108 protein-coding genes (2 of these 108 cut by a window edge) are annotated in these 115,343 nt (G+C 60.9%); 30 read left to right on the forward strand and 78 right to left on the reverse strand.

Annotated elements, in window-relative coordinates:
• Positions 1-527, reverse strand: partial view of a tRNA (N6-isopentenyl adenosine(37)-C2)-methylthiotransferase MiaB gene (miaB, locus tag EDF61_RS00265; RefSeq protein ID WP_133832955.1) — the 5' portion only. It extends 1,003 nt beyond the left edge of the window; only the first 527 of its 1,530 coding nucleotides appear in the window; its start codon is at positions 525-527; its stop codon lies beyond the left edge, outside the window.
• Between the two features lie 159 nt (positions 528-686).
• On the opposite strand from miaB, the gene EDF61_RS00270 reads away from it, so the two are divergent.
• Positions 687-1,010: a hypothetical protein gene (locus EDF61_RS00270; protein ID WP_146112308.1), complete on the forward strand. Its 324-nt coding sequence runs from the start codon at positions 687-689 to the stop codon at positions 1,008-1,010.
• Here the strand turns inward: EDF61_RS00270 and EDF61_RS00275 are convergent.
• The 21 genes from EDF61_RS00275 to EDF61_RS00375 all read right to left on the reverse strand — a co-directional run bounded on the left by EDF61_RS00275 (position 1,004) and on the right by EDF61_RS00375 (position 21,356).
• Positions 1,004-1,792 carry a regulatory protein RecX gene (locus EDF61_RS00275; RefSeq protein WP_133832957.1) on the reverse strand — a complete coding sequence of 263 codons (789 nt, stop codon included), beginning with the start codon at positions 1,790-1,792 and terminating at the stop codon, positions 1,004-1,006. The two genes, EDF61_RS00270 and EDF61_RS00275, sit on opposite strands and share 7 nt — an antisense overlap.
• Before the next feature lie 98 nt (positions 1,793-1,890).
• On the reverse strand, positions 1,891-2,943 hold the full coding sequence (recA, locus tag EDF61_RS00280; protein WP_105658167.1) for a recombinase RecA: 1,053 nt from the start codon (positions 2,941-2,943) through the stop codon (positions 1,891-1,893).
• Between the two features lie 241 nt (positions 2,944-3,184).
• A complete protein-coding gene (locus tag EDF61_RS00285) occupies positions 3,185-3,409 on the reverse strand; it encodes a DUF3046 domain-containing protein (RefSeq protein WP_105658168.1) in 225 nt (74 codons plus the stop codon).
• 111 nt (positions 3,410-3,520) lie between these two features.
• Positions 3,521-3,934, reverse strand: coding sequence for a helix-turn-helix domain-containing protein (locus tag EDF61_RS00290; protein ID WP_105658240.1), 414 nt, complete (start codon positions 3,932-3,934; stop codon positions 3,521-3,523).
• A gap of 196 nt (positions 3,935-4,130) precedes the next feature.
• Positions 4,131-4,613, reverse strand: coding sequence for a CinA family protein (locus EDF61_RS00295; RefSeq protein ID WP_105661877.1), 483 nt, complete (start codon positions 4,611-4,613; stop codon positions 4,131-4,133).
• Between the two features lie 10 nt (positions 4,614-4,623).
• Positions 4,624-5,226, reverse strand: coding sequence for a CDP-diacylglycerol--glycerol-3-phosphate 3-phosphatidyltransferase (pgsA, locus tag EDF61_RS00300; RefSeq protein ID WP_133832958.1), 603 nt, complete (start codon positions 5,224-5,226; stop codon positions 4,624-4,626).
• A gap of 5 nt (positions 5,227-5,231) precedes the next feature.
• Positions 5,232-8,222, reverse strand: a complete 2,991-nt coding sequence (locus EDF61_RS00305; protein ID WP_105661875.1) for an FtsK/SpoIIIE family DNA translocase — start codon at positions 8,220-8,222, stop codon at positions 5,232-5,234.
• A 97-nt stretch (positions 8,223-8,319) separates the two neighbouring features.
• Positions 8,320-8,571, reverse strand: a complete 252-nt coding sequence (locus EDF61_RS00310; protein ID WP_133832959.1) for a hypothetical protein — start codon at positions 8,569-8,571, stop codon at positions 8,320-8,322.
• Between the two features lie 135 nt (positions 8,572-8,706).
• The gene (locus tag EDF61_RS00315; protein WP_133832960.1) at positions 8,707-9,168 is read right to left on the reverse strand and encodes a hypothetical protein; all 462 of its coding nucleotides are present in this window, start codon (positions 9,166-9,168) and stop codon (positions 8,707-8,709) included.
• A 95-nt stretch (positions 9,169-9,263) separates the two neighbouring features.
• Positions 9,264-10,667: a mycothione reductase gene (gene mtr / locus EDF61_RS00320; RefSeq protein WP_133832961.1), complete on the reverse strand. Its 1,404-nt coding sequence runs from the start codon at positions 10,665-10,667 to the stop codon at positions 9,264-9,266.
• A gap of 78 nt (positions 10,668-10,745) precedes the next feature.
• Positions 10,746-11,543 (reverse strand): ABC transporter ATP-binding protein, encoded by a 798-nt coding sequence (locus tag EDF61_RS00325; RefSeq protein ID WP_133832962.1) that lies wholly within the window; start codon positions 11,541-11,543, stop codon positions 10,746-10,748.
• A 30-nt stretch (positions 11,544-11,573) separates the two neighbouring features.
• Positions 11,574-12,680, reverse strand: a complete 1,107-nt coding sequence (locus tag EDF61_RS00330; RefSeq protein WP_133832963.1) for a FecCD family ABC transporter permease — start codon at positions 12,678-12,680, stop codon at positions 11,574-11,576.
• Positions 12,677-13,930: an MFS transporter gene (locus EDF61_RS00335; RefSeq protein ID WP_133832964.1), complete on the reverse strand. Its 1,254-nt coding sequence runs from the start codon at positions 13,928-13,930 to the stop codon at positions 12,677-12,679. The genes EDF61_RS00330 and EDF61_RS00335 overlap by 4 nt, the downstream gene beginning before the upstream one ends.
• A complete protein-coding gene (locus EDF61_RS00340) occupies positions 13,927-15,222 on the reverse strand; it encodes an opine metallophore biosynthesis dehydrogenase (protein ID WP_133832965.1) in 1,296 nt (431 codons plus the stop codon). Before EDF61_RS00340 ends, EDF61_RS00335 begins: the two co-directional genes overlap by 4 nt.
• A 3-nt stretch (positions 15,223-15,225) precedes the next feature.
• Positions 15,226-16,056: a class I SAM-dependent methyltransferase gene (locus EDF61_RS00345; RefSeq protein ID WP_133832966.1), complete on the reverse strand. Its 831-nt coding sequence runs from the start codon at positions 16,054-16,056 to the stop codon at positions 15,226-15,228.
• Entirely contained in the window at positions 16,049-16,963 is a 915-nt protein-coding gene (locus tag EDF61_RS00350) for a histidine racemase CntK family protein (RefSeq protein ID WP_133832967.1), read from the reverse strand. The genes EDF61_RS00345 and EDF61_RS00350 overlap by 8 nt, the downstream gene beginning before the upstream one ends.
• On the reverse strand, positions 16,963-17,982 hold the full coding sequence (locus tag EDF61_RS00355; protein ID WP_105658181.1) for an ABC transporter substrate-binding protein: 1,020 nt from the start codon (positions 17,980-17,982) through the stop codon (positions 16,963-16,965). The genes EDF61_RS00350 and EDF61_RS00355 overlap by 1 nt, the downstream gene beginning before the upstream one ends.
• Before the next feature lie 236 nt (positions 17,983-18,218).
• The gene (locus tag EDF61_RS00360; RefSeq protein WP_133832968.1) at positions 18,219-19,121 is read right to left on the reverse strand and encodes an ABC transporter substrate-binding protein; all 903 of its coding nucleotides are present in this window, start codon (positions 19,119-19,121) and stop codon (positions 18,219-18,221) included.
• A complete protein-coding gene (locus tag EDF61_RS00365) occupies positions 19,118-19,849 on the reverse strand; it encodes an ABC transporter permease (protein ID WP_105658183.1) in 732 nt (243 codons plus the stop codon). Before EDF61_RS00365 ends, EDF61_RS00360 begins: the two co-directional genes overlap by 4 nt.
• The gene (locus EDF61_RS00370) at positions 19,846-20,532 is read right to left on the reverse strand and encodes an ABC transporter permease (RefSeq protein WP_133832969.1); all 687 of its coding nucleotides are present in this window, start codon (positions 20,530-20,532) and stop codon (positions 19,846-19,848) included. Before EDF61_RS00370 ends, EDF61_RS00365 begins: the two co-directional genes overlap by 4 nt.
• Entirely contained in the window at positions 20,529-21,356 is an 828-nt protein-coding gene (locus EDF61_RS00375; protein WP_105658185.1) for an ABC transporter ATP-binding protein, read from the reverse strand. The genes EDF61_RS00370 and EDF61_RS00375 overlap by 4 nt, the downstream gene beginning before the upstream one ends.
• A 272-nt stretch (positions 21,357-21,628) precedes the next feature.
• On the opposite strand from EDF61_RS00375, the gene EDF61_RS00380 reads away from it, so the two are divergent.
• On the forward strand, positions 21,629-21,868 hold the full coding sequence (locus EDF61_RS00380) for a hypothetical protein (protein ID WP_133832970.1): 240 nt from the start codon (positions 21,629-21,631) through the stop codon (positions 21,866-21,868).
• Between the two features lie 90 nt (positions 21,869-21,958).
• On the opposite strand, the gene EDF61_RS00385 is transcribed toward EDF61_RS00380, so the two are convergent.
• On the reverse strand, positions 21,959-23,665 hold the full coding sequence (locus tag EDF61_RS00385) for a ribonuclease J (protein WP_105658187.1): 1,707 nt from the start codon (positions 23,663-23,665) through the stop codon (positions 21,959-21,961).
• Between the two features lie 19 nt (positions 23,666-23,684).
• Positions 23,685-24,596 (reverse strand): 4-hydroxy-tetrahydrodipicolinate synthase, encoded by a 912-nt coding sequence (dapA, locus tag EDF61_RS00390; RefSeq protein ID WP_133832971.1) that lies wholly within the window; start codon positions 24,594-24,596, stop codon positions 23,685-23,687.
• Between the two features lie 67 nt (positions 24,597-24,663).
• Here dapA and EDF61_RS00395 point away from each other — a divergent pair, with 67 nt between their 5' ends.
• Positions 24,664-25,836, forward strand: coding sequence for a heparan-alpha-glucosaminide N-acetyltransferase domain-containing protein (locus EDF61_RS00395; protein WP_166650646.1), 1,173 nt, complete (start codon positions 24,664-24,666; stop codon positions 25,834-25,836).
• Between the two features lie 57 nt (positions 25,837-25,893).
• Here EDF61_RS00395 and EDF61_RS00400 read toward each other — a convergent pair whose 3' ends face one another.
• Both EDF61_RS00400 and dapB read right to left on the reverse strand, forming a co-directional pair.
• Positions 25,894-26,346 (reverse strand): tetratricopeptide repeat protein, encoded by a 453-nt coding sequence (locus EDF61_RS00400; protein ID WP_133832973.1) that lies wholly within the window; start codon positions 26,344-26,346, stop codon positions 25,894-25,896.
• Complete coding sequence (dapB, locus tag EDF61_RS00405; RefSeq protein WP_133832974.1) at positions 26,343-27,101, reverse strand: 4-hydroxy-tetrahydrodipicolinate reductase; 759 nt, start codon at positions 27,099-27,101, stop codon at positions 26,343-26,345. Before dapB ends, EDF61_RS00400 begins: the two co-directional genes overlap by 4 nt.
• 195 nt (positions 27,102-27,296) lie before the next feature.
• On the opposite strand from dapB, the gene EDF61_RS00410 reads away from it, so the two are divergent.
• Both EDF61_RS00410 and EDF61_RS00415 read left to right on the forward strand, forming a co-directional pair.
• Positions 27,297-27,707 carry a hypothetical protein gene (locus tag EDF61_RS00410; protein ID WP_105658192.1) on the forward strand — a complete coding sequence of 137 codons (411 nt, stop codon included), beginning with the start codon at positions 27,297-27,299 and terminating at the stop codon, positions 27,705-27,707.
• A 115-nt stretch (positions 27,708-27,822) separates the two neighbouring features.
• Positions 27,823-28,533: an alpha/beta fold hydrolase gene (locus EDF61_RS00415; protein ID WP_166650647.1), complete on the forward strand. Its 711-nt coding sequence runs from the start codon at positions 27,823-27,825 to the stop codon at positions 28,531-28,533.
• A 70-nt stretch (positions 28,534-28,603) separates the two neighbouring features.
• Here EDF61_RS00415 and EDF61_RS00420 read toward each other — a convergent pair whose 3' ends face one another.
• Together EDF61_RS00420 and EDF61_RS00425 are read right to left on the reverse strand one after the other, a co-directional pair.
• The gene (locus EDF61_RS00420; RefSeq protein ID WP_286134282.1) at positions 28,604-29,974 is read right to left on the reverse strand and encodes a M16 family metallopeptidase; all 1,371 of its coding nucleotides are present in this window, start codon (positions 29,972-29,974) and stop codon (positions 28,604-28,606) included.
• Between the two features lie 493 nt (positions 29,975-30,467).
• Entirely contained in the window at positions 30,468-30,959 is a 492-nt protein-coding gene (locus EDF61_RS00425; RefSeq protein ID WP_133832976.1) for an S-ribosylhomocysteine lyase, read from the reverse strand.
• 121 nt (positions 30,960-31,080) lie between these two features.
• On the opposite strand from EDF61_RS00425, the gene EDF61_RS00430 reads away from it, so the two are divergent.
• Positions 31,081-31,641 (forward strand): phosphorylase family protein, encoded by a 561-nt coding sequence (locus tag EDF61_RS00430; protein ID WP_133832977.1) that lies wholly within the window; start codon positions 31,081-31,083, stop codon positions 31,639-31,641.
• Positions 31,642-31,926: 285 nt separating this feature from the next.
• Here the strand turns inward: EDF61_RS00430 and EDF61_RS00435 are convergent, their stop codons facing one another.
• Positions 31,927-34,158 carry a polyribonucleotide nucleotidyltransferase gene (locus tag EDF61_RS00435; RefSeq protein ID WP_133832978.1) on the reverse strand — a complete coding sequence of 744 codons (2,232 nt, stop codon included), beginning with the start codon at positions 34,156-34,158 and terminating at the stop codon, positions 31,927-31,929.
• A gap of 558 nt (positions 34,159-34,716) precedes the next feature.
• On the opposite strand from EDF61_RS00435, the gene EDF61_RS00440 reads away from it, so the two are divergent.
• Positions 34,717-35,760, forward strand: coding sequence for an NAD(P)-dependent alcohol dehydrogenase (locus EDF61_RS00440; protein WP_133832979.1), 1,044 nt, complete (start codon positions 34,717-34,719; stop codon positions 35,758-35,760).
• Positions 35,761-35,855: 95 nt separating this feature from the next.
• Here EDF61_RS00440 and EDF61_RS00445 read toward each other — a convergent pair whose 3' ends face one another.
• Positions 35,856-36,458 (reverse strand): hypothetical protein, encoded by a 603-nt coding sequence (locus EDF61_RS00445; RefSeq protein WP_133832980.1) that lies wholly within the window; start codon positions 36,456-36,458, stop codon positions 35,856-35,858.
• A gap of 473 nt (positions 36,459-36,931) precedes the next feature.
• Here EDF61_RS00445 and EDF61_RS00450 point away from each other — a divergent pair, with 473 nt between their 5' ends.
• On the forward strand, positions 36,932-37,243 hold the full coding sequence (locus EDF61_RS00450) for a DUF1883 domain-containing protein (protein WP_166650648.1): 312 nt from the start codon (positions 36,932-36,934) through the stop codon (positions 37,241-37,243).
• A 22-nt stretch (positions 37,244-37,265) separates the two neighbouring features.
• Here EDF61_RS00450 and EDF61_RS00455 read toward each other — a convergent pair whose 3' ends face one another.
• Both EDF61_RS00455 and EDF61_RS00460 read right to left on the reverse strand, forming a co-directional pair.
• Positions 37,266-38,240, reverse strand: a complete 975-nt coding sequence (locus EDF61_RS00455; protein ID WP_133832981.1) for an ADP-ribosylglycohydrolase family protein — start codon at positions 38,238-38,240, stop codon at positions 37,266-37,268.
• Between the two features lie 824 nt (positions 38,241-39,064).
• On the reverse strand, positions 39,065-40,384 hold the full coding sequence (locus EDF61_RS00460) for a YjiH family protein (RefSeq protein ID WP_133832982.1): 1,320 nt from the start codon (positions 40,382-40,384) through the stop codon (positions 39,065-39,067).
• A gap of 406 nt (positions 40,385-40,790) precedes the next feature.
• Between EDF61_RS00460 and EDF61_RS00465 the strand changes: the two genes are divergently transcribed.
• From EDF61_RS00465 to EDF61_RS00480, 4 genes are all read left to right on the forward strand, one after another.
• Positions 40,791-41,816, forward strand: coding sequence for a 3-oxoacyl-ACP synthase III (locus EDF61_RS00465; protein WP_013348415.1), 1,026 nt, complete (start codon positions 40,791-40,793; stop codon positions 41,814-41,816).
• Positions 41,813-44,401, forward strand: coding sequence for an alpha/beta fold hydrolase (locus tag EDF61_RS00470; RefSeq protein WP_133832983.1), 2,589 nt, complete (start codon positions 41,813-41,815; stop codon positions 44,399-44,401). Before EDF61_RS00465 ends, EDF61_RS00470 begins: the two co-directional genes overlap by 4 nt.
• A complete protein-coding gene (locus tag EDF61_RS00475; protein ID WP_133832984.1) occupies positions 44,398-45,405 on the forward strand; it encodes an NAD-dependent epimerase/dehydratase family protein in 1,008 nt (335 codons plus the stop codon). The genes EDF61_RS00470 and EDF61_RS00475 overlap by 4 nt, the downstream gene beginning before the upstream one ends.
• A 125-nt stretch (positions 45,406-45,530) precedes the next feature.
• Entirely contained in the window at positions 45,531-46,391 is an 861-nt protein-coding gene (locus EDF61_RS00480; protein WP_105661923.1) for a prephenate dehydratase, read from the forward strand.
• A 49-nt stretch (positions 46,392-46,440) separates the two neighbouring features.
• Here EDF61_RS00480 and EDF61_RS00485 read toward each other — a convergent pair whose 3' ends face one another.
• Positions 46,441-47,115 (reverse strand): response regulator, encoded by a 675-nt coding sequence (locus tag EDF61_RS00485; protein ID WP_102598037.1) that lies wholly within the window; start codon positions 47,113-47,115, stop codon positions 46,441-46,443.
• A gap of 10 nt (positions 47,116-47,125) precedes the next feature.
• Positions 47,126-48,736, reverse strand: coding sequence for a sensor histidine kinase (locus tag EDF61_RS00490; RefSeq protein ID WP_105661847.1), 1,611 nt, complete (start codon positions 48,734-48,736; stop codon positions 47,126-47,128).
• Between the two features lie 229 nt (positions 48,737-48,965).
• On the opposite strand from EDF61_RS00490, the gene EDF61_RS00495 reads away from it, so the two are divergent.
• Genes EDF61_RS00495 through EDF61_RS00510 form a run of 4 tightly spaced genes read left to right on the forward strand, consistent with a single transcriptional unit; the run spans position 48,966 to position 52,485 of the window.
• Positions 48,966-49,979, forward strand: coding sequence for a Bug family tripartite tricarboxylate transporter substrate binding protein (locus tag EDF61_RS00495; protein ID WP_105661846.1), 1,014 nt, complete (start codon positions 48,966-48,968; stop codon positions 49,977-49,979).
• On the forward strand, positions 49,976-50,479 hold the full coding sequence (locus EDF61_RS00500; RefSeq protein WP_105658222.1) for a tripartite tricarboxylate transporter TctB family protein: 504 nt from the start codon (positions 49,976-49,978) through the stop codon (positions 50,477-50,479). The genes EDF61_RS00495 and EDF61_RS00500 overlap by 4 nt, the downstream gene beginning before the upstream one ends.
• Positions 50,480-50,500: 21 nt before the next feature.
• Positions 50,501-52,087, forward strand: coding sequence for a tripartite tricarboxylate transporter permease (locus tag EDF61_RS00505; protein WP_286134293.1), 1,587 nt, complete (start codon positions 50,501-50,503; stop codon positions 52,085-52,087).
• Complete coding sequence (locus EDF61_RS00510) at positions 52,084-52,485, forward strand: universal stress protein (RefSeq protein WP_105658224.1); 402 nt, start codon at positions 52,084-52,086, stop codon at positions 52,483-52,485. The genes EDF61_RS00505 and EDF61_RS00510 overlap by 4 nt, the downstream gene beginning before the upstream one ends.
• A gap of 69 nt (positions 52,486-52,554) precedes the next feature.
• Here the strand turns inward: EDF61_RS00510 and EDF61_RS00515 are convergent, their stop codons facing one another.
• Positions 52,555-52,953 (reverse strand): DUF4282 domain-containing protein, encoded by a 399-nt coding sequence (locus tag EDF61_RS00515; protein WP_105661845.1) that lies wholly within the window; start codon positions 52,951-52,953, stop codon positions 52,555-52,557.
• A 179-nt stretch (positions 52,954-53,132) separates the two neighbouring features.
• Between EDF61_RS00515 and EDF61_RS00520 the strand changes: the two genes are divergently transcribed.
• The gene (locus EDF61_RS00520; protein WP_105661844.1) at positions 53,133-54,149 is read left to right on the forward strand and encodes a S66 family peptidase; all 1,017 of its coding nucleotides are present in this window, start codon (positions 53,133-53,135) and stop codon (positions 54,147-54,149) included.
• A gap of 91 nt (positions 54,150-54,240) precedes the next feature.
• Here the strand turns inward: EDF61_RS00520 and EDF61_RS00525 are convergent, their stop codons facing one another.
• The 3 genes from EDF61_RS00525 to EDF61_RS00535 all read right to left on the reverse strand — a co-directional run bounded on the left by EDF61_RS00525 (position 54,241) and on the right by EDF61_RS00535 (position 56,927).
• Positions 54,241-55,338, reverse strand: a complete 1,098-nt coding sequence (locus EDF61_RS00525) for a pyridoxal-phosphate-dependent aminotransferase family protein (protein WP_105661843.1) — start codon at positions 55,336-55,338, stop codon at positions 54,241-54,243.
• A gap of 109 nt (positions 55,339-55,447) precedes the next feature.
• On the reverse strand, positions 55,448-56,155 hold the full coding sequence (locus EDF61_RS00530) for a phosphonatase-like hydrolase (RefSeq protein ID WP_286172039.1): 708 nt from the start codon (positions 56,153-56,155) through the stop codon (positions 55,448-55,450).
• A 13-nt stretch (positions 56,156-56,168) separates the two neighbouring features.
• Positions 56,169-56,927, reverse strand: a complete 759-nt coding sequence (locus EDF61_RS00535; RefSeq protein WP_133833237.1) for a GntR family transcriptional regulator — start codon at positions 56,925-56,927, stop codon at positions 56,169-56,171.
• A 168-nt stretch (positions 56,928-57,095) separates the two neighbouring features.
• Here EDF61_RS00535 and EDF61_RS00540 point away from each other — a divergent pair, with 168 nt between their 5' ends.
• From EDF61_RS00540 to phnE, 4 genes are read left to right on the forward strand one after another with little or no spacing between them, the layout of a single operon-like run.
• Positions 57,096-58,295 (forward strand): TIGR03364 family FAD-dependent oxidoreductase, encoded by a 1,200-nt coding sequence (locus EDF61_RS00540; protein WP_286172040.1) that lies wholly within the window; start codon positions 57,096-57,098, stop codon positions 58,293-58,295.
• A 29-nt stretch (positions 58,296-58,324) separates the two neighbouring features.
• Positions 58,325-59,245: a phosphate/phosphite/phosphonate ABC transporter substrate-binding protein gene (locus tag EDF61_RS00545; RefSeq protein ID WP_133832986.1), complete on the forward strand. Its 921-nt coding sequence runs from the start codon at positions 58,325-58,327 to the stop codon at positions 59,243-59,245.
• Between the two features lie 2 nt (positions 59,246-59,247).
• Positions 59,248-60,024 (forward strand): phosphonate ABC transporter ATP-binding protein, encoded by a 777-nt coding sequence (locus EDF61_RS00550; RefSeq protein WP_105658231.1) that lies wholly within the window; start codon positions 59,248-59,250, stop codon positions 60,022-60,024.
• Positions 60,021-60,896, forward strand: a complete 876-nt coding sequence (phnE, locus tag EDF61_RS00555; RefSeq protein WP_286172041.1) for a phosphonate ABC transporter, permease protein PhnE — start codon at positions 60,021-60,023, stop codon at positions 60,894-60,896. The genes EDF61_RS00550 and phnE overlap by 4 nt, the downstream gene beginning before the upstream one ends.
• 207 nt (positions 60,897-61,103) lie before the next feature.
• Here phnE and EDF61_RS00560 read toward each other — a convergent pair whose 3' ends face one another.
• Together EDF61_RS00560 and EDF61_RS00565 are read right to left on the reverse strand one after the other, a co-directional pair.
• Complete coding sequence (locus EDF61_RS00560; RefSeq protein ID WP_133832987.1) at positions 61,104-62,324, reverse strand: MFS transporter; 1,221 nt, start codon at positions 62,322-62,324, stop codon at positions 61,104-61,106.
• 95 nt (positions 62,325-62,419) lie between these two features.
• Entirely contained in the window at positions 62,420-64,090 is a 1,671-nt protein-coding gene (locus EDF61_RS00565; protein WP_286172042.1) for an amidohydrolase, read from the reverse strand.
• Positions 64,091-64,394: 304 nt separating this feature from the next.
• Here EDF61_RS00565 and EDF61_RS00570 point away from each other — a divergent pair, with 304 nt between their 5' ends.
• Positions 64,395-65,126 carry a type 1 glutamine amidotransferase domain-containing protein gene (locus EDF61_RS00570; RefSeq protein WP_133832988.1) on the forward strand — a complete coding sequence of 244 codons (732 nt, stop codon included), beginning with the start codon at positions 64,395-64,397 and terminating at the stop codon, positions 65,124-65,126.
• Positions 65,127-65,325: 199 nt separating this feature from the next.
• On the opposite strand, the gene EDF61_RS00575 is transcribed toward EDF61_RS00570, so the two are convergent.
• The 11 genes from EDF61_RS00575 to truB all read right to left on the reverse strand — a co-directional run bounded on the left by EDF61_RS00575 (position 65,326) and on the right by truB (position 74,983).
• On the reverse strand, positions 65,326-65,883 hold the full coding sequence (locus EDF61_RS00575; RefSeq protein ID WP_133832989.1) for a hypothetical protein: 558 nt from the start codon (positions 65,881-65,883) through the stop codon (positions 65,326-65,328).
• A 577-nt stretch (positions 65,884-66,460) separates the two neighbouring features.
• A complete protein-coding gene (locus EDF61_RS00580; RefSeq protein WP_133832990.1) occupies positions 66,461-67,789 on the reverse strand; it encodes an LLM class flavin-dependent oxidoreductase in 1,329 nt (442 codons plus the stop codon).
• Positions 67,790-67,818: 29 nt separating this feature from the next.
• Positions 67,819-68,661, reverse strand: coding sequence for an ABC transporter permease (locus EDF61_RS00585; protein WP_105658236.1), 843 nt, complete (start codon positions 68,659-68,661; stop codon positions 67,819-67,821).
• Entirely contained in the window at positions 68,658-69,506 is an 849-nt protein-coding gene (locus EDF61_RS00590) for an ABC transporter ATP-binding protein (protein ID WP_105658237.1), read from the reverse strand. Before EDF61_RS00590 ends, EDF61_RS00585 begins: the two co-directional genes overlap by 4 nt.
• 6 nt (positions 69,507-69,512) lie before the next feature.
• A complete protein-coding gene (locus EDF61_RS00595; protein WP_166650649.1) occupies positions 69,513-70,388 on the reverse strand; it encodes an ABC transporter substrate-binding protein in 876 nt (291 codons plus the stop codon).
• 627 nt (positions 70,389-71,015) lie between these two features.
• Entirely contained in the window at positions 71,016-71,285 is a 270-nt protein-coding gene (gene rpsO / locus EDF61_RS00600; protein WP_013348393.1) for a 30S ribosomal protein S15, read from the reverse strand.
• A gap of 107 nt (positions 71,286-71,392) precedes the next feature.
• Positions 71,393-72,178, reverse strand: coding sequence for a class I SAM-dependent methyltransferase (locus EDF61_RS00605; protein ID WP_105661835.1), 786 nt, complete (start codon positions 72,176-72,178; stop codon positions 71,393-71,395).
• Positions 72,179-72,183: 5 nt separating this feature from the next.
• Entirely contained in the window at positions 72,184-73,137 is a 954-nt protein-coding gene (locus tag EDF61_RS00610; RefSeq protein ID WP_105657289.1) for a bifunctional riboflavin kinase/FAD synthetase, read from the reverse strand.
• Positions 73,138-73,201: 64 nt separating this feature from the next.
• Complete coding sequence (locus tag EDF61_RS00615) at positions 73,202-73,669, reverse strand: hypothetical protein (protein WP_181148828.1); 468 nt, start codon at positions 73,667-73,669, stop codon at positions 73,202-73,204.
• Positions 73,670-73,679: 10 nt separating this feature from the next.
• Positions 73,680-74,042 carry a hypothetical protein gene (locus tag EDF61_RS00620; RefSeq protein ID WP_105657288.1) on the reverse strand — a complete coding sequence of 121 codons (363 nt, stop codon included), beginning with the start codon at positions 74,040-74,042 and terminating at the stop codon, positions 73,680-73,682.
• Between the two features lie 17 nt (positions 74,043-74,059).
• On the reverse strand, positions 74,060-74,983 hold the full coding sequence (gene truB, locus EDF61_RS00625) for a tRNA pseudouridine(55) synthase TruB (protein WP_133832991.1): 924 nt from the start codon (positions 74,981-74,983) through the stop codon (positions 74,060-74,062).
• 280 nt (positions 74,984-75,263) lie between these two features.
• Between truB and EDF61_RS00630 the strand changes: the two genes are divergently transcribed.
• From EDF61_RS00630 to EDF61_RS00645, 4 genes are all read left to right on the forward strand, one after another.
• Positions 75,264-75,926: a fasciclin domain-containing protein gene (locus tag EDF61_RS00630; protein ID WP_105657286.1), complete on the forward strand. Its 663-nt coding sequence runs from the start codon at positions 75,264-75,266 to the stop codon at positions 75,924-75,926.
• Between the two features lie 171 nt (positions 75,927-76,097).
• Positions 76,098-76,679: an ECF RNA polymerase sigma factor SigK gene (sigK, locus tag EDF61_RS00635; protein ID WP_286172043.1), complete on the forward strand. Its 582-nt coding sequence runs from the start codon at positions 76,098-76,100 to the stop codon at positions 76,677-76,679.
• Positions 76,679-77,539: an anti-sigma factor gene (locus EDF61_RS00640; protein WP_133832992.1), complete on the forward strand. Its 861-nt coding sequence runs from the start codon at positions 76,679-76,681 to the stop codon at positions 77,537-77,539. The genes sigK and EDF61_RS00640 overlap by 1 nt, the downstream gene beginning before the upstream one ends.
• Before the next feature lie 198 nt (positions 77,540-77,737).
• Positions 77,738-79,222 (forward strand): molybdopterin-dependent oxidoreductase, encoded by a 1,485-nt coding sequence (locus EDF61_RS00645; RefSeq protein ID WP_105657310.1) that lies wholly within the window; start codon positions 77,738-77,740, stop codon positions 79,220-79,222.
• A gap of 89 nt (positions 79,223-79,311) precedes the next feature.
• Here the strand turns inward: EDF61_RS00645 and EDF61_RS00650 are convergent, their stop codons facing one another.
• The 6 genes from EDF61_RS00650 to rimP all read right to left on the reverse strand — a co-directional run bounded on the left by EDF61_RS00650 (position 79,312) and on the right by rimP (position 85,649).
• The gene (locus EDF61_RS00650; RefSeq protein ID WP_133832993.1) at positions 79,312-79,758 is read right to left on the reverse strand and encodes a YdeI/OmpD-associated family protein; all 447 of its coding nucleotides are present in this window, start codon (positions 79,756-79,758) and stop codon (positions 79,312-79,314) included.
• A gap of 188 nt (positions 79,759-79,946) precedes the next feature.
• Positions 79,947-80,381 (reverse strand): 30S ribosome-binding factor RbfA, encoded by a 435-nt coding sequence (gene rbfA, locus EDF61_RS00655; RefSeq protein ID WP_105657282.1) that lies wholly within the window; start codon positions 80,379-80,381, stop codon positions 79,947-79,949.
• A gap of 101 nt (positions 80,382-80,482) precedes the next feature.
• Positions 80,483-83,458 (reverse strand): translation initiation factor IF-2, encoded by a 2,976-nt coding sequence (gene infB / locus EDF61_RS00660; RefSeq protein WP_133832994.1) that lies wholly within the window; start codon positions 83,456-83,458, stop codon positions 80,483-80,485.
• A gap of 176 nt (positions 83,459-83,634) precedes the next feature.
• The gene (locus tag EDF61_RS00665; RefSeq protein WP_105657280.1) at positions 83,635-83,955 is read right to left on the reverse strand and encodes a YlxR family protein; all 321 of its coding nucleotides are present in this window, start codon (positions 83,953-83,955) and stop codon (positions 83,635-83,637) included.
• Positions 83,956-84,096: 141 nt separating this feature from the next.
• Positions 84,097-85,080, reverse strand: coding sequence for a transcription termination factor NusA (gene nusA / locus EDF61_RS00670; protein WP_105661830.1), 984 nt, complete (start codon positions 85,078-85,080; stop codon positions 84,097-84,099).
• Positions 85,081-85,082: 2 nt separating this feature from the next.
• The gene (rimP, locus tag EDF61_RS00675) at positions 85,083-85,649 is read right to left on the reverse strand and encodes a ribosome maturation factor RimP (protein WP_105657278.1); all 567 of its coding nucleotides are present in this window, start codon (positions 85,647-85,649) and stop codon (positions 85,083-85,085) included.
• A gap of 175 nt (positions 85,650-85,824) precedes the next feature.
• On the opposite strand from rimP, the gene EDF61_RS00680 reads away from it, so the two are divergent.
• Entirely contained in the window at positions 85,825-86,898 is a 1,074-nt protein-coding gene (locus EDF61_RS00680; RefSeq protein ID WP_133832995.1) for a hypothetical protein, read from the forward strand.
• A 465-nt stretch (positions 86,899-87,363) separates the two neighbouring features.
• Complete coding sequence (locus tag EDF61_RS00685) at positions 87,364-87,795, forward strand: hypothetical protein (protein WP_133832996.1); 432 nt, start codon at positions 87,364-87,366, stop codon at positions 87,793-87,795.
• A 5-nt stretch (positions 87,796-87,800) separates the two neighbouring features.
• On the opposite strand, the gene EDF61_RS00690 is transcribed toward EDF61_RS00685, so the two are convergent.
• The 15 genes from EDF61_RS00690 to EDF61_RS00760 all read right to left on the reverse strand — a co-directional run bounded on the left by EDF61_RS00690 (position 87,801) and on the right by EDF61_RS00760 (position 104,594).
• Positions 87,801-88,613, reverse strand: coding sequence for a TSUP family transporter (locus EDF61_RS00690; RefSeq protein WP_181148826.1), 813 nt, complete (start codon positions 88,611-88,613; stop codon positions 87,801-87,803).
• 37 nt (positions 88,614-88,650) lie between these two features.
• On the reverse strand, positions 88,651-90,438 hold the full coding sequence (locus EDF61_RS00695) for a proline--tRNA ligase (RefSeq protein ID WP_133832997.1): 1,788 nt from the start codon (positions 90,436-90,438) through the stop codon (positions 88,651-88,653).
• A gap of 605 nt (positions 90,439-91,043) precedes the next feature.
• Positions 91,044-92,834, reverse strand: coding sequence for an NAD(P)/FAD-dependent oxidoreductase (locus EDF61_RS00700; RefSeq protein WP_133832998.1), 1,791 nt, complete (start codon positions 92,832-92,834; stop codon positions 91,044-91,046).
• A gap of 124 nt (positions 92,835-92,958) precedes the next feature.
• A complete protein-coding gene (locus EDF61_RS00705; protein ID WP_286134597.1) occupies positions 92,959-94,176 on the reverse strand; it encodes a helix-turn-helix domain-containing protein in 1,218 nt (405 codons plus the stop codon).
• 103 nt (positions 94,177-94,279) lie between these two features.
• Positions 94,280-95,005, reverse strand: coding sequence for a substrate-binding domain-containing protein (locus tag EDF61_RS00710; protein ID WP_105661826.1), 726 nt, complete (start codon positions 95,003-95,005; stop codon positions 94,280-94,282).
• Between the two features lie 501 nt (positions 95,006-95,506).
• Positions 95,507-96,256, reverse strand: coding sequence for a hypothetical protein (locus EDF61_RS00715; RefSeq protein WP_105661825.1), 750 nt, complete (start codon positions 96,254-96,256; stop codon positions 95,507-95,509).
• Positions 96,257-96,312: 56 nt separating this feature from the next.
• Positions 96,313-96,966 (reverse strand): hypothetical protein, encoded by a 654-nt coding sequence (locus tag EDF61_RS00720; protein ID WP_133832999.1) that lies wholly within the window; start codon positions 96,964-96,966, stop codon positions 96,313-96,315.
• A 135-nt stretch (positions 96,967-97,101) separates the two neighbouring features.
• Entirely contained in the window at positions 97,102-97,998 is an 897-nt protein-coding gene (locus EDF61_RS00725) for a GNAT family N-acetyltransferase (protein WP_286172044.1), read from the reverse strand.
• Positions 97,952-99,118, reverse strand: a complete 1,167-nt coding sequence (gene ispG / locus EDF61_RS00730; RefSeq protein ID WP_105657267.1) for a flavodoxin-dependent (E)-4-hydroxy-3-methylbut-2-enyl-diphosphate synthase — start codon at positions 99,116-99,118, stop codon at positions 97,952-97,954. The genes EDF61_RS00725 and ispG overlap by 47 nt, the downstream gene beginning before the upstream one ends.
• Positions 99,119-99,257: 139 nt before the next feature.
• Complete coding sequence (locus tag EDF61_RS00735; RefSeq protein WP_105657266.1) at positions 99,258-99,812, reverse strand: NAD(P)H-dependent oxidoreductase; 555 nt, start codon at positions 99,810-99,812, stop codon at positions 99,258-99,260.
• 121 nt (positions 99,813-99,933) lie between these two features.
• Entirely contained in the window at positions 99,934-100,356 is a 423-nt protein-coding gene (gene arfB / locus EDF61_RS00740) for an alternative ribosome rescue aminoacyl-tRNA hydrolase ArfB (protein WP_105661823.1), read from the reverse strand.
• 114 nt (positions 100,357-100,470) lie between these two features.
• Positions 100,471-100,770 carry a YciI family protein gene (locus EDF61_RS00745; protein ID WP_105657265.1) on the reverse strand — a complete coding sequence of 100 codons (300 nt, stop codon included), beginning with the start codon at positions 100,768-100,770 and terminating at the stop codon, positions 100,471-100,473.
• 23 nt (positions 100,771-100,793) lie between these two features.
• Complete coding sequence (locus tag EDF61_RS00750; RefSeq protein WP_105657264.1) at positions 100,794-102,143, reverse strand: M50 family metallopeptidase; 1,350 nt, start codon at positions 102,141-102,143, stop codon at positions 100,794-100,796.
• The gene (gene dxr, locus EDF61_RS00755) at positions 102,140-103,363 is read right to left on the reverse strand and encodes a 1-deoxy-D-xylulose-5-phosphate reductoisomerase (protein WP_105657263.1); all 1,224 of its coding nucleotides are present in this window, start codon (positions 103,361-103,363) and stop codon (positions 102,140-102,142) included. The genes EDF61_RS00750 and dxr overlap by 4 nt, the downstream gene beginning before the upstream one ends.
• A 76-nt stretch (positions 103,364-103,439) precedes the next feature.
• The gene (locus EDF61_RS00760; protein WP_105657262.1) at positions 103,440-104,594 is read right to left on the reverse strand and encodes an acyl-CoA dehydrogenase family protein; all 1,155 of its coding nucleotides are present in this window, start codon (positions 104,592-104,594) and stop codon (positions 103,440-103,442) included.
• Positions 104,595-104,831: 237 nt separating this feature from the next.
• Here EDF61_RS00760 and EDF61_RS00765 point away from each other — a divergent pair, with 237 nt between their 5' ends.
• Positions 104,832-105,452, forward strand: coding sequence for a TetR/AcrR family transcriptional regulator (locus EDF61_RS00765; RefSeq protein ID WP_105657261.1), 621 nt, complete (start codon positions 104,832-104,834; stop codon positions 105,450-105,452).
• 69 nt (positions 105,453-105,521) lie between these two features.
• Positions 105,522-105,983 carry a GNAT family N-acetyltransferase gene (locus EDF61_RS00770; protein WP_105657260.1) on the forward strand — a complete coding sequence of 154 codons (462 nt, stop codon included), beginning with the start codon at positions 105,522-105,524 and terminating at the stop codon, positions 105,981-105,983.
• Between the two features lie 445 nt (positions 105,984-106,428).
• On the opposite strand, the gene EDF61_RS00775 is transcribed toward EDF61_RS00770, so the two are convergent.
• The 6 genes from EDF61_RS00775 to EDF61_RS00800 form a co-directional block, all read right to left on the reverse strand.
• Positions 106,429-108,126, reverse strand: a complete 1,698-nt coding sequence (locus tag EDF61_RS00775; RefSeq protein ID WP_105657259.1) for an ABC transporter ATP-binding protein — start codon at positions 108,124-108,126, stop codon at positions 106,429-106,431.
• Positions 108,123-109,193 (reverse strand): ABC transporter permease, encoded by a 1,071-nt coding sequence (locus EDF61_RS00780; protein ID WP_105657258.1) that lies wholly within the window; start codon positions 109,191-109,193, stop codon positions 108,123-108,125. Before EDF61_RS00780 ends, EDF61_RS00775 begins: the two co-directional genes overlap by 4 nt.
• A 51-nt stretch (positions 109,194-109,244) precedes the next feature.
• Positions 109,245-110,762, reverse strand: a complete 1,518-nt coding sequence (locus EDF61_RS00785; RefSeq protein ID WP_105657257.1) for an ABC transporter permease — start codon at positions 110,760-110,762, stop codon at positions 109,245-109,247.
• Between the two features lie 141 nt (positions 110,763-110,903).
• Positions 110,904-112,712 (reverse strand): ABC transporter family substrate-binding protein, encoded by a 1,809-nt coding sequence (locus EDF61_RS00790; RefSeq protein WP_105657256.1) that lies wholly within the window; start codon positions 112,710-112,712, stop codon positions 110,904-110,906.
• A gap of 437 nt (positions 112,713-113,149) precedes the next feature.
• Positions 113,150-114,793 (reverse strand): ABC transporter ATP-binding protein, encoded by a 1,644-nt coding sequence (locus EDF61_RS00795; RefSeq protein WP_105657255.1) that lies wholly within the window; start codon positions 114,791-114,793, stop codon positions 113,150-113,152.
• A gap of 3 nt (positions 114,794-114,796) precedes the next feature.
• Positions 114,797-115,343 carry the 3' portion of an ABC transporter permease gene (locus EDF61_RS00800; protein WP_286134154.1) on the reverse strand. 476 nt of this gene lie beyond the right edge of the window, so 547 of the gene's 1,023 nt are visible here — the last part of the coding sequence; its start codon lies off the right edge, out of view — the gene reads right to left on this strand; the stop codon is at positions 114,797-114,799.

Genomic DNA, 115,343 nt, shown 5'->3' on the forward strand with positions numbered 1-115,343 from the left:
GTATTGTTGCAACCCACGGAAATGGAGACCCAGCCTGCGTACACGGATTCGCGCCGAGTCGGCAAGGTGGATGGGAAGACATCCAGTGATTCCAGGATCTCCAGTTGCGCCTCCTGGTTGTGGCGCGAGCGGGCCAGCAGCGTAGGCAACGAACCGATATTGTGCGTGCCGAACACCACGTCTACCCATGGGGCTTTCTTGACGATGGTGTCCCGGTCCTTCTGGGCAAGGCACCCGCCGACGGCAATTTGCATATTGGGGCGTTCGGCCTTCAGGTTCTTCAGCAGGCCCAGATGCCCGTAGAGCTTGTTGTCTGCGTTTTCACGCACTGCGCAGGTATTGAAGACGACGACGTCGGCTGCTTCTTCGGCCAGCTCTTCGGATTTGCGGCTTAGGCCCGCATCTTCCAGGAGACCGGAGAGCCGCTCGGAATCGTGCACGTTCATTTGGCAGCCGAAGGTACGTACTTCATAGGTACGGGGTAGTTCTCCACTGCCTATGTTGCTCAAGGTATGTTGCTCAGTCACTCTTCAAGATTACCGAAGATTGGGTACTGCTGAAATACAGGTGACCTTGGGACGCGCTCCTGCGTGCTGTTCGCAGCGCGTGCCCGCTAATCGCCGGATTCACCGCTTCCCTCGGAAGGGTTAGGATTGAATTAGACTATCAACTAGCCAATTCGGCCTATGAGAGAGATTTCCGTGGAAAACCATTCACCCCGCCCACAACCGGAACCCGAGAAATCCCGCCCATTGCGCTTGTCACGCGGCATGAAGGTCTTCCATATCTGGATGGCCGGAATATCCGCACTTTTCCTTTTCGCCATCCCGATCGCCATCGGCCTCCTCCCGCCGATGGACCACGAGACCGATGACCTGCTGTTCAATATCGGTGTTGGCTCGGTGCTTGCCGGGATCGCCGCCTTGATCCTGTGGGCATACCAGGGCATTGACGATTGGCTTGGACGCCGCAGCAAAGCACCTGCCCAGGATCCGAAGCGCAATCAGTAGCGGCTACCGAAGCGCTCTTCCCATTCTTCGCGCGCGACCTTGAAGGCCAAGCCGCCGTTGTAGCCTTTACGCCCCAGCATCCCTACTAGTCGGCGTAATGCCCTATCCCGATCTGCGCCCATGGATTCCGGGCGCAGTTTCGCGCGAACCAGTTCACGGGCCCGCTGCTCCTCGGCCTCATCATCAATCTGCTCAAGCGCTTCAGCGGCCAGTTCATCGTCTACGCCCTTGGTGCGCAGCTCGCGCTTGATCGCCCCACGGGCCAAACCGCGCGAGCGCGCGCGGGCAACTACCCACGACTTCGCAAAGCGTTCATCATCAACGAGATTGATCTCGGCATACCGGTCGATGACTTCATCAGCGATATCCTCAGGGCATTGGTTGTCAAGAAGCTTGTCCTTGAGCTGTTTCGCGGTCTTGTCGCTGGCTGCGAGCTGGCGCAGCAAAATGCCACGCGCCTTTTCCCGCCACTGGTCATCGCTGAGCTCTTCAGGCTCCCCGGCTTCGCGCGCCGCTTTTCTCGCTTCGCGTGCTTCGCGGCGTTCCTGCTTCGAGGGTTTGGCCGGTGCGGGCGCGGCAACAATCTGTTCCATCGCCGCACGCAGCTCTTCAACACTGCCCGGTTTCCTGGATTCCTCCGGGAAGCTGGCAATGGTGCGGGAGGTGCTGCCCGCTGGCATGGCTGGGGTTGCGGCGCGCCGGGCGGCGCGTTCCCGCCTAGCTGATTCCTCAGCCGCTTGTGCTTCCACTTCTTCCGGGCTGGGTTTTGCCCAGTCCGGCATGTCCTCGGGATCCCCCTGGAACTCTTTGGAAACGGACGTAGCGTCCGACCCGGAATTCTTTCCGGGTCGGACGCTACGTCGCTGGAAGCCTGGGGCCACTACTTATCGCCCTCGACGACTCGCAGTTCGGTCTCGTCTTCTTCAACTTCTTCCTGTGGCAGAACGCCGAGCTTCTGCAAGATCTGGCGCTCGAGTTCGTCGGCCAGATCCGGGTTGTCGCGCAGGAAGCGGCGGGCGTTTTCCTTGCCCTGGCCCAGCTGGTCCCCGTCGTAGGTGAACCAGGCACCGGACTTCTTGACCAGGTTATGCTCGACACCCATATCGATGAGCGAACCTTCGCGGGAGATGCCGTGGCCGTACAGGATGTCGAATTCAGCCTGCTTGAAAGGAGGAGCCATCTTGTTCTTGACGACCTTGCAGCGGGTGCGGTTGCCGACCGCGTTGGTGCCCTCTTTCAGGGTCTCGATGCGGCGGATGTCGATGCGAACCGAAGCGTAGAACTTCAGCGCCTTGCCACCAGTGGTGGTTTCCGGGCTGCCGAAGAAGACGCCAATCTTTTCACGCAGCTGGTTGATGAAGATTGCGGTAGTCTTCGAGGCCGAGAGGCGGCCGGTGATCTTGCGCAGAGCCTGGGACATCAAGCGGGCCTGCAGGCCGACATGGCTGTCACCCATTTCGCCTTCGATTTCGGCGCGTGGAACCAGTGCTGCCACGGAGTCGATGACGATGATATCCAGAGCGCCGGAGCCCACGAGCATATCCATGATTTCCAGGGCCTGCTCACCGGTATCCGGCTGGGAGACCAGCAGTGCGTCGGTGTCGACGCCCAGCTTCTTGGCGTATTCCGGATCAAGCGCGTGCTCAGCATCGATGAAAGCCGCAACGCCGCCGGCCTTCTGCGCGCTGGCGACTGCATGCAGGGCAACCGTGGTTTTACCCGAGGACTCAGGGCCGTAGATTTCAACCACGCGGCCGCGTGGCAGGCCGCCAATGCCAAGGGCGACATCCAAGGCAACCGAACCGGTAGGAATTACTTCAATGGGTGCACGGGTTTCATCGCCCAGGCGCATGACCGAGCCCTTGCCGTAGGCCTTGTCGATTTGGCCCAGGACAGCCTCTAGCGCCTTTTCCCGATCATTTTTTGCTGCCATGGTTCACCTTTGCTCTTGCAAGCCTGCTACGTACTTGCTCATGAATTTTGTCCTGCAATAGACAGTATGCTTGCCCACCGACACTTTGGACTCCGATAGCCCTCAAGTGTGGACAGTCTCAGTGCTTAAGTTCTTGGTGCAGTTTCCTGCGTTGCTTCTAGGATAACCCTATCCGAACAGGTGTTCGAAATTCAACACGGCGTGTTCGAAGATCCAGTGCCGGGACTTTCGAACGGAATCGCTACGATTCCTTCGGCTCGATATCCACGCCAAGCCAGCGTTCGGCCGGAATGTCTTGCGCCTTGCACAGGGCTTCCCAAATCTGCTTGGGCTTGATGCCCTTGTCCAGCGCCTGCGCGGCGGTAAGGCTGCCAAGTTCGGTAAGGGCCATGGAATCGGCCAGCACGTGGGAGTACCGCGCGCCGAACTCGTTTTCCATGTTGCGCCAGAAATCGCTGATTTTCACCTAATTATTCTCCCACGCATAGGCAAGGAGCCCACGCATTTCGCGCAGGCTCCTTGCACGGCTGCCGGCAGTCTCGATTACTGAGTAGCGGTAGCCCTAAAAAATTTGGTTCTAGACCGAGGCCAATGGCTTGTTGCCGCTCTTGGCCGCAAACTCGTTGGCCATATCCGTAGGGACGGTATCCGGGATAGCAATGCCCTCTGCCAGGGCAACGCGCTCGGATACTTCACGGAGCATCAGGGACAATGGGATTTCCAGCGCCACGCAGATCGAGGAGAGCAGCTCCGAAGAGGCTTCCTTCTGGCCACGCTCAACCTCGGACAGGTAGCCAAGGGAAACACGTGCGCTATGCGAAACCTCGCGAAGGGTACGCCCCTGGCGCTGACGGACGTCGCGCAGAACATCGCCGATTTCATGACGGAGTACTACCATTTTGTGCTCCTCCTTCTCGGGCTGGACCATATGGGCTTCTCCCATATCGCGCCAACGGACGACACCATTGACAGTTACGGGTTGCTTGACCATGAATTTAGCCTCTGCTCCTAGGTCCATCTCGAAGATCTAATCAAATACGGGGGCCATCCTTGCGGCCCTGCAATTCGTACAACGACAGGTCATACGATTTTGTTCCCGTACATTCACCCTAATCACTTAAATGCGACCTACGCCACATATGCCGTGATTTTTGCGTAACATCTCGGGAAGAAGAGTATTTCGCGTCTTACTGTGAAGAAGCTTTATCCAAGATGGCAGCGAACTGGTGAAGTGCCGCCAGGGTGCTCTGCTCGCGGATCTGTGCCCGGTCTCCCACGAAGTGGTGGACTTCGGATCCCGAGTCAGCGCCCATGGCCCACCCAATATACACGGTTCCCACCGCCTTGCCATCGTGCGGGTCCGGTCCAGCGACCCCGGTTGCAGAAATCGCCGCGTCTGCACCGCAGGCACGCTGCGCCCCTACGGCCATCTGCCGGGCAACCTCGGGATCCACCGATCCGTTGGAGGCAAGCAGCATCTCGTCGACGCCCAGCAGCGATGACTTCACCGCCGAGGAATAGCTGACAACTCCCCCGCGCAGCACCGCCGAGGCGCCGGGCACCTCGGCCAGGCGCGCGGCAATCATGCCAGCGGTCAGCGATTCGGCCGTAGCCAGCTGCACATCGCCTTCAATGGCCTTGGCGATCACCTCGGGTGCCTGGGGCTTCATGGTGCCGGCCCTACTTCTGCTTCTTGGCCGCGGCTGCCAGCTGGCCGGCCTTGACCAGGTATTCCAGTCCGGTGACCACGGTGACGGCCAGGGTCAGCAGCATCAGGTACCACGCCACGGTGCCCAGCCAGTCAATGGTGTGGGTGTAGGGCAGCAGGTACAGGCCGATCACGATGGCCTGCAACACGGTCTTGATCTTGCCGCCCATATTCGCGGCAATCACGCCGTAGCGGATGACCACCACGCGCAGCAAGGTGATGCCCCATTCGCGCGCCAGGATCACGATGGTGACCCACCAAGGCAGCTCGGCCAGGATCGAGAAGCAAACCAGCGCCGAACCGGTGAGCAGCTTGTCGGCGATCGGGTCCGCGATCTTGCCGAAGTTGGTGACCAGCCCGCGGCTGCGCGCCAGGTCCCCGTCGAGCTTGTCGGTGTACATGGCCACCACGAAAAGTCCCAGCGCGACCCAGCGCCACAGGCCTTGCTCGTGGTTATCGGCCATCAGGGCCCAGACGAAGAAAGGCACCATGATGATGCGGATGGTAGTGAGCACGTTGGCGATATTCAGCGTCGGTACCGGTGGCTGGGCACTGCGGCCAGCTTGCTCGCTCATGGGTTTCAGTTTCTTCCTGTCAGGTCCCAGGCGTCTTCGCCAGGTTCGTCGGAGCCATCGAAGTAGTCGACGGCTTGCGGGCGATCTTCCAGATCCTTGGCAACCAGGTCCTCGGCATAGTCGGTGACCGGCTCGGCGTGGTTCACGTTGGCTTCGGCCACCAGCGCGGCCTCGGTGGCCGACGGGGTGCTGGTCGCCGGGTCATCGCCGCGCATCGCGGCCAGGACCATGGGCAGGTCATCGGGCTGGATCAGCACATCGCGGGCCTTGGAGCCCTCGGAAGGGCCGACAACGCCCCGCGATTCCATCAGGTCCATCAGGCGTCCGGCCTTGGCGAAGCCCACGCGCAGCTTTCGCTGCAGCATCGAGGTGGAGCCGAACTGGCTGGTGACCACGAGCTCGGTAGCCTGCAGCAGCAGATCCAGATCGTCTCCGATGTCCTCATCGATCTGCTTCTTCTTCTCGGCAGCCGGGATCACGTCTTCCCGGTACTCGGGCTTCAGCTGGCTCTTGACGTGCTCGACCACGCGGTGGATTTCGGATTCGGTCACCCAGGCGCCCTGCACGCGCATCGGCTTGGAGGTGCCCATCGGCAGGAACAGGGCGTCGCCCTGGCCCAGCAGCTTCTCGGCCCCGGGCTGGTCCAGGACCACGCGGGAGTCGGTGACCGATGAGGTCGCGAAGGCCATGCGCGAGGGCACGTTGGCCTTGATCAAGCCGGTGACCACATCCACCGAGGGGCGCTGGGTGGCCAGCACCAGGTGGATGCCGGCGGCACGCGCCAGCTGGGTGATGCGCACGATCGACTCTTCGACATCGCGCGGGGCGACCATCATCAAGTCGGCGAGCTCATCGACGATCACCAGCAGGTACGGGTAGGGCTTGAGCACGCGCTTGGAACCCTCCGGAGGGTGCACCTTGCCGGCCTTGACCGCCTTGTTGAAGTCGTCGATGTGCTTGAAACCGAAGTTGGCCAGATCGTCGTAGCGGGTGTCCATTTCGCGGACCACCCAGCCCAGTGCCTCGGCGGCCTTCTTCGGGTTGGTGATGATCGGGGTGATCAGGTGCGGCACGCCTTCGTAGGCGGTCAGCTCCACGCGCTTGGGGTCGACCATGACCATGCGCACCTCGTCCGGGGTGGAGCGCATCAGGATCGAGGTGATCATCGAGTTCACGAACGAGGACTTGCCCGCGCCGGTGGCGCCTGCCACCAGCAGGTGCGGCATCTTGGCCAGGTTGGCCACGACGAAGCCGCCTTCCACGTCCTTGCCCACGCCCATCACCATCGGGTGCTCGGTCTTGCGGGCATTGGAGCTGCGCAGCACATCGCCCAGCGCCACGACTTCCTTGTCGGTGTTCGGGATCTCGATGCCGATGGCGGACTTGCCCGGAATCGGCGAGAGGATGCGCACATCCGAGGAAGCCACCGCATAGGAGATGTTCTTGGACAGCGCGGTGACCTTCTCCACCTTGGTGCCCGGGGCCAGCTCGATCTCGTAGCGGGTCACCGTGGGCCCGCGGGAGAACCCGGTGACCTTCGCGTCGACCTTGAATTGCTGCAGGGTGTTGGTCAGCGCGTCGACCACCACCTGGTTGGCCTCGGATGCTTCCTTGGCCGGCGGGCCGGCAGGAAGGTAGTGCTCCTCGGGCAGGGTGTAGGTGACATCCCCGGAGAGCTGCAGCTGCTCGCTGCGTGCCGGGATCGGCGCCTGCGGGGATGCGGAGAGCCCGGCGGCGCGCGAGGAGACCTGGTCCATCGCGGAGGTGGTGGCCTCGGGCTCGGCCTTCAGCCCGATATTGGCCATGATCTCGGCCATCTCGGATTCGGCCTTGGTCGGGCGCTTGACCCCTGGCGGAGGACCGGAGGGCTTCGGGATGGCAACCGTGGCGGTGTCTTCCTGGGCCGGGGCGGCGGCGGACTCGAAGTCCGGGCGGGCGATGGCCTGGGTGGCGGCCTCGTCGGCGTCGAAGATCTTGCCGGAGTTGCGGTTGACGGCAGGCATCGCGCCGGTGGACTGTTCGGCAGGATCATCCTGGCCGATGACCGCCTTGTCGTAGGCGACATCGCCGGGGCGTTCAGCGTGCTCGCCGCCGTCCACGTCGTAGACCTCGGTGACCTTGCGGGCGGCCGCGGCCCGGCGTTCGAAGAAGCCGGGCTTCTTCTTCCTGGCAGCGGGGGCCGGAGCCTCGTCCTGCGGGTAGAGGTAGGACTGGTCATGGTCCTCGCCGGCTGGATCAAGTTCCACTGCGGCCGTGGGGCGGGCGGCACGGGGTGCATCCGGGTCCTGGCCGAGCAGGCGGTTGTAGCCCGAACGCACGCGCGAAGGGATCTGCGTAAATGGCGTGGCGGTGACGATCAGGATGGACATGACCACCAGGAAGATGAACACGGCCATGGCGCCCGGGACCGAGATCAGCAGGCCCAGCGGGGTGCCCAGGATGGAACCGGCCATGCCGCCGGCATTCCAGAGCGCCTGGAAATCGTCGGAGACCGCTGGCGAGCCGTTGGCCAGCGAGGCGATGGACGAGCCGGAGAGCGTCATGATCAGCAGGCCGATGCCGATGCGGTTGTTCGCGGTGACCGCCTCCGGGTAGCGGAAGAGCCGGAAGGCGCCGATGAACAAGATCACCGGCAGCAGCACGGCCATGAAGCCCAGGGTGCCGCCGGCGACCGCGTGCACGCCGGTGCCGAACCACCCCGCATCGCGCAGGCCCCACCATTCGATGATCGCGACGATCATCGAGATCAGCGCGAGGAACAGTCCGGTGCCGTCGCGGCGCAGCTCGTAGTCAGGCTTGACGGTTCCGCCGATGCGGCGGAATGCGCCGCCGAAGATCCGGGCAATGCCCATCCACACGCTGCGTATTGCGCGCAGCGGCAGGGCGAGTTCCGCATCCGGGTTCTCGGGCGTTTTCTTGGAGGACGAGGAGCCAGGCGCCTTGGGTTTGCGCGCCGCGGTCTTCTTCGTCCCCTGAGACTGGGTACGTGGGGCCATACTCCAAGGGTATCGCCCCCGGCTGGATGCACCCAGAATTTACACGTCTGCACGGGGTGCGCCAGCAGCTAGATAATCGTCACGTGGCGCCCGGGAACTATTGCGAGTACTCGATCACCAAGGTGTAGCGGCCATTGCCTTCCAGGCAGGCGTGGCTGCCGACTTCGTACCCGGACGCCTTGAAGGCATCCACCGTGGCGGTTTCCATCATGGCGCAGGTAGCGGCGCTGGAGACCTCTTGGGTGTAGGTCGTGCCGCTGGCGTGGGCCCCCGGAATTCCGGCCAGCCCCACCGCCCCGGCCAGCAGGCCGGCCACGGCGCATGCGGCGAGATGGCTCTTGATCTTCATTTGCACTCCTGGTCTGCTTTCGTCCCCGGCGCTTGGGCCAAGCGCCCGCTTCCAAAAGTGCCACAGCACGCCCTGCACTGCCAGCAGCTTCCAGCCAAGATCCAGCCAGCGCCTGGCCGCGGAGCCCGGATGGCCTCAGCCGCGGGCCGCGCAGCGGTTGAGCCCAGCCAGGATAGCGAAGCCCGAGGCAAAGCACACTGCCAGGAACCCCAGGGCCGTGCCTAGGAACGGGGCCGGATCGATTTCGCCCAGGCCCAGCGCGGCTATGGCCAACGCCGGAAGCAGTGCCGCGAGGACCGCGCCGATTCCGGCAGCGGCCGATTGCCTGGCAGCCGTGGCCGGCTGGTTCCCCATGGCCTGGATCTCAATGGCCGCATACGCACCGCTGCAGCAGACAAGCCCCATCAGCACTCCTGCGAGCGCGCCGTAGGCCAAGGGCAGGCCGAGATCACCCAGACCGCTGCCATAGCCGTCCCCGCGGATCGGCCAGAACATCCAGAGCACCGCCAGCGCACCGAGCGCCATGCCCACCCCTGCAGCGATCGCGAACATGCTTCGGGTCATCGAGGCCACGGTCCTTGAAGTTTTCCCATTCATGGCTACAGCCTAGGACGAACAGGCGCTATTTGCTACTGCCTTTCGGGTTCTGCTGCCAGCTATCATCCGTTCGCCGCCGGTCCGAAAAACCGCCGCTAGGAGAAGTCCAGGCCGAGCAATGCGTTCTCGGTGACCTCCGGCAAGGCAGGGTGGATCCAGTACTGCTGCGTGGCGACCTCGCGCACATCCAGTCCGAAGGCCATGACCGTAATCATCTGCTGGATCAGCGTTGAAGCTTGCGGTCCCATGTAGTGCGCGCCCAGCAGCTTGCCGGTTTCCCTATCAGCGATGAGCTTTGCGATACCGGTGCTGTCTTCCATCGCCCAGCCGTAGGCCACATCCCCGTACTTCTGCACCTTGGCGGTAATGGCATGCCCGGCCTCGCGGGCTTCTTCCTCGGTCATTCCGACGTAGGCGATCTGCGGGTGGGTGAAGACCGCCGCCGGCACGTGCTCATGCGGCATCTTCTTCATGTTCTGCGGGTTCAGCAGGTTGTGGCGCACCGCGCGCATTTCCGCGTTGGCCACATGCTTGAGCAAGAATGGCGAGGAAATGTCGCCCAGCGCCCAGATGCCCTCGGCAGACGTCGAACGGCCGTATTCGTCCACGCTGACCCGTCCGTCCTCGGAGTCGATGCCCGCACGGTCCAGATCCAGCTGGTCGCCGTTGGGGATGCGCCCCGTGGCCACAAGCAGCACCTCTGCACTGGCGGTGGAACCGTCATCCAGGGTCAGCTTCACCCCGTCGGGCTCTTGCACGGCGCTGACCATGCTCCTGCCCTGGCGCACGTCATAGCGTTCTGCGGCCATCTGGTTGAATGGCCCGCGCAGATCGGCATCCAGCTGGCGCATGAGCTCGGAACGGGCCAGGATGGTGACCTTGGTGCCCAGTGCTTCGAAAACGTGGGCGAACTCCATGGCAATGTAGCCGCCACCGATGATCACGATGGACTTGGGCCGGCGGGCCAAGCGCATGATGTCCTCGTTGGTGTGGAAGGCTACGCCGGAATCGATGATTTCCTGCGGAATAAACGGGCGCGACCCGGCGGCCAGGACAATCTGGTCCGCGCTGATGGTCCTGGCTTCTGTTCCCTGCCCGGTACGCAGCGTGCGCTCGCCGACAAAACGCGCGTGCTGGTCGTAGACGTCGATATTCGGTGTCTGCCCGCCACGGCGGTAGTCTTCGCCGCCCTGGGCAATGGGATCGATGCGCTTATCGAAGACCCTGCTCACGATGCCTGGCCAGTCCACGGAATTGACCTGGGCATCGATTCCCAGCCGTGCTGCTTGCCTGGTTTCCAGGGCGACGTCTGCGGCGTAGACATACATCTTGGTGGGGATGCAGCCGACGTTCAGGCAGGTACCGCCGAAAGCGCCCTTCTCGATGATGGCAATGGATTTTCCATCGAATTCTGGACCCGGAATAGAGTTGCCAGAACCTGTGCCGAGGATGATCAGATCGTAGTGCTTGTCTGCCTCGATTGCGGCGGAAGACGTCATGGCAGGGGTACCTTTCACGGTCAATGCTGGGGCCCGGCAGGCAGGCGCTTGGCCAATGCTTGCCTACCGGGCAGGCTATCATCCGGGCACTGGAGTGCCACTATGTTGCACCTTGGGCTCATCGGCCAGGCTGAAGACCAGTTGCACGATGCCGTTCACCACCACCTGCTCCGCGTGGATCCCGTAGACCTGCAGCAGCAGCCCAGGGTCCAGCACCTCCTGGGGCGTGCCCGCAGCGATGACCCCGCCGTTGGCCAGCATGACCAGCTTGCTGCAGTAGCGGGCGGCCAGATTCAAATCGTGCAGCACCACCACCGTGGTGGTTCCCAGTTCCCCGACCATGCGCAGCAGCTCATGCTGGTAGCGGATATCCAGGTGGTTGGTGGGTTCGTCCAGAAGCAGGTGCTCGGCCTGCTGGGCCAGTGTCCGGGCAACCAGCACGCGCTGCTTCTCGCCGCCGGACAGGGTCGAGTAGCGGCGGTCGGCCAAATGCCGGGCGCCGACCCGGGACAGTGCCGAAGCAACCGCCTGGTGGTCCTCGCGGGCAAAGGCGGCCAGCGCCTTGCGGTGCGCAACCCTGCCCAGGAGCACCATTTCGGCGACACTGACCGGCAGTTCGCTCGGCGTTTCCTGGGCCACGACGGCAATCCTGCGGGCCAGTTCGTTGCCGCGCAGTCCGCTGACCGGGCGCTCGTCCACGAGCACCAGCCCTGCCGTGGGCCGCAGCGCCGCATAGAGCGTGCGCAGCAGGGTGGACTTGCCGCTGCCGTTGGGGCCGATCAGCCCCACCACTTCCCCGGGGCCTGCCTGCAGCCCCGCCGATTCAATGACCAGCTTTCCGCCATAGCCCACCGAAATATCTGTAGCAGTAATCATGGTTCTTGCCTTCTTCCAGGTCCTTGGTTCCTATTGGGCCGCATTGAGCTTGCGAACCAGCGCGAACAGCAGCGGGGCGCCGAGCAATGCGGTGACGATTCCCAGCGGCAATTCCTGCGGTGCCATGGCCGTCCGGGCCAGCACATCGGCCCAGACCAGGAAGATCGCGCCGAGCAGGGCGGCTACCGGAATCAGGGTGCGGTGCGTGGCACCGACGCACAGCCGGGCTACGTGCGGAATCACCAGCCCGACGAATCCGATGCCGCCGGAGGACGCGACCAGCGCGCCCACGCACACCGCGGTCACCACCATGACGGCCGCACGCAGCTTCGCCGGAGATATTCCCAGCGCTTGCGCGGTGCCATCGCCGATGGCCAGCGCGTCCAGCGGCCGCGACCAATAGGCCAGCAGCGTGGCGGTCCCGATCACCACGATCCAGGTGATCATTGCCGATTGCCCGGTCGCCTGCGCCAGTGAACCCAGCGTCCAGAAAAGCACCGAACGGCCCGCATTGGGATCATCCGAAGCGAAGATCAGCAGCGAGGTGAGCGCGTGCAGCACATAGCCCACGGACACCCCGGCCAGCACCAGCCGGGTGGACGTCATCTCCGAACCGACCCGCGCCAGCAGGTAGACGAAGATCCCGGCGGCCAGCGCCCCGGCAAAGGCGCTCGTCGCCAGCGAGGCCGTGCCGATGCCGGCCGTGGCGCCGAAGAGGATCGCGGCCGCCGAGAGCGTGGAGGCCCCGGAGGTCACGCCCAGCAGGTAGGGCTCGGCCAGGATGTTGCGGGTCAGCGCCTGCAGCGCCACCCCGGCCAGGGCCAGCCCGGCCCCGACGGCGGCACCCAGCAGCACCCGCGGCACGCGCAGCAACAGGACGATGGACTGGTCCGAGGCGCTGAATGCACCAGGTGCGGGCATCCCGGAAAGGTGCGCCTTGAGGATCTGCAGCACGGTGCCCGGCTCGATGGACACCGGGCCGAGCCCTACGGCCACCGGCAAGGTGGCCACGAGTACGGCCAGCAGCCCGGCGATCCACAGCCACGTGTGCCGGGCCCGCCGGTCATGGTCCAGGTCATCGCCGGCGCAGGCCAGCGGTTCCCGGGGTTCTCGCAATGCAGGTTCCAACGGGGTCATGGTTGCCTTTCGGGGGTTTCGCCAATGGAATCGGTGCGCAGGCTCAGTGCCGCAGCCAGCGCAATCAGGGTCAATGCGCCAAGCACGGCAGCGGCGGTCAGGTAGCCGGCGGCGCCCAGCGCCGCTCCGGAGGCTGCTGTGCCCAGGAACAGGCCCAGGGACATGCCGGCCGCGTTCAGGCTCAGCGCGGTGCCGCGCACCTGCGTGCAACGGCTCACCAGCAGGCTCATCACGGCGGCCGAGACCACCGCGTGGCTGGCCGAAAGCACCGCCGTGCCGGCCACCGCCAGCGGCAGCACCGGTGAGAGGTAGACGCCGAACAGCGCCACCAGCGAAATGCCCAGGCTGAAAACCATCACCGCACGGGTGCGCCGCTGCGAATCCCCGGCGTTGAGCATCCGCCCGGCCAGCAGGTGCCCCAGGAAGAAGGCCCCGCCGCTGACCGACCAGATGAACGCGAACCAGCTGGCGGTCAGCGCGAACTTCTCCGCGTACAGCGGGGCCAGGAAGGCCAGGTGCCCCATGAAGGCGCCGGCGCGGCCGAAGGAGACCAGCAGCAGCGCCCGGGCTCCGGGCACGCCGGCCAGGGTGCGGAAGGCAGCCAGGTAGCCCAGCCGGGCTGGAGCCGGAGCCGGGTCTGCCGCGCAGTGCCCGGCGCCGCGGCGGCCGTAGCGCAGCACCGCCGGGATCAGGGCGATGCTGATGGCGGCGATGGCGACCAGGTTTCCCTGCCAGCCCCAGAACATCGCCGGCAGCACCAGCAGCGGCGCGCCGATCGTGGAGGCCAGGGTCTGGGCCGTCATCACCAAGGTGGCTGCCCGGCCCGCGGCCGGGGTGGTGCCGAAGCGGTCCGCGGCCGCGGTGGACAGCGCCGGGTAGAGCAGCGCGTTGGACACCCCGGTGGCCAGGCAGAAAACTGCCAGTGCCGCCAGGCCCGAGAAGGTCCCCGCGATGGCGGCGGCGCCCATCAGCCCCAGCGCCGCGGCGGCCACGGTGCCCGGGGCGATGCGCCCGATCAGCGGGGCCAGCGCAACCCCGGCGAGCACCGCGCCGACGCCGGCCAGCCCGCGCAGGGTGCCGGTTTCGGCATAGCCGGCCCCGGCCCAGTCGGCGATGGGCACCAGGAAGGTGCTCAGCACCGTGAAGGGCAGCAGGCCCAGCGCCGAGGCCAGCAGCGCCGGCCAGATCTCGGCGATGATGCGCCGTTCGCTGGGCAGCTGCTGCGCTGTTTCGACTTCTGGCTGGCTCATGCCGCACTCCCGATTCCGGCGCTGATCATGGCCAGGTCCTCGGCGAAATCCTGCACCGCGAAGGCCGGCGAGCAGCCCTGGCCCTCCCGGGCCGAGGCCGCTTGCATCAGGGCGTCTTCGTAGACGGCGAGCAGCGCGTCGATCATCGGGCAGGCCACGGCCAGTTCCCGGGCCAGGCCGGCGATGATCCTGGTGCGGTAGTAGTCTTCCTTGGGCATCCGCGGCACATCCCACTGGCCCTGGTCATTGCGGAAGACCGGGCGGAAGGCGATGGCCGAGAAGTCGAAGTAGCGGCCCTGCGCGTCGGGTTGCGAGAAGGGGTCGATGAGCAGCGAGGCGTAGCGCACGTAGAGCAGGTACTCCTGCTCGATGGCCGGCAGCTGCTCGAAGCTGGCCGCTTTCCCCGGGTCGATGCTCTGGGGGTGCACCGGATACCCGTCATCGAGCATGAAGGCCAGCAGGTTGACCGGCTGGCCGCCCAGTGCGGCGGTGATGGCCGACAGTTCCCGCCAGGCCTCGGCCATGGAGTGGATCAGCGCCGGGGTGACCGGGCCTTCGGGATAGAGCTTGTAGACGTACTGGACGGGCGGGGCGGGAGCGAAGACCGCGCGCAGCGCCAGCTCGTTGAAGAACAGGGCCGGATGCACGTACAGCGACATGTTCCGCGCCTCGGCTTCAACCGGCGATCCCGCCAGCTGCACTTCGGTGCCGGCCGCGGCATGCACCGCACGCAGCCGCTGCAGCGCGGGCGTGGCCCCGCCAGTGGAGCCGGCGTAGATGCGGGCCTTGGCGCCGGCGGTCAGCACCAGCGCTCCGCCGGTTCCCTCCACCTGCCGGGTGTCCCCCAGATAGCTGGAGAAGCTGATGATTTCCGGGTCGGCGCCGCTGCGGCGGGCGAATTCGCGCACCAGTGCCGCCGAGCCCAGCGTGGGCGAGAGCAGCACGATCCGCGCCAGCGATGCGAGCACCCCCGGCGGCAGTTCGCGCAGCACCGGCAGGTAGGCGTCGGCGGTGGCCGCCAGTACCAGGGTGTCCCAGCCGCCGCGCACCTGCTGGTAGCCGCGGTAGCGGTGCTCGATGCGCACCTGCCCGGCCAGTGCGGCATGGGAGGGGTTTTGCACCTGGACGCGGGCGGTGCCGGCGTTGGCCTCCAGCGCGTCGAAGAAGGCGGCGCAGCGCTGCGAGGCGCGCCCGGCAATGCCCAGTTCCCCGGGCAGCGCCCCGAGCAGCACGGCGCTTTGCACCGCAACCGGTCCGGTTCCGGCAATGAGGATATTTCCCAGTTCATCCATGGGCTAATTGCTTTCCGTTCTCGTGCGCGCCTTGGTGTACAGCGCGATGTCGAAGACCTGCCCGGGCTGGCGGATCGTTCCGTCCAGCTGCCACCGCCGGGGGTCCACTGGTTGCATCGGGTAGTTGAACAGCGACTTCAGCCCGTCGCCGAAGCGCATTGCGACCACCACGTCCTGCCGGGTGCGCGCGTGCAGCTGGTGCAGCAGCTCGTATTTCACGGCCACCGTGGAGCTGAAGACGATGTGCGTGGCCTGCGGCAGGAAGTCCAGCTGGTGGATTTGATCGCCCTGCAGGCCGATGTCCAGGCCCTGCCCCAGCTGCGCCACGACCCGGCGGCCCAGCTCCAGCGCTTCGGGATCGATGTCGATCCCCACGGCGCTGGCCCCGGTGCGCGAGGCCAGGTTCAGCAGGGTCATCGGGAAGGAACCCGAGCCGACCAGCAGCACCTTGGAGCTGGAGTCGGGGGCGACGGCGCCGAATTCCCCGGCGATGCACGATTCGATGTTGGCGAAGTAGCCCTCGGCTCCGCTGCGGCCTTCGAGCAGGCGCAGCGCCCGGTACTTCTCGATGACTGCGACGCAGCGCGCCGATTCGGTGCGCAGCGCCGCCACCAGCGCCGTGCCCTGGTCGGTGGCGGCCATCTGGGCATAGCCCGGTTCATTGGCCGGGTCGGTGACCAGCTGCGCATAGCCGGCCAGCAGCTCTTCGAGCGCCGCCGCGTGCCGCGTCGATCCGTCATAGTCTCGGGCGGCTTCGGCGAACCGTCCGAGGTAGCCGTGCAGCACGCCGGCCAGGCCGGCGGCGGCCTGAGGGGCCAGTGGTGTTTCAGTCATGGATATATGCAGTCCCTTCGGCCACGATGCTTACTTCGGTGCTGATCCGCAGCGCGGTGGCCTTGGCGCGGCTGCCATCGGCGTGCACCTGCACGGTGCCTCCGGGCTGTTTCACGCTGGCATTGACCGGAGCGCCGGCTTTCGTTGCCAGGTAGGCGCCCAGCGCGGCGCTTCCCGAGCCGCAGCTGCCCTCCCAGATGAGGCTGCCCAGCGCCGGGACGCTGACCAGCGGGGCCAGCTGCCCGCGGTCCGGATCGTAGAGCATGATGCCCACGACGGACACCGCTTCGCTGGCGCCCAGGTCCAGGGCCAGCTGCTGCGCATGCCCGCGCAGCTGGGGATCCGAGCCGTCGCATTCGGCGACCAGGTGCACCGCATCGGCGTAGCGCACCAGCCCGGCGCCGGCGACGCCCGGGAACGGGTACGGGTCGATGCGCAGCGGCCAGGGCATCTTCAGCTGGCAGCGGTAGGCGGCACCGGCCGGCTCGACCCGGCAGCCCAGCAGCTGCGCGGCGCCGGAGGCTTCGATCAGCAGCTCAAGCGGGCCGCTGCGGGCGCGGCGCGCGGCCTGCAGCGCGGCCAGCGACATCGCGGCATTGGCGCAGAATTCGCCACCGGCCATGTGCAGCCGGGCCTGGGCCCGGGGCGAGCTGGGAGGCAGGATGAACCCGACTTGCTCGGCGTGCACATGCTCGGCGCGCAGCAGCCGGTCAGCGATACTGCGGTAGTGCGCCGCCGGGTGCCGGCTGGTCACCAGCACGGTGGTATTCGATGCCGGACTGAGCTTGACGAATTCCACGGGGGTGGCGCCCCGGACCAGGCCGCGGTTGGGGCCGCGTCCGTGCCCCGGGCGGGCCACGCGGCGCGATGAGGCCGCTTGCCGGCGCAGCGCCGCTGGCTGGCTCATCAACGGGCCAGCCGGTCGGCGATCAGCTCGACCCCGTCCACTGCCAGCGGACCGGGCGAGGAATAGTAGTAGTTCAGCGGCACGATGGCGCTGTCCTGCTCGATGGCGGGCAATCCGGCCAATTCGGGGCGGTCGCGCAGCGCCTCGATGACCTGCTGGTCGGTTTCCAAGTTCGAGGAGCCTGTCGGCAGGTACATGGCGAAGACCTTGTCGGCGCCGCTGTTCACGAGTTCTTCGGTGGAGGGCTCGAAGTAGCGCTTGGGCACGTCGTTGAAGACGTTCTGAAGGCCAAGCAGTTCCATCTGCTCGGCAACCAGCGATTCATGGCCGTAGGATCCCAAGGTGCCTGCGGTGGGCACGTACAGCGGCATCCCGCGCTGCTGGCTTTCCTGCTTGACGCTGCGCGCGGCTTGCTCGACGCGTGCTCGCATCTGCTGCACGGAGTCCTCGGCCGCCTGCTCGGTGCCGAAGAGCTGACCGTAGGACTGGACGTCCTTGTAGATCTGGTCGAAGCCGCTCAGCCCGCCGGTGGATCGATCCTCGAATCCGGCGCAATATCCACTAACGGTCAGCATCTTCACTCCGGCGCTTTCCAGGCGTTCAGCCAACGAGTCGAGATCGATTCCAGCAGCGATATCGGTGCCGATCACCACGTCTGCTCCCGAGTCCAGGATCATTTCGTAGGAGACATCATGCGAGTCCTCGGTAATCCGCTCCGCGTTGCGCACTGCCGCCATGGTTTCTTCGTCGAAAGGCACCTGCCAGCTGCCTGCGTAGTGCGTGAGCTTGTCTCCCGCTCCAGCAGCAGACAGCAGGGCCGGGGCTTCCGAGCCAACTGCAAGAACGCTGTCCGGCGCCTTGTCGAAGACGACCTGCCTTCCGCAGCTGTCCAGGGAAATGCTCTTGGCGCCGGTGCCCTGCGGTGCACCGCTGGCAGATCCGGCTGGCGCGCTGCATCCGGTGGCCAGGACCAGGATGGCAACCGGCACGGCCAACTTCCAAGGATTGAGTTTTTTCATCTATCAGTGCTCCATTCATGACGGGCAGGCCTCGGCCGCCGATTTCCGGCGAGCTCCTCTGCCAACAGAGCTAAACACTAATGAGAATCATTATCAATTGTCAAAACGAGCAAGCAACGGAATTCCCCTCAGCCAAGCCACTGCCGTTTCCGGACAAGGAAAAGCAGCCGCACTGCCCGTCATTGCGTGGGCGGTGCGGCTGCTGTGAAGCTATATTTTCGTGCTGGTTTGCCGGGCTACAGCCCCTCGGAAGTCAGCCATGCCGAAGCGATGTCGGCGGCAGACTTCTTGTCCACGGTGCTCTGCACGTTGAGGTCCACCAGAACCTGCGCTGTCAGTTTTTCGCTGACCGGGTTCAGGACTTCTGCCAATTCCCCGGATTGATCAGCGGCCACCAATGGCACCACATTCGATGCCAGGAATAGCGACTTCGGGTCCTCAAGAACTACCAAGTCCTCCGTCTGGATCCGCGGATCGGCGGTAAAGACGTTGGCGACATTCACCGTGCCGGCGGCAAGGTCTTCAACGGTCGTGTCGCCAGTTGCCGAGAATTCGGCCTTGACGCCATAGACGCTCTCCAAGCCCTGGGGTCCATAGGGGCGTTGGGCCAATTCAGGTGGGCCGCCCACGGTCAAGGGTTCGGAAATGCCGGCCAGATCCTCGATGCTCGCGACCTTATTGGCTTCAGCGAATTTCTTGGTCACCGTGTAGGAGTCCTGATCCGATGCTGGCGCGGCTTCGAGCACGGCCAATGATTCCGGCAAGGATTCCTTCAGCTCGCTGTACACCTCATCGGCGGAGCGTGCTTCGGTGTCTTCCTTGTAGAACTGCAGCAGGTTGCCGGTGTATTCAGGGAAGACATCAATGCTGCCGTCTTCCAGCTGGGGCATGTAGGCATCGCGCTGCCCGATGCTGAATTTCCGTTCCACTTCCATGCCGGCTCCTTCAAGCGCCTGGGCATAGATCTCAGCAACGATTTCATTGGAATAGTAGGCCTGCGAACCGACAACGATCGATTCTCCCCCCTCCTGGGCAGCATCGCTTTCGGTGGCCAACGGATCCGCACCGGAGCATCCAGCAAGTGCGAGGCTTCCGGCCAGCACGAGAGCACTCGTGGACAAAATCTGCTTGATTTTCATGACATTTCCCTTTCGCGGGTGATTGAGTCATCGGTATCTTGGAAAGTCTTCTTCTTTGAGGGCACGCCCAGCCCGCGGGGTACTGCCGCTTTCTGGGCGATGGCAAATGCCAAATCCAGCACCAAGGCCAGCGCGGCAACCATCAAGGCGCCGCCCAGGACCATGTCGAAGCGCCGCAGGTTCAGACCGGTGATGATGGGCAATCCCAGGCCGCCGAGATTCACGTAGGCGGCAACAGTAACGGTGGCGACCACTTGTAGCACTGCGGAGCGGATCCCGCCTACGAGCAGCGCAAGTCCCAGTGGGATCTCGACTTTGACGAGGATCTGCCATTCGGTCATCCCCATGGCCCGGGCAGCATCGATGGTCTTGCGGTCAATTGCTTCGAAGCCGGTATAGGCTCCGGCCAGCAGTGATGGAATCGCCAGCACGACGAAGGTCAGCATGGCCGCTTCTGGCTTGTGCAGTACCCCCAGAAGCAGCACCAGCAGAATCAGCAGTCCGAAGGATGGCACCGCACGCGCAACGCCGGCCAGCCCGACGGCCAATTCCCTTCCTCGCCCCGTATGCCCAATGGCCCACCCCGCAGGGATGGCAATCGCGCTAGCAATCAGCACAGCAACCACCGTGAACAGCAAGTGCTGCCCCAGCAAGCTAGCCAGTCCCCCATCGCCCTGCCACTGCTCGGGAGCGAAGATCCACGCCAGCGCATCGGAAATCAGATTCATGAGGACACCTTCTGCGTGGATGGCTGCGCTGCAGTTCGTTTTTGCCTGGTGCTCGTTGCAGCCCAAGGCATCAGCCAACGGCCGGCCAGGAGCAACAACAGGTCAACGAGCAACGCGATCGCTGCCACCGCGATGATCCCCGCCAGGACTTCTTCAATGATGCGACGCTGCAGACCGTTGGTGAACAGGTAGCCCAAGTTGGTTACCCCGACCAGGATGCCGACGGTTGCCAGCGAGATGGTGCTGACCGCTGTCACTCGCAGACCAGCCAGAACTACGGGACCGGCCAAGGGAAGGTCGACAGCGAAGAAGCGGCGTGCCGATCCATAGCCCATGGCAGTTGCTGCCGACCTGGTTGCCGGGTCCACCGAGTTCAGCCCATCGACCACGCTGCGCACCATGATCGCTATCGCGTAGATCGCCAAGGCGAGAATGAGATTGGCTTCGCTGATCGCGCTCATCCCGGTGAGTACGGGCAGGATCATCAGCAAAGCCAGCGAAGGGATCGTGTAGAGCAATCCGGTGATGCTCACGACCGGTCCGCGCACCAGTTTGTAGCGCCAGGCCACCCAACCCAGCGGAATCGACAGGATGAATCCGAGAATGACTGCTATCAGGGACTGGCGCAGGTGCTCCAGCGATAGCGAACCAATGAGTCCGAGATTTTCCAGGACCCAGTTCACTGGACAGACCCATCCTCGACCAGCTTGCCTTGAGTCCGGCCTTGCGCATCAACCAGGACGGTTCCGTGCTCCGTCTGCTTCAAGCTCAGCGCCCGTGCCCCACGCTGCGCACCAATGAAGGAGGCGACAAAATCATTGGCTGGATTTTCAATGATCTCGCTGGGGCTGCCAACCTGGAGCTTCTGTGCGCCCGCCGCCAGAATTACCACCTGGTCCCCCAGGAGGAAGGCTTCATCAATATCGTGGGTGACAAAAACAATGGTCTTATCGAGTTCTCTTTGGAGACGAAGCAATTCTTCTTGCAGCTCGGCGCGAACGATAGGGTCCACGGCGCCGAAGGGCTCGTCCATGAGCAGGATGTTCGGATCGGCGGCCAGCCCGCGTGCCACGCCAACGCGTTGCTGCTGGCCTCCAGAGAGCTGATGCGGATACCTGTCGGCCATGGAGCCGGCCAGCCCAACCGTGCCCATCAGTTCCAAGGCACGCGCTCGTGATGCCTTGCTCGTTTCACCCATGAGCCGCGGCACGGTCGCAATGTTCTGTGCGACAGTGAAATGAGGCAGCAGGCCGGAGTTCTGCATCACGTAGCCGATGCTGCGGCGGAGGCCCACCGCCGGCTTGCTGGCGATGTCCTCGCCGTCGATACGCAGCGTACCGCTGCTCGGATCAACCATGCGGTTGATCATCCGCAGCAATGTTGTCTTGCCGCAGCCTGAGGAACCTACGAAGACTGTGGTGCGGTGTGCCGGAATTTGCAGGCTGAAATCCTTGACGGCAACGGTGCCATCCGGATAGTGCTTGGAAACGTTATCGAACTCAATCATGCACATTCCTCCACAGCGGCTTCGATCCAACCCATTGGGTGATGCCCGGGCATATTTCGTCTCCTTGAGCTGGCGTTGAGCCCAATTCTGCCTTAAAAGTGCTGTGACAGCACCAGATGTCCGGGAAATAGCCAGTTTCAGGCTGCGTGGTGGTTCCCGGTTTCCTTCGGGAACATCGGTAGAGTCAGTGAAAATCATCTTTACTGCATTTGGAGAAGACCTTGCGCATAAGCTCAATTGGCATCGCGACAGCAACCTTAATCGTTGGCGCCATGGCACTCTCATCACCGGCACTCGCTGGCCAGCAAGACGTCGCCCCATCCGGTGATTGGGACAGCTCAGTGTCCATGGAAGCCCGCACCGGCGAGGTGCTGGAGCAGATCGATATGGACCAGTGGGATTCGGTCGTCGTAGTAGACGCGCAAACAGGGCAAATCCTGCCGCAAAGTCCCGCCCCGGCAATCGAGCTCGATGACTCGCCAAGTCCTGCATACCTGGGCTTCTTTGGCTGACGCTTGAGCTGTCGTGCATGCCTTGCGCTTGATTTCCCATAAAAATATTGCCTCGAACCTTAATTGGTTCGAGGCAATATTTTTGGAAGCCTAGGCTTCGAGCACTACAGGAACGATCATTGGGCGGCGACGCAGCTTGCGCGATACCCACGAGCCGATCACGCGGCGCGTGATCTGCTGCAGCTGGTGCGTGGAGTGGTTCGGGTTGTTGCCCACCGCTTCCATAATCGCAGCTGCGATCTTCGGCTTGATCTCGTTGAAGACCGAGTCCTCTTCGGCTACACCACGTGCGTGGATGTCCGGGCCGGAGATGATCGTGCCGTTCTGGCGGTTGATCACGGTGATGACCGAGATGAAGCCTTCTTCACCCAGGGTGACGCGGTCCTTCAGGTCATCATCGGTGATGGTGCCGACCTTGGAACCGTCAACGTAGACGTAGCCGCATTCGACCTGGCCAACGAGCTTTGCTACGCCGTCCTTCATGTCGATGACCGAGCCGTCGTCTGCCAGCAGCACGTTGTCCTCCGGGACACCGGCCTGCGCGGCCAGGCGGCCGTTGGCAATCAGGTGGCGGGTTTCGCCGTGCACCGGAAGCACGTTCTTCGGGCGCAGGATGTTGTAGCAGTAGAGCAATTCGCCAGCCGATGCGTGACCGGAAACGTGGACCTTGGCCATGCCCTTGTGGATGACCTCGGCACCCAAGCGCATCAGGCCGTTGATCACGCGGAAGACCGAGTTCTCATTGCCCGGGATCAGGCTGGAGGCCAGGATGACGGTGTCGCCCGGGTTGATCTGGACCTTGTGCTCGCCGTTGGCCATGCGGGACAGTGCAGCCATCGGCTCGCCCTGCGAACCGGTGGACATCAGCACGACCTTGTGGTCTGGCAGCGAATCGATCTGCTTCAGGTCGACCAGGACACCCTGTGGCACTTCGAGGTAGCCCAAGCGTTCGGCGATGCCCATATTGCGCACCATCGAGCGGCCGATGAAGGCCACCTTGCGGCCGTGCACCGCTGCGGCGTCCAGAACCTGCTGCACGCGGTGGACGTGCGAGGAGAACGAAGCGACGATGATGCGGCGGCGGGCGCGCGCGAACTTGGCCTCGAGTACCGGGCCGATTTCGCGTTCGGCAACGGTGAAGCCCGGAACTTCGGCGTTGGTGGAGTCCGGCAGGAACAAGTCCACGCCTTCCTCGCCCAGGCGCGCGAAGTGGCGCAGGTCGGTGATGCGGCCGTCAAGTGGCAGCTGGTCCATCTTGAAGTCGCCGGTGTGCAGCACGGTACCGGCTTCGGTGCGCAGGAATACTGCCAAGGCATCCGGGATCGAGTGGTTCACAGCTACGAACTCGCATTCGAAGTTGCCAACCTGCGCGATCTCGCCCTCCACCACGATATTGGTGTTGGCCTTGATGCGGTGTTCTGCCAGCTTTGCTTCGACGAAGGCCAGGGTCAGCTTCGACCCGTACAAAGGGATGTCTTCGCGCAGGCGCAACAGGTACGGAACAGCACCGATGTGGTCCTCGTGGCCGTGGGTCAGCACGAGGCCCACCACGTCGTCCAAGCGGTCCTTGATGTAGGAGAAGTCTGGCAGGATCAGATCCACGCCAGGCTGGTGCTCCTCGGGGAAGAGCACGCCGCAGTCGATGATCAACAGTTTCCCGTTGAGTTCGAAAACGGTCATGTTTCGGCCGACCTCGCCCAAGCCGCCGAGGGGAACAATTCGCATTGTTCCCTTCTTCAGCTTCGCCGGAGTCTGCATACGCGCAGCGTCAGCCTTGCCTACTGAACTCTCAGTCATATGTGGTTAGTCCCTTTCGTTACAGATCCCATCCACCTTCACGTAGGTCCGCGCGGATGGCATCGAGCTCTGCGTCCGACGGTGCCAACAGCGGCAGTCGGACGACGGTGTTCGGCAGGACACCCTGCCAGTGAAGTCCATATTTTGCGGCCACGGCGCCCTGAATGTGGCCCATGATGCCGCGCTGGATCGCGTCCAGCTCAAAGTGTGTGGTGCGTGCAGTCGCCAGATCTCCTGCATGCATTGCATTAACAAGCGTACGGTACTTAGCGGCCGCAACGTGAGCGGTGACCGAAACCACGCCGACAGCACCTGCCGCCATCAGCGGCAAAGTCAGCCCATCGTCGCCGGAGTACACGTGCAGATCGGTTGTGGCCAGCACGGTGGTGGTGGACTGGTAATCCGCCTTGGCGTCCTTCAGCGCAATGACCTGAGGAATCCTGGACAGCTCAATGATGGTCTCGGGCGCCAGCGCGATGCCGGTGCGTCCCGGGATGTCGTAGAGCATGATGGGCAGCTCAACGGCTTCGGCGATGGCCTCGACGTGGGCGATGACGCCGGCCTGGCTTGGCTTGTTGTAGTAGGGGGTGGTCAACAGCACACCGTCTACGCCCGCTTCCTTGGCAGCCAGCGAGAGCTTGATGGAGTGACGGGTGTCGTTGGTAGTGGAACCGGCCAGCACTGCGACACGGTCCCCCACCGCCTCGGCGACGGTACGGAACATCTCGATGTTCTCTTCATCGGTCAGGGTCGAGGTCTCGCCGGTGGTACCGGTGACGACCAGTCCGTCGCAGCCATCATCAACCAGCTTCGTTGCCAGTTTGGCAGCCATCGCGTAATCGACTTCACCCGCTTCATCGAAGGGCGTGACCATAGCGGTCAGCACGGTACCGAACGGGTATGCCTGATTATCAATTGCACTTGTAGCCATGGCATTAAATCTACACTCGCGCATGTTGCAATGGCATCCCCCGCGCAATTCGTGGTGCGATGATTCCATGAACGATTTGGGTAGTTCCCAGCGGTTGCTGGGCGTGGACGCGGCACGGCTTGCCGCCATCCTCGGGATGTTCGCCGCGCACGTTTTCGCGCTCTATGAAACCAGCGGCGCACCCGCCTACTCCCCAACATTTACCGGGACTTTCGCCTCCGGCCGAGCATCTGTCCTGTTCATGGTGCTGGCGGGTTTATCCCTGGTTCTGCTCTCGAAATCCTTGGCTCGAAAGGGCTTTTCCCACCCTAAGGTTTACTCAGTCCTTGTGCTGAGAGCATTAATTATTGCCGTGCTCGGAATGGCAATTGGGTCAGTAAATGAAGCCATCGCGGTCATTCTTGTCCACTATGGGCTACTGTTTCTATTGCTTCCACTAGCGCTGAAGCTGTCGAGAATAACCATTTGGGTAGTCTCGGCCCTTTGGCTGCTGCTTATGCCGGTTCTTTGGCGACCGCTTGCCAGCAACTGGATTGCGGACTCGCTGGGCCATAATCCGAGCTTCGGCGACATTCTCACCCCGCAACTGCTCCTCAAGGATCTAACGGTCACCGGATACTACCCATTGATGGTCTGGTTCGGTTTCGGCCTTCTTGGAATAGCCATTGCAAGATGCAACCTGCACAGCACGAGGACCGCGAGTCTGCTTGCATTGGGCGGTTCGATTATCGCGGCGGCAACCCAATGGGTGGGCCATTCGGTGAGCATGCAAAATGCCGGGCTCATAGCCCGTGAACTGGGCCTGGAGGTATCCCTCGTTCCCACAATGATCACCACCGGGCGTTTGCCGGGCGCCAACCTGGATCCATTCCTGGACAATCCAGCCTATCTCTGGCTGCCGACCGGTCACAGCAATTCTTCGCTCTCAACGCTGCACAACGCCGCCTGCGCTGTCGCTATCATCGGCCTGCTCCAGCTGATCATTGGTCGTCTGGGTGCGCTCGGCCGGATTCTGGCTGGCGCCGGCCGGGCCCCGCTGACCCTGTATGCAGGGCACATTATCTTGCTGCCGGCGCTGAAAGAGCACTTGGACCCAATGGCCATTTGGTGGGTTCTCTGTGCAACGACGGCCGTCTTCGGAATTTGGCTTGGCTTCAGCAAGGCCTCTGGCCCTTTGGAATATGGCGTCCGGGTGTTTAGCGGAGCTGACAGCACCCCCGAGACGAAGAGCAAATTCTAGAGCGATGGCCCGGACTCTCGTGAGTCCGGGCCATCAATAGGATGCTGTTTTATGCAATTACTGGCTGACCTTCTGGTCTGCTCGCCAGAATTCGATCGCAGTACGCATGGATTTGCGGGCGCGCGGCTTGTCACCGCAGGCTTCATACGCCAGTGCCAGACGGTACCAGGATTTCCATGATTCCGGGTTCTCTTCCACATCCTGCTGATGGATAGGGAAATCAGCGTCGGCGGCCGAACGGAGGAAACGTCCCGACGGCATGCGGGGAAGATCCTCTGGCAGCTCACCTGAGGCGGCCAAGGACTTGCCCATTTTCTCAGTGCGCAGCCCGAAGAGCACCTCGCGAATGAGGATCCAGACGCACAGTGCAGGAATAACCAGGATTGCAATGCCCATGACCTGCGCGACCAGTTCCCCGGTTTTTAGCAGACGGATCGCCTGGGTGAAGGTCATTCCAATGTACAGCGCGAACAGCAGCAGAATGCCGCCTACCCAAAGTTTCGTTTTCACTGGCCCAGCTCCAGGAAGCCATCAAGGCCATAGGTCAGGCCCGGGCGGGAGCCAACAGTACGCAGGCCCAGGAGAACGCCTGGCATGAACGAGGCACGGTCGAAGGAATCATGGCGCAAGGTGAACTGCTCCCCCGGGCCGCCAAAGAGCACTTCCTGGTGGGCTACGAGGCCGCGCAGGCGTACCGAATGAACGTTGATTCCATCGACGACTGCGCCACGGGCGCCATCGAGCTGGGTCTCGGTAGCGTCCGGGCTCGCGGGGACTCCAGCGGCTTCACGCGACTTCGCGATCAGTTCAGCGGTACGCACCGCGGTGCCGCTAGGCGCGTCCACCTTATTCGGATGGTGCAGCTCAATGATCTCTACGGATTCGAAGTACTTGGCGGCCGTAGCCGCGAAAGCGCTGGCGAGCACCGAGCCCAGGGCGAAGTTGGGCGCAATCAGCACACCTGCCTGCGGATGCTTGCCCAGCAGCCCTTCCAAATTCGCGCGGCGATCATCATCCCAGCCAGTGGTGCCAACCACTGCATGAAGCCCGTTCTCGACGGCAAAATGCACATTGGCCTCGGTGGATGCCGGCACAGAAAGGTCAACGATGTGCGTTGCTCCGGCTTCAAGGATCTGCGACAAATCGTCGCCTCTTCCCAAGCTTGTTACCAATTCCATGTCTGCAGCCTCAGTTACGGCCTTGACCGCTTCCGAGCCCATTCGTCCGGCCGCGCCGAGCACGGCCACCTTGATCTGTGCACTCATGGGCTTAAGCCTATCGCCCTGCAGGCACCTGCCTTGCCAACGATTACGTGATCCCACGCGAGTTTTGCAGCGAATACCCTGAGGCGAGTTCCCAGATATTTGCTTCTGCTTGCTCCCTACGGCCAGCCCAACTTGTTTTGCCTAGCAAATAGGGGAAAAATATGTGTCAGGAGTCTCCAAGTAGTAAGCAGGGCCATGGGTCAGAAAATTAAGCGCTTTGGTTTCGGCATCGGCGCAACGCTTGTCGCGACCTTTGCAATCACTTCCTGCGGTTCAGGCGATGAACCGATCACCCTGTCCGATGACGAGCGAGCAACTATTACTGATGTCGTCCAAGAACAGGGAACGGTCATCGATTCGCCGACTTGCCAGGTTGAGGTTTTCCGTATCGAGGACTCCACGACCTACGGCTGGGCTACTTGCGCACCCGATAGCCAGGACTCGGCGGACACCGCTGCCCAGGCGGATGCCTTCCCGTTCCGCATTGACGGGCAGGAACTGCGCCGTCCAGATGACGGTTCCAAATACGAGGAAGGCGTGCAGGAGCTCTTCCCGGAAGACCTTCGTTCCGCTATTACCCAGCATTCGACCGGGGCGGGCGGTTAATTCCTTTTTGCCTGTCTCGCCATTTCAGGTGAGCGTGCCGATTTTCCCTACCGATAGTGTGTGCGCACTTTTCGCACGATGAAAGGCTGGCGTGCGCCACGATTACTTTGGGCAATTGCCCGAATCCCTCAGGACCAGGCTTTCGGTTCGTGTCGCGGGCCATGGCCCTGACGTGGTGCTGATTCACGGGCTCGGAGCATCCAGCCGCTATTTCACTCCGCTGGCCAACATCTTGGCTAAGAAGTATCGAGTGATCGTTCCCGAACTTCCAGGCCACGGCAAGAATCTGGATGATGGCCGCCCGGTGACCGTACCGCGTTTCGCGCACGAAGTAGCATTGGCGTTGCGCGAGCTGAAGGTTGAGAACGCTATCGTCCTCGGGCATTCCATGGGCGCGCAGGTTTCCATTGAGCTAGCTCGCGCGTGGCCGGATCTGGTCAAGCACCTGGTCATTGCAGCTCCTGCGGTCAACGACCGTGAAGCGACGCTGTTCAGGCAGGCCCGCCGGCTCTTTGAAGATTTCCCGCACGAGTTGAACTCGGTGAAGGCAATATTGCTCGTCGATTACCTGCGCTGCGGCATCCCATGGTGGGCCAAAAGCTGCGCCCAGATGCTGGACTACTCCACCGTTGAATTGCTTCGTACGGTCCAGTGCCCGATTGATGTCGTGTGCGGCACCCGGGATCCGCTGTCTCCACCGGAGTTCGGTCTTCGCCTGGTCGCAAGAACACCGCAAGCCAAGCTCACTGTCATGCATCAGGGTGCACATGGGTTCAATTTCTCTCATGCGCCCGAGCTTGCCGCGCTAGTAGATGCCGCGGCATGACCCAGAGAAAACGGTCATGCCCCTGGAATCGAAATCCTCAGATTCGATTCCAGGGGCACGGCACCCAGCTCTAGAGGCCCAAGTCGGCTTCACTTTCAAACGGTCCCACCACGGTGATCACTCGATCCTTGGAGGCCAGTTCCTGGGCCAGATCCTGAACTTCCTGGGCCGTGACGGCATTGACGCGAGACAGTGCTTCGTCGATGTCCTGGAATTCTCCGGTAATCATTTCTGCCCGGCCCAAACGGGACATGCGGCTTCCTGGATCCTCCAGAGCCAGCACCGTTCCACCAGATAGCTGGCCCTTGGCCTGCGCCAATTCAGTTTCGGTGATGCCGTCCTTGGCCAACCGATCAAGCTCGGCCCCCAGCAGCCCGATAACCTGAGCGGCTTTAGCCGGGGCGCAGCCCGCGTACATGCCAAAGTAGCCGGCATCGGTGTAGGCGGCGGAGAAGGAGTAGGTCGAGTACACCAGTCCACGCTTCTCGCGAATTTCCTGGAACAACCTTGAGCTCATGCCGCCGCCGAGAACAGCGTTCAGCACTGCGAGAACCTGACGGCGGTCATCATGGCCGGTGATGCCGGAGCATCCCATGATGATGTTGGCTTGCTCGCCCGGACGGTTGATTACTTCCAGCCCGGCCTTCGAAGTGATCTGCGCTGGTTCACCCATGCGGCGTGGTTCTGGCACAGCCATCGGGTCCAGTTCCCAGCCTGCTTCGGTCAGCGCCTTGAGAAGCAGCTCGCACAGCTTGTCGTGCTCCAGGGATCCGGCGGCAGTAACAATCAACTCGCTTGGGCGGTAGTGCGCACGATAGTGCTCCATGACTGCCTCGCGGGAGATCTCCATGATCTCTTCAGGAGTTCCTCCAATGGGACGCCCCAATGGGTGATCGCCCAAGACATTGGCAACGAACCGCTCGTGGGCGACATCCATCGCGTCATCTGCATCCATGGCCAGCTCCTCGATGATCACCCCGCGTTCCTGCTCCAGTTCCTGCGGGTCGATAACTGCCGAGGTGACCATGTCGGCGATGACCTCAAGGGCCATTGGCAGCTCCGTGTCCAGGACGCGGGCGTAATAGCAGGTCGATTCCTTGGCGGTGGCTGCGTTTGATTCGCCGCCCACGGCATCGAAGGACTGGGCGATTTCCAAGGCAGTGCGCTTGGCAGTGCCCTTGAACAGCAGGTGCTCCAGGAAGTGCGTGGAGCCGAAGTGCCCTGATTCCTCGTCGCGGGAACCGACCGGTACCCAGAAGCCCACTGTGGTGGACCGCTGTCCGGGCATCGCTTCTGTCAGGACTCGTACGCCACCGGGCAGGATGCTGCGCCGGACTTCAGAGCCGCCTTCGCCTCGGTGGACCAACGTCGGGTCCGCCGGGTCAATCGGAGAAAACTGCGCGGTCTCCACCGAATGCAACGGCAATGGAATCATGGCCACGAATATACGTCCTTAAGTCGTCGAGAATAGCCATTTCAAGCTAAGTACACTGTCTTTCATTCTCCCATAGAACCGCGGTTTGAAAGCAATAGCCCAGTGGTGACGGAGCCATCACATTCTAGGAAAATAGGCGATCGGATCGGGCCTGCGCAAATACGCTCCAGCTAGTTCAGCGGACTACGTTGCGTCAAGATATCCGCGCTGCTCTGCGTCAGCGCGCGCTGGGGTCTGCAGCTCCGGGTCGCTAGATGCGCCGGCAAGATAAACAGTGCTCTCTGCATCAAAATTCACGCATCCGCTGATAGCTAGTGTCCTGGCGTCTAGTGCCGCGGCCAAGAAGCTAATTTTGCGCATAGCGTCCTTGCTGCCGACGGGACGCTGCGAATCTGCGTTTTGACGGCCAGCGTTTCCACTTGGCGAAGGGACGGCTAAGAAAGAAAATCCCGCACGTTCCAAATGGAACACGCGGGATTTTCAGATCTCAAGCTATAGCCTAGGCAAGCTTGGAACGATCGAATGCATCAAGGCTGATGCCCTGCTCCAGGACGACCTTGGCCCACTCGCGAGCCGAGTGCAGGGAATGGTCGCGGTAGTTGCCACAGCTGACGGCTTCGGTTCCGGGTACGTCTTCCCAGGTAACCTTCTGCGCGATATCTTCCAGCGAACTCTTGATGGCTGCGGCGACGACCTCTGGGGTTGGCTCGCCCCACAAGATCATGTGGAAGCCGGTGCGGCAGCCAAATGGCGAGAAATCGATCAGGCCATCGATGCGGGTACGCAGCAGGCCAGCCATGGTGTGCTCGATGGTGTGCAAACCTGCCGTGGGAATCTCACCGTGGTTTGGCTGTACTAATCGGATGTCGTAGTTGGAGAGGGCGTCTCCCTTGGGACCGTGCTCAACCCCGATCTTGCGCACATACGGAGCCTTGACCTTGGTGTGGTCCAGTGCAAAGCTTTCAACTTCAGCAAGTTCAATATCACTCATATGCAAAGTCTATCTGCTCACCGTCTGGCGAATCGAGAGCATATCGCGGGAGGTAACCGATAGACTTCTTAGGACGTTCGGGGCACCAATCCCCGAACTGATTTCTTTAGAGGGGAAGTTCATGTCGGACCAGAAGTCCTTGCTCGTCTTTGCGCATGCAGACGAAGCCGTAGCCTTTGCAGATGTCGAGCACCTGATTTCCGGTGTTGGCAAGGTCAATGCGTCGGTAGCCTTGGCTGGCGCGCTTGCTGAAGGCAACATCAAAAACGTCGTCGTGCTTGGCACCGCTGGCGTTGTTGGCCATGCCGGCGAAGACCGTCCGAGCTTGGACACCATTTACCAGATCACCAAACTGATCCAGCATGATTTCCCGCTGCCCTCGGCAGATGCGGACCCTACCGGTCCAATCCTGCTTCCTGATTTCCAGGTCACCATGGCTACCGGCGATGTGTTCGTCTCGAATGACGAGCAGCGTATCCACATCAACTCCTTGGGCGCCTCGTTGGTCGATATGGAGGGCTACGCCTACGCAAGCATTTGCCAGCGCTTCAACGTGCCGCTGCAGATCTTCAAGATCCCTTCCGATTACGCGGATGATTCGGCGTCGATCGACGAATGGGATGACATCGCCAAGCAGAAGAGCGTCCAGCTGCGCGAGTTCTACGACAAGCACCTTAGCTAGCCAGGGCAGCGTGGCGCAGTGGAAATGCCTTGCGCACAATTTCTCGCGAGGCACTCCCGATGATTCTTGAATCGGAAGCGTGAGCCCCCGCGATAGGTTCTCTCCGCCAAGCGGCACGCGCTTTGGAATATGAAGAAGATCTGCGAGAGTCCAATGGGCTGTGTCATCAGGCCTTGCCTCCATCCAGGACCGCCAAAGACTTTGGCAGGAACCAGCTCCCGGGCAAGAATAAGCAAAAACCCCGATTCGCCAAGCGAATCGGGGTTTTCAGCAAGAATCTAAAGACTACTCAGCAGCAACTGCTTCTTCAGCTTCTTCCTCGACGACTGGAGCCAGCGACAGCTTGCCGCGGTCATCAATCTTGGTGATCTCCACCTGCAGCTTCTGGCCAACGCCGACGACGTCTTCGACGTCCTCGACACGCTTGCCATCGTTGATCTTGCGCAGCTCGGAGATGTGCAGCAGGCCGTCCTTGCCCGGGGTCAGCGAAACGAACGCACCGAAGGTGGTCAGCTTCACGACGGTACCCAGGTAACGCTCGCCGACCTCAGGAACCTGAGGGTTGGCAATAGCGTTGATGGCCGAGCGGGCAGCTTCAGCGGACTCGCCGTTGGTTGCGCCGATCAGCACGGTGCCGTCATCTTCGATCGAGATGTCAGCGCCGGTGTCTTCCTGGATCTGGTTGATCATCTTGCCCTTAGGGCCGATGACCTCGCCGATCTTGTCCACTGGAATCTTCACGGAGATGATTCGTGGAGCGTTGACGTTCAGTTCATCCGGAGCGTCGATAGCCTGGTTCAGAACGTTCAGGATGTGCAGGCGTGCTTCGCGAGCCTGGGTCAGTGCGGCGGCCAGAACCGATGCCGGAATACCATCCAGCTTGGTGTCCAGCTGGATCGCGGTAACAAACTCGGAGGTACCTGCAACCTTGAAGTCCATGTCGCCCATGGCATCTTCGGCACCGAGGATATCGGTCAGGGCAGCGTAACGGGTTTCGCCGTCTACGGTGTCCGAAACCAGGCCCATGGCGATGCCTGCAACGGCAGCCTTCAGTGGCACGCCAGCGTTCAGCAGCGACAGGGTCGATGCGCAAACCGAGCCCATGGAGGTCGAGCCGTTGGAGCCCAAAGCCTCGGAGACCTGGCGGATTGCGTATGGGAATTCCTCGCGGCTAGGCAGCACTGGAACCAGTGCGCGCTCAGCAAGTGCGCCGTGGCCGATTTCGCGGCGCTTAGGCGAACCAACACGGCCGGTTTCACCGGTCGAGTATGGAGGGAAGTTGTAGTTGTGCATGTAGCGCTTGGTCTTCACCGGCGACAGCGAGTCGATCTGCTGTTCCATCTTCAGCATGTTCAAGGTGGTGACGCCCATGATCTGGGTTTCGCCACGCTCGAAGATTGCCGAACCGTGAACGCGAGGCAGAACCTCGACCTCGGCCGAGAGCTGGCGGATGTCAGCAAGGCCGCGGCCGTCGATGCGGATCTGGTCGGTCAGGATGCGCTGGCGCACGATGTGCTTGGTAACAGCGCCGAATGCCTTGGAGATTTCACCCTCGCGGCCTGCGAAAGCGTTGCCTTCGCCAGCCAGCGATGCAACGATCTCTTCCTTGTATGCGCTGGCAGCGTTGTCGCGCTCCTGCTTGTCAGCGATGGTGTAGATCTCCGTCAAGCGGGTCGAAGCAGCAGCCTCGACAGCGGTGAAGGCATCTTCTTCGTAATCGCGGAAGACCGGGAATTCAACGGTTTCCTTGGCAGCGCGAGCAGCCAGGTCGGCCTGGGCCTCGCACAGGACCTTGATGAATGGCTTCGCAGCCTCAAGGCCTTCAGCGACAACCTCTTCGGTTGGAGCCTGGACGCCGCGTTCCTTGATCAGTTCCCAAGCGTTGTCGGTAGCTTCAGCTTCCACCATCATGATGGCAACGTCGTCGCCAGCGATACGGCCGGCAACAACCATGTTGAAGACAGCGTTCTTCAGCTCGGAGTGGCGTGGGAAGGCAACCCACTGTGCGCCGTTTCCGTCATCAACCAGTGCAACGCGAACGCCGCCGATTGGGCCGGAGAATGGCAGGCCCGAAAGCTGGGTGGACATCGACGAAGCGTTGATCGCTACGACGTCGTACAGCTCATCTGGCTCGATGGACAGCACGGTGACGACAACCTGGACCTCGTTGCGCAGGCCCTTGACGAAGGCTGGGCGCAGTGGGCGGTCCATCAGGCGGCAAGCCAGGATGGCTTCGGTCGACGGGCGGCCTTCGCGGCGGAAGAAGCTGCCTGGGATGCGGCCGGCTGCGTACATGCGCTCTTCAACGTCCACGGTCAGTGGGAAGAAGTCGAAGCCTTCGCGTGGGTGCTTGCCAGCGGTAGTTGCCGAGAGCAGTGCGGTCTCGTCATCGATGTAGACCATTGCCGAACCTGCAGCCTGCTTGGCAATGCGGCCGGTTTCGAAGCGAATGGTGCGGGTGCCGTAGCGACCGTTGTCGATCTGTGCTTCGGCGAATTGGATTTCTGGACCCTCCATTAAGGGGGTGCTCCTTTCGATCGCTCCCACGTGGTGGATGAGCGAACCGTGTGGCCCTACCCAGATCTGGTCTTCGATCGAGACCCGCGCTGGGGCGCATATTTGCCCTAGCGAAAGTCACTACCGAGGACCGCGAAACTGGCGGTCGGGACCAACGGTCAGTCAGCCCTGGGAGTTATTTTCTTTTGGGGCCCGCATAGAACATGCAGACCCAGGTACTAGCCTACCGGGAATTGGCAAAAGACGCAGTTCTTGGGCGATAGGCGCGTGCCAGCCACTTGCGTCGCTGCCATTCATCGTTTGAGAGCGGCCTTGCAACCTGGGCAACCAGCGAAGATCATGCGGCGCTGCTGCCCTGGCGATCCCCGGGCGCAATCAGCACGGTGCGCGTTGATCCTCATTTAGGCAGGGAAACCTGCGGAAGGAAATTTTCTCCAGCCGGGATTATTCATAGCCTGTCGATTGTTGTTCTCCATGGGCTTTGCCCTGACGGGCCGCGGCAATCGCCGCAGTCCAGAACATTTCCAGTCGCAACCCGCAAGACAAAGGAAAAACCTGATGGCAACTATGGTCAATGCATACGCAGCGCACTCTGCGACTGATGGACTCATTCCGACGCAGATTGAACGTCGTGCAGTAGGTCCGCACGATGTCTTGATTGATATCAAGTTCTCCGGCATCTGCCACTCCGACATCCACACGGTGCGCGGAGAATGGGGAAACCAGAACTATCCGCTGGTCCCGGGCCACGAAATTGCCGGCATCGTTGCCGAAGTCGGGCCAGAGGTAACCAAGCACAAGGTGGGCGACCGCGTTGGCGTGGGCTGCATGGTCAATTCCTGCATGGAATGCGAGAACTGCCTTGCCGGAGACCAGCAATTCTGCGAGCAGAGTGTTGGTACCTACGGTGCTCGTGACCGTGATGGCAGCATGACCCAAGGTGGCTACGCCACGCATGTCGTGGTTACCGAGAACTTCGCCCTGAACATTCCTGAAGGCATCGATCTGGATGTTGCCGCGCCCCTGCTTTGCGCCGGCATCACCACCTTCTCCCCGCTGAGGCACTGGGGTGCAGGGCCGGGCAAGAAGATTGCCGTCGTGGGACTCGGCGGCCTGGGCCACATGGCGGTCAAGATCGCCAGTGCCATGGGCGCTGAGGTCACCGTTCTGTCGCAGTCGCTGAAGAAGAAGGATGATGGACTGAAGCTGGGCGCAACCGACTACCGGGCCACCAGCGATGAGAACACCTTCAAGGATCTGCAGAAGAAGTTCGACCTGATCATCAACACCGTCAGCGCTTCCATCGACGTCAGTGCCTACCTCGGACTGCTGCGCGTGAACGGCACCATGGTCAACGTTGGTGCTCCGGCAGAACCGTTGCCTGTCAATGCCTTCGCACTGATCGGGGGACGCCGTTCCTTCGCAGGTTCGCAGATCGGCGGCATCGAGGAAACCCAGGAGATGCTGGATTTCTGTGCCCAGCATGGCATTGGCGCAGAGATCGAGGTCATCGGTGCCACGCAGATCAATGAGGCTTACGAGCGCGTGCTGGCATCCGATGTCCGCTACCGCTTCGTAATCGATACCGCGACGTTGGCCTAGTCACCCCAGCTCACTCGGGTCGCAGAGAACGGTGCCGGTCTTGTCCAGCAGTGCAGGACAGATCCGGCGCCGTTTCGCGTCTGGCTAATTAATGTTCATTCGCCCCGGCGCGATCTACGAGTGCCTGCGTTCTCCCGTTGGCTGCCCTGTTCTGGAGCCTCGGCCGCAGTGCCCTGCTCAGACAAATTCCCCTTGATCGCGGCAAGCTCGGATTGGAGTTGCGCCACGGCACCACTGAGGTTCTTCAGTTCCTGCCTGCGGCGGCTGGCAGCCCTGAAAGTCTTGATCATCATGGCGATGATCAGCGGAATGGCCGCGAGCAGGGCCCAGCCGCTGCGTTCAAAGAAGTCGAGGGCCACCGGCAGGGCCTGATTGAATTCCCAGAAGGAATTCACTCCCCCGGCAATCGATTCCAATGCAGATTCCACGGGAGCCAGTTGCTTGCCCACAACTGGTATTCCGGAAAGATCAGGGGCATTCACCGGAGGCTCGCCCATGGTCCATCGCGGATCACCTGGCCGCTTCAGGATATAGATCCCGGCACCGGCGCTGGCAGCGGCGAATAAGAGCACTGAGGCCAGGGCGACCGCCACTAGCTGGTGCCTCCGCCATAGCCCCGCCGCCACGGCAAAACCAATCACCAGAATCCAAATCCACATTCGCAGTTGTTCCAGGCCAATGCCCGTCAGTAAATCCATGAACTTTGCCTCATTGCTCTGGGCCGCCATGACCCAAGTTGTGCGTTACTTCATCCCACTTAGGTACGCTATCGCGAGCAGCGGATTAATTGCCTCCTAGCACGTCAATCCGGTTGAGATCGAATCGTTCGAGTCGTCATATTGCTTCCTTGCCCCGGTATCCGGGACCCAATAGCCGATGGCTTCCGGCTCGTCCAATGCAGCGATCGGCTCATGCCACCTGCCGGCAGCTCGAATGGAAATTGCCACTAGCCCTCTTGCGATCGCGGATCTGGCATCGGTTGAGGTGGCAACGCGACGCACCCCAAAGACCAGAAGGCCTCGTTCTCCAGACTCCTGCAGCTTTGCCGTTGCAAATGCCCGAACCGGTACAGTGCTCTTGCCTTGGGTGCGTTGGCGACACTGGCCTGAATTTGAGTTAATGGGTCTGGGTCCGCTGCTCGGCGGATCACCTGGGATCGAGGAGGCTGGCATTGGCGGAGCCTAATTTTGCTGAACATTATTGGGATTTCATTGAGCGGGGAAGCATCTTGGTAGTGACTCTCAGTGGACCGGCTCATCTGCGGTTGATGGATCCGGAAAATTTCGCGGCATTCCAGGACGGAGAAGAATTCGAAGCATACGGTGGACTGGCACGCCGTGCTCCATACCGAATCAAGGTGCCCCATTCCGGACCCTGGTTTCTAGCGATTGATCTGACTGGCCTCGGTGCGCGTGGGGTGCGCCACGAAGTCAGCATCGTGCTGCCACAGAAGCTGGAAGCTCGACGACCAGCCCGGGACTAGAAGCAAGATCCCGCAGGAGAACTTAGCCCGCGAGCTCACTCGAAATATCGACAAGCTGTTGCATCCTCATTCCGGGCCAACCGTGGACCATATCCACCCACTGCGCCGGAACACTCGAGAACCCGGAAGCTGCGCCAATGAGCGATCCGGCGATGGCTGCCACGGTGTCGGTATCCACGCCTCCGCGAACAGCCGCTTCCAGCACCGGAACCAAGCGAGCGTTCCCGTCTTCCGGTTCGGCGGTGGCGATCGCGCTCCAAGCACCTTGGAACGCTTCAACGACCCAACCGTTATTTGTGAAGTCCCGAGGTCGATGGTTTTCGGCCTGGTGGATGCGCTGCTCCCATGCTTGTGCGCGTTCTGGTTCAAGCATCGCAAGACCACTGCGAATATCTAGTTCGCCGGTGCGCACAGCGTGGTGAATGGCTACTGTCCAAAGCCCGCAGGCCTCAGCGGCTTCATCATCAAAATGGGTCAGCTTGCTGATAGCTGCCGCAGCTTCGAATGCGGCAGCAGGCGGTTCAGACAGATAAGCCAGCGCCACGGGCGCTGTGCGCATGAGACTGCCGTTCCCGCCGGAGCGGCCAGTTCTCCGGTGAATCTGTTCAGAACCAGCTAGCGCATCATCAGCGGTCGGCTCGGCTCTTCCGTCAGCAGACGCAACATGCTGGGCGTGGGCAAGGACTGCCCGCGTCTGGTTGCCGACGTCCGGTGCGTTCGTGGCCCATTTGGCCCATTCCCGAACCATGTAGTTGCTCGCGGCACCATCAAGCTTGCCGTTGGAATCCAGCAGGCCCTGGGCAACGACTATGGCCATTGAGGTGTCGTCGGTCCACTCCCCGGGCGCAAAATCGCCCAACCCGCCACCAATCATCGAGATTTTGGCGAATTCGGGCAACGGTGCGTTGAATTCGTAGCCCGCGCCCAGGGCATCTCCGGCAGCCATCCCGGTCAGGACTCCACGAATTCGATCTTTCACCTGTACTGAATGTGCCATTTGCGCCTTTCACAGGGTGGTCGCCAATGCAGAGTAATACTGCTTGGATCCACTGTACCGATGCGCGGCGACAGTAGAGCTACCTGAGCGGCCCCGATAGCGTTCCCACGGTTGATTTGCGTCCTTGCGTCGTCGACCGGAATAGCGAACGAGGACATTGATGCGGTCACGATAACCGTTCCGCTTCTACCTGCGATCCCGACTTCGGTAAATAGCTCACCCGGTTGGCTTCGTCGCTGTCCCGGCTTGCTGCAAGCGCTCACGGGCATCGCCGAGCGGAGGCAGATCTCCTTGATCTCGATAGGCGTTTGACCCAACTTCTTGCAGTTATGGCCAATGCCCTGCAGGAACCAGGTTCCTGCAGGGCATTGGATGTCGCCAGCCTCGGTCGTTGCGCCTAGGCGAATGCAGGCGGTGGCGGAGTCGTGGGGTCAGTTGGGTGCCCCGGCGCCGGCTCAGTGGGATCCTGCGGGCCCGGGGGCGGGATCGGCCCATCCGGATGCGAAGGGCTTGGTGGTACGTCCGGCTGCGCCGGGCTTGGCGGAGCATCTGGTGTCGGCGGTTGCGCTGGCGGTTCTGGCTGGTCGGGAATACTCGGATCACCCTGCATCGGAGCACCTGATTCGTGTAAGTGATTCATTGGAACCTGCTTTCCGTCGTATCGGTTCGACCATTCAACGACGGATCGTCTCCGCCTTGCAACGGCATTCAGGAATCGCAAAGCTGCAACAGTGCCGCGACATGGCGTGGTCGCGTCGAATCGGAAAGCATCACTCGGTTCAACCCATTGGTTTCGCAAGCTGCCGTGCGCCAGCGCAGCCGACCTATAGCAGCATGCGCACGATTGGTGTCGCGATGAGGATGGTCAGGACAACGCGCACGAACCAGATAGCTACCATCTGCGGGATGTTCAGCGGAATCTGCGTCGCCAGGACGCATGGCACCAATGCTGAAAAGAAGATGATTGCAGAGACGCAAACGATGGCGATCACCATGCGCAGCTCGATGGATTCGTGTCCCGCAATGAGGGTTGCTGGAAGGAACATTTCAGCAATGCCGGTAGCCGAAGCCTTGCCAGCCAGCAACGTGTCATCCAGCCCGACGATCCAGGCAAATGGGACAAACAGGTATCCTAGCCAGTCGAAAACTGGAGTGAAGCGGGCAACCACCAGTCCGAGCAATCCGACAGAGAGAATGGACGGCAAAATTGCCATGGCCATTTTCAGCCCATCCCATACGTTGGCGCCGACATTCTTGAGCAGCGATGGCGCTCGCCGCGAGGCTCCCATGGCTTCGCTCCAGGCAACGCGTGCACGATTGCCCGTGACCAGTTTTTCCTTGTCATGTTCCATGCCCAGGTACGTCGTGTCTGGAATCCGGCTCAAAGGCGGAATGCGCACCGAAATGGCGGTCACCGCAAAGGTGACTACCAGCGACAGCCAGAAGTACAGGCTCCAGTGGTCCATCAGGTCCAGCGCCTTGGCAACAATAACCATGAAGCTGGCTGACACCGTGGAAAAACCGGTAGCGATGATGGCAGCTTCGCGACCCGTGTAGCGGCCGCCACGGTACATGCGGTCGGTGATCAGCAGACCCAGCGAGTAGCTTCCCACGAAGGAAGCCACGGCATCCACGGCCGAACGTCCCGGGGTGCGCCAAATTGGACGCATGACCGGTTGGCAGAAGACACCAAGGAACTCCATCAGCCCGTAGCCAACTAGCAAGGCCAAGAAGATGGCACCTACTGGAACGATCAAGCCAACGGGAATGACCAATTTGTCCAGCAGAAAAGGACCCATGTCCGGATCGCTGAGCCACGCCGGGGCAAAGTTGAAGAGCAGCGAACAGCCGACAGCCAGCCCGAAGATGTTCAGGAATGCGAATATGCCACGTACCTTGGATGCCTTCCATCCTCCGGTGACGAAGGGAAAAACTGTCCCGCAGACGAGCATCAGCAAGATAATGTACGGAACGACCGGTGCCGCGGCAGTTTGAATCCACGTCACCAAGTGATCCAACGGGATGGTGCTCTTGCCGTTGATGGTGATGGGGAGGAAGAAGAACAAAATACCGATAAGGCTATAGATCACGAATCGCAGAACGACCGGAAGAGTGCTTTGTGCTTCAACGCTTGAAGTTGTCATTGGATACCGCCTTGTCGATGAGGGCGAGGGCATCAGCGTGATTTGATGCGCTATCCATACAACGCGACTCTGGCCCAGCAATGTGACGGGGATCGCTTTTATTGTCCGGAGTTTCAGATGAGCGCTTCTGCGCGCTTCCTGTGGCTGCGCAGATGGAAGCAGGCCCACAGAACGATCGCCCCCACTTGCCATGATTCTCATAGGACTAGTCTGTAGGATCGATATAGTCTGCATAGGCACTGATTCCAGCTTTCGGCTGAAAAAATGCGCTCAAATAGGTCTTGGCGTCATGCAGGGAATAACCTAGGGAGAACACATACGCAACCGATGGCGCACACCCATCGGCCACGACGTTTCAATGCAGCACGCAGCACATAGATAGTCCAGCAGAAACGAAGGCACCATTTTGAACGGCAATGCCACCTTTAAGCACCACAACGTTGCGCTTTTATCAGTGAACAGCGTCCTCGCACCCGAGGTGGTGAGCTCTGCAGAATTCGACGAGCGACTTGCTCCTAGCCTGAAACGCCTTCGCCTGTCCAAGAAGCTTCTGGAACGAGTTTCCGGGGTCAAGGAACGCCGCTGGTGGTCCGATGGCGTTGAATTCGACGACGCTGCAATTCTTGCCGGCAAGAAGGCGCTGGCCCAGGCCGGTGTCGATGCCAGCGAAATCGGCCTGCTGATCAACACTTCGGTCACCCGCCGCAACTTGGAGCCGTCGGTGGCTTCCAAGGTGCACAACGGCTTGGGCTTGCCATCCTCCGCCATGAATTTCGACGTGGCCAACGCCTGCCTCGGCTTCGTCAACGGCATGAGCCTGGCAGCGAACATGATCGACTCCGGCCAGATCAAGTACGCCCTGATTGTTGCCGGCGAAGATGCCAAGCCAACCCAGGAAACCACTTTCCAGCGGCTGAACGCTGAAACTTCCACGCGCGATGACTACATGCGTGAATTCGCCACGCTGACCTTGGGTTCCGGCGCCGCCGCTGCGGTCATTGGCCCAGCGGATGCGCACCCGGAAGCGCACCGCATCGTCGGCGGCGTATCGCGTGCCGGCACCGAGCACCACGAGCTGTGTGTCGGCGGACCCTCGGGCATGTACACGGACACGAAGGGCTTGCTGGATAACGGCCTCGAACTGGTCGTGGATGCCTGGGATGAAGCCCATCAATCCGGTTGGAATTGGAAGTCCATGGACCGCTACGTGACCCATCAGGTTTCCAAGTCCTACACCAATGCCATTATCAAGGCCGTCGGCCTGGTCAAGGACCGCGTGCCAATCACTTTCTCCAAGTGGGGCAATGTCGGACCGGCTTCCCTGCCCATGACCCTGTCCCAAGAAGCCGACTCGCTGAAGAAGGGCGACCGGGTGCTGTGCATGGGCGTCGGTTCCGGCCTGAACACCGCGATGATGGAGATTGCCTGGTGACCGAGCTTTTCCCCGGTGTAGATGCCATTTATTCGAAGTATCTGGAAGTACCGTCCACGTCGCAGGTGGACTCCCCGGGCACTAGGCACCGGTGGCACGTCCTGGATAACAACGAAGAACTGAAGCAACGCGGAATTGAGCCGGCCGGCACCTTGCTCTGCGTGCACGGCAACCCCACCTGGTCCTACCTCTGGCGCAGCCTGCTGAACCATGTGTCCGAGCACGGGCTGCTGTGGCGAGTGGTGGCAGTGGACCAGCTGGACATGGGCTTCTCCGAGCGCAGCGGCAAGTTCCGCCGCCTGGCCGACCGCGTCAACGATCTCGGCGATCTGACTGGCGCACTGGGGCTAACCGGCAAAATCACCACCGTAGGCCATGACTGGGGCGGCATCATCTCCCTGGGCTGGGCCGTCTCCCACCCGGACCAGCTGGAGAACGTGGTGTTGACCAACACCGCAATCCACCCTGCAGGCTTCGAGCTTCCCTCCGCGCTGAAACTCGCGTCCCACCCCGCGGTGCACGGTTGGGGCACCAAGACTTCCCCTGCCTTCTTGCAGGTAACCCACGCGCTGGCGCAGCCGGCCTTGGCCCCGGATATCAGCAAGGCCTTCATGGCCCCGTACACCAACGCTGAAAAGCGCGAGGGCGTAGCCAACTTTGTCGCCGATATCCCGTTCTCCCAGGATCACCCAAGCCGTCCGGCCTTGGACGAGATCTCGGAAGCAGTGCGCTCCTTGAAGGTCCCGGCCCTGATGCTCTGGGGACCCAAGGACCCGGTCTTCTCCGACCGCTACCTGCGCGATTTGATGTCGCGACTGCCCCACGCCCAGGTACACCGCTTTGAAGGCTCCAGCCATTTGGTGGGCGAAGACAACGATATTGCCACCCCGATCTTCCAGTGGCTTGCCGGCGAGAAGAGTTCCAAGAACACCTCGCGTGCCCAATCCCTGGGCGAATACCGTCCGATGCTTGCCGAACTCGATTCGCGCACCGAGGACCAATCGGCCGCGGTCGTGGACATCAATCCTGCGCGATCGCTGTCCTGGGCCGAACTGGGGCAGCGCGTGAATGCCCTGGCCGCAGGATTGCGGCAGATCGGAGTGGAGGCCGGCGACCGGGTGAACCTGCTGGTTCCACCGGGAATTGAACTGACCACCCTGATCTACGCCTGCCTGCGCCTGGATGCGGTCATTGTGGTGGCCGATGCCGGCCTTGGCACCAAGGGCATGGGACGAGCCATCAAGGGTGCTGGCCCGAGCTACCTGATTGGCATCGACCGTGCGCTCACCGGTGCGCGGCTGTTCGGCTGGCCGGGAACCAGGATTGCCGCTGGAGACCTGCCTGCTGCGAAGCGCAAGCTGCTGGGGGTAGCCCATACCCTGCCCGAGCTCTATGAAGCCGGCAGCCAGGCCGCTTCCGGGTCCCGGGTTTTCGAGCCATCCGATCCGGATGCCGATGCGGCGGTCCTGTTCACCTCCGGCTCCACCGGTCCGGCCAAGGGAGTGGTGTACACGCATCGCGAACTGGCCGCCATGCGCGATACCCTGCGTGAAACCTACAACCTCAAGGCCGGCTCTGCGCTGGTGGCAGGCTTCGCGCCGTTCGCGCTGCTGGGCCCTGCTTTGGGTGCCACCTCGGTCACCCCGGACATGGACGTCACCGCACCGCGGACCTTGACTGCCGCTGCGTTGGCAGACGCCGCCCTCGCGGTGGATGCAACCACCGTCTTTGCCTCCCCCGCCGCGCTGGCTAATGTCCTGGAAACCCAGGATTCGCTGAACCAGGCTCAGCGGGAAACCTTGGAAGGCGTCTCGCTGATGCTGTCCGCCGGCGCCCCGATTCCCGAGCATCTGCTGGCCAAGGTGCAGGATCTGGTTCCCAATGCCCGGGTCCACACCCCGTACGGCATGACCGAGGCCTTGCCAGTCACCGATATCGACTTGGCCGGCATCCGCGCTGCCGGAGCGGGCAATGGCGTGTGCGTGGGCACCGCAGTCGCCGGAGCCACCGTTGCCATCGCGCCGATTGACGCCCTGGGCGTGGCCGGAGACAAGCCGGAATACACCCCGAATGCCACCGGCGAAATCCTGGTCCGCGCCCCGCACGTCAAGGACCGCTACGACCGGCTGTGGATCACCGAACAGCTCAGCGTCTCCATCCCCGGCTGGCATCGCACCGGCGATGTCGGGCATCTGGATGAGGCCGGACGCCTGTGGGTCGAAGGACGCCTTGGCCACGTGCTGCGCACCGCCAAGGGCGCTATTACCCCGGTAGCCGCCGAGCACGCTGTCGAGTCGGTTGCTGGCGCTGGCCGTGCCGCGCTGGTCGGCGTGGGACCTGACGGAACCCAGGCCGCGGTGGTCGTCATGGAAACGGTGCCCGCGGCCCGCAAATCCGGTCCGGCCGCCAGCGATCTGGCCCGCCAGGTTCGCGCCGCGGTCGCGGCCACTGGCACCGAGGTGGCAGCGGTCTTGGTAGTCCCAAGCCTGCCCACCGATATCCGGCACAACTCCAAGATTGACCGGGCCGCGCTCGCCCACTGGGCTGCCGCGGCCCTCGCAGGTGGAAGGATCCGCAATCCGTGAGCCCATCGAAAAATGAAGACGCTGCCCGTCGCGTTCTGGTCACCGGAGCCAGTGGCATGCTGGGTGGCGCTGTAGCCCAGCTATTGCGCGACAAGGGCCACCATGTGCGCACCTTCCAGCGCGGCAGCTCGGCATCAGCCATCGATGAAGTCCGCGGCTCGCTCACGGATCCGCAGGCTGTCGCCGCGGCCGTGGAGTCCATGGACGCGGTCATCCACCTGGCAGCCAAGGTCTCCTTCACCGGTGCATGGGAAGACTTCGCCGCCACCAATATCGCGGGAACCAGCAATCTGCTCGAAGCGTCCAAGCGCGCAGGAATCAGGGATTTCGTGTTCGTCTCTTCCCCTTCCGTGGCGCACTTCGGCGATTCGCTGGCGGGCGCCGGTGCGGGTGAGGCCGATCCGGCCAAGGCGCATGGATTCTATGCACGCTCCAAGGCAGCGGCCGAGCTCAATGCCCTGGGCGCCGATTCGCCAGCACTTCGCGTCACCGCCATCCGCCCGCACGTTGTGTGGGGACCCGGCGATACCCAGCTGGTGGAACGCGTCATCCAGCGGGCCAAGGCCGGACGGCTGCCCCTGCTGGACCAGGGCGCAGCACTGATCGACACCACCTATATCGACAATGCCGCTGCGGCGATTGTCCGCGGTCTGGAACGCATGGACCACGCCCACGGGCGAGCCCTGGTGGTCACCAATGGCGAACCTCGGCCGGTGGGCGAGCTGATCGCCGGCATCTGCAAGGCTGGCGGCGCCCCGGCTCCGAAGCTCAACGTTCCGGGCTGGCTGGCCCGTGCGGCCGGTTCGGTGATCGAGAAGTTGTGGTTGGCAGCCGGTTCGCGCAACTTGGTTCATGATGAGCCGCCGATGACCCGTTTCCTGGCCGAGCAGCTGTCTACCGCGCATTGGTTCGACCAGCGCGAAACCCATGAAGTCCTGGACTGGAAACCTGCGGTAAGCATTGACGAGGGCCTGGAGAAGCTGGCGGATCACTACCAGAACTAGTTGGCCGGGAAGGCAGCCGCCGTTTTTGGAGCGCGCGCAGTTGCCTTGGCAGCAGTCCGTGCGTCTTGGCGTCATCTGCTTTCGTGGATTCCTGCCCAGCCATTGCGCTGGGATATCTTGATTCAATGAGCAAGAAGATTTCATACCAGGGCGAAGCCGGCTCCAACTCGAATATGGCCTGCATGCAACGTTTCCCGGACATGGAAGCCGTGCCTTGTGCCAGCTTCGAGGACGCGTTCGCCATGGTGGAAAACGGTGAAGCGGAGCTGGCGATGATTCCGATAGAGAACTCCATTGCCGGTCGCGTTGCCGATATCCATGTCCTGCTCCCCGAGTCGGAACTGCACATTGTCGGCGAGCACTACCTGCGGATCCGCTTCGACCTTCTCGGACTGCCTGGCAGCACCATCGCGGATGCGGCCGAGGTGCACAGCCACATCCATGCGCTGGGCCAGTGCCGCAAGGTCATACGCCAGCACGGCCTGACCCCGGTGATTGCCGGTGATACTGCAGGTTCGGCCCGCGAAGTGCGCGAATGGAACGATCCTGCCAAGCTCTCGCTCGCTCCGCCCATGGCGGCCGAACTCTACGGCTTGGAGGTGCTGGCTTCCGGTGTCGAGGACGACCAGACGAACACGACCCGCTTCGTAGTGCTCGCCCGCAGGCACGAACTGCCGCACCGTTCCCAGCTCCCCGACTCGGTGATTACCACTTTGGTGTTCCAGGCGCGCAACGTGCCTAGCGCGCTATACAAGGCATTAGGCGGATTTGCCACGAACGGCGTGAATCTCACCCGCATGGAAAGCTACATGGTCGGTTCGTCCTTCGCCGCTACCACCTTCATGGTCGACATCGAGGGCCACCCCGAAGACCTTCCTGTGCGCTTGGCGTTGGAAGAACTGGAATTCTTCACCTGGGAAATCAAGATCCTCGGCACGTACGCGGCCAGCGAGCATCGCCAACGGGGTTCGGCAGCTTTCGTCTAGGCCTGCCCCGGCTTTCTGCGTCCGGGGGCGGCTGGACGATCCGCTGCCACTACCCCCTCCATGAGTAGCGGCGTTCGGGCCTGCCGACTCCCCCGTAGCGCAGGTTCACCTGAGCCAGGTTTTCCTCTGCCAGGTATTCCAGATACCGGCGAGCGCTCACCCGGGACGTGCCCAGCTTCTGCGCGGTTTCGGTGGCCGATATGGGTTCGGCAGCTTCCTTGACGATGCTCTCAACCAGTTCCATGGTTTCGGCGCTGCAGCCTTTGGGAAGAGGCCGGCGCTTTTGTCCGCCGAGCCCGAAGAGCATGTTCACATCGGCCTGCTGCAATTCCTGGTCCGCTGCTTCGCCCAGCGGCTGGTAGGCCTTCGCGTAGTGCTCCAGCCGTTCGCGCAGGTCATCCCGCGAGAAGGGCTTCATCAGATAGTGGACGATGCCGCCACGAAGCGCGCGGCGCACGGTATCCATTTCCCGCGCCGCGCTGATCACCAGGACATCGAGCTCCGGCTGGACTTCGCGCAGGCGCTGCAAGAGGTCCAGGCCGTTCATGTCCGGCAAATGGATATCGAGCAAGATGAGATCCGGCGAGAGCGCGCCGGCGGCCTTGATCGCGTCACCGGCGGAGTGCGCCACGCCGACCACGGTGAACCCCGGTTCGCTGTTGACGAATCCAGCGTGCACCTTGGCGACCATGAAGTCATCGTCGATCACCAGTACTTTGATCACTTCTTGCTTCCTACTTCCTGAGCGTGGCGGTAAACCGGGCACCTTGTGCATTGGCCGCGGCCAGCTCTCCACCGCGGCGGCGGCAAACCAGGCGGCTGATGGCAAGGCCGAAGCCCCTGCCGCCGGAAACCGCGCTGTCCTTGGTGGAGAAACCTTGGGTGAAGATCTCGTCCATGGCATCTTCCGCGATGCCTTCTCCATTGTCCCTCACGGTGATTCGCACCAGCTCGCTGGTTTCCTCGATCCCGACCTGGATTTCCGGATTGGCAGCCGCAGCGGCCGCGTCCATCGCGTTATCGACGAGATTGCCGATCACGGTGGTCAGATCCCGCGCCAGCTGGTCCTCGCACCTGCCCAAGGTTGAGCTAGGCGCCATCTTCAGGTGCACCCCTCGCTCGGCGGCCACGCTGGACTTGGCAATCAGCAACGCGGCAATCGTGGGTTCGGCGATGCATGCGGAGACGTCCTCGAAGATCTTGCTCCGGCTGAAGCTCACGCCATCGATGAAGCCCACGACCTCGTCGTATTCCCCGAGCTGGATCAACCCGGAAATTGCGTGCAGCTGGTTGGCGAATTCATGGGTCTGCGCCCTGAGCATGTCGGCGGTGGCCTTGCTGTCCCCAAGTTCTTGTTCCAGCAGGGTCAGTTCGGTCTTGTCGCGGAAGGTGGTGACCGATCCCAAATCCCGCCTGGCGGTCTTGACCGGCATCCGGTTGAAGACCAATACCCGCTCGCCGACAAGGAATTGCCGGTCGGGCAACTCTTGGCTGGTGGTCAGTGCATGGCGCACCTGCGGAACAACATCCAATTCGTCCAGGGTCCTGCCCACGCAGTGGCTGGGAAGCTGGAGCAGCTCGATGGCGACATCATTGGCCAGCATCACCCGGCTATCCGGCGACACCGAGATGATTCCCTCTTTGACTCCGTGCAGCAGGGCTTCGCGATGCTCGAAAAGCTCTGCAATTTCCCGGGGTTCAAGCCCGCGGGTCTGGTGCTTGACCCGGCGGGCCAGCAAGACTGAGCCGGCGGTCCCCAGCAGCAGGGAAATGACCAGGGTGAACAAGGCGTTGGGGGCGATCTCCTGGATCATCTCACCGGTGCTGGGATAGCTTTGGCCGGCGCTGACGATGCCGACCATCTTCCCCTCGTCATCCAGCACCGGAACCTGCGCAATCAATACATGGTTGCCATTGCGCCAGATTTCCCCGGTCCATCCGCGGCCTTCGGTGACGGCGGATTCAGGGTGCAGTATCGAGGTTCCGACTTCATCCGGATAGCTGGAGGTGACGACCGTTCCCCGGGGATCGGCAATGGTCACGAATTGGAGACCCGAGGTGCTGCGCACCGATTCGCCCATGGCAGGCAACGCCGAACCCATTTCCGGCTCCGCCTCGGGCAGGAGCACGCGCAGCAGGGGGTTTGCAGCCAGCGATTCGGCGGCCGAGAGGCTGCGGCGCCCCTCGATTTTTTCGAAGTTATTGGTGGCCTGAGTCAGCGATACCGTGATGACCCCTGCCAGCACCACCGCGATAATGAGCAATTGCAGTATCAGGTACTGCCCTGCAAGGGTCAGCTTGCGGCGCGTGTACAGATTAGCGAGCCAGAAACGCACGGCACCCATTGCCTCGCCCCCAATATTCCAGAAATCCACGTTGCACCCGGCAGGTCCTTGCTGGCACCTGCATCCGGGCACTGTGCTACCTTACCGAAGATTCGAATGGTTCAGATCACAATTTCCGGTTACACAATGAACAGTATTTTCTTTGAGTACGCAAGAGTGACCCGGCTCACGATGGCACGTAAGTTGGTATCACTCGCAACCCCGATGAAAGCAAAGAGGCTGAATCCCCATGAAACCGTTCAAGTCGTTCCGTGCGCTGAGCGCGCTGGCAGCTGCCGCTGCACTGGCCCTGACCGCCACTGGCTGCGGCGTGACATCAGAGTCTTCCAGCACTGACGCCGCAGAGTCCAAGGGCCCCATCGCGAACCTCCGCATCATGGTTCCAAACACCCCAGGCGGCGGCTACGACACCACTGCCCGTGTTGCCGCCAAGGTCATGGATGACGCATCGCTGGCCAGCAACCCGGAAGTCTTCAACCTTGCCGGTGCCGGCGGCACCGTCGGCTTGGCCCGCATTGTCAATGAGAAGGGCAATGGCGATCTGGCCATGCTCATGGGCCTGGGCGTGGTGGGTGCAAGCTACACCAACGAAACCGACTCCAAGCTGACCGATACCACCCCGATTGCCAAGCTCATCGAAGAGCCCGGAGCGATCATGGTTTCCAAGGATTCTCCGTACAAGAGCATTGACGACTTGGTCAAGGCCTGGAAGGACGACCCAAGCAAGCTCTCGGTCGGCGGCGGCTCCTCCCCTGGCGGCCCGGACCATCTGCTGCCAATGCAGCTGGCCGAAGCCGTGGGCATTGATCCCAAGGACGTGAACTTCGTATCGTACGATGGCGGCGGCGACTTGCTGCCGGCCATCCTGGGCAACAAGCTGGCCTTCGCTGCCTCCGGTGCCGGCGAGTACATGCAGCAGATCGAAGAGGGCTCTGTTCGCGTACTGGCCACCAGCGGCGAAGAGCGCCTGGAAGGCGTAGATGCCCCGACCCTGAAGGAATCGGATATTGATCTGGTGTTCTCCAACTGGCGCGGTCTGGTGGCTCCACCTGAGATTTCCGAAGAGGACAAGGCCAAGTGGGTCAACCTGGTCACCGAAATGCATGATTCGGCCGAGTGGAAGGAAGCTCTGGCGACCAACGGCTGGAGCGACGCCTTCATGACCGGCGACGAATTCTCCGCCTTCCTCACCGACCAGGACGAGCGCGTTGCCAGCGTCCTGAAGACCCTGGGCCTGGCGTGAGCGAAGTAGCCACCGCAAAGAAGAAACGCGTCGAACTCCTGTTCGCCGCGTTTCTTCTTATCGTCGGAATCATCGTGTTTGTTGACGCGTCGCAGCTTCATGTGACGTACTCCCAGGCAGACGTTGTAGGTCCCAAGGCCCTGCCCTACGTCGTCTCGGGCATTCTCATTCTTTCGTCCATTGCCTTGGCCATCACCGTCATGCGTGGCAACCTTGCTGCGGGCGAAGAAGGCGAAGACGTGGACCTGAGCCAGCCTTCGGATTGGAAGGTCCTGCTCCCGCTGATCGGCATCTTCGTGCTGAACCTGCTGATCGTGAATTGGGCTGGCTGGGTCATCTCGGGAACCATCATGTTCTTCGGCGCGGCTACCTGCCTGGGTGCGCGGCGCTGGGTATTGACCTTGGTTATTTCACTTGCCTTGGCGCTTGGTTCGTTCTACGGCTTCTATCTGGGCCTGGGCATCAAGCTTCCGGCCGGAATCCTCTCGGGGGTGCTCTAATTGGAAACTCTGGACTTATTGATGGGCGGCTTCGCCGCGGCGCTGACCCCGATTAACCTGCTCTTCGCTTTCGCCGGTGTCATCCTGGGAACCGCTGTAGGAGTGCTCCCGGGCATCGGCCCGGCCATGGCTGTGGCACTGCTGCTGCCATTGACCTTCGGCATGGAAACTTCCAGCGCACTGATCATGTTCGCCGGCATCTACTACGGCGGGATGTATGGCGGGTCAACCACCTCGATCCTGCTCAACACCCCGGGGGAATCGGCAACAGTCATCACAGCCATCGAAGGCCACAAGATGGCCAAGGCCGGCCGTGCGGCACAGGCCTTGGCCACCGCGGCCATTGGATCCTTCGTTGCAGGAACCATCGGTACCGCGCTGCTGGTGACCGTCGCCCCGATCGTCGTGAAGTTCGCGGTGAGCCTTGGCGCACCGAGCTACTTCGCCATCATGGTCCTCGCTTTGGTAACTGTCACCGCAGTCTTGGGCTCTTCCAAGATCCGCGGGTTCGCTTCCCTGGGCTTGGGCTTGGCCATTGGCTTGGTCGGCATGGACCCGGTCTCCGGGCAGCAGCGACTGACTTTCGGCTTCGCGCCCCTGGTGGACGGCATGGACATCGTGGTGGTCGCCGTGGCGATCTTCGCCATTGGCGAGGCGCTGTGGATTGCCGCGCACTTGCGCACCAGCCCGGCCCGCACCATTCCGGTGGGTGCCCCGTGGATGGGCAAGGAAGATTGGAAGCGTTCGTGGAAGCCCTGGCTTCGCGGTACCGCCTTTGGGTTCCCCTTCGGCGCGCTGCCTGCCGGCGGTGCCGAAGTTCCGACCTTCCTGTCCTACGTCACGGAAAAGAAGCTGTCCAAGCATCCTGAGGAGTTCGGCCACGGCGCCATTGAGGGCGTTGCCGGCCCGGAGGCCGCGAACAATGCCTCTGCCGCTGGCACCCTGACTCCAATGCTCGCCTTGGGCTTGCCCACCAATGCCACCGCTGCGGTGATGCTGGCGTTCTTGACCATGAAGGGCATCCAGCCCGGTCCGCTGCTCTTCGAGAATGAACCAGACCTGGTGTGGGCCCTGATTGCCAGCTTGTTCATTGGCAACACGTTGCTGCTGCTGATCAACCTGCCGTTAGCGCCGCTGTGGGCGAAGCTGCTGAAGATCCCGCGCCCCTACCTGTACGCAGGCATCTTGTTCTTCGCAACGCTGGGCGCCTTCTCGGTGAACATGCAGGTAGCTGATCTCTGGCTGCTGCTGCTGATCGGTTTGCTGGGCTTTGCCTTGCGCCGCTTCGGCCTGCCAGTGCTTCCGCTGATCCTTGGTGTCATCATCGGCCCCATGGCCGAAGAACAGCTGCGCAAGACCTTCCAGCTTTCTGCTGGTGAAGTCTCAGGTCTCTGGAGCGAGCCGCTGGCCGTGGGCATCTACGTGCTCATCGCCGTCCTGCTCCTGCTGCCAGTGCTGATCTCCGTTATTCGGCGCAAACGCGGGACAGCGTCTGCCGCCGCCGAGGCCCTGCTGGGCGACGATGCAGCTGGCGGCCCCGAGCCGGAACAGGCGAAGCCTGGCCACGGAAATGAGAACAGCAAGGCTGCTGAAAGGAATGAATCATGACGATCGTAGTGGGCTATATTCCCTCGCCAGAAGGCGAAGCCGCCTTGGAACGAGCCATTCTCGAAGCCAGGCGCAGCGAGGTGCGATTGATCGTAGTGAACTCTTCGAAGGGCGATCAGCTCGTTGACGACAGGCTCATTGACGCGAAGCAGTACCACGAGCTGGAAGCCCGCCTTTCTGATGCCGGCATCGATTTCTGGATTGAGCGCCACACCCAGGGTGCCGATGCGGCAGACCAGATCCTGCATATAGCCCAGGCCCAACGAGCCGAGCTGATCGTGATCGGCCTGCGCAAGCGGACGGCAATGGGCAAGTTCCTCATGGGGAGCAACGCGCAAAGGATTCTGCTCCAGGCCTCCTGCCCGGTGCTGTCGCTCAAAGCGTCCAGCGACTGGTAGTTCTGCACGCTGTTCGCTCAACAACGGCCGATGGCCCGCACCACGGGTGCGGGCCATTGGCCGTTGGACTTACTTCTGGTAAGGGTTGGCTGGCGGAGTGCCGCCGCCATTGGCGGTTGGATCCTGCGGCTGCTGGGGAGCAGGAGGATTACCCGGGTGCGGGCGGTAGCCGCCTTCTGCCGGCGGGATGCCACCGGCCAGACGAACGAGTTCAGTGGTGTTCTCTGCCGTGCGGATCTGTGCCAGCAAGGATTCGAGTCCTGCACGGACCAGTACCAAATAGACTAGGGACACCAAAGGACCCACGATCAGGAGCATGAGGAAGCCGAGCATTGCATCAGCCATGAACCCGGAAATCACGATTCCGAGGTAGCCGATCGCCAACAGGACCATGATCAGGATGTAAACGATCTTGATGATCGATGGCGTGATGAATTGTTTGAATTCCAAGTCGAAGAGGGACTTCACCTTATTTGCTTCTTTCTTTAGAGAAATTGCGCTGTCCCGCCCACGTTATCGAATTTCGCAGTATTCTCCCAGTAGCTGGAGCGGAATATCTTCATTTGTTGCGAAAATTTCGCCAACTAGTCGCCTGCGACTGCGTGCGGGTTATTATCCCCTGCCAAGCCAGACCCTAGACTGATTGCATGACAAGCCATGAGAAGCCGACGATTGTCCCAGCCCGATTGCAATCCGGAGACACCATCAGGGCCATTGCGCCATCGTGCTCCCGCGCCTTCGTGATGGAATACGACAATACGAAGTGGATCACTGAACGCTTCGAGGCCATGGGGCTCAAGCAGGAATTCGGCGATCACGTAGACGAGAACGATGACTTCGACAGCTCGCCGATCCCGTCGCGCGTGGCCGATCTGCACGCCGCATTTGCCGATCCATCTGTCGCCGGAATCATCTCGGTCATTGGCGGCTTCAATTCAAACGAGCTGCTCCCCTACCTCGACTGGGATCTCATTGCCGCCAATCCCAAGGTCTTTTGCGGCTATTCGGATTTCACCGCCCTGGCTAACGCCGTGCACGCCAAGACCGGCCTGGTAACTTATGTCGGTGCGCATTGGTCCTCTTTCGGCATGCGCGATCATTTTGAACCGACCGGCCAGTGGTTCCGGACCGCAACCCACGAGCACTCGTGGACCATCGAGCACGCCAGCGAATTCACCGACGATCTGTGGTTCATGGATCAAGACAACAGGTCCGTCCAAGCATCCAGCGGACCATGGATCCTGAACCAGGGGGTGGCCACGGGCAAGGTAATTGGCGGGAATCTGGGCACGCTGCATTTATTGCTGGGCGGCGATTTCATGCCATCTTTGGACGGGGCAATGCTCTTCATCGAGGATGACTCCTCAGAAGACATCCACGAAATCGCCCGGAAGCTCGCCTCGTTCCTGCAGTCCCCCAGCGCGGCTGGCATTACCGGGCTGGCCATCGGGCGCTTCCAGCAGCAGTCCGGAATCACCCGTAGCCTGCTGGAGCAAGTTATCGCAAAGCACCCGATCCTGCAGGGCATCCCGGTTGTGGCCAACCTCGATTTCGGCCATACCTCCCCGATGTTCACGTTGCCGATTGGCGGCTACGCCATGATTTCGACCAGTGCTGATTCAGTGCAGCTGCATTTTGCGCATTCACAGGACCAGCTGAGCTAGCCCATGGGCAACAGCAAGAGGCGGAACCAACCAGAATCCCCTGGTTAGTCCCGCCTCGCTTTGCATTCAGAGGACCACGGCCCTTGCGCGCCTAGGCCTTGCCGATCGCTTCCTTCAGCGCAGCCAGCAGCAGCGCCACCGATCCCGGATTAGCGTTGGGGCCCATCATGCCGATGCGCCAAACGGTGCTCGCGTACTTGCCGACACCGCCGCCGATTTCAATATTGAAGCGGTCGAGCAGGTATCCACGGACCTTCGCCGAATCAACGCCTTCAGGAACGTAGACCGTCGTCAGCTGCGGCAGGCGGTACCCCTCCTGGGCGAATAGCTCCAGGCCCATTTCCTGCAAGCCATCTTGCAGCAAGCCTCCCGCTTCCTGATGGCGGGCGGTGACCGCGTCCAGGCCCTCAGCCAGGATGCGGTCGATGCCGGCTTCCAGCGATGCGACCATCGAGACCGGTGCGGTGTGGTGGTAGGTGCGTTGGCCCCCGGTGGAACCTGTGGCGTAGCCGCCGAGCAAGCCTAGATCCAGATACCAGGATTGGGGCTTCTGGACGCGGCGCTCGAAAGCACGGTCTGAAATGGTAAATGGTGCCAATCCCGGAGCCACGCCGAGGCATTTCTGCGTGCCGGCATAGCCAACGTCAATCCCCCATTCATCAGCCAGCACCGGCATGCCGCCAATGGAGGTCACTGCATCGGTGATCAGCAGTGCATCGCCCTTGATTGCGCCCAGCGCGGCTATATCGGAAACAACTCCGGTACTGGTTTCAGCATGCACGCCGGCAATGACGGTTGGGTTCGGGTGCGCCGCGGCAACGCGTTCGGCATCGATCGGCGTGCCGTATTCATGCTCGACGCGGACTACTTCAGCGCCAGCGCGCGCAGCAACTTCGCACATGCGCTCGCCGAATAAGCCGTTGATCGCGATGACCGCTACGTCGCCTGGGTTGATGGTGTTGACGAAAGCGGCTTCCATGCCAGCTGAGCCCGTGGCGCTCAAAGGCAAGGTACGGGAGTTTCCGGTTCCCCAGAGAGTACGCAAACCATCAGCAACGCGATCCATGCGTGCAATGAACTCCGGATCCAGATGGCCCAGCAGCGGAAGGCCGAGCGCTGCCGTTGCCTCGGGATACGGGTTGCATGGACCCGGTCCGAACAGGTGGCGCTGAAGAACAGTCTTGCTCATGACGACTCTCTTTCATCTCAATGGGATGTTCCAACTAGAGCTCAGCATATCCCGCATCCCAATCCGAAACGAAACATATCTTCCGCATTGCAAAATTACTCGGGTCGAACTACACGGCCGCGGGCTCGATCGCCTCGAGATAATCCGGCAGCTCCGCCACGGATTCGAGGATGGCGGCATGCGGGAACCGGTCCAGCTCTTCGCGGCCCAGCTTCCCGGTCAGCACACCGATCCCATGCACTCCCGCGTGATGCGCGGCCAGCAGGTCGTTGGCGGTGTCGCCTGCGGCAACAACCTTGGCTACATCGCGAATTCCCGTCAGCTCCATGGCTCGATGAATCATGTACGGCGCGGGGCGTCCCGCTGCGGCTTCATCGCCGGCAACCACTGCGTCGAGAAGTTCGCCAGGACCGACCTTCCACCCCAAGCCATCGAGGATGATATCGGCAACATCGCGCGAGAACCCCGTTGTCAATGCGATCTTCTTGCCGCTGGCAGCCAAGCGTTCCAGCGCTTGCACGACACCTGGCAATGCGACGGGCGGATTCTCCTGGTAATACCCCAGCAGCAAATGGCGGAAACGGTCAAACTGCACCTGCACCTGCTCGTCGCTGGCAACAGCTCCGCCAAGTTCAATCAGCGCTTTGATCGCTTCCTTCTTCTCGGCGCCCATCCAATGCTGCAGATCCTCCTCCTTGACCTCAACACCGAATTCGCACACCGCATTTTCCAGAGCCCGGTACACATCGGCATGCTCGTCAATGGTCGTTCCAGCCATATCGCAGGCAATGAGTTCAAACATGTCTTCTCGTTTCATCGTGTTTTCCTGTTCAGACAGCAATGCTTCGCACACGGCTCAATGAGGCGCGATGCTCGCTGGTGTTTTCAATGGTGAAGTTGGCCAGATCCGGCAAATACCGATCATCGGAGTACTCAAGTTTCTGCCCCGATTTGGAGGAAGTCACGCGCCGTTCGCGCAGGAGCGGGGCGCCGAGCCGGACACCCAGCAGCTGCGCGTCCAGTTCATCGGCCGCCACCGCGTCGATGGTGTGCTTGCCTCGGTAGAGGTCTACGCCTTGCTCCCGCAGGTACTCGAAAATCGAACCGTCATCCGCATCGAATTCGAAGAGCAGCCGACCGACTTCTTGGGTAAAGCTAGTCCGCTCCAGCATCGCCGGGCTCCCATCGAGCAAGCGCAGGCGCAGGATCTGCACCACCTTGGCACCTTCTTCGAGTTCGAGCTGCTCGGCCACGAGGGCATCGGCCGGGCGCTGCGCCAATTCCCGCGTTTCCTGTCCAGCCTCCAATCCGATGGAGCGCGCCCAATCAGTAAAGGACATGAAGGTGGTAAACGATTGGGATTGCACCTGTTGCGCCACGATTGGCGGCTTGCCTTGTCCCCCCGCAATGAGGCCCTCCGAACGCAACTGGGCGAGCGCATGCCGGACCGTGCCGCGCGAGGCATTGGCGCGGGCACAGAGTTCTGCCTCGCTGGGCAGGACATCTCCTTCGTGCCATGTGCCAACCGCTATTTCCTGCCGCAACCAGGTGGTGAGGGCTTGGTACTTGGGTTGCTTCTTGTTCTCCATCACCTCTTGATCATACAAGTGGTTTTATTGTGAAATCAGCGATTCACAAGACATTCCAGTGAACTGAAAGTGAATAGACGGACCCCATTCTGAACTCTAGGCAAACTTGTTCAAACAAGTGCCATTTCGGGTTGAATCCGCTCATCCCGGGCATGGATGATCACTGTCGTGAGCAACGAAAAAAATTTCCCGCAGACCCGGCCAGTCGCCAACCACGCAGATGTGCTGGTGATCGGCGCCGGCATTGTCGGCCTGGCCCATGCCGCTCGAGCCCTGGACGCCGGCCTCTCGGTAATCGTCATGGAACGTGACCATGAGGCCATCGGCGCATCGGTCCGCAACTTCGGCCACTGCTGCATCACCGCGCAGTCCGGCGAACTCTACGACCTGGCGCAGTCAGGACGTCCCTTGTGGCTTGACTACGCTGAACGCGCTGGCTTCTGGGCCGTTGAATCGGGAGCTGTCGTGGTGGCCTCGACAGAAACGGAATTGCAGGTCCTGCGCGAACTGTCCGCACGCCGCGAAACCGGACAGGTCGAGATGCTCAACGCGCAGGACATCGCAGAACAGCTCGGACGCGAAAGCACCGAAGGATTCCTCGGCGGCGCGTTCCTGCGTGATGACCTGCGCGTCGACCCGCGCACCACGGTGGCCAAGCTGGGCCAGTGGGTCAACGCCCATGTTGCTGGCAGCGTCCAGTTCAGCACCAGCGCCTTGGGATTCGGTGCCGGCCGGCATCGCCGGGCCAGCGTGCAAACTAATCGCGGCGCCTTCGAAGCCGACCAGGTTTTCGTTTGCGTCGGCCACGACGTGGACTACCTCTTCCCGCAGATCGCGCAGGAGCACCAGATCACCCGGTGCGCGCTGCAGATGCTCCGCGCAGAAGCTTCCGAAGACCTGGAATTGAAGCCGGCCGTCCTCACCGCCACCTCCATGCTGCGCTACGAGGCCTTCACCGAAGTGCCAGCAGCCAAGGCCCTGCAGGCTGAAGTTCTCGCCGAGCACCCGGAGCTGCTGGATATCCAGGCGAATGTCATGTTCACCCAAAGGCCCGACGGCACCCTGCTCATGGGAGATTCGCACAGCTACGCCGCAACCCAAGCTCCCTTCCTCAAGGAAGCGACCTCGCAAACATTGCTCTCGGCCATCGGGGACTACATGAGTGGCACCGAGCTGAAAGTCATTGAACGCTGGCAAGGAATCTATGCCTCCAGCGCTATCGGCCCCTTGCTCATCCGCAATGCCGCCGACGCCATTACCGTCGTCTCCGTGACCGCCGGAGTCGGAATGACCCTGTCCTTCGGCCTGGCCGACAAGAACATCAAGAACCTCGCCAAGCCGGCCATGGCTTCGTCGATCACCGCCTAGCTTAGCTACACCACGCATTGGAGCAAACCATGAAGATCTCTCAGGCATTTAAATTCTCTGCCGTCTCGCTGGGCCTGCTGGCCCTCACCGCTTGCGGGTCCGCCCAGGCGGATGAGCAGGCCGACTCCGCTGCCCCCGCGTTCTGCGCCGATGGGCCCATCAATTTCGGCATCGAGCCCTACGAAGCACCAGCCAAGCTCGAACCGGCGTACGGCGTGCTCGCCGACGCATTGGAGCGCGAGCTCGGATGCGAAGTCGAGGTACAAGTTGTCGAGGACTACGCCGCCGAGGTACTGGCAATGCGCAATGGAAAGCTGGATCTTGGCCAGTTCGGTCCCGTGGGATACGTGTTCGCCAGCCAGCAGGCCGGCGCTGAACCGCTGGTGTCCTTCGGAACCTCCCAAGGTGAGCTCAGCACCTACACCGGCGGCATCTGGGTTGCGAAGGATTCGAAAATCAAGACCCTCGAAGATCTGCGCGGAAAGGACTTCGCACTTGGCGGCGTGGGCTCAACCTCCGGAGATGTCCTGCCCCGCTACGCACTGAAGACTGCCGGCATTGCCGAGTCGGAAGTCAACTTGAACTACGCGGGCGGCCATCCCGAAGCGCTGCTGGCCCTGGCCAACGGAACCGTCGACGCCGCCCAGCTCAACTCGCAGACCCAGGCAGTCGCCGAAGAAGAAGGCACCTTCAACCCGGAAGACTACCGCCAGATCTGGACCTCGGAACCCATCCCGAATGACCCGATCACCATCAGCGCCGATGCCGATCCCGAACTGAAGAAGGCCGTAAAGCACGCGCTGCTGAACCTGCCGGAGGAAGATATCGCCCAGGTAGGAGCTTTCCTGGATGTGACCCCTCCGGGCCCATTGCTGGAAGTCACCAAGGAAACCTACGGCCCGCTGTTCGACCTGGCTTCCGAAATGGGCCTCACCGAGGACGATATCTAACCATGGACACCACGCAATTGGCCCGTCCGGCCCTCTCGGTGAAGTCCCTGGCCAAGACCTTCAACCAGCGCCGCGTGCTTGATGATGTCGATTTCACCGTCAACCGCGGCGAGCTCGTGGCCTTTCTGGGTGCCAACGGCTCCGGAAAATCCACCACCCTCAAGTGCGTCGCGGGATTGGCCACGCCGGATTCGGGAAGCATCGAATTGGATGGCATCCACCTGGCCGATCTCCATGGCCGTGATCTAGCCCGTGCGCGATCCCGGGCAGCCATGGTGTTCCAGAAGATCCATCTGGTGCCCCGCCGCACAGCACTGGACAATGTCTGCGCAGGCGCCCTGGCCCGTGTCACCGGCTTGGCCTCATTCTCCCCCGCTTTCTTCTCGCGCGAACTGCGGGAAGAAGCAATGGCCTGCCTGGACCGGGTTGGCATGGCCGACCGCGCCCTGGACAAGGTCGGGCGCCTTTCTGGCGGACAGCAGCAGCGCGTAGCCGTCGCCAGGGCCCTGTGCCAGCGCGCGTCGGTGCTGCTTGCCGATGAGCCGGTTTCTGCTCTGGACCCGCATGCGGCCGAGAACATCATGGAATTGCTCGCTACCTTGGCGCACGACGAAAACCTTGCAGTCGCCGCGGTTCTGCACCAGCCAGAGCTTGCACAACGCTACGCAGACCGGGCGATCGGGTTGCTGCATGGACGTATCGCCTTCAACGGTCCGGTCCAGAATCTCGGCGACGACTTCTTGGACGTTCTCTACTCTCCCGAGAGGATTGCAGCATGAGCCTCCATACCCGGACTCGCATCAAGGAACAGGCAGTGGAAAGCACTTCGCAAATGATCGCTGGAAAATCCGCCCCAGCACTGCCCAGGGACCCGCACAAGGCCGCCCGGCGTACCCTTTGGATCACCGCAGTTGCAGTGATTGCCGTCCTTCATCTGCTGGCCATCGCGGGAACTGATTTTGATCCGGCGCTGCTCGTGGATGGCTGGCGCGGGATGGCACGATTCATCAGCGACGCATTCCCGCCGGATCTGAGCTGGGACAAGGTCATACTTCCTGGCTTGGAGGCAACGCTGGTCACCTTGTGGATCGGCTTGCTGGGTACGACCTTCTCCATTCCTACGGCCTTGGTGCTCGCTGTGCTCGCATGCCGCACCACGACGCCGCATCCGCTGGCCTACCAAGCAGCACGCAGCATCTTGTCCTTCTTCCGCGCGGTTCCGGACATCGTCTTTGCGCTCATCTTCGTCACCGCCGTGGGCTTGGGTCCCTTCGCAGGTGTGCTGGCGCTGATCTGCCACAACACGGGAGTGATGGGAAAGCTCTGGGCCGAGTCCCTGGAAGAAACCGATCAGGGCCCGCAGGAAGCGCTGTCCACCACCGGCGCATCACGGGTTCAGCAACTTACCCATGGCGCACTGCCGCTGGTGATCCCGCAGTTCGTCGGCTTGCTCTTGTACCGCTTCGACGTCAACGTCCGTTCGTCACTGGTCCTGGGCCTGGTCGGTGCTGGCGGCATCGGCTTGCTCATCAACCAGGCGATCAAGTCGTTCCAGTTCGATACGATGCTTACGCACATCATCATCGTCCTGCTCTTGATCATCGTGGTAGACCAGGCTTCAGGCTTCATCCGCCGCAAGCTGGCAGTCTAGCTCCTCGCCAGTCGGAAAAGCGCGCTTCGGCCCCAGCAAGTGTCCGTGATCCCGGCAGGATCGAGGACGCTGGCTGGGGCTTCATAGCGCTCTGGGGCCAATCGCATGGGCCCATGAAGATGCCTCGGCACCGTTATCGGCGGCGCAGGTCCTGGAAGGTCGCCGATTTCCACTGGACCCGTTGTGCCGGTGGTGGACCGTGCACTGCTATTCAGGAATTCCCATTGGAGCGACGCGCTGGGGCAAGCCGTGCTGATTGCGGCCCTGGACGAGAACCACGCAGGTCATGGACAGCAGCACTCCGACACTGCAGGCGACGAGAAGCACGCCAAAGCCGCTGGCAGCCTCGATGAGCATGCCGCCCAGAACTGGTCCAAGCGCGAACCCGGTGCCGATCATCAAGTTCGTGGAATTCATCAGGTGGCCGCTGGAGTCCAGGTCGGAGACCGTGGCCAGCAAGTAGGGCAGGATGAAGGTCCAGGAGAATTTGAAGATGATCGCCGCGGCCGCGAACTGCACGGCTCCGCTCAACCCGAACAGCAAGCCGATGGACAGCAGCATCGCCAGATAACCGAGAATGAGGAACAGCGGGCGGCGCGGATGGTCGCCCAGGAATGTGGCCAGCAAGGAGGAAGCAATTCCCGGGACTGTCGCAACAGCGAGAATCAGGCTCGTCGTACCCAAATTGATCTGCGCGGACGCCGCGAATTGCCCCATGAACGACCACACCCCGCTCAACGCTACGTAGAAAAGCATTACCGCCGCCAGGGCCAGAAACGCCTTGGATCTCGGGGCCGGCCGGTGCCCGTAGTTGGCACTATCGGCAGCCGGGTCAGCGGCGCTTCCCAACAGCACGTTGCCATCGATGCGGTGCGCAACCGCCATGCAGCACAGGGCTAGCCCAGCCATGGTCCAGTAGATCGCAGACACCGCGGAATCCGCGAAGAGCACCGGGAAGAGCGCCAGAATCACGGCGCCCATGACCAGCTGGGCCGCAACGAATAACCCATAGGCCCGTCCTGGGTTCGCGCTCCTGCCGCTCAAGCTCAGGATCACCACGGTGATCGAGCCAGCAGCCAGGGACGTCACAATGCGGCACACCGCCAAGAGCGCGTAGTTGTCCGCAAAGCCCGAGACCACATTTCCGGCCACGGCAACCAGCGTGAAGACACGAGTTGCCGTCACGAGGTTGACGCGCTTGAGCCACAGATAGGCGGGGATAGTCGCCAAGCTGAAGGCCCCGAGCTCCATGGACAGCAGCCCGCCTACTTGGGTAGCCGTCAGGCCGAATTGCGCCACCAGCTTGGAGGCGATCACCGGTGCGGTCAGCAGCACCATGTACAGCACCGCGCTGTAGGCACCGATGTAGATGTAGGTTCCGCGGTCGCCGCCTGTTTTTGTGCGCGCGCCAGCCAGTATCGAGTCCATGGCTTCCCTTCGAGACAGCGGCGAGTTGCCGCGGGTAAATAATGATGCTCCGGCCGATACCCTGGCCGGCTGAGAACAACGTGCTGGGCAGGCGATTAGCGCACCGGCACGCTCGAGGATCCGAGTCGGTCGTAGACCTTTTGCCCGCTGAACCAGGTCTGCTGTGCAGTGATCTGCGGCAGCTCTTCGAGTTGCACCTCAAACGGGTCTGCCGAGAGCATGATGAAGTCAGCGGACTTACCGATTTCCAGCGACCCGGTCAGGTCATCCAGTCCCATCGCTTTGGCGCAATTGATCGTGTAGATGCGCAAGGCATCCGCCAAGGTCACGGCTTCTTCCTCCCAGAGCGTTCCGGGGAAAGCTCCGGTAGGATCCTTGCGGGTGACCAGACCGTAGATTCCTTCCCATGCGTTCGGGGAAACGCTCACCGGCCAGTCCGAGCCGCCGGCAACTAGCGCCCCGGTGGCCAGCAAGGTCTTGTTCGGGTGCATCTTGGATGCCCGGTCGGCGGGAAGGACGAGTTTCATGGCTTCGGTAATCACCCCGGGGAACCACAGTGACGGCGAGATATCCGCGGTGACTCCCAGTTCTGCAAAGCGCGGCAGGTCATCCGGGTGAATGAACTGGCCGTGGGCGATATGGTATTTCGGGTCGCCCAGACCTGCATCGCGCACCTTCTGGACTGTGTCCAGGACCAGGCGCACCGAAGCATCGCCGGTGCAGTGGATCTTCGCGGAAATGCCCCGCCGCGCCGTGCTCATCAACCAGCCCTCGAGTTCTTCTGGAGGCATTGTGGTGTTGCCGCAATGGCATTCAGGGAATCCCGCCCCCTCCAGATACGGTTCGATGAAGGCTCCGGTCCCTGCCGGCGGAACGCCATCAAGGAAGATCTTGATGAAATCCGGGCGGTGATGAGTTGACCTGGTTTGCTCGCGCTCGGCAATGATCCCCTCGCCCAGCGGATGGGTCCCGAAAATGAAGTCATTGGCCTGCATGCTGGAAACCACCCAGGCGTGCAGATTCCCGGATTCATCGAGTTCTTTCAAGGCCTGCATGAGTTGCAAGGAGGCGGCAGCATCCTGGAAACCGGTGATGCCGTAAGAATGCAGTATTTCCATGCCCCGCGATGCCGCTTCGGCCAACTGCCAAGTCGGCGTGGGGCTCATTGATTCGCGGACCTGTTCGACAATTACCCCGCCGGCTTCCAGCAGCACGCCGGTGGCTCGGCCTTCGGCATCCCGCATGATTTCCCCGCCTTCGGGGTGAGGGGTCGCGCCGGTGATGCCCGCAAGCTCCAAGGCATGGCTGTTCACCCATCGGTTGTGCTTAGCATCATCCTTGAGCAAGGCCGGCCGGCCGCCGGTGGCCTGATCCAGCCGCGCCAGTGCCTGGGGCGTATTGATCTCGCTCAACAGGCCCGAACCCCAGCTGCCACCGATGACCCACTGGTCCGCAGCCAGCTTATCCGACCAGACCGCGACTGCCTCCAGGAACTCGTCCAGGTTGAGAGTTGGCGGAACGTTGAGCTCGAACAGGTCCATCTGCCCGGCAAGCATGTGATGATTGTGCACGTCCATCAGCCCGGGCATGATCGTGGCCCCGTCCAGATCGATAATTTCCATTTCCGGCCCACGCAGCGCCAGCGCATCCTCTCCGAGCGCGACAATCTTTCCTGCGCGGACGGCCATCGCATTGACTATGCGTTCATGCGGATCCAGCGTATGGATGGTGCCGTTGACCAAGAGAAGGCTAGGGGCGGTGTTCACGAGTGCAATCCTTTCGAAAGATACCAATCCGGGATGGCTCTCCAAGGTTCAAGAAGTGATGCACGGCATATCCCGGCCGGTGCATTCATTCTCGCAAAGTCCGCCCCAAGGGCGTTGGCTTTAGGCGCATGCTTAGTTGGCAACGCACGCCAAACTCGCTCCGGGGCTGGAAACAGGAGCCACGTCCCACTTGTTCTCCCTCCGGAGCACGATTCCGGAAAGCAAACTGGCAACTTGCGCATCGCCCTTGCGACAGCCTGCCTGTTGTACAAGGGTGGAAGGACGAATGCGAAAGGAGCACACCTTGAAGAAAATCCTCATGGTCCTGACCAGCGTTTCCGAAATCGGTAATGACAAGGAACCTACCGGATACAACGTCGCCGAGGCCGCACATCCATGGAAGGTGTTCCGGGATTCCGGGCACTTCGTCGACTTCGCTTCCATTAAAGGCGGACAGCCCCCGCGCGACACAGTGGACCAGGACGACCCGGTCCAGGTCCAGTTCACCCAGGACGAAACGACCCGTGCCGGCTTGTACAACACCGCAAGGGTTGAAGTCGTCGACCCCGAACAGTACGACGCCGTGTACCTCGTGGGAGGCCACGGCACCATGTGGGACTTCCCCAATAATGAGGGCCTGCAAAAGCTGGTCGGCGCTATCTACAACAAGGGCGGCGTTGTCGGTGCAGTCTGCCACGGCCCGGCCGGTCTGCTCGATGTCGAGCTGCATCATGGTTTGAAACTCTTAAGTGGCAAAACCGTTGCAGCATTCACCAACGATGAAGAAGTGGCCGTAGGCAAGGATAAGATCATTCCGTTCTTCCTGGCCGACAAGCTCACCGAGCAAGGCGCCACGCATATCGCCGCCGATAACTTCGAAGAGAATGTACAAGTCTCCGAACGCCTGGTCACCGGACAGAACCCAGCTTCCGCCGCAGGTGTCGCCAAGGAAATGGAAAAGCTCTTGGCCGAAGTGATCCACCAGGAGAAGGCCGCTGAAGCCGCAGCCGCCGAGTCCGAGGCCGAGGCACAATGAGCTAAGTCGTAACCCAGCCCGAAATCTCATAAAAAACGCTTGGATCCGTGTAGCTTCGCGGATCCAAGCGTTTTCGACTTCTACTGGACTTTATATAACGCATTCCGTACTCCATGCAACGCCGTGCACCCCTTGCCGAAAGCGTGGCTGGTGATGCAAGCAGCTTGGAAAGCGTCTCGGATTGACCCGACAATACTCGTCAATCGATTGGGTCTGGTTCGCAACCTGGCCGTCTCTGCATCGCAAAAGCCTTCTCATACAGAGTGGCGCTCTCATCCGGCCAGCCTGGATCTCGCGGAACGACACCGGTAGCAGCCCAGAGCGTCTCCCTTAGCCACTGTGCGAATCCAGCTACACGGAAGTTGCCTACAGCGCCTGCATCCCCTTCAGCATGCTCAAGCAAGACAATTGCTCGCCTCATCCCACCGAGCTCGTTCTGAATGACGTTCCACAGCTCTTCATCCTTAGTGAACACAACGTCGTAGCTGTCTTCATCTTCTTCGGGAGGCCATTCCATCATTTCGCGTTCAACCGGCAAGGACCGGGAAGCAAGGAGCTCTGGGTCGGAAATATCGTAGGCTGCAACTACACGTGCCGAGTCTACATATTCATCGATGAGGTTGCCGGCGAACCTGGAGTAGTCGAAGGTCTTGCCACCCAACGAGGTGAGAAGTGCTGCAGCTTCCGACACGCGTGGAGCAGCGCCAACCCCGTAGTGTGCACGAGCAGCCTGCAAGAGTTCTTGGTAGTCAGTCATAGTTCCCCAATTCAAGCACTATTGGTGCCGCCAACAGTAGCTGGCGGCACCAATGCTTCGTGCAAGTTCTTTCCCAGGTCGAGCTTCCGTAGAAGAGATGAATGTCAGGGGTCCGCTTGTTGGGGTGGAAGTGCCACATGTACCCTTCTTGCCTCCTCCACTGATTTCGGGTCCAACTGGCGCCTTGCCGTCCTTAGTAGCTGCAGCTAGGGATTTTGCTTTGTTCCTGGAAAGCGCCCAAACGCCGTTGCCCTTCTTGCCACGGGTGACAGCCTTGGTTTTGGCCAGGCCCTTGGCGCTGATGAAGCTCTTATTGCTCTTGCGCGTTGCCGGGTAGTAATCGCGCTACTTCGATTTGCTCTTCACCAGCTGCTGCCCGTGGTGGGAGCCTTGTCGAATCAACTTCGTGCGGCTCCCCTCGCCAGTACTTTCCTTGCGGTTTCTCCATGCTGATCACCCAGGGCATTCCTGGAGGACGCAGCTGAACCAGCAACCGGTATCCGCCGGGGCCTGATCCCACCGGCAACCGAAGGCCGAGAGCAATGGCTCTCGCCCTTCGGTACACGACTTTCAGGCTCTAGAATGCCAAGCCCAGGCGATTATTTGCCGGTACTGGCAACCCGTAGTTTCCGCGAAGCGTACTCTGCTCGTATTCGGTACGGAAGAGCTTGCGCTGCTGCAAAATCGGGACTACCTGCTCCGTGAATACTTCGAGACCTGCCGGCAAGACCGGAGCCATGATATTAAATCCATCGGCCGCTCCGGCTTTGAACCAGTACTCGATCCGGTCCGCCAGCTGCTCCGGCGTACCCGAGAACGTCTGGTGTCCCCGGCCAGGACCTAGCTCCCGGATGATCTGGCGAACCGTGAGCTTCCTTCGGTAACCCAGATCCAAGATGAGATCTCTTCGGGAGGTGGATTTCTCCTTGGCCACGGTATTCTCCAGCTCGGCGGGAAGTTCTCGGTCCAGGTCAAGGATTGCCGGCTCCACATGCAACTGCTGGGCCAGAGTATTCCTGGCGTATTCCGGCAGAATGAGCTCATCCAGGGAATCCGCCAATTCATTGGCTTCGGCTTCCGTGGAACCAAGGATGGGAACAATTCCTGGAAGGACTTTGACCGAATGCGCTGCTCGGCCGTTGCCTGCTGCCTTGTCTTTGATTTCCTGGTAGAAGTCCCTGGCAGACTCAAATGATTGGTGAGCGGTGAAAATGGCTTCAGCCCATCGCCCGGCGAATTCCTTGCCGGCGGCCGAAGCTCCCGCCTGGACGATCACCGGATGCCCCTGGGGCGACCGCGGGACATTGAGCGCTCCAGCAACCTGGAAGTGCTCCCCGATGTGGGCCGCGGGGTGTATCTTGCCCGGATCCGCCCAGATCCCGCTTCCCTTGTCAGCGACGACTGCATCCGGCTCCCAGGAGTCCCAGAGCTTCTTGACCACCTCCAGGAATTCCTCGGCGCGACGGTATCGTTGCGAGCTGTCCAATTGGGCGGATTGGGAGAAATTCCTCGCCGCTGCATCGCCTGCTGTGGTGACGACGTTCCAGCCCGCACGCCCATTGCTGATCACATCCAGGCTTGCAAAGCGGCGGGCAAGATTATAGGGGTCGTTGTAGCTGGTTGATGCGGTCGCTATCAGCCCAATGTGCCGGGTCAACGGGGCGATGGCAGAAAGCACTGTCACAGGGTCGAGGATTCCTGCAGGTCGTTGGGCGACCGGCCCTTGAAGCACGGGGCCGTCTGCGAGGAAGATCGCGTCGAGCTTCGCTTTCTCGGCCAGCTGCGCCAAACGGATGTAGTGGCCGATGTCCGTTCCGGCATGTGGGTCGCTCAGCGGCAGGCGCCATGAGGATTCATGATGCCCGGTAGTCATCAAGAACGCGTTGAGAGTCAAAGTTCGTGTCATGGTTGTAGTCCCTTCGGTAGGAAGATTGTCTAGGCGCGAGCCCAGCGCGAGAAGTGGCGCTCCAGCGCTACAAGTGCTGCGTTGACCGTGAAGCCTAGGATGGCGACAGTGAGTATGGCTGCGTACATTTTCGGGATCAGGAAACTGGCTTGCGAATTGGTGATCAGGAAGCCCAGTCCAGCCTTGGCGCCGATCATTTCGGCGGCGATGAGCACCAGCACGGATGACGTTCCTGCCATCCGGACGCCGGTGAAGATGATGGGTACGGACGAGGGCAAGACAACTTTCGCGAAGATCTCGTAGCTGGTGAGCCCCAAGGTTTTTGCCGCCCTGATCAGCAAGGGATCTACGCTGCGTGCTCCAAGGATGGTGTTGAGAAGCACCGGGAAGAACGCCGCGTAGACGACAATCGATACTTTGGATACTTCGCCAATACCGAGAAGGAGCGTGAAGACCGGAAGCAACGCCAAGGCCGCGGTATTTCGGAATACCTCCAGCAACGGGTTGAGGAAATCGCCGACTTTCGAGAACCACGCGACGACCAATCCGACTGGCACGCCGATGAGGACAGCGAGCGTGAATCCTACGGCCGCCCGGCCTAGGCTTGCCAGGATGTGCGTGCCCAGATCCCCTGAGGCAATCATCTTCCCCAGTGCCTGCAGGACTTCATGCAAGGGAGGAAGAAAGACCCGGGATGATGGTTCCAGGACGAATTGCGGGACAAGCTCCCACACCAGGAGAAAACCGATGATCGCACCCGAACGGTACAGCGTTGACCGCAGTCTTCCGGCCAAACGCAGGAAAGGAGAAGGCCGGTTTGACTCCCCGGTGGAGCCCTGCAGGCGCTGGTCCGGTACGGCTAAGGTGCTCATGCTGGTACTCCTGGAGAAACGAGCGACTTGTGGCTCACCGGCGATTTGCCGGCACTGGGAGCGGACTCGTGAAGCAGCGTCCAGATGCGATGGCGGTAATCGCTGAATTGGGGAGCCGAGCGGATGTCATCAACACTGTGGCGCCCGTCGAGTTCAATGTTGATGATCTCCTTGATTCGTCCGGGTTTGGAGGACATCACCGCTACCCGCTGCCCCAGGTACACGGCTTCTTCTATGCCGTGCGTAATGAAGACAATCGTGGTTCGGGTGCGACTCCAGATATCTAGCAGCAAGTCCTGGAGTTGTTCGCGTGTTTGGGCATCCAGGGCGGCGAACGGCTCATCCATCAGCAGCACCTTGGGTTCATGGGCCAAGGCACGGGCTATGGCCACGCGTTGACGCATGCCGCCGGATAGTTCGTGGGGGTACTTGTCTTCCACACCCTGCAGGCCAACGAGTCGCAGATATTCGTTAGCGCGGATCCGCCTTCCCGATTTGTCCAGTCCCCGACCGCGACGGGCCTGGCTCTCCAGCCCCACCTCGACATTGGCCACTGCCGTGAGCCATGGGAAGAGCGCGTATTGCTGGAAGACTACTGAACGTTCCAGGCTGGGACCGGAGACCGGCTCGCCATCAACGAGAACTTCGCCCGAAGTTGGCGCGGCCAACCCGGCCAAGATATCCAGAAGAGTGGATTTGCCGCATCCGCTGGGGCCGACAAGGGTGAAGAATTCTCCGTCCTGGATCCGGAGATCCAGTGATTCAATGGCCGTGACGGCAGTATCTTCACTTGATCCGGAGCGGAGGAATTTCTTGCCCAAGTTCTTGATCTCAATGGTAGACATGCGCGATTACTGCCCTTCGTTTGCGAGGTCGTTGAATTCGTTGGTGTAGTACTCGCTGGGGGTGATTTCTCCTTCGAGAATCCCCGCGTCGTTGAGCCATTGCGCCCATCTGCTGAAGTCCTCATCTTCGATGGCTGCGTGTTCGCCCAAGCCATAGCCGTTGAAGTACTGCAGGGCTTCAACGTCGTCTCCGCGATCCCTGGATTCAACGATTGCGGTGAATCTCTTGATGACCTCTTCGCGCGGATGCGTCGAAGCCCAGTCCGCTGCTTTGGCAATGCCAGTGGCCAGGGAATGCGCTGCTTCAGGGTATTGAGCGATGAAATCATCCCGAAGGACGTACTCTCCGGCATCAAAGTTGCTGAAGACTTGCGTGTCCCTGAAAACTTCTCGCAAGCCGCCTAGCTTCACCGCATGCACTTGGGAAGCCCCGGAAAGAGCGCCAACGTCGACCTGATGGGTGCGAACGGCTTGTGCGGTGTCGGTAGGTGGCAATACGACCAGCTGCACCTGCTCGATCTCTTGCGGCGTCAGGCCTTCGGATTTCAGATAGCTGCTAACGACCGCTTCGGAATGAGCGCCCAAAGTATTGACTGCAATTGTCTTGCCAATGAGGTCCCTCGGTTCTTTGATGCCGCTGTCTTCGCTCGTGTAGAACCCGACAAAGTAGTCTGCATTGGAACCATAGGATGAGACCACCGCGGTGACAGGCGATCCAGCTTCCTGCAGCTTCACCACTGCTCCGGAGAACGCGCTGCCGATCTCGGTGGCGCCGGTGGCTGTGTTCTGGATCGCCGAGGGCCCGCTGGAGTTGTTGCCAACCCATTCCAAGGACACACCGTCAAGGTAGCCCAGGTCTTCAGCCAGCTCCGGAAGGATCACGGTATTGGCGCTTCCTTCGTAGCGGACGGTTATTGTGCCGTCAGGGTTCTCAAGATCCGTGCCGTGAGCTGACGCAGTGCATGAGGCTAAAAAGAACGCTGCTGCCGTCAGCCCCGCCGCCGTGCCCATGCTTCGAAAGTTCAACCGTTTGAAATTATTCATCCCTGTTCCCCTCTATTTCGCGCTTTTTCCGTGCTTGGTAGCCATGCAACCACTTGGGCGGCGCCTCGGAAAGGGCATGGAAAACTGGAGAAACGAGAAGAAACCTGAGGTCAAAGTGACCTTCAGGTTTCGGAAGATGTCGCGGGATGGCTCATTAGCCTTAGCCCAACGGTATGTGGCTCCACAGGAAGGTCAGATACCGAGATATTCGGGGCGGAATTTAATCCGGGGAAACGTTAGCGGGAGCGTCCAAGGCCTCTCCGACGCCTGTTCCGTCATGTGCTTGCCTGCGGGATGAGCCTGGGAGAGCAGGAATTCATCCGATTCTTGCCTCTGTCGATTACTGATCTTGATTCGTGCCGGCAAATCGCGAACACATGAGCGGCGTTGCCAAGGTCCGGAGGCAAAGAAAAATCCCCGACTCCTGAAGCGGAGACGGGGAATTTCTTGCTCTGAAGCAGAGGACTACTTGCGCAGGCCCAGACGCTCGATCAGCGAACGGTAACGCTCGATGTCGGTGTTCTTCAGGTAGCCGAGCATACGACGACGACGACCAACCAGAGCCATCAGGCCACGGCGGGTGTGGTGATCATGCTTGTGCATCTTCAGGTGCTCGGTCAGGTCCGAAATACGGCGGGACATGACGGCAATCTGAACCTCAGGCGAACCGGTGTCACCCTCGTGGGTAGCGTAAGCCTTGATGATTTCGTTCTTGATAGTGGCATCCAATGCCATAACAAACTCCTAGAGTTGGACCGCGTTCATAAGTCGGTGCGAACGTCGAGACGCTCACGGCGGAAACTCGCAACCGCGGACTGCAGCGAGAACCATCGTCAATCATATCACCGACGGGTGCGCCGGCGGGACCTCCAGGCATGGGTGAGATAGGGCACCTGCACCTTTGCGTCCTGCTCGTGCCCCAGATGCTCCTGCCAATACCAGGCCAAGTTCGCTTCCACCTTGGCGCGGGTAGTTTCTGAAGACTTGCGGTAGTAGCTGCGGGATTTGGTCAGCTCGACGATCTCGTGGAAATCCAGTTCCATGGACCAATGCCAGATGCCATGCTCCGGCTTCTGGAACTGGGGTCCCAACGGCGGCTCCAGCTCCGGCCGGTGCACATCGCCGGCATGCATGATGCGTGCCAAGCGGTGAACCCAGGGAATGGCGACATCCAGCTGATTCCACAGCAGGGTGAGCCAACCGCCATCATGGAGCAATCGGGCCGCTTCGGCACTGGCTTGAGGGTGGTCCACCCAGTGCCATGCCTGGGCATAGGTCACCAGGCCAGCGCTATCGGCCTCCAAGCCGGTCGCTTCACCTGCGGCGCAGGTTACCTCGATCGCCGGCAGCCGCTTGGACAGGACCGAGAGCATTTCTGCCGATGGGTCTACGGCCCTGACTTCCAGGCCTGCACGGATGAGCTGTTCGGTGAAGATCCCCGAACCGCAACCGATGTCAATGGCACTCACCGGTCGGTGCTGCAGCGTGAATTCCAAGGCTTCCTGCGGATAGGAAGGACGGATCTTGTCGTAGCTTTCGGCATCGGCTTGGAAAGCGGAAGCTAATTCATCGCGGCGCTGGGCGCCCACGACGAAGGCCCGCTGCGGCAATGATGGTATCTCAGCCATGATTCCTAGTGGCGTTCTATAGCCAGCACCGCACGGGCCTGGTCAACGTCCTCGGTCATCTGCTCAATGAGGGCTTCGATGCCGCGGTAGGCAACCATCGGACGCAGGTGGGAAATGAACTCAACGACAATCTGCTGTCCGTACAGATCGAAATCTTCCACGCCTTCTTCGGGGCGGTCAATCACGTGGGCTTCAACCACTCGGGAGACGCCATCGAAGGTGGGGTTCGACCCGACGGAAATTGCTGCTGGCCAACGCACCTCGGCCTCGTCGATCACCCAGCCGGCATAGACCCCATCGGCGGGGATGATGCCGGTGGCTTCGGTGTCCAGATTCGCGGTGGGAAATCCCAGCTCGCGTCCACGGGCATGGCCATGGACTACTTCTCCGCGCATGCGATGCGGCCGGCCGAGGATCGCGGCGGCAGCTTCGACATTGCCGGCGGCTAGTTCTTCACGGACCCAGGTCGAGGACAAGCGGCGCTTGTCCCCTACGTCTTCGACACCTATGACTTCAAAACCGTATTTGGTGCCCAGTTCCTGCATGTAGCTGAAGTCCCCGGAATTGCCGCGGCCAAAACGCACATCATGCCCGACCACAACGGCCACGGCATTCAGCTTCTCTACGATGATGGAGCGAACGAACTCTTCAGCGCTCTGGTCCGCGAATTCCAGGGTGTAGTGGATCATCAGCGTGGCATCCAGGCCAACGCTGGCCAAGGTGTCCACGCGGTCAGCCAGACCCATGATCAATTCAGGAGCATCATCGGGACGGTGCACCAGCGCCGGGTGCGGGTCGAAAGTGATCGCTACCGATTGAGCCGAGCGTGCTTTGGCCTGCGCGACAGCTGCATCCAGCACCTCGCAATGGCCCAGGTGGACACCATCAAAGTTGCCAATGGTCACGACAGTGGGAGCCATATCCGCGGGGACGGCATCCAAGCCCTTCCAATAGTGCACTTTGCTCCTTCAGAAATTCTGCTGCGGTGGATGGAAAACCCACCGTGGTAATTCTTGCACGTCTTTAGGCGTGACGCTCGTTACGGTTACGGTACAGCCACCACAAGCCGACAATCGGCAGCACCAGTGGAACGTAGCCGTATCCTTCGCCGAAACCGCTCCACACCGACGGATGGGCGAAGTCTTCGGGGTGGGTCAGCGACAAGATGCCGACCACGATCACGCCTGCCAATTCAACGGCTACCGCCCAGAGCGAAACCAGCCAGGCACCACGCTTGGCTGAAGACAGCGAGAATGTGGCAAGGATATAGACCAGGCCAGAAAACAGCGACAGGCTGTAGGCGATCGGCGCTTCGTCGAATTTGCTCATGATCTGGTACACCGCGCGCACGCTCGCCGCCAGGGCGAGGATGCCGTACACGGCAATGATCACCCGGCCCAGTCCGGTGGACCGGCTTGGCTTGGGGGCCTTATTGGTGCTGCGCGCCTGAGCGGCCTGCATGATTCGCGAATTTCGCGGCTTTTCACCCATGTGAGTACTCCTACTGCCAGATCTGTTCCATGCGGAACACCATTACGAACGTGACGGCGGCCGACGCGGCCAGCACGGCGTTGGACCAACGGCTCTTCTCGCTGATCGCCCAGAAGAAGGCCACCGGCGGCATGATCAGCGCTGTGATGAAGTAGCCCCAGAATTCCACCGGGTCGCCTTGCACTGCATTTCCCCCGACCTGGCGGATCGCGGCCGCGATGCCGTAGGCAATCAGGAAAAGCTCGGTGGCCACCGCACCGATCAGCGCCCAGTCATCCGGGTGCTTGCGGATAGCGGTTGCGATAACTGCCACCAGCAATGCCAGTGCGCAGACCACCGCTCCGGCGATGAAGAATCCATTGACGGCAATCAAGCCAGTTCCTTTCGGGATTACTTAGCGGTGAAGACCAAGGCCGTACGCGCCTTGTCGCCCTTGTCTTCCAGCAGTGCGACCAGCACGCCATTGGGAGCGAAAGCCGCAACGGTCTGGCCTTCGGCAATGTCCATACCCAGATGCGAGGCGGGGATGGTGCGGCCGAAAGACAATTCCACGGCTTCGTCGACGCTGACCGTGCGGTTCGGGAACAGCGCGGCAGCAGCCTTTTCGATTGGGAGAATCTCGAATTCCCCGGCCAGCTGCTCCAGGGTGCGGGTGAGCTCGATCTTGTATGGGCCCACCTCGGTACGGCGCAGCGCCGTCAGGTGCCCGCCAACGTTCAATGCTTCGCCCAGGTCGCGGGCCAACGCACGGATGTAGGTTCCAGAAGAGCACGATACCGTGACGTCGACGTCGAGGATCTTGCCGCCGTTTTCGCGGCGTACCTCATGGATCTCGAACCGCGAAATGGTGACCGGGCGGGCCTTGAGTTCTACCTGTTCGCCAGCGCGCACGCGAGCGTAGGAACGCTTGCCATCGACCTTGATGGCCGAGACCGAGCTCGGAATCTGCTCGATGTCTCCGCGCAGCTGGACGATCTCGCGCTCGATGTCTTCGTCGCTGACCGCTGCGGCGATGCGCTCGGAAATGATTTCGCCTTCGGCATCGTCCGTGACGGTGTTCTGCCCCAGCCGGATGGTGGCGGTGTAGGTCTTGTCGTGGCCGACGATGTAGGTCAGCAGCCGGGTTGCCTTGTTCACGCCGATAACCAGCACGCCGGTGGCCATGGGGTCCAAGGTGCCTGCGTGGCCGACTTTTCGAGTCCCTGCAAGTCTGCGGATGCGACCGACCACATCGTGGGAGGTCATTCCCTGCTCTTTGTCGACTAATACGAGGCCTGAGGCCTGCTCTTGCGTGTTCTGCCCGGCTTTACTCACGCCTTCCAGTATATGGCTTGTGCAGAGAATAAGGCTGTCGCTGGTTCCAAGCGTGGCAGATCCCACTTGCAGCCTATTTCCATGAGCCGGCAATGCTCCGGGACCGGGCCCGCCAGCCCGCGGATCCGGCAGCTTCACGGCCTGCCAGCAAGACGCAAAAAAAATTTCCAAGAGAATCCAATCCGTCGGGCAACCTGCCCCGAATGCTCATTGACAACCTGATCCGCACGGACAGGAAAAGGACCGACGACATCAGTCGCGGCGAAGCAAGGAGAAAATCATGAAGCGCACATACAGCAAAGTCGCTGGAGCATTCGGGCTCATCGCAGTCGCCGCCATGGGACTGAGCGCCTGCTCGACCGGTTCGGAAACCATGGAATCGCCCACGGCGTCCGCCTCGGAAAGCAGCTCGCCCATGGCCAGCGAATCGGCAATGGATCCAGCAAGCAATCTTGTGGGCAAGGGTTGCGCGGCCTACGCCGAAGCAGTCCCGACCGGTGATGGCTCGGTAGCCGGAATGGCCCAGGATCCAGTGGCCGTCGCTGCCTCGAACAACCCGCTGCTGACCACCCTGACTTCTGCAGTCTCCGGTGAGCTGAATCCTGATGTCGATCTCGTCGATACCCTCAATGGCGGCGAATTCACCGTCTTCGCACCGGTTGACGACGCCTTCGCGGCAATCCCGAAGGATGACCTGTCCGCAGTTGCCAAGGATGCCGACACCCTGACCAGCATCCTGACCTACCACGTCGTTTCCGGCCAGATTGCACCAGATGATCTTCCCGGAACCCACGCAACGGTCCAGGGCGAAGAGGTGGAAGTCACCGGTAGCGGCGACGATCTGGAAGTCAACGGGGCTTCGGTCATCTGCGGCGGCGTGCAGACCGCCAACGCAACCGTGTACCTGGTGGACACCGTCCTGATGCCACCGGCAAAGAAGTAGTATCGCCAGAATCATCAAGGCCGCTGGCATGAAGGTGGTGCATGGAATACCTTCCAGGCATCACCTTCGCCGGTGCAACGGGAACCTGGTTCCCTTGGACGGATCTTTTCGCAAAACGCCACGCCACAGCAGATAGCCGCTTAGCCACAGATGCATGAGACCCTAGGATTCATGAGTTCCAATAGACTCGATGCCATGGAAGACGATTCCGTGAAAACGCCAGACGTCCTGCTGCAACAGGTCGCGCTGGGAGATGAATCTGCCTTCGAATCGCTCTATGATGCCATGGCTTCACGGGTCTTCGGACTCGTGCTGCGGGTGCTTCGCGATAATGCACAGAGCGAAGAAGTTACCCAGGAAGTGTTTGTCGAAGCGTGGCAACAGGCAAGGCGCTTTGATCCGACGCGTGGCACGGCAGCATCATGGCTGCTGACTATTGCCCACCGCCGGGCCGTCGACCGGGTGCGAGCAAGCCAAGCGAGCCAGGACCGGGATTTGCGCGTTGGAATCAAGGAATTCCAGGACAGCTACGACGACGTGGAAGAGAATGCCATCTTGCACGACGAGACCATGCGCGTAGCCCAAGCCCTGCAGCGGCTCACCGCCCCGCAACGCGAGGCGATACACCTGGCCTACTTCGGCGGATACACCCACACGGAAGTCGCAGAGCTGCTGAAAATACCGGTGGGAACCGCGAAAACGCGAATACGCGATGGAATGGGCAAACTTCGAGAACTGATGGGAGCGGCGTAATGGACAAGCACGAGAACGAGCTGACCGACAGCTTCGCCCTGGATGCTCTGGAAGACAAGGAACGCGAAGCCCTCCAGCATGGGGGTCCCGACTCTGCCCAGGCACGCCGGGAACTGGATGCCCTGCAGGAAACTGCTGGACTGCTCGGCTTGTCAGCGCAACCGGTCAATCCTCCGGCCCGGCTGAAGAACAACATCATGGCCGCTATCCGCACTACCGAGCAATTGGCACCTGTGCAGGAGACGGCCCTCGATCACGACGGCGCCCAGGCACAGGACCCAATAGCTCCTGCTGAACCAGCTGCTCCTGCTGAACCAGCTGCTCCTGCTGAACGTGAAACCGAAACCACTGCAACGCACCAGGCCCCGCAACCTGGCGCAGAACGCGGCCCGCAGCGCTTCTTCGCCTTGGCCGCCGGCGTCCTGCTGCTCGCAGCGGTGGCTCTGGGCGGCTTGGCCATCAACCAGAATTCCCAGCAGCGCGAGCTGGAAAGCCAGATGGCCGCCATGGCCTCGCATCAAGAAGAGCTCAGCCGGATCCTGGCTGCCCCAGATGCCAAGTCGAAAACGCAGACACTGGATGACGGCGCGCGAATCACGCTGTCCTATTCTGCCGACGAAGGCCTGATGGCGGTGTCCACCTCGGGCATGCCAGCCCTGTCCAGCGACAAAGGCTACGAGCTGTGGCTGATCTCGGCAGAAGGGGCGGTTCCTGCGGGAATGCTCACCGGCGGTGATGCCAACGGCATGATCATGGTTTCGGATCCAATGAAGGGCATCACGCACTTCGGGATCACGGTCGAGCCGGCCACCGGCTCCCCTGCCCCGACAACAGACCCCATCATGGTCCAATCGCTGTGAGCGTGCGGAAGTTCTTGTAGCCTGTTCCAATCCGCAATGCTGCCCGTTCCGAAAACACTGTGAGAAGTTGTTCCCCTGCATTCTGCAGGGGAACATGGACCGCAACGCATGAGGTGAGTGGCAGTGGGCATTTGGCAGAAGCGCAGCAGCAGTAAACTCGTATTCCACGCGGTGGCTGGAATTTGCTCGGCCGCAATCATGTTTGCCGTGGCCCAATTCGCCTCGGCATTTTTCAACAATGCATCCTCGCCGTTTTTCGCGCTGGGTTCAGCCATCATCGACCTGACTCCCCCATGGCTCAAGGACTTCGCCATCGCGACCTTCGGGACCAATGACAAGTTGGCGTTATTCATTTCCATCGGTGCAGCCGCCGCAGTCCTGGCGGCGATGATCGGCCTGATCGCCAAGCGAAGTTTTGCGCTGGCCTGCACGGCCATCATCGGCTTGGCCGTACTGCTCTCCAGTGCCGTGGCCGCTCGTGCTTCCACCAGCCTGCTGGATATCATCCCGACGGTACTGGGCGCGATCGCCGGTATCGGGCTTCTGCAGTGGCTGACCCGGCTGGCTGTGGCCGCGGCCCCAAGGCAGGACGAGGGCGCCAACGCGACGGGTCCAAGCCGCAGGAAGTTCTTGATAGGCGCAGCCCTGTCCCTGGCCGCCGCGGCCGTCTCCACCGGTGTTTCCACCTCGCTGTCGGCATCGCGGAATATGGCCGCCGCCGCACGCAAGGCCTTGCGCCTGCCTGCGGCCCGGACCAAGGCGGAACCCCTGCCCGAAGGTGTGCAGGTAGAAGTAGCGGACATGCCCCGCTTCGTGACTCCCAACCAGGATTTCTACCGCATCGATACCGCGCTTTCGGTGCCGCAGATCGACCCGAACCAGTGGTCGCTGCGCGTGCACGGCATGGTGGAGAAGGAATTCACCGTGAACTTCGACGAGCTGCTGGGCGAAGAACTCGTGGAAACCTATCTGACGCTCACTTGCGTGTCGAATCCCGTCGGCGGCGATCTGGTAGGCAACGCGAAATGGCTGGGCTACCCGCTGCGTAAGCTGCTGGAGCGCGCGGTTCCGCAGGCCGGCGCGGATATGGTGCTTTCGACTTCGCACGACGGTTTCAGTGCCTCCACCCCGCTCCAAGCGCTCACCGACGACCGGATGGCTTTGCTGGCCATCGGCATGAACGGCGAGCCGCTGCCTTTCGAGCATGGTTTCCCGGTGCGCATGGTGGTTCCAGGTCTCTACGGCTACGTGTCGGCCACCAAATGGGTGGTCGATTTGGAAGTGACGCGGTTCCAGGACAAGGCGGCCTACTGGACTACTCGCGGCTGGTCCGAACGCGGTCCAATCAAGATGTCTTCCCGCATCGATACCCCTCGCCCGTTCGCCCAGGTGCCTGCCGGAGAAGTCGTCTTGGGCGGAACTGCATGGGCGCAGACCCGGGGCATTTCGCGTGTGCAGGTGCAGATCGATGACGGACCGTGGGCAGATGCCCAACTGGCGACCGAAGCCTCGTTGGATACCTGGCGGCAGTGGCGCTTCGTATGGAAGGACGCAGCACCCGGAACGCACTCGGCAACCGTCCGCGCCTATGATGCACAGGGCAAGCTGCAGACCAGCGAGAAAGCCAACCCGGTGCCCAATGGCGCCAGCGGCTGGCAGCGCCTGCAATTCACCGTGCAGTAGCTTTGGGGCACCGGTGGGTTGTTCACACGGCTGCCGACTGCGACCGGGGCTGGCTGGCCTGCTGGCTCAGCGGGCATGGCCCCGGCAGGCTAGTGGCTGCGCAGCGTCTTGATGACCTTCTCGACCCGGCGCGTCCTGGTGTCCTCGCCGCGGGCAGCCACGATGGGGTCCACGTGGCCGCGCTGCTTGCTGTAGGACAGCTTGTTCCAGGCGTCCAGCAGCTCGGGCTCGGCGGAGAGCAGCACGGCCAGCGATTCAGGGATTTCGACGGTGCGCGGCTCTTCGTCGAGTTCGAGTTTCACGCTGATTTCGTCGCCCGCACCCTTGCCCGTGGCAGCACGGGTCTCGGAGCTGAAGGAAATGAGGAACTGCCCGTGCATGGAGGAAATGCTGTTCCGGTACGTATAGTCCCCGTCAATGCACACGATGACCGGCACGCGCTTGCCGCGGCCGAATCCGAGCACGATGCCATCGGGAACCACGATGCCCACGTTGTTCCCGCCGGTTGCGCTCAATGTTGTGGTGAATTCTGGCATGTGCTGCACCTTTGGTCGGATCCGGCGGTTTCTGATCACGCTATCCCACCATCTTCCCGGCGACCAGCCTTCGGCAGGGATTCGCGCTTCGCTGTGAGGGTAATCGAGGCCAACGCACAACGCCCCGGCCAGCACGCAATACGTGCTGGCCGGGGCGTTGGTCCAGTCAGGATGAAGCCCAGAAGCCCTTAGGCTTCTTCGGCGTCCTCGTCCTTCTTGTACGGGTCCTGGTCTCCGGCGAAGTCCTTGCCTTCGCGCAGAGCTGCAACCTCGGCGTCCTTCTCGCGGGCCTTGGCCAGCAATTCCTCCAGGTGCGAGGCACCCTCGGGGATTTCGTCGGCGACGAATGCCAGCGTCGGGGTCAGGCGGATGGTCAGATTGCGGCCCAATTCCTTGCGCAGGGCACCGCCACGCTTTTCCAGCATGGTAGCGATGTCCTTCTTCATCTCGTCATCGCCAAAGACGGTGTAGTACACCGTAGCGTGCTGCAGGTCGTTGGTGACGCGAGCGTCGGTCACGGTGACGTTGTCAATGCGCTCGTCCTTGATGACGTTGCGCAGCGACTGGGCCATGAGGACCTGTACGCGCTTAGCCAGGCGTGCGGCGCGGGCTGAATCAGCCATGGTTTTCTCCTAATGGTTCAAAACTCGTGGGCGCTTGACCAAAGCTTATCGGTCAAACGCCCACGAATCAGTGAGTCACACTGCTAATTGCTTGTCGGCAATTAGTCGCGTGGCTTTTCGCGCATCTCGAAGGTCTCGATGATGTCGCCTTCCTTGATGTCGTTGAACGACCCCAGGCCGATACCGCATTCGAAGCCCTCGCGGACCTCGGTGACATCGTCCTTTTCGCGGCGCAGCGAATCGATGTTCAGGTTGTCGCCCACGACGTTGCCGTCGCGTACCAGGCGAGCCTTGGTGTTGCGCTTGATGGTGCCCGAGCGGATGATCGAACCGGCAATGTTGCCGAACTTCGAGGAGCGGAAGACCATGCGGATCTCGGCGGTGCCGAGGGCCACTTCTTCGAACTCCGGCTTGAGCATGCCCTTGAGCGCATTCTCGATGTCGTCGATAGCGGAGTAGATGACCGAGTAGAAGCGCATGTCGACGCCCTCCTTGTCGGCCAGTTCTGCCACGCGCTCGGCTGGGCGGACGTTGAAGCCAATGATGATGGCGTTGTCCACGGTTGCCAAGTTGACGTCGTTTTGGGTGATCGCACCGACACCGCGGTGGATCACGCGCAGCTGCACATCGTCGCCGACCTCGATCTTCATCAGCGAGTCTTCCAGTGCTTCAACAGCACCGGAAGCGTCACCCTTGAGGATCAGGTTCAGGGTATCGATCTTGCCATCGGCAACAGCCTTGTCGAAGTCTTCCAAGGTGATGCGCTTGCGGCGCTTGGCCAGCATTGCGTTGCGCTCTGCGGTTTCGCGCTTGTCAGCGATCTGGCGGGCGGTGCGCTCGTCTTCGGTGATCAGGAAGCCGTCGCCAGCACGCGGGACCGAGGACATGCCCAGGACCTGTACCGGACGCGATGGCAGTGCCACGTCGAGGTTTTCGCCGTTCTCGTTGAACATTGCACGCACGCGGCCGTGGGCGGTGCCCACCACCATGGTGTCGCCAACGCAGAGGGTACCGGACTGGACCAGGACGGTAACAACCGAACCGCGGCCCTTATCCAGGTTCGCTTCAATGGCCACGCCACGAGCGGACTTGTCCGGGTTGGCCTTGAGCTCAAGCACGTCCGAGGTCAGCAGGACAGCGTCCAGCAGCTCGTCGATGCCCTGCTTCTGCAGTGCCGAAACCTTCACGAACATGGTGTCGCCACCGTATTCTTCTGGAACCAAACCGTATTCGGTCAGCTGGCCCATGACCTTGTCAGGGTTGGCGCCTTCCTTATCGATCTTGTTCACAGCGACGATGATCGGCACGCCGGCAGCCTGTGCGTGGTTCAGTGCTTCCACGGTCTGCGGCATGACGCCGTCATCCGCGGCGACAACCAGCACGGCCACGTCAGTGACCTCGGCACCACGGGCACGCATGGCGGTGAACGCCTCGTGGCCCGGGGTATCGATGAAGGTCATTGCGCGATCGCGGCCCTCATGGATGTGGTTGATCTGGTACGCACCGATGTGCTGGGTGATGCCGCCATGCTCGCCCTCGATAACGTTCGACTTGCGGATAGCATCCAGCAGTCGGGTCTTACCGTGGTCGACGTGGCCCATGATGGTGATGACTGGGGCGCGCTCTTCAAGCACGTCTTCGCCTTCAGCCTCAAGTTCGGCGTCCAGGTCCAGGCCGAAGCCTTCGAGCAGTTCCTTGTCTTCGTCCTCAGGGGAGACGACAAGCACCTTGTAGCCCAGCTCTTCGCCGAGTACCTCGAAGGTTGCCTCATCCAGCGACTGGGTGGCGGTAGCCATTTCACCGAGGTGGAACAGTACGGTCACCAGTGCTGCTGGGTTCGCGCCAATCTTGTCGGCGAAGTCGGTGATCGACGCGCCGCGGCGCAGACGGATCTCGGTGTCGCCGTTGCCGCGTGGAACATTCACGCCGCCCAATGACGGAGCACTCATCTGCTCCAATTCCTGGCGCTTTGCACGCTTGGACTTGCGCTGCTTGCCGCGACCGGCGCCTCCCTTGCCGAAAGCACCGCCAACGCCACCGCGACCGCGTGGTGCACCTGGGCGGAAGCCGCCACCGGTACCGCTGCCGCCACCGCTGCCGCCACCTGGGCGACCGCGGCCGCCGGCACCTGCACCTGGACGTCCGCCGCCTGCTGGCGCTGGACGATCGGTGCGGTTAGGCATCATGCGCGGGGTTGCCGTGGTACCTGCGCCAGCACCTGGGCGTGGACCGCCGGCACCTGCTGGGCGTGGGCCACCTGCGCCGGCTGGGCGTGGAGCGCCCTGGCCTGCTGGGCGTGGACCGCCGGCACCTGCTGGACGTGGACCGCGCTGGCCGTCACGCGCCGGACGTGGACCGCCCTGGCCGTCACGAGCCGGACGTGGACCGCCGGCACCTGCTGGGCGTGGACCGCGCTGGCCGTCGCGTGGTGGGCGAGGACCGCCCTGGCCGCCTTCGCCGCGCATACCCTGCTGCGAGGAGAACGGGTTGTTGCCTGGGCGTGGACCGCCCGGACGAGGTGCGCCTGGACGTGGGGCACGACCGCCTTCGCGGTTGCCGCCACCACGGCGTTCGCCGGACTCAGCGCCGCGCATACCCTGCTGGGAAGAGAACGGGCTGTTGCCTGGGCGTGGAGCGCCTGGCTTCGGAGCTGGCTTGGCACCTGGCTTCGGTGCCGGGGCTGCACCTGGCAATGGAGCGCCAGGGGTTGCCTTCGCGACCGGAGCTGCAGGCGCCGCAGGTGCGGCTGGGGCAGCTGGGGCTGCAGGAGCCGGAGCTGCCGCAGCTGGCTTAACGCCTGGCTTCGGGGCCGAGGCACCTGGGGTAGCAGCCGGCTTGGAAGCCGACTTCGGTGCTCCAGGGGTCGCTGGCTTGGCGGCGGCTGGCTTGGCAGCAGCTGCTGGCTTAGCGGCACCGTTGGAACCTGGGAATGCGTCGCGCAGCTTGCGCGCTACTGGCGGTTCAACGGTCGAGGATGCCGAGCGAACGAATTCGCCCATGTCCTGCAACTTGGTTAGTGCTTCTTTTGAAGTGATTCCGAGCTCTTTAGCGAGCTCGTGAACGCGGGGTTTAGCCACATCTCTCCTGTGTCGATGTGATCTGCTCAAACCCCGGTATCAAAAGATAAATCTTTAGATCAGCGGTCTGGCAGATCAGCTGTGTAATTCGTGAAATTCTTCCGTCGCACGGTGGATCACGCAGAACTGATTGTTCATCGTTGTGCGCTCAGCATTGCCGACTCATCGGGTTGCCATCAGATTTCTGACCCGCTTTCATCATGTTTGCCAGATAGCTGGTTGCTTGCCAGCTGATCTTCGTATGCAGTGAATTCCTGCAGCACCTGCGAATCGTCTACCGCAGACCTGAAGGCCCGCGCGAACGCCCGGCGCTGCACCGCTTGCTGCACACACTTTTCGGTCCCGTGGGTCCAAGTGCCCCGCCCGGAAGCGGAACCCTGTTGATCCAAACTCACCGCATGCAGCGGTGTACCGTCTTTCAGGACCCAACGGAGCAGCTCATTTTTACTGGTTACGGTTCGACAGCCAATGCACGTGCGTTGCTGATGCAGCTTCATGCGAGCGCCGTCGCCACCTTCCCTAGTTATTACGAGCCATCTACTAGTCTAGCGCGTTTGGACGCCATAGCACGCATGAGTTGTGGCTCACACGCAGCTAGGCTTCCAACACGCTGAACTGGAATTATTTCCCGCAGCTGCTTAGAGCTGCGGTTCCTTGCCGCCCGAGGCAGCCAGGATGTCAATGCGCCAGCCGGTCAACTTGGCAGCAAGGCGAGCGTTCTGGCCTTCCTTGCCGATTGCCAGCGAGAGCTGGGAGTCGGGAACAACCACGCGAGCACGGCGTTCGGCTTCGTCCAGGATCTCTACCGAGACGACCTTCGATGGAGACAGGGCCGCGGCGATGAACTTCGCTGGATCCTCGTTGTAGTCAACGATGTCGATCTTCTCGTCGTTCAGTTCGTTCATCACGGCGCGCACGCGGGTTCCCATTTCACCGATGCAAGCGCCCTTGGCGTTGACACCGGCCTTGGTTGCGCGCACAGCAATCTTGGTACGGTGGCCAGCTTCACGAGCCAGTGCCTCGACCGTGACGGTGCCGTCAGCGATTTCTGGAACTTCCATTTCGAACAGCAGGCGAACCAGGTTCGGGTGGGAACGGGACAGGGTAACGGCTGGGCCCTTGTTGCCGCGCTCAGCGGAAACAACGTAGGCGCGCAGGCGGTTTCCGTGCTGGTACTTCTCGCCTGGGGACTGCTCAACTGGTGGCAGCAGCGCTTCCAGATCACCGATCTTGACCTGCACCATATGCGAGGAGTAGCCCTGCTGGATGACGCCGGAGATCAGGGTGCCAACGCGGGCTGCGAACTCGCCGACAACCTGCGCATCTTCAGCTTCACGCAGGCGCTGCATGATTACCTGGCGGGCGGTGGAGGCGGCGATGCGGCCGAAACCGTGCGGGGTGTCGTCGAATTCGCCCAGCAGCACGCCGGCGTTGTCGCGGTCCTCTACCAGGATCGCCACATGGCCGTTGCTGCGCTCAATGTGAGCGCGGGCGCCAGGCATGGCGCCTTCGGTCTTGTTGTAAGCCAGCAGCAGTGCCGACTCGATGGTCGGAATCAAAACATCCATTGGGATGTCGCGGTCTTTTTCCAGGATGCGCAGCGCATTCAGATCGATATCCACGCTTAGCCCTCCAAATCTTCAGTATCGGCAGTGTCAAATAGTGCGTCATCGAAGTTCAGCTCTGGATCGACAACAGCTTTACGGATATTTTCGAAGGCATAGGCCGCAGGATCGAGCACCTTGACCTTCATGCCCTTCTTGGCCGGCTCGCGGTGCTCAGCAATCAACACGTCGCCGTCGTTGACCTCAAGCAGGCGCCCGCGAAGCTTCGTGCCGTCGGCCAGCGAAATCTTGACCATGCGGTTGAGGGCGCGGATCCAGTGGCGCTGGGCAGTCAATGGGCGGGAGAGTCCTGGGGAACTGACTTCGAGTTCGTAAGGAGCCGACGATGCGTAGACGGCGTCCTTGTCCAGAGCGTTGGAGATGGTGGTGGTAACTTCACCAAGTTCATCGAGAGTCAGCGTTTCGTGACCGTCGGCCTTGTCGACGATGATCTGCACGATCATCTGCTTGCCGGAGGGACGCAAGGCGACTTCCTCCAGGAGAAGCCCGTGGGATTCTACTTCCTTGGAGAGCAATGCAGTCAGACGCTGCGCTTCCTGTTCGGTATCGGCCGGCATTCCGGTCATGGATATCCTCCCACGCTATTCGATGTTGTCCGTTAAGCCTATATTGCGTTCCGCTCATTGAGAACATCTAAACGGGCACAGGTGAAGGAACTCACGCCCATTTTCTATCCATCGTGGCGCTCGACACCGCTATTGCCCTCTTTACCTGCATTGATCATGGCATGATCGAAACGCTATGACTGAAAAATCGCCCCATTCCGCCCGTCGCACCGACAGGCAAGTACGCCGCGCTCCAGGCTGGATTGCTCCGGTACTGGCTGGTGCAGTTGCCGTTGCCGTGACGTGGGGCATTGGCAGCACCATCTTCCGAGGCGCCCTGGTGGAGCGGGGCCTGCCCGAACAGGTCAATGAGGCCAGCGCCGATGCCCGCATGACGTGGGAATACGGAGCAAAGCTGGCAGACCTGGCATCTCAGGCCCAAGCCTTGGCCCAGCTGGCACCCGAGGATAACGCTTCGAGGCTATCCGCATTGGCGACTTCCTTGTCGCAGGGGTCAGCGGTGCTCGGTGAATTGCGCTTCGACGACCAAGAGCCTGCGGCATTGCCGCAAACCTTCTCCCCCGACGCGCTGGTTGCGCTTGCCACGAATGTCGCCGACGCATCGTCAGCGATGCCTGCCTTTGCAGAACCGTCGCTGTCCAGGGATTCGAAGCTGGCCCAGATTGCTTTCCAGATCAATCTGGACGCCCGCAGCGCTGTTGCATCTTTGGGAGAAGAGCGTGATGTGGACTTGGCCTTGCCACTGAGTGCAGTCTCGGGTGAAGAAGAGCAGAAAGACCAGCCAGTAGCCTGCCTGCCTAATGAGGAGCTGCTGGACCCCGCGAAGGAAATCACCGAAGCGCAGAACATCGAACCAACGGCCGTCGCCCGGGCCCTGGACCGCGGCTATGCACTAGATTTCCTTCTGCAGCTCACGGCTGCACGTGGTGCCGACAGCGCCAAGGAAGCCGTCGAAGCTCGACGCAGCGAGCTGGGACGCCAGCTTCGCGGCCTGCGCGCGGCCGTTGACGAACAGTGCGCAGACCTGCGTGAACCCGCCTATGCGCTACCCGAAGGCGGCCTCGAAGACCTGGCTGCCCTATCCGCGGAAGCCGAAGGGGATTTTGCTGATGCATTGGTCGTAGCAGCGGGCGTTAGCGATGGTGCAGCCGGCGCAAAAATTTCCGCCGTCGCTTTCCAGACTCTCAATGGCCAGCAGGGATCGAATGAGGAATACCGCATCTTGGAGACTGGCGAAGTCGGCAAATAGTTTTGGATTCAGCTAGAATTTAGCCGTATTTCACGTTTCGTTGAATTATCACGAAATAATCACGACTGCTAATTGCCCTGAGTCGAAATAGAGCACGGGTTCGGGTAGAGCCAAAACAGCGCGAGGCGCACTAAAATTCACGGATGATCCGTAATTTCCATCCGCACTATAAGATATAACCCGCATATGGCATGCGGGTTTTGCGCGGTATTACTCGAAACCAATTTATCAACGACCACCATTTCCTCCGCCATGGAATGACTCCAAAGATATATGAATCTCGTTCCTATTCACTTGCTCTCGATATTCGCGCCGAAAGGGGCTATCGTGAATAACAAGTGCTTGAGATACGGAATTTGGCTCCAATAACACGGAGCGGAATTCTCCGCTTTCTTCCACTTATTGGGGAACTAACAACTTGTGGCTAGGTCGTCAATTGGAGGTTGGGTAATGTCAGGTCAATTCATGCGTTCGAAGACAGCAGAACTGGTCAGCGAAGTGATCGGCTCAAGGCAAGGTCGGGCGCAACTCAGTTCACATGGTTGGGTCCAGGGCATGCCTATTGTCATTGCGCAACCTGAGGAAACAGTCAACGACGTCATGTCGCTCGTGGCCGCGCATCAGCCACCAGCGCTGATCGCTACTCTCGATCCGGCGAACAACGATTTGTGGTTCCTGTATGTATCCATCGGTTGCACAGCGTTGCAGGTTGTAGATCCGCTGGAAAGCCACACTACGGTTTCCCAACTCTACAAAACTGCAATGGGTTCCAGCTTCTTGACTTTCAGGATCGCGCAAATGGCGACCAGTTCCATGGTCCATGCCATTGAACCCCAGCATGTCCAGCACTACGCCGGATACCCGCCAATCGACACATCAGCGGCTAGCGGCCGCTAAAGCTATCACTTGCCGGCGAGGATCAGGTCCGAGCCGAGTTTGATAATCAGTGCCGAAACGACGATCACGAAAACAATGCGAATAAAGGCGCTGCCCTTTGAGATCGCCATGCGCGCCCCGAGATAACCGCCAAGCATATTCATCACGCCCATGGCCAGGCCTAATGCGACTAGGACGTGCCCCGTGGGGATGAAGAGCAGCAGAGCACCTGCGTTGGTGCAAAGGTTAACGATCTTCGCCTTGGCGGAGGACTGCAAGAAGTTGTAGCCCAGCACTGTCACCATGGCGATGATCAAGAACGATCCAGTCCCGGGACCGATCATCCCGTCGTAGCCGCCAATCAGCAGCCCAATCAGGATGGCTCGAAGATAATGCCCATGCCCGGCGTAGCGCAGGCGCGACAGCTCCCCGGCTTTGGGCTTCAGGATCGTGAACAGCAGCACCGCAATGAGCGCTGCGATAATGATGGGCTGAATGGCTCCAGAGGGAAGAATTGTGGCCAGCGCAGCTCCGCCGAAGGCACCGAGCATGGCAGTCAATGCCATCGGAATAGCGGTCTTCAAATCCGGGCTGGTGCGCCGGTAGTACGTCACCGCGCTGGTAGCCGTTCCGAAGATTGAGCCCAGCTTATTCGTGGCCAGCGCCTGCACCGGCGTGATGCCGGGGAAAAGAAGCAGCGCGGGCAATTGAATCAGGCCGCCACCGCCAACTACCGCGTCAATCCATCCAGCGCCCAAAGCTGCAAGAAGCAGCAACACCAGGGGCCAGAAGGAGACGGGTTCACCGTTGACGGACAGCAATTCCAAGAACTCTTGCACCGCGCTACTCCCCTATTCAGTTATTGGCTACAGCCTTTTAGGCGCTCAGCTCAGCGACAACGTCCTCGACCTTGACATCGCGGCGTTCGCCGGTGGCACGATCCTTGACCTCAACTACGCCCTCAGCAAGTCCACGGCCCACAACAACGATGGTTGGAATGCCGATCAGTTCTGCATCCGAGAACTTCACGCCCGCGGACACCTTTGGACGGTCATCCAAGATAACTTCCAAACCGGCCGATTCAAGTTCTGAGGCCAACTTCTCAGCAGCCTCAAGCAGTTCTGGGCCCTTGCCGGTAACGACCATGTGGACGTCGGCTGGAGCAACCTGCTTTGGCCATGCCAGACCGTTTTCGTCATGGTAAGCCTCGGCCAGTGCTGCTACCGCACGGGTGACGCCAATGCCGTAGGAGCCCATGGTGACAACCTTCAGCTTGCCGTTCTGGTCCAGGACCCGCAGATCCAGAGCCTCAGCGTACTTGCGGCCAAGCTGGAAGATATGACCCATTTCGATACCGCGTTCGGTGCGCAATGGGCCCGAGCCGTCCGGTGCCGGGTCGCCCTCTAGCACGTTGACCGACTCGATGGTGCCGTCAAAGCCGAAGTCGCGCTCGGCCACCAAGCCGAAAACGTGCTTGCCCTTTTCGTTGGCGCCGGTGATCCACGAGGTACCGGATACTACGCGAGGATCAACCAGGTAGGTGATGCCGCTGGTGCCTTCGGTACCCAGAACGGCCTGATCCAGGCCGTTGCCTGGGCCGATGTAGCCGGCAATCAATTCCGGGTGCTTGGCCAAGTCTTCACCGCTAGCGGCTTCAACCTGGACCTCGCCGATGATGCCCAGCGGGGCACCTACGGTAGCTTCGACACGCTTCAGGTCCACCTGGCGGTCGCCTGGAACACCGATGACTACCAACTGGCGGTTGCCTTCTGGATCGGTCAACGCCAGGACAACGTTTTTCAGGGTGTCCTTGGCTTCCCAAGCACCGGACTCGCGTGGGCGCAGCTCGTTGGCCGCGGCAACCAGCGTCTCGATGGTCGGGGTATCCGGGGTATCGACAACTTCGAACGCAGGTGCGTTGGCGTAATCGATGGACGCTGGCACTACGGTGGTGACAGCTTCCACGTTGGCTGCGTAACCGCCGGCCGAACGGACGAAGGTATCCTCGCCAATAGCTGTTGGATGCAGGAATTCCTCGGACTTGGAGCCGCCCATGGCACCAGCCTGCGCGAAGACCGGAATAACTTCCAGACCCAGGCGCTCGAAGATCTTCAGGTAGGCGCCGCGGTGAGCCATGTAGGCTTCGTCCAGGCCTTCATCATCGATGTTGAAGGAGTACGAATCCTTCATGATGAATTCGCGGCCACGCAGCAGGCCCGCGCGTGGACGTGCTTCGTCGCGGTACTTGTTCTGGATCTGGTACAGGTAGACCGGAAGATCCTTGTACGAGTTGTACAGATCCTTCACCAGCAGCGTGAACATTTCCTCATGGGTCGGTGCCAAGAGGTAGTCTGCATCTTTGCGGTCCTTGAGACGGAACAGGCCTTCGCCGTATTCGGTCCAACGGCCGGTCTGTTCGTAAGGGTCACGTGGCAGCAGCGCTGGGAAGTGGACTTCCTGGCCGCCGATAGCGTTCATTTCCTCGCGAACAATAGCTTCAACGCGCGCAAGGACCTTCAAACCCAACGGCAACCAGGTGTAGATGCCCGGGGCCGCACGACGGATGTAACCGGCGCGTACCAACAACTTGTGGCTGGCGACTTCGGCGTCAACCGGATCTTCACGCAAGGTGCGCAAGAAGGTAGTGGAAAGCTTCAAAACCACTCGGGGTGTCCTTTTCCGTCCGTCGACTTCAGAAATATTTTCGGATGCCGACTAGCTATGCAAAATCAAATGGGTTTTGGCCGCAAAATTGGCCTTAATCAATGCTACAGCTTTCGGCCACTTCCCAATAAATTCAAGGGCTTGCGCGGAATCGTGTTGCGTGCCCGGGGCCGGATGCGGGCCTCTGGATAGATGGTGGGCGCTGCAGGGTTCTGTTTCGTTGAGTCGCTGCCAGCAAAGGACATCCCAGTCGGGTGCCAGTTCCCCGCCGATTTGTACTTGCCAGCACCCATGGCGAGGCTTACGCGGAAGCATGGTGCAGCTGGGTCGGCTGCGGCGCGCAGGCCGGTGCACCGGCGTTGTTGCGGCATCCGCGGTCTGCGCCGATTCATAAACTGCGCAGGTGCCAGGAGCGTGGGAGTCATGGTTCATCCGGCTTTCCGTTCAATTCGTTGTGCGATTTCCAGGCCGTTGCAGTTCAACGAAACGTCCGGATAAGGCCCGAAAACCGCCACGTGGCAGACGCGCGGGTGACCCGGAGGAAGCGCCATACAGCGCTTGCTCCGGGTCCGGGAAACCGATTCACGGGCAGGGAAACGGTGTTATCAGGATTGATGATAGGTTTCGGCGAGCGCATACACCGGAGTTCCGATGCCCTCGTACCGTGCCTTGAGCTGCAAGCCCAGATACTTCGAATAATGCCTGGACTGGTGCAGGTTGCCTCCGTGGAACCAGAGGTTCTTGACCTTGGTGGGCTTCCACATATTGCGCAGTTCCCCCTGCCATGGACCCGGATCCTTAGCGGTCCCCGACCCCAGGCCCCAGCATTTACCGACTTCATCCGCGACTTCCTGGGAGATGAGCTTCGCCGCCCATCCGTTCATCGAGCCGTAACCGGTGGCGTAGACCACCGCGTCCGCCGGCAGCCGAGTGCCATCGGCCAGCACCACCGATTCTTCGGTCAAGTGCGATACCTCGCCATGGGCCAAAGCAATCGATCCGTCGGCCACCAGCTCGCTGGCACCGATGTTGATGTAGTACCCCGAGCCGCGGCGCAGGTACTTGAGGAACAGCCCTGAACCGTCGTCGCCGAAGTCCAGCTCGAATCCCGCATCCGCCAGCGACTTGTAGAAGTGCGCGTCTTCCTGCTGGATTTTCTCGAAGACCGGCTTATGGAATTCCGGGAGGACTTTGTACGGGATGGAGGCGAAGATCAGGTCTGCCTTGTTGTGGTCTATGCCGGCAGCGAGGGCTTCTTCCGAGTACAGTCCGCCCAGCACATGCTTCATCAGCGATTCGGAGCGCACGATATGCGTGCTGGAACGTTGGACCATAGTCGGCTTGGCCCCGTTTTGCACCAGATCCGCGCAGATATCGTGTGCGGAGTTGTTGGCGCCGATAACCACGACGTTCTTGCCCGCGTACCGTTCGCCGCCTGGATGCTTGGAGGAATGGTTCTGCTCGCCTTTGAAGATCTCGGCTCCCGGGTACTGGGGAATGTTCGGAATACCGGACATGCCGGTGGCCAGCACCAGCTGGATGGGACGCAGGGTCAACGGTACTCCGTCGCGTTCTACCTCGACGATCCACCCCTCTCCTTCCGGATCCTGCCGGGCGCTGGTCGCTTCAGTCAGTGACCAATAGTCCAGCTCCATGAGCTTGGTGTAGCTTTCCAGCCAATCCCCCATCTTGTCCTTGGGCGTGAACACCGGCCAGTGGTCGGGGAAATCAATGTAGGGCATATGGTCATACCAGACCGGATCGTGCAGCGCCAAGGAATGGTAGCGCGAACGCCATTGGTCACCGGGACGCGGATGCCTATCGATGACCAGGGCAGGAACACCCATGCGCTTGAGCCGAGCGGCCAAGCCTATGCCGCCTTGGCCGCCGCCGACAATCAGCGTGTAGGGCTGGTCGGTGATCCCCAGGGACTGCTGCTGCGCGGTACGTCGATCAAGCCAGTTTTCCTTGCTCATCGCTACGCCGTGCTCGGCGCCCAGTTCGCGGCGCGGACCAGCAGGTTCGGGGAATTTGCGCAGGCCCTGCGCGGTGCTCAGCAGGGTCCAGGCCTTCCCATCGCGCAAGCGGAGTAATCCAAGCCCGTTGAATGCGTCGTTCTCGAACGTGTACCAGGCTTCAATGACGCCGTCAGCCTCTTGTGCGCTGGTGACTTCGATGTTCCGCGGCCACGCGCCTCGTTCAACGCCAAGCAGCATCTTCTCGATCCCGTCACGGCCCTCGCTGGTGTGAAGGTTCCATGTCATCGAGGCCAGATCCCGCCAGTAGCACTCCTCCGAAAATAGCTGCACAGCTGCTGGCGCGTCACCCGCTTCCAACGCTATCTGCAAGGAATGGAACCAGCTCCGGGCTTGCAACAAGCAATCATTGTCAGTCATTTGCGTCTCATCTCTTCATCGGGATTCAATGGATGGCCATTCGGGCCCTCCGCGACTAATGAAAGAATATGATCTGCGTCACAAAAGAAAAGCGTTGCAATAGGTTGCAGCTGCTCCGGGATTGCTAGTGGCTGCTCACCGGGACCACGATCCGGTAGGGACGTGAGGCGATCAGGCCACGCAGCTTGGAACGCAAGCGGGATATTTCGGCGCGGATGGTGACGTTCGGCGTATCCGCAGGCCACAGGCTCGCCAACTGCCCTGAGCTCACTCCGTGAGGGTTCGCAGCCAGCAGCTCAAGGATCTGCCAATGCTTCGCGCTCAAGTTGATGCGCGTCGCCCCACCGGGCGAATGGACAATAGCCTGCAGTGAAGCTCCTGCGTACAGCTGGAGGCTCACCTGGCCTTCTGCCCTTTGCAGCAGCCAGCCTCCCGGTGTCCGCCGCGCATCAATTGATCCCAGCCCGGAAATCCAGTTCCGCCCTTCTTCCATGGACATCGGCAAATTGAGCTTGGATCCAACACTGTAGCCTTGGGCGGCGGCTATGGAGCCTTGCACGTCAACTAGGACGTACTCGCCTTCGGGCAGTTGGGTGGAAAGCTGGAGCGTCTGCATTTTCAAGGCATGCTCGGTTTGCAGGAATAATTCTGCTTCTCGGGCCACGGATGAGACCAGAGCCAAGGAGTGCGGATGCGCCGTGCGGAACGAGCCTGCCAGCGTGATCGTGCCAATCAGCGCCGAGGCGGCAGGATTCATGACCGGCGCCGATGTGCAGACCCAGTTGTGCTGTTCTTCCCGGGCATGCTCCGGGCCGAAAATCTGCACCGGGGTACGCTCGGCCATTGCCGCGCCGATCCCATTAGTGCCCACGTCGCTTTCGCGCCAGCGTGCACCGGCGACAAATCCGATGCCGTCACTTCGGCGGCGTACTGCAGAGGGCCCGAGCACCCAGAGCACGAATCCTTGCTCGTCGGAGATGACCAGCTGGTTTCCCGCCTGGGTGGCCAAGGAGAGCAAACGCTCCTTGAAGAGCTCGACCAGTCCGTTGAGTTCTTCGTTAGCCTGCCTGCGCTCGCGTATTTCAGACGTATCCAAAGGAACAATATCTGTTTCAAGCTTGCCGGCCCTGGACCATGAACGCGCCACCACTGGCCGAACCACTTCAGGGATGCACGCACCTTCGGCCCAGAGCTGATGCAGGGACTTCAAGCTTCGGGCTTTGCGCGTCGGATCCTCGCCCGCAGTCAAGGCAGCCTCGATGGATTTGCGTGGCGCACCGTGTTCCAGGGTCATCCATTGAGAATGCCATGTCGACGAGGCGATGAAAAGGAATTCAGCCACTTCTCTTTCAAATCACGACATGGTGAAGGCCCCGAGATGCTGATTCAGGATCAACTTCCCGGGGCCCATGGCCTCATCAGCGACGCCTCAGCGCCGAAACTGATTATTGGGCGTTCTTGGCTTCAGCCAGAGTCTTCTCGGCCAATTGCGTTGCCTGCTCTTGCAGTCCTTCGGAGCCTGGTTGCCCAATGACATTGACCAGGACATAGGTCGAACCGTCCAAAGCCTGGACATTCACGCTGTCCTGGACTGCTTTTCCGCTCATTAAAGTGGTCGTGGAAATGGCCAATTCATGTGGAGCCTGCGTATCGGCATCCAGCACCTTGGACTCAATATCGAGCTTCTGGCCTCCGGACTCCACTTGCATCGTGGAGCATTTGCCGAAGTCGTCGAACTCCAGCAGACTAGCAATGGTTTGACTTGTTGCATCGTCCTTCAAGGACAGCAACTGCACCGTGGTACTGCCTGCAGATTCAGCCACGACGCCTGCTGCCGCATAGGCCTTGCTGAGATCCGTGAAGCTGTTCTCCTTCTGCAGATCGGCGCATTCCTTGGGAGAGACGCCTTCAGCCAAGGCGCTAAGGTCCAAGCCTTCTTGCTGCTGCTGCAACGTGTCGTTGTCGAACACCTGCGCGCTGTCTTGGCCCTCCATTACCTTGTCGATGACGGATTTGACCTGCGTGGCATCGAGAACCTTACCGGACGCCCCCTCGGATTCACTGCTTCCAGCGGAATCTGCAGTGCCGCCGGTTTCGGTGTCTGAACTGGCGCATCCGGTCAAAGCCAGGGCAATTGCTACGGGCAACACCCAAATTGAGCGCTTCTTCATGGTGACTTCCTCACGTCGACGACAATTGATCATCTTCAGTATTTCACAATACGTTGGAAATAAAAGTACTTTCGGGGAGTAATGCCGCGATTCGATTTGAGCACGTATTCACCCCAGTTGCCGGCACTGGCAAAGCTCGGTAGCACGATCGGAACGGCACGTCGTCAAAGCCTCTCACCCTCTGCGGGCGGCAGTCAGCGCCCGGCGGCTGCAAACGAACGTATCGCGAAAGTATTGGGCATGGACCAGGGACAAGCTACAGGTTCTGCTCAGCATTGGTGATTCGGAAATCTGCGAACCGCTCCGCCCGGGCAGGTGGGCAGAATCATTGCCATGTCGCACGGCAAGGCAATGGCGTAGCCATGGCCAGGAAAGTCCGCGTCTGCGCTGGGCATGTTGCGCTCACGTTGGAACCAGGTTCTTAAACCATGGCTCGAGTCGACGCAAAAGATGCACCAACGCTGCTGCGGATGGGATCACGCGGGTGCCTTCAGCGCAGTCCTATTGCACCGATTTGATCTCAGCGAATGCCCGATCCGCCAGGTTTACTGCCTCTCCAGCCAATTCTGCAGGCTGTTGCGAGCCGGTTTGCAAGGTGACCAGGACGAAGTCGTTTCCGTCCAAGGCCTGCACGGCAACCGAGGTCAAAATCTGGCCGCCACCGGCATCCATTTGAGTGGACATTGTCAACGACTGCTCTGCTTGCACATCCAGTGCTAGGATCTGGCGTTCGGCTTGGATTTCCTGTCCCCCTTGATCGATGGCGACCGTCTTGCAGTCTTCGAGATCATCCAGCGTCAAGGCCTGCGCTACTCTCTTTCGCGTCACCTCATCGGTCAGGGAAAACACCTGCACCACCTTGCCCACTGCCTCCGAGGAACTGGTTGCAGTGGCTGCGACAGAGCCGGTCAGATCCGTGACCGTATATTCGGCATTCATGTCGGCGCATTTCTCAGGCTTGATGCCGCTTGGCAAGTTCGCATCCTTGGCAACAGCTAACTGCTTTTGCATTTGCTCGTTGCCAATGACCTGCACAGCCTTGTCGCCTTCTACAATCTTGGAGGCGATGCTCTCGACTTCCTCTGCCGACAGCGCATCCCCGACGGACTGCTCCGCTGGCTGGCTGGGATCCGCCGATGGTGCTTGCGATTCCAAGGAAGCGGAGGGCTCTGGACTCGATCCCGATGAGCAGCTGGTCAAAGCCATCGCAATGGCCAAAGGCAGTGCCCAGAGGGCTGAACGCTTAATCATAGTTTTCTTCCTGTCGTTGCCGACCGGCACATGCGTGTGAAGATCAGCGTGGCGCTCTAGTTCAATTGTTCCAGCAACGCGTGTATGGTCTCAGTTGCCGCCGTCAGCTGCTCGGCCGCCGAGTCCTTCGAAGTCGGTTCTTGCAGGCCAATCAACACGTTCGATGTTGCCGAACGGACAATCAGTTGCTGTTCCGTCGACGAGCCGTTGCTACTGGTTACTACATAGCTTTCACTCATCTCGGCTGGAGAATCGATCGGCTGCTTCGCCAGGTGGTAGGCCCGCGATTCATTGCCGGATTTCACGGTGTACCGGGAGCATCCGGCGTTCTCTTCCAATTTGGCTTTCCACTGTTCCTTCAAGGTTTCCTCGTCGTTGAACAGGGCCACGGTCAAATAGCCATGTTGATATTCGATGGCTCCCATCGTGGAATTCTTCAATTGCTCTGTAATCGGAGCTGCAAAAGTCACGCCGCATTTGCTGGGATTGACTTCCATATTTTCCATCCACTCTTGCGCTACGGGAATGCTGGAGCGGAGCGCCCGGTCATCGAAGACTTTGGCCTTGGGCAAACCGTTTCCGAATTCGGTAAGCCTGGTCTCAAGTTGCTGGGCATCCATTTGCACCAGCGGCAGCGAGTTCGGAGATGGAGAGCTTTCTCCTCCAACGGAGCACGATGCTAACATCGGGATTGCCAGCAAGGCGAGCACGGCCGGAATCTTCTTGATAGTGATTGCTGCTGACACTATTCTCCCCGTCCGTGGTTATAACACCTACGAGTGTATGAGATTCGGATGCGCTTGCCCCGCATTAAGAAGCCTCAGGGACATTTAACCAGCGGCACGCTAGAACAGGATCGTTGCGAAGGTGCCGACCTGTTCAAAGCCGATGCTCTGATAAGTCTTGATTGCAGCGGTGTTGTAGTCGTTGACGTACAGGCTCACTACAGGAGCGAACTGCATCGCGTAGTCCACCGTGGAGGCCATGTAGCCGGCAGCCAAGCCTTGGCCGCGATAAATCGGGTTCACCCAAACACCTTGGATTTGCACTACTTCGTCGGTGACGGTGCCTAAATCAGCCTTGAAAATCACGTTGCCGCGCTGGTCGCAGTCCATGAGCGTGTGCCCCTCACGAATTAACTGGCGTACACGGTTGCGGTAGAAGCTTCCACCGTTTTCCAACGGCGAATATCCAAGCTCTTCTTCGAACATGGCAGCGCTGGCAGGCAGGACTAGGTCGAATTCCTGAACCTGAGCCGGCCGAATCCGGTTGCGGCGAATTCCCTCCGGGATTTGGGTGATGGCCATTAATGGCTGATTTTCCCGGACATCAAAAATTTCTTGCGGACCATCCCGCAAGACTTCATGCATGGCCAGAACTGTTTCTGCCGGACCGAATACCGAGGCGAATCGCTGTCGGGAATCGATGGCATGCATGGCGTACTTCTGGGCATCGGAATCCGGCATGGCGGTGGGCGCCATATTAGCGCCCACCCAGCATGCCGATTCAAGACCTTCGCTGCCGTCCAAGCCAACGATGTGCGCAAACCCGTCTGGGACTGCTGACCGGTGGATGCTCACCTGCGAACGGGTGAATATATTGGCGACGGGGTCGCGATCGAGCAGCTCAATGAGGGCTGTCGTATCACGACGGCCCAAGATGCGCGGCTCTCCCTCGACGCTCCGGCGGCTAGTTCTAGCTGACGGAGACCATGGGAGAACCCGAGGAAGGATTCTCGTCATTGTCCAGTCCCATTTCTGCTGCCAAACGGTTGGCTTCTTCAATCAAAGTCTCAACAATTTGATCTTCCGGGACGGTCTTGATGACTTCGCCCTTAACGAAGATCTGCCCCTTGCCATTGCCGGAGGCAACGCCGAGGTCAGCGTCGCGGGCTTCGCCCGGTCCGTTGACAACGCAGCCCATTACTGCCACGCGCAATGGAGCCTTCATGCCTTCGAGCCCAGCGGTAACCTGCTCGGCCAAGGTGTAAACATCCACCTGGGCACGACCGCAGGACGGGCAAGAAACGATGTCCAGCTTGCGGGGGCGCAGGTTCAGCGATTCCAGAATCTGGTTGCCGACCTTCACCTCTTCTACCGGTGGAGCGGACAGCGATACGCGAATGGTGTCGCCAATGCCCTTGGAGAGCAGTGCACCGAAAGCGGTGGCGGACTTGATGGTGCCCTGGAATGCTGGACCGGCTTCGGTCACGCCCAGGTGCAGTGGCCAGTCCCCGCGTTCGGCCAGCATCTCGTAGGCACGGACCATGATCACAGGGTCGTTGTGCTTTACCGAGATCTTGAAGTCATGGAATCCATGCTCTTCAAACAGGGAAGCTTCCCAAACAGCTGATTCAACCAGCGCTTCAGGGGTGGCCTTGCCGTACTTCTGCAGCAAGCGGCGATCCAGCGAGCCAGCATTGACGCCGATGCGAATGGAGGTGCCGTGGTCCTTGGCGGCCTGCGCGATTTCCTTGACCTGGTCATCGAACTGGCGGATATTGCCGGGGTTCACGCGCACCGCGCCACAGCCTGCTTCGATGGCAGCGTAGACGTACTTTGGCTGGAAGTGGATATCGGCGATCACCGGGATCTGCGACTTCATCGCAATGATCTTCAGCGCTTCCGCATCCTTATCCGTTGGGCAGGCCACACGCACGATGTCGCAGCCGGCAGCGGTCAGCTCGGCAATCTGCTGCAAGGTGGCGTTGATGTCGTGGGTCTTGGTGGTAGTCATCGACTGAACCGAAATCGGCGAGTCGGAGCCGACACCTACGGATCCAACCTGGAACTGGCGAGTCTTGCGACGTGGTGCGAGTACCGGCGGTGGGCCTGCCGGCATGCCTAGGCTGACCGAAGTCAATGGACGCCTCCGAATAGATTGTGGGTATTTCTCTAGTCCAAGTATGTCACCGTATCGCGGTGAGCGGGTACTCATGCGAGAAAGGCCACGGTTACCGTGGCCTTTCTTGCACTATTGAGCTTCCGGGGATCGTGAAAACCTAGTTGGCTTCGGCGATTTCCTTGATGCTGCTCAGCACGCCAGAGACCTGCTCGACAACTTCAGCGTCATCCTTCGGGTGCAGTTCAGCGAAGCGTACTACCGAGTTAGGGATAGCCAGCTTGACGTTTTCCAGCACGTTGGCGCCGGCGATGTTCAGTGCCTTGCGCGCTTCGTCCTGCGCCCAGACGCCACCGTACTGTCCGAAAGCGGTGCCAACGACCACGGTTGGCATGTCCTTGAGCGCACCGGCACCGAAGGGGCGGGACAGCCAGTCAATGGCGTTCTTCAGGACAGCTGGCATGGTGCCGTTGTACTCAGGAGTGACCAGCATCAGCGCATCGGCGTCACCCGCTGCGTCGCGCAGGGCCTGGGCGGCGGCAGGAACGCCACCTTCCACGTCGTGGTCCTCGTTGTAGAAAGGAATGTTCTCCAAGCCGCTGAACACGGAAACTTCCATGCCTTCAGGTGCGTTGTGCGAAGTGGCTTCGGCCAGCTGCTGGTTGGTCGAACCGTTTCGCAGGGAACCGACGAGGGTGAGGACCTTGGTGGTCATAGGGTGTTCTCCTAAAGGCAAAATAATAGAAAGCTGACGCTTCACCTACTTTCAACCGTTTCCCCACCCCAACCATTCCGTGCAGCAAAGTGACATGAAGCACAGTAGCTGATCGCTGAGATCAGTCCATCCCTGGTTTGCGGCGAAGTTGCTTGGTGGCTGAGCGAGTAGCTTTGGCACTCAGCCTGCGCCGGTGAGAACCGCGGGTAGGTTTCGTTGCCTTGCGTGCCGGTGCATCCGGCGCCAGCGCTTTTTCCACGATGCGCCCCAACTTCTCTTGGGCGAGCTGGCGGTTGCGCCATTGCGATCGCTCTTCGGAAGCAGTCACGACGATGGCCCCGGCCACCAAGCGAGGTCCGAGCTTCGCCAGCAAGCGCTGACGCTGCCAGTCGGACAAGGCCCGCGAAGCGCCAATTACCCAGGTGAGTTCCACCCGTGAGTCCGAGGTATTCACATGCTGCCCGCCGGGGCCCGAGGAACGGGAGAAATGCCAGTTCAGCTCGGCTGCAGGGATCGCCAGCGTTGACGTGATCTGCACATCCATGATGTTTTCCACTTCCTCTCCCCTACCAGTCTGCGCCATCCGAGCTGTTTAATGCAGGCAGCCTCCGCTGTTCTCGGAAAAGAACAGCGGAGGCTGGTGCAAGGTACCTATCGTCTAGGACGCGAAATCCTCCAGCAGGCCAATTACCGGGTTCCATTCGGTGACGGTGGCCGCGCCGATTCCGCCAACCTTCTGGAAAGGATCATTGGAAAGCACTTCGTCCAGCGCAGCTTGCGATTCTGCCGCGAAGATCAACAGCGCGCCGTCGTTGACCGGGGTCGGCCCCGAAGCAAGAAGGCGTACCGCACCTTCGCCGAGGAAGCCGCAAAGGTACTGGCGGTGTGCTGGACGGTGTTCATTGCGCAGCTCGGTGGAGTTCTCGGCGTACGCGTATTCAACAGCAAAAACAGTCATGCCTACAGCATATTTCTCCCTGCTTAGAACAGCTGTATCGGCTTGAAGATATCCGCATATATTAAGAGCCCGCCCATGACCAGCATCGCTACCACCACGACATAAGTCAGCGGCAAAAGCTTGACCGTGTCCACAGGCCGTACCTTCTTGATCCTGAAGATCCTGGCAACTGTGCGCTTCAGCCCCTCATACAGCGCGCCCACCACGTGGCCGCCATCCAGCGGCAGCAGCGGGATCAGGTTGAAGGCGAACAGGGCCAAGTTCAAACCGCCCACCAATGACAGCAAGGTTGCGAATTTGTCAGCTACCGAGATGGAATCCTCCGCGCTGATCTCTCCGGCAATGCGCCCAACGCCCACGATGGACACCGGCCCATTCGGGTCGCGTTCCTCGCTGCCAAAAGCAGCTTGGGCGACATCCACCATGCGCTGGGGCAGGTGCAGGATGACATCGCCAATTCTCAGCAACTGATCCCCGATCACGCCGGGAACCGCGCTCAGCGGCTGGGTCAGGTCCCGCTGCAAGGAGCCCATCCCGACGAAACCGACCTTGGTCATGATGTATTCGCCCTGCTCATCGAGCAGCACGTAGCCATTTTTGTCGGTCGCCGGGCGTTCGGTCAGGTACGGAGTCAGCTCGGTGGTGCGAATCTGCCCGTCGCGGGCATAGTCCAGGGTGATGGGTTCTCCTGGATGATCGCGGATGACATCGGTGAGCTTATTCCATTCAGCTTCCGCAACAGCGGTGCCGTTTACGGCGGTGATCGTGTCCCCTGGCAGGAGGCCTGCCTCGTAAGCCGGCGCTGGGACATCCTTGTCGGTGCATTCGGCCTGCTCTGCGTTCTGTGCGCTGGCAATGCACTGGTACACCTCGGAGACCGTGGTGGTTGGCGTAGCCTGGCCGAAGCTGGTCAGCACGATGCCGATCACCACGAACCCGATGACCAGGTTCATGATTGGGCCACCGAGCATGATGATGACGCGCTTGTAGATCGGCAGCTGGTAGAACAGCCGGCCTTCATCGCTGGGCAGCACGTTCTCGTTGGCCTGCGAGCGTGCGTCATCCACCATCTGTCCGAAGACCTTCTGGAAGAGATTCGGCTTCTTCACGGAAGCATCCGAGACGACCTGGTCGCGTGGCGGGTACATGCCCACCATCGAGATGTAGCCGCCCAGGGGCAGGGCCTTGATGCCGTATTGCGTTTCGCCACGCTTGAAGGAAACCAGCGTTTTGCCGAAACCGATCATGTACTGCGGAACGCGCAGCTTGAACAGTTTCGCGGGTACCAGGTGCCCGATTTCATGCAGCGCAATGGAAAGCCCGACGGCTACCACCATGAATAGGACGCCGCCGATGAACAGCAATGCACTCATGCTTTGGCCTCGATGATCTTCGTTGCATGGGCGCGGGCCCAGCGGTCTGTTTCCAGCACTGTTTCGACCGATAGCGCTGCGCTCATCGGGGTGTACTCGTCCAAGGCCCGTTCCACGGTCTCAACGATGTCGGTGAAGCGGATCTTTCCATCATGGAAGGCATCCACTGCAATTTCGTTGGCGGCGTTATAGACAGCCATATGCGTTCCCGACGACGCTGCGGCCTGCTTGGCAAGCTTTACAGCGCTGAAGACCTCCTCATCCAGTGGTTCGAAGGTCCAGCTTGCTGCGGTGGAGAAATCGCAAGCCTTCGCGGCACCGGTAACCCGATGCGGCCAATTAATGCCCAAAGCGATCGGCAGGCGCATATCCGGCGGCGATGCCTGGGCGATCACCGAACCGTCGATGAACTCCACCATCGAGTGAATGATTGACTGGCGATGCACCACAGGCTCGATCTTTTCCAGTGGCACGTCGAACAGCAGGTGGGCTTCGATGACTTCCAAAGCCTTGTTGACCATGGTGGCCGAGTTGGTGGTGACCATGCGCCCCATGTCCCAGGTTGGATGAGCCAGCGCCTGGGCGGGGGTGACATCACGCAGCTGCTCATGGCTGTAGCCGAAGAATGGACCGCCAGAGGCAGTCACCAGCAGCTTGGCCACTTCCTCGGGCGCGCCAGAGCGCAGGGCCTGTGCGAGGGCGGAGTGCTCGGAATCAACGGGCGAGATCTGGCCTGGTGCCGCGATCCGCTTGACTACCTGGCCTCCGATGATCAGGGATTCCTTATTGGCCAGTGCCAGCAGGTGGCCGGCTTCCAAGGCAGCAATGGTCGGGGCTAGGCCAATGGCACCGGTGATGCCATTGAGCACCACGTCGGCCTCGGCGAAAGCGGCAACCTCGGTTGCCGCATGCGCGCCGGCCACCAGCTCGGGAGTGTATCCGGTTACCGATGCATCTTCTGCGGCTCGCTTAATGGCCGCGGCAAGCTCCTCCTTGGATTCCACCGCGCTGCCAACGAGCGCAGGGCGGTGCTTAATTGCCTGGCGAGCCAGTAATTCAAGGTTGTACCCACCGGACAGCGCTGCCACGGAGAATTGTCCGGATGCGTTTTCGATGACGTCCAGTCCCTGCGTGCCGATGGAACCGGTGGAACCGATCAGGCTGACGCGACGGGGATGTCCGGCTGGAATGAAAGTTTTCTGGGAGCTCACCCTACCCATTATGGTTCGTTTTACTGTGAGCGCCCAAAGAGCGCCACACCCCAAAATCAGGATGCAGCGCCCCCTCTGGCAAGAATCAGAGACCTAAGCTGCGGGCAATGAGCATCTGCTGGACCTGCGTGGTTCCTTCGCCGATTTCCAGGATCTTCGAATCGCGGTAGTGCCGTGCAACCAATGACTCATTCATGAATCCGTAGCCGCCAAAGATCTGGGTAGCATCACGGGCGTTATCCATCGCCGCTTCGCTGGCAATCAGCTTGGCATGCGCGGCTTCGATCTTGAAGTCCTTGCCGGCGAGCATCTTCGCCGCCGCCGCGTAGTAGGCCAGACGGGCCGTGTGGGCGCGCGAAGCCATGCGAGCGATCATGAAGGAGATGCCTTGGTACTGGCCGATGGCCTGGCCGAAGGAAGTCCGTGTCTTGGCATACTTCACCGCCTCGTCGAGGCAACCCTGGGCGGCTCCGGTGGCCAACGCCGCGATGGCGATACGTCCCTCATCGAGAATTTCCAAGAAGTAGGCGTATCCGCGTCCGCGCTCGCCAAGCAGGTTCTCCTCCGGAACTCGCACGCTGCTGAAGCTCAGCGGATGGGTGTCACTGGCACGCCAACCCACCTTGTCGTAGGCCTTCTCCGCGGTGAATCCTTCGGTTCCCGTCGGCACGATGATTGCCGAGATTTCCTTCTTGCCGGTTGCTTCGTCGACACCGGTGACAGCGGTGGCCGTGACGAGGGAAGTGATGTCGGTACCGGAGTTGGTTATGAATTCTTTGGCGCCATCGATAACCCATTCGCCATTTTCCAGTTTCGCTTTGGTCAAGGAAGCTGAGGCGTCGGAGCCTGCACCGGGTTCGGTCAGGCCAAAACCGGCCAAGCGTTCGCCGGCGGCCAGGGCTGGCAGCCACTTCTGCTTCTGGCCCTCGCTGCCAAAGCGGTAGATCGGCATCGCGCCCAGGGAGACGCCGGCTTCGAGAGTGATGGCTACCGACTGGTCTACCTTGCCCAGTTCTTCGAGCGCCAGCGCGAGGTGGAAGTAGTCGCCGCCGGAACCGCCGTATTCTTCGGAGACTGGCAGCCCGAAGAGACCCATCTGCCCCATTTGCTTGACGATGTCATAGGGGAACGCATGGTTGGCATCGTTCTGCGCGCTCTGCGGGGCTACGACTTCCTGGGCGAATTCGCGGACCATGTCGACCAGGTCTTGATACTGGTCGTCGAGTTCGAGATCAATCATCAGGCTCTCTCTTCGTTGAGGGACGAACCGGCATCGGCTGCGGGATGTGCATAAACCGGTGGCGGTCATGTTCTGCGCCAGGTGCGTGAGTTTCTTGGAAGCACACGCCGCGACGCGTATGGTTAATATTTATTAACTGGTTGCTGCCTACGGGTGGGTAAACAGCTACATTTTTGACATTAGTGGCAGCGGTCACACTTGTCCAGACCGAGGCTTGGCAAACGTAAGGAGTTGATTGTGTTGGCGAGCAAATACCAGTCGCTCAATGAACCAACAGAGCGTGAGCGCGCCAAAGCTGAACGACGAGAAGCACTCTTGCGCGAAGCCACTCGACTGTTCGCCTTGAATGGCTACGCGGGTGTTTCGCTGGAGGATCTGGGCGCTGCCTGCGGCATATCCGGTCCGGCCGTGTACCGGCATTTCGCCGGCAAGCAGGCAGTGCTTATCGCTCTGCTAGTAGATATGTCCAAAGATATCTATGCCGGGGGCTGCACGGCCACGGAAGCCGGCGGCACTCCCCTGGAGGTGCTTTCGCGTCTGGTTGATTTCCACACTGACTTCTCGCTGTCCCGCCCGGACATTTTGCAGGTCCAGGACCGTGATTTGAAATCGCTCCCGAAGGCCGAACTGGCATTAGTCCGCAAACTCCAGAACTCCTATATCGGGCTTTGGACTACGGAACTGGCCAAATTGCATCCCACCGGAAGCAAGCAGTCGCACAGATTCCGCGCGCACGCCGTCTTCGGCTTGCTGAACTCGACTGCTCATTCCGCCCACTCGCCGAGGACTAAAAAGTCCGGCCTGAAGCCGTTATTGTCCAACATGGCACTCGCCGCACTCACTTCCCCGGTAGTGTAGGTTTCAAGCCATTGTTCACTGGTGTGCCAATACCGGCACGCTGACCCACACGATTGAAAGGCCTTTATCGTGCAGCTACGAGAAGTCCGCCCTTCCGACTTGGACGCATTCTTCGCTCATCAGCAAGAACCCGAGGCGAACCTCATGGCCGCTTATCAAGCGCGTAACCCAGCCGACCGCGCGGTATTCGACCACCACTGGAACTCGATTCTGAACGATCCGAATGTTCTGGTTCGCACCATCGAGCATGAGGGCGAAGTCGTTGGATCCATTCTGGTCTTCGACGGCGAAGTACCAGAGATCAATTTCTGGACTTCGACCAAGTACTGGGGCAAGGGACTGACCACCAGCGCGGTAGACACCTTCCTCGCCGAATACACCAAGCGCCCATTGACCGCGCATGTGGTCCAGGACAATCTAGGTTCCATCAAGGTCCTGGAACGCCGAGGGTTCAAGACCGTTGGCACCGAGCAGATCTTCTCCAACGCCCGCGCAGAGGTCGTTACCGAAAACGTCATGCAGCTGGACTAGATTCCAAAAGATAGGCAAAAGCTGGCTCTCGGCAGAGAGCCAGCTTTTGCCTATTAACGGGCCTCTACCGCCGAGGTTCCCTTGGTCCTTTCCTGGATCAGCATCGTCCCGCGCCCGGCGCAAAGCCCCAGGCAGGCGTCTGCGGGTTCCGCCCGAGCTGGTTTTCTGCTGCACGATCCGTGCAAGAACGCCAGTGCGGGTCATCCTGTGATTCCTGCAGCGATGAGTGTTGAGCCCGAGGCATTCCCTCTCGTTCAGCTGGTCCAAGTTCCGCCGCCCAGCACCTGCTCGTAGGCCCGCAAGTACTTGTATCGCTTTCCCGGACCGAGGCCGGATCCGGGGAATCGGCTTTCGCCATGTCCAGCTCTCCCGGGCAGACGGAAGGGGCCCGCTTCCAGTTAAAGATCTGGAAACGAGCCCCCTTATTCGTCGTTCAGCTCAGCATCTACTTCGTGCTGTTCAGCAAGCGCCAAGCCTCACGGCGTACTGCCTGCTCATGCGGATCCGGCACCGGAGCCGCGGCCAACAGGCGTTTGGTGTAGTCGTGCGTTGGGGCATGCAGCACGGTATCCACCATGCCCTGCTCAACCGCCCTGCCTGACTGCATCACTACGACCGCATCAGCCAGCATGTCAACGACAGCCAGATCATGGCTGACAAAGAGGCACGCGAAGTTGAAGTCCCGTTGCAGGTCCTGCAGCATTTCCAATACGACTGCCTGAACCGAAACATCCAAAGCACTAGTTGGCTCATCGGCAATCAGCAGCTCGGGGTTCAAGGTCAACGCGCGAGCAATGCAAACACGTTGACGCTGGCCGCCTGAGAGCTCGTGGGGGTATCGGTTGATCACGTTGCGCGGCAGCTTCACCGCATCGAGCAGTTCTTCAGCACGCTTGATGCGCCCTGCTTTGCTGCCAACCTTGTGAACCACCATTGGTTCGGTGATGCAATCGCCAATAGGGAAACGCGGGTTCAAGGATGCTGCCGGGTCCTGGAAGATGACGCCGATTTTCTTGCGAACCGCACGGGCTTCCTTCGGGGAAAGTTTCGGCAGATCATGGCCCTGGACCGACAAGCTGCCGCTAGCCACAGGCAACAAGCCGAGCACCGCCTTGGCGATGGTGGATTTGCCAGAGCCGGACTCGCCCACAATGCCTAGGACTTCGCCCTTGGCAATATCGAAGCTCACCTCTTCCACGGCGCGGAAGATCTTTCCCCGCATGTCGTATTCCAGCACGAGGTCCTTGGCTTCAAGCACCAGCTCGCGTCCTGGAGGCGCAGTTTCGGAGCTGTGCGGGGGCGTCGCAGTAGTAACAGCCGGAGCAGACAAGCGCGGTACCGCGGCCAGCAGACGCTGGGTGTATGGATGTTCCGGGCGCAGCAGAACTTGCTCCACGGTGCCGGTCTCGACGAGGTTGCCCTGGAACATCACGGCCACTTCATCGGCCATATCCGCGACAACACCCATGTTGTGGGTGATCAGCAAGATGCCGGTATTCAGTCGATTCTTGAGCTCGCGCAGCAGATCGAGAATTTCTGCCTGCACCGTTACATCCAGTGCGGTGGTTGGCTCATCGGCGATGATCACCTTGGGATCGCAGGATATCGCCATGGCAATGACGATACGCTGGCGCTGGCCGCCGGAAAACTGGTGCGGGTACTGCTTGACGCGCTTGGCGGGATCCGGGATGCCCACCATGTCCAGCAGCTCGATGGCCCGGTCGGTTGCTTCCTTGCCATAGGCGATGTCGTGCAGTTCCAGCGCTTCAGTCAACTGCCGCTCAATGGTCAGCACCGGGTTCAGCGCAGTCATGGGCTCCTGGAAGACCATCGCGATGTCGGTGGCACGCATCTTGCGCAGCTTGCCTTCGTCCAGGCCAACCACGTTGACGTTGCCGACCTTGGCGACACCTGAGACATTGGCGTTTTCCGGCAGCAGGCCCATCGCCGCAGTTGAGGTGACGGACTTGCCGGAACCGGACTCGCCAACCAGCGCCACGACCTGCCCGGGGCGGACGGTCAAGGACAAGCCCTTGACTGCGTGGACGTCTGCACCACCGGTGGCAAAGACGACGTTGAGGTCGGTGAAGCTCAGCGCGTAGCCGTCTGAGCCTTGTTCGTTCATTGGTGCTGCGTGGCTCATGGCTTCTCCTTGCGGGTTGGAAGGGCGAACAGGCCGGCGCGGCGGCGGCGCTTCTTTCCGATTTGGCGCGGGTCGAACGCATCGCGCAAGCCGTCACCCAAGAAGTTCACCGACAGGGCGATGGTAACGATGATCATGCCTGGCCACCAGAACAAATACGGGCGGGTGGTGAAGGCGTTCTGGTACTGGCTGATCAGCAGGCCCAGCGAGGATTCTGGAGCCTTCACGCCGAAGCCCAGGTAGGACAGCGAGGACTCCAGCAGGATCGCGCCAGCGATCGCGAAGGTTGCGTTCACGATGATCACGCCCATGGTGTTGGGGATCAGGTGCTTGAAGATCACGCGGCTGGTCTTCGAACCCATGGCCTGGGCGGCAGCAACGTATTCGCGTTCGCGCAGCGAAAGGATTTCACCGCGCACCAGTCGGGCCAAGCCGGTCCAGGTCACCAGGCCGAGCACGAGGGCCAGGATGATGATGGAACCGGTGGATGCACCAGCCATCTTGCCCAGAACAGCGGCCAGGACCAGCAATGGGATCACGATGAACAGGTCAGTGATGCGCATCAGGATTTCGTCAACCCATCCGCGGAAGTAGCCGGCAACAGCACCGATGACGGTTCCCAGGACAGTGGCGACCAAGCCAACCACAACGCCGATAATGATGGACTTCTGCGTGCCGTTCATGACCAGGGCGAAGTAGTCCTTGCCGACCGAGTCCTGCCCGAAGGGGTGCTCGCCGATGCGGATGCCTTCGCCGCCGAGCCAGGCGGGGACCAGGCTCAAGGTCGGCTTGCCGCCATCCACAACGGCACCAGCGTGGTAGAAGTTCTGTCCCCACCAGCCGGGGATCGGTCCCCAGCCAATGGAGCTGAAAGCGAAAACGGTGATGACGACCAGGATCACCGCGGAAATCATCGCTGGCTTGTGGCTGACGAAGCGCTCGAGAACAATGCGTCCCTGGCTCTTCGGCTTTTCGTGGATTTGGGCCAGCTTGGCGTCTTCCACCTCGGCCACGGAATTCAGGTTCTGCGGCTCGTTCTCGTTCAAGTTCTTGTTCGGGGTGCTCATCGCTGGTCCTTAGGGTTGCAGGCATGAAGGATGTTCATTGGTCCATGCCTCCTAGACTCGGATTCGTGGGTCAAGCAGGGCGTAAACGATATCCGCCAGCAAGTTGAAGATGATTGCGGCGGTACCGGTAACCAGGAAGAACGCCATCACAGGTGCCGGGTCGACATGATCCAGGCCGGTTGCGAACATTTCGCCCATGCCCTTCCAGCCGAAGACGCGCTCGGTAATCACGGCACCGCCGATCAGGCCGGCGAAGTCGAAGGCTGCAATGGTGGCGATGGGGATCATCGCGTTGCGGAACGCGTGCCGGAAAATCACGGTGCGTTCGCTCAATCCCTTGGAACGGGCGGTGCGAATGTAGTCCTGGCGCTGCACTTCGAGCATGGAAGAACGCGTGTAGCGCGAATAGCTAGCCAAAGAAATCACTGCAAGCAGGATGGTCGGCATCAGCAACTGGGTGCCGTTATCCAGGAAGTGATCCCAGAAACCGCCTTCGAGGTTAGCAGTGGACGACCCGATGGTCGCGATGGGGCGACCCTTGACATCCAGGAAACCAGGCCAAGCGCGGAACATGTGATCGACAACGGTCAATCCTGCACCGACAACACCGGTGGCTACGGAGACGGACATCGCTGCTTTGCGCAAGCGGCCGCCCATGAAGCGCCCGACTACTGCCGGAATCGCTACCGCGAGGACCAATCCGAACAAGAGGATCCATGCGTTTGGTTCCAGCAGCATGTAGAAGGTCGCGTAGTACATGGCCAAGACCAGCACGACGGTAATCAGCGCCGGGTACAGCACGCGCTTTTCATTCAGGCCAACGCTCATGGCAGTGGCGCTCAAGGCCACGAGTGCCGTCAGCACGATGATGATTGCGGGGCCCATTTGCGGGTAGCGGTAGAAATTCAGCCAAATGCTGTACTGCAGCACCAGCGGGACGAAAACAGCGGCAGCTATGAAGGTGATGCCACGGCGCTTCAAGGAGCCCCCGAGGAACATCTGCAGGACGAGTCCGACGACGATGCCTATGGCTATGGATGACCCCAGGGATATCTGCGGATCCGCCAGCCAGTCGTTGTAGCTGATCGCCAGGTACTCCTTGAGCAGCACAGCTGCCCAGAAGACGGGAAGCGAGAAGAAGAGGAAGGTCATGAAGGTAACGATGTAATCCAGGCCGGAGTACTGGCGGATTGCAGTCAAAACGCCAATGGCGATACCCAGAACCGCGGCGATCACCGTAGCGAGCACTACCAGCCGCAAGGTGGACGATGCGGCATTGGCCAGCAAGCCGGAGACCTCTACGCCGTTGATATTCTGTCCCAGGTCGCATTGGCCAATCAGGCATTTGCTGGCGCCGGTCAGCCAGTCCCAGTAGCGTCCGTACCAGGGTGCATCCAGGTTCATGTATTCCACACGCTGGGCCATCAAGTACTCGCGGTTATCCGCGTTGCTTTCGCGGAGGTCCTTGAGCGGGTCACCTGAATTGATTACCAGTACGTAGAGCAAGAGCGATGCGGCGAACAGCACGGCAAGTGCTGAGCCTAGTCTCTTGGCGATAAATTTCCACACGGTTCTAATGTCCTACTTTCATCTCACGGAAGTGAGCCGGCCCTTGAGGTTGGGGACCTTTGAACACACTGCGGGGCCCGATTTTTGATCGGGCCCCACATGTGCTCACTCACATTGTGCAAGTACGTTGCCTAGGGGCAATTACTCAGCACGTACCCACTGCTCGGCGTTCCAGACGATCTGGTCCTGCGTTGCGGTGTGACGGACATTTTGGATATCCGAACCCGAGGCGCTCAAGCCTGGGTGGGCGAATACCGGGATGCCGAACAGGTCATCCCACAACAGCTTCTCGATCTTCTTGGTCTGCTCGGCATGGACAGCCGGGTCCAGCGAGCTTGCCAGGGTCGCCCATGCTGCATCGACTTCAGCGTTCGAGTACTGGCCGAAGTTCTGCGGCTTGCCGGTGGCGTAGATGTTCTGGCCGGAACTGATCTGGCCGGAACCTGCCCAAGCGAACAGTGCTACTTCGTAGTCGCCACGGTCTTGCGCACCGTTTGGCGAGAAGAAGTCAGCCGAACCGGTGTCCTCGATCTTGAAGCCCGCTTCATCGCAGGAGGACTTGATGGCCGAGACCTGGTTGGCGCGGCGTTCATTAGGTGCCGAGTAGCCGATGCGTACTTCGGTACCCACAGCGTCCTGCTCTTCGAGGATCTTCTTGGCGCCTTCGATATCAACCTGGTCGTAGCGGCCGTCGTAGGATGCGTCCACTACTTCCTGGTAGTTATCCTGGAACGGGAAGACTTCGCGGGAGTTCATCACGATGGCGTCAGGGTTCAGCGGCTTGATCAGGTTGTCAACAATCTGCTGACGTGGAACACACATGGCAAAGGCCTTGCGCAGTTCCAGATTGGTCATTTCGTTGCCCTTGGCGAAGTTGAAGTCAAGGTGCTCCCAGGTCAGGGTGTCGCCCTTCTGGATTGCTACAGCGTCGCCAAGATTCTCCAGCTGCGCGAGCGTATCAACGGTGGGCTGCGGGTTAATGACGTCAACGTCTTTATTCTGCAATGCCTGGACCATGCTTGCGTCTTCAAGGAAGCGGAAGGTCAGTTCCTTGGTTGCAGGCGCGGGGCCATAGTAGTTCTCGTTGGCAACCAGGGTTACGGACTCTCCAGCTTTCCAGCTACCCAGCTTGTAGGGGCCGGATACAGGCGAGATCTTCTCATCGGGCAGCTTGCCCGGGTCAGTCATCCAGCCTTCGTTCCAGAAATCGGCAGCCTTCTTCAGCTTGTCGGATTCCCCAGCGAGAATGGCTTTGACGAGCTCTTCGGTGCTCATGCCCGACTCTTCGGCCACCACATGTGCTGGGTGGAGCATCCAGGACTGGAGGGCCCAGTCCGGATCAGGCTCGGCGAATTCAACAGTGAATTCCTTGCCATCCCAGTCGCCCTGCGGACCAGCTGGAACAGTGTCGCCGAGATCAACAGAGACCGAGTTGAACAGCGGCTTGTCCTTGGCACCTTCGTTGAGGTTCAGGTTCTGCACTGCCCATGCCAGCACGGAGTCGGCCACGGTGATCGGCGTGCCATCGGACCATTTGGCTTCTTCGTTGATGGTGTACTTGATGGTGAGCGGATCGTCGCTCACCTTCTCATAGCTGCCCAAGGCCTCGTTGGGGTACAGCGTGCCGTCAGTACCGAAGTAGCTGAACCCAGCGAACATCCGGTCCACGATGGCCGAGTTGTAGGTGGAATAGGTGTTCGGAGTAAAGCCGTTGTAGCTCAGGAATTCCGGGGCACCTACGGTGACGTTGATATTGTCTTCGGCAGTCTTGATATCACCCAGATCGGCTTTGCCGCTGTTTGCTGCTTCTGCCGAACCGTTGCCGCCACCTGCGCCAGCATCCTTTGATGCATCGGCGCCTGTGTCTCCGCCGCCTGGTGCACAAGCCGAAAGGGCCAGGGCCAGTGCTGCGCCTACAGCTACTGCTTTCGAAACGCGCTGAAACCGCATTTCGCCTCCTTGAGTTCTTGAACGATACGAGTGCTGGATCGGTGGATCCAATGTGGATCAGATCACATGATCAATCCATTGAGCAATAGACTAACCCGAATTTTCTGGCTTGGATATAGAAAGAAGCGCTTCAGATATTGCCGCGACTCTCCCCCTGAGAGTCATTCGCAACGCGCTTGTTACCCACGGGTTTACGAGATCCAGCTCACATCCCCGAGATTTCAAGGATTTCTTTCAGATTGGGAAAAATCAATCGGGCAACTGTTTCATGCATGTTGACTCGCGGAGTGATTTATAACATTTTTGCAACGTTTGTTTCAGATTGATTAAATCTGAAATATTCGTTGAATATGACGTTGATTGAGCTCAGGTTAAGCGCAGAATGGGCCGGTGAAACCTTACGGTTTCACCGGCCCATTCAGCGGATTTCCGAGCTGCTAGATCAGCGAAGCTCCAGGGATCGCAGCCAGCAGGTTGCGGGTATATGCACTCTTTGGCGCATCGAAAATCTCGTCCGTCGTTCCCTGTTCGACGATCTTTCCGTGTTCCATCACGCATACGTTGTCCGCGATCTGGCGGACTACAGCCAGGTCGTGGGTAATGAACAGGTAGGTAAGGCCCATTTCGCGTTGCAGCTCATCAAGCAGCTCAAGCACCTGGGCCTGCACCAGCACGTCCAACGCCGAAACAGCCTCATCGCAAACGATCATTTCCGGCTGCAAGGCCAGAGCACGCGCGATCGCGATGCGCTGGCGCTGTCCGCCGGACAGCTCGTTCGGGAAGCGGTGCATGGTGGATGCCGGCATGGAAACCTGATCCAGCAGTTCCTTGACCTTCTTCTCCCGTGATGCCGCGTTACCAATACCGTGAATGCGCAGTGGTTCTTCGATGGTTCGGAATATCGAGTACATCGGATCCAAGGATCCGTACGGATCCTGGAAAATCGGCTGGACACGTCGGCGGTACTTGAACAAGTGCTTCTCGCTCAGGTTGCCAATCTGTTCGCCATCAAAGATGATCTCGCCCTCGGTCTTGTCCAACAGGTTGAGCACCATCTGGGCGATGGTGGACTTGCCGGAACCGGACTCGCCTACCACGGCGGTGGTGGTGCCCTTGGGGATCTCGAAGGACACGTTGTCCACCGCGGTGAACTTCTCCTTCTTGCCGAACCCCTTGCGGATATCGAAGACCTTCGTCAGGTTGCTGACTTTCAGCAGCGGCTCGGCCTTGCCCGGAATTACCTCATCAACAATCGCCTCGTGCTTGTCTCCACGCTGTGCTGACAACGATGGAGCCGAGTTGATCAGGCGCTGGGTGTACGGGTGCTTGGGGTTGCGCAGAATCTCCAGCGCTGGGCCATATTCGACGACACGCCCCTTGTACATCACGACGACCTTCTCGGCACGCTCTGCTGCCAAGCCCAGGTCGTGGGTAATCAGCAGCACGGCGGTGCCCAGTTCACTGGTCATGGTGTCCAGATGGTCCAGGATCTGCTGCTGCACGGTGACGTCCAGTGCGCTGGTTGGCTCATCGGCAATCAGCAGGCGCGGGCGGCAGGCCAGGCCAATGGCGATCAGCGCACGCTGACGCATGCCACCGGAGAATTCGTGCGGGTACTGCCTCGCACGCGTCTCCGGATCGGGCAAACCTGCATCGGCCAAGACCTGGGCTACACGCTTGTTCGGGTTATCCCCCGCCAAGCCGTTGGCTTTCAGGGTTTCCTTGACCTGGAACCCGATCTTCCAGACCGGGTTCAAGTTGGACATCGGATCCTGCGGAACCATGCCAATATGGTTGCCGCGCAGCTCTACGAATCGCTTTTCGCTCGCTTGGGCGATGTCCTCGCCGTCAAAAAGAATCTGGCCGGATGAGACCTTGCCGTTGCCGGCCAACAGGCCGATAGCAGCCAGTGCCGAAGTTGACTTGCCGGAACCGGACTCGCCCACGATGGCCACGGTTTCCCCGGGCATCACGGTGAAGTTGGCGTCGCGCACTGCGTGCACTGGACCGTCAGGAGTGGAGAAAGTGATCGCCAGGTCCTTGACTTCCAGCAGAGGCTTGGGAGTTGCACTCTGAGTCATTGCTTAGGCTCCCTTCCGGGCCTTCGGATCCAGTGCGTCGCGCACTGCATCGCCGAGCATGATGAAGCTCAATACCGTTACCGAAAGGAACAGTGCTGGCCACATCAGCATGGTCGGGTTATTGCGCAGCTGGGTACGTGCGGAGGAAATATCGTTGCCCCAGCTCATGACGTCTGGCGGAAGCCCGACGCCCAGGAAGGACAGCGTGGCCTCGGCAACGATGTATACGCCGAGGTTCACCGTGGCAACAACAATGATCGGTGCCAACGAGTTCGGGATGACGTGCTTGACCAAAGCGCTGAACTTGGACAGGCCCAACGCGCGCGAGGCCTTCACGAAGTCCGCGTTGCGGGCCTCGATCACTGCGCCGCGGGTAATGCGTGCCAGCTGCGGCCAGCCGAAGATCGCAAGGGTGATGATAACCGTCCAAACGCTTCGGTTTTCACGGAAGGCAGGAAGCTGCATCACGATGATGGCGCCAAGGATCAGCGGCAGCGCGAAGAAGATATCGCCCAGACGAGCCAGGATGGTGTCGATCCAGCCGCCGTAG

The organism is Arthrobacter sp. JUb115 (genome assembly GCF_004365035.1).
Classification (GTDB): Bacteria; Actinomycetota; Actinomycetes; order Actinomycetales; family Micrococcaceae; genus Glutamicibacter.

Excerpts from the sequence above, each read along its gene's own strand:
- EDF61_RS00425 (WP_133832976.1), bottom strand. The coding sequence starts at position 30,959 with ATGAGTGATATTGAACTTGCTGAAGTTGAAAGCTTTGCACTGGACCAC.
- EDF61_RS00795 (WP_105657255.1), bottom strand. The coding sequence starts at position 114,793 with ATGACTCAGAGTGCAACTCCCAAGCCTCTGCTGGAAGTCAAGGACCTG.
- EDF61_RS00725 (WP_286172044.1), bottom strand. The coding sequence starts at position 97,998 with ATGACGAGAATCCTTCCTCGGGTTCTCCCATGGTCTCCGTCAGCTAGA.
- EDF61_RS00350 (WP_133832967.1), bottom strand. The coding sequence starts at position 16,963 with ATGAGCCAGCCAGCGGCGCTGCGCCGGCAAGCGGCCTCATCGCGCCGC.
- EDF61_RS00430 (WP_133832977.1), top strand. The coding sequence starts at position 31,081 with ATGTCGGACCAGAAGTCCTTGCTCGTCTTTGCGCATGCAGACGAAGCC.
- EDF61_RS00335 (WP_133832964.1), bottom strand. The coding sequence starts at position 13,930 with ATGAGCCAGCCAGAAGTCGAAACAGCGCAGCAGCTGCCCAGCGAACGG.
- EDF61_RS00550 (WP_105658231.1), top strand. The coding sequence starts at position 59,248 with ATGGACACCACGCAATTGGCCCGTCCGGCCCTCTCGGTGAAGTCCCTG.
- recA (WP_105658167.1), bottom strand. The coding sequence starts at position 2,943 with ATGGCAGCAAAAAATGATCGGGAAAAGGCGCTAGAGGCTGTCCTGGGC.
- EDF61_RS00455 (WP_133832981.1), bottom strand. The coding sequence starts at position 38,240 with ATGGCACATTCAGTACAGGTGAAAGATCGAATTCGTGGAGTCCTGACC.
- EDF61_RS00305 (WP_105661875.1), bottom strand. The coding sequence starts at position 8,222 with ATGGCCCCACGTACCCAGTCTCAGGGGACGAAGAAGACCGCGGCGCGC.
- EDF61_RS00665 (WP_105657280.1), bottom strand. The coding sequence starts at position 83,955 with ATGAAGCTGCATCAGCAACGCACGTGCATTGGCTGTCGAACCGTAACC.
- EDF61_RS00355 (WP_105658181.1), bottom strand. The coding sequence starts at position 17,982 with ATGAAAAAACTCAATCCTTGGAAGTTGGCCGTGCCGGTTGCCATCCTG.
- EDF61_RS00715 (WP_105661825.1), bottom strand. The coding sequence starts at position 96,256 with ATGATTAAGCGTTCAGCCCTCTGGGCACTGCCTTTGGCCATTGCGATG.
- sigK (WP_286172043.1), top strand. The coding sequence starts at position 76,098 with ATGAGTTCCAATAGACTCGATGCCATGGAAGACGATTCCGTGAAAACG.
- EDF61_RS00345 (WP_133832966.1), bottom strand. The coding sequence starts at position 16,056 with ATGACTGAAACACCACTGGCCCCTCAGGCCGCCGCCGGCCTGGCCGGC.
- EDF61_RS00360 (WP_133832968.1), bottom strand. The coding sequence starts at position 19,121 with ATGAAAATCAAGCAGATTTTGTCCACGAGTGCTCTCGTGCTGGCCGGA.
- EDF61_RS00685 (WP_133832996.1), top strand. The coding sequence starts at position 87,364 with ATGCGTTCGAAGACAGCAGAACTGGTCAGCGAAGTGATCGGCTCAAGG.
- EDF61_RS00775 (WP_105657259.1), bottom strand. The coding sequence starts at position 108,126 with ATGAGCCACGCAGCACCAATGAACGAACAAGGCTCAGACGGCTACGCG.
- EDF61_RS00680 (WP_133832995.1), top strand. The coding sequence starts at position 85,825 with ATGACTGAAAAATCGCCCCATTCCGCCCGTCGCACCGACAGGCAAGTA.
- EDF61_RS00325 (WP_133832962.1), bottom strand. The coding sequence starts at position 11,543 with ATGATTACTGCTACAGATATTTCGGTGGGCTATGGCGGAAAGCTGGTC.
- EDF61_RS00735 (WP_105657266.1), bottom strand. The coding sequence starts at position 99,812 with ATGACCACCAAGGTCCTCACCCTCGTCGGTTCCCTGCGAAACGGTTCG.
- EDF61_RS00410 (WP_105658192.1), top strand. The coding sequence starts at position 27,297 with ATGGGTCAGAAAATTAAGCGCTTTGGTTTCGGCATCGGCGCAACGCTT.
- dapB (WP_133832974.1), bottom strand. The coding sequence starts at position 27,101 with ATGAGTGCACAGATCAAGGTGGCCGTGCTCGGCGCGGCCGGACGAATG.
- pgsA (WP_133832958.1), bottom strand. The coding sequence starts at position 5,226 with ATGAGCGAGCAAGCTGGCCGCAGTGCCCAGCCACCGGTACCGACGCTG.
- EDF61_RS00530 (WP_286172039.1), bottom strand. The coding sequence starts at position 56,155 with ATGAAACGAGAAGACATGTTTGAACTCATTGCCTGCGATATGGCTGGA.
- EDF61_RS00375 (WP_105658185.1), bottom strand. The coding sequence starts at position 21,356 with ATGATTGAGTTCGATAACGTTTCCAAGCACTATCCGGATGGCACCGTT.
- EDF61_RS00520 (WP_105661844.1), top strand. The coding sequence starts at position 53,133 with ATGACAAGCCATGAGAAGCCGACGATTGTCCCAGCCCGATTGCAATCC.
- EDF61_RS00290 (WP_105658240.1), bottom strand. The coding sequence starts at position 3,934 with ATGGTCAAGCAACCCGTAACTGTCAATGGTGTCGTCCGTTGGCGCGAT.
- EDF61_RS00710 (WP_105661826.1), bottom strand. The coding sequence starts at position 95,005 with ATGAAGAAGCGCTCAATTTGGGTGTTGCCCGTAGCAATTGCCCTGGCT.
- EDF61_RS00615 (WP_181148828.1), bottom strand. The coding sequence starts at position 73,669 with ATGGGTGAAAAGCCGCGAAATTCGCGAATCATGCAGGCCGCTCAGGCG.
- EDF61_RS00315 (WP_133832960.1), bottom strand. The coding sequence starts at position 9,168 with ATGAATGGGAAAACTTCAAGGACCGTGGCCTCGATGACCCGAAGCATG.
- EDF61_RS00340 (WP_133832965.1), bottom strand. The coding sequence starts at position 15,222 with ATGGATGAACTGGGAAATATCCTCATTGCCGGAACCGGACCGGTTGCG.
- EDF61_RS00460 (WP_133832982.1), bottom strand. The coding sequence starts at position 40,384 with ATGACAACTTCAAGCGTTGAAGCACAAAGCACTCTTCCGGTCGTTCTG.
- rimP (WP_105657278.1), bottom strand. The coding sequence starts at position 85,649 with ATGACCGGAATGCCGGCCGATACCGAACAGGAAGCGCAGCGTCTGACT.
- EDF61_RS00275 (WP_133832957.1), bottom strand. The coding sequence starts at position 1,792 with ATGCCGGACTGGGCAAAACCCAGCCCGGAAGAAGTGGAAGCACAAGCG.
- EDF61_RS00380 (WP_133832970.1), top strand. The coding sequence starts at position 21,629 with ATGGCACTCTCATCACCGGCACTCGCTGGCCAGCAAGACGTCGCCCCA.
- EDF61_RS00385 (WP_105658187.1), bottom strand. The coding sequence starts at position 23,665 with ATGACTGAGAGTTCAGTAGGCAAGGCTGACGCTGCGCGTATGCAGACT.
- EDF61_RS00480 (WP_105661923.1), top strand. The coding sequence starts at position 45,531 with ATGAGCAAGAAGATTTCATACCAGGGCGAAGCCGGCTCCAACTCGAAT.
- dapA (WP_133832971.1), bottom strand. The coding sequence starts at position 24,596 with ATGGCTACAAGTGCAATTGATAATCAGGCATACCCGTTCGGTACCGTG.
- rbfA (WP_105657282.1), bottom strand. The coding sequence starts at position 80,381 with ATGGCTGATTCAGCCCGCGCCGCACGCCTGGCTAAGCGCGTACAGGTC.
- EDF61_RS00310 (WP_133832959.1), bottom strand. The coding sequence starts at position 8,571 with ATGAAGATCAAGAGCCATCTCGCCGCATGCGCCGTGGCCGGCCTGCTG.
- EDF61_RS00510 (WP_105658224.1), top strand. The coding sequence starts at position 52,084 with ATGACGATCGTAGTGGGCTATATTCCCTCGCCAGAAGGCGAAGCCGCC.
- EDF61_RS00490 (WP_105661847.1), bottom strand. The coding sequence starts at position 48,736 with ATGGGTGCCGTGCGTTTCTGGCTCGCTAATCTGTACACGCGCCGCAAG.
- EDF61_RS00545 (WP_133832986.1), top strand. The coding sequence starts at position 58,325 with ATGAAGATCTCTCAGGCATTTAAATTCTCTGCCGTCTCGCTGGGCCTG.
- EDF61_RS00365 (WP_105658183.1), bottom strand. The coding sequence starts at position 19,849 with ATGAATCTGATTTCCGATGCGCTGGCGTGGATCTTCGCTCCCGAGCAG.
- EDF61_RS00505 (WP_286134293.1), top strand. The coding sequence starts at position 50,501 with ATGGGCGGCTTCGCCGCGGCGCTGACCCCGATTAACCTGCTCTTCGCT.
- EDF61_RS00630 (WP_105657286.1), top strand. The coding sequence starts at position 75,264 with ATGAAGCGCACATACAGCAAAGTCGCTGGAGCATTCGGGCTCATCGCA.
- EDF61_RS00295 (WP_105661877.1), bottom strand. The coding sequence starts at position 4,613 with ATGAAGCCCCAGGCACCCGAGGTGATCGCCAAGGCCATTGAAGGCGAT.
- dxr (WP_105657263.1), bottom strand. The coding sequence starts at position 103,363 with ATGGGTAGGGTGAGCTCCCAGAAAACTTTCATTCCAGCCGGACATCCC.
- EDF61_RS00445 (WP_133832980.1), bottom strand. The coding sequence starts at position 36,458 with ATGGATTTACTGACGGGCATTGGCCTGGAACAACTGCGAATGTGGATT.
- EDF61_RS00640 (WP_133832992.1), top strand. The coding sequence starts at position 76,679 with ATGGACAAGCACGAGAACGAGCTGACCGACAGCTTCGCCCTGGATGCT.
- EDF61_RS00700 (WP_133832998.1), bottom strand. The coding sequence starts at position 92,834 with ATGACTGACAATGATTGCTTGTTGCAAGCCCGGAGCTGGTTCCATTCC.
- EDF61_RS00645 (WP_105657310.1), top strand. The coding sequence starts at position 77,738 with ATGTTTGCCGTGGCCCAATTCGCCTCGGCATTTTTCAACAATGCATCC.
- arfB (WP_105661823.1), bottom strand. The coding sequence starts at position 100,356 with ATGGATGTGCAGATCACGTCAACGCTGGCGATCCCTGCAGCCGAGCTG.
- EDF61_RS00440 (WP_133832979.1), top strand. The coding sequence starts at position 34,717 with ATGGCAACTATGGTCAATGCATACGCAGCGCACTCTGCGACTGATGGA.
- EDF61_RS00535 (WP_133833237.1), bottom strand. The coding sequence starts at position 56,927 with ATGGAGAACAAGAAGCAACCCAAGTACCAAGCCCTCACCACCTGGTTG.
- EDF61_RS00435 (WP_133832978.1), bottom strand. The coding sequence starts at position 34,158 with ATGGAGGGTCCAGAAATCCAATTCGCCGAAGCACAGATCGACAACGGT.
- EDF61_RS00790 (WP_105657256.1), bottom strand. The coding sequence starts at position 112,712 with ATGCGGTTTCAGCGCGTTTCGAAAGCAGTAGCTGTAGGCGCAGCACTG.
- EDF61_RS00560 (WP_133832987.1), bottom strand. The coding sequence starts at position 62,324 with ATGGACTCGATACTGGCTGGCGCGCGCACAAAAACAGGCGGCGACCGC.
- EDF61_RS00495 (WP_105661846.1), top strand. The coding sequence starts at position 48,966 with ATGAAACCGTTCAAGTCGTTCCGTGCGCTGAGCGCGCTGGCAGCTGCC.
- EDF61_RS00395 (WP_166650646.1), top strand. The coding sequence starts at position 24,664 with ATGAACGATTTGGGTAGTTCCCAGCGGTTGCTGGGCGTGGACGCGGCA.
- EDF61_RS00650 (WP_133832993.1), bottom strand. The coding sequence starts at position 79,758 with ATGCCAGAATTCACCACAACATTGAGCGCAACCGGCGGGAACAACGTG.
- EDF61_RS00525 (WP_105661843.1), bottom strand. The coding sequence starts at position 55,338 with ATGAGCAAGACTGTTCTTCAGCGCCACCTGTTCGGACCGGGTCCATGC.
- phnE (WP_286172041.1), top strand. The coding sequence starts at position 60,021 with ATGAGCCTCCATACCCGGACTCGCATCAAGGAACAGGCAGTGGAAAGC.
- EDF61_RS00780 (WP_105657258.1), bottom strand. The coding sequence starts at position 109,193 with ATGAGCACCCCGAACAAGAACTTGAACGAGAACGAGCCGCAGAACCTG.
- EDF61_RS00760 (WP_105657262.1), bottom strand. The coding sequence starts at position 104,594 with ATGATTGATCTCGAACTCGACGACCAGTATCAAGACCTGGTCGACATG.
- EDF61_RS00575 (WP_133832989.1), bottom strand. The coding sequence starts at position 65,883 with ATGACTGACTACCAAGAACTCTTGCAGGCTGCTCGTGCACACTACGGG.
- EDF61_RS00330 (WP_133832963.1), bottom strand. The coding sequence starts at position 12,680 with ATGACCCCGTTGGAACCTGCATTGCGAGAACCCCGGGAACCGCTGGCC.
- EDF61_RS00590 (WP_105658237.1), bottom strand. The coding sequence starts at position 69,506 with ATGTCTACCATTGAGATCAAGAACTTGGGCAAGAAATTCCTCCGCTCC.
- EDF61_RS00745 (WP_105657265.1), bottom strand. The coding sequence starts at position 100,770 with ATGACTGTTTTTGCTGTTGAATACGCGTACGCCGAGAACTCCACCGAG.
- rpsO (WP_013348393.1), bottom strand. The coding sequence starts at position 71,285 with ATGGCATTGGATGCCACTATCAAGAACGAAATCATCAAGGCTTACGCT.
- EDF61_RS00750 (WP_105657264.1), bottom strand. The coding sequence starts at position 102,143 with ATGAGTGCATTGCTGTTCATCGGCGGCGTCCTATTCATGGTGGTAGCC.
- EDF61_RS00580 (WP_133832990.1), bottom strand. The coding sequence starts at position 67,789 with ATGACACGAACTTTGACTCTCAACGCGTTCTTGATGACTACCGGGCAT.
- EDF61_RS00605 (WP_105661835.1), bottom strand. The coding sequence starts at position 72,178 with ATGGCTGAGATACCATCATTGCCGCAGCGGGCCTTCGTCGTGGGCGCC.
- EDF61_RS00585 (WP_105658236.1), bottom strand. The coding sequence starts at position 68,661 with ATGAGCACCTTAGCCGTACCGGACCAGCGCCTGCAGGGCTCCACCGGG.
- EDF61_RS00270 (WP_146112308.1), top strand. The coding sequence starts at position 687 with ATGAGAGAGATTTCCGTGGAAAACCATTCACCCCGCCCACAACCGGAA.
- mtr (WP_133832961.1), bottom strand. The coding sequence starts at position 10,667 with ATGACGTCTTCCGCCGCAATCGAGGCAGACAAGCACTACGATCTGATC.